This is a genomic window from Fulvimonas soli (assembly GCF_003148905.1).
GTDB classification, from domain to species: Bacteria; Pseudomonadota; Gammaproteobacteria; order Xanthomonadales; family Rhodanobacteraceae; genus Fulvimonas; species Fulvimonas soli.
The window spans coordinates 170,076-282,811 of record NZ_QGHC01000005.1 but is presented as its reverse complement, the minus strand read 5'-3'; the positions used below and the strand labels follow the sequence as shown (position 1 = coordinate 282,811).

General features: G+C 72.7%; 99 protein-coding genes, 1 tRNA gene, 1 pseudogene and 2 riboswitches (2 of these 103 cut by a window edge). Of the genes and pseudogenes, 22 read left to right on the top strand and 79 right to left on the bottom strand.

Annotated features, from left to right (window positions below; genetic code table 11):
- The 15 genes from C7456_RS08500 to thiL form a co-directional block, all read right to left on the bottom strand.
- On the bottom strand, window positions 1-287 hold the 5' end (the start) of the coding sequence (locus C7456_RS08500) for an ABC transporter permease (RefSeq protein WP_109723310.1). The gene continues 1,018 nt to the left of window position 1, outside the view; the window shows 287 of its 1,305 coding nt (coding positions 1-287); its start codon is at window positions 285-287; the stop codon falls past the left edge of the window.
- A gap of 156 nt (window positions 288-443) precedes the next feature.
- Window positions 444-1,676: an ABC transporter permease gene (locus C7456_RS08495; protein WP_109723309.1), complete on the bottom strand. Its 1,233-nt coding sequence runs from the start codon at window positions 1,674-1,676 to the stop codon at window positions 444-446.
- Window positions 1,677-1,688: 12 nt separating this feature from the next.
- Window positions 1,689-2,999, bottom strand: a complete 1,311-nt coding sequence (locus C7456_RS08490; RefSeq protein ID WP_109723308.1) for an ABC transporter permease — start codon at window positions 2,997-2,999, stop codon at window positions 1,689-1,691.
- A gap of 150 nt (window positions 3,000-3,149) precedes the next feature.
- The gene (locus C7456_RS08485; protein ID WP_109723307.1) at window positions 3,150-4,406 is read right to left on the bottom strand and encodes an ABC transporter permease; all 1,257 of its coding nucleotides are present in this window, start codon (window positions 4,404-4,406) and stop codon (window positions 3,150-3,152) included.
- Between the two features lie 11 nt (window positions 4,407-4,417).
- Window positions 4,418-5,743, bottom strand: a complete 1,326-nt coding sequence (locus C7456_RS08480) for an ABC transporter permease (RefSeq protein ID WP_109723306.1) — start codon at window positions 5,741-5,743, stop codon at window positions 4,418-4,420.
- Between the two features lie 47 nt (window positions 5,744-5,790).
- The gene (locus C7456_RS08475; RefSeq protein ID WP_109723305.1) at window positions 5,791-7,131 is read right to left on the bottom strand and encodes a TolC family outer membrane protein; all 1,341 of its coding nucleotides are present in this window, start codon (window positions 7,129-7,131) and stop codon (window positions 5,791-5,793) included.
- A gap of 47 nt (window positions 7,132-7,178) precedes the next feature.
- Window positions 7,179-7,901 carry an ABC transporter ATP-binding protein gene (locus tag C7456_RS08470; RefSeq protein ID WP_109723304.1) on the bottom strand — a complete coding sequence of 241 codons (723 nt, stop codon included), beginning with the start codon at window positions 7,899-7,901 and terminating at the stop codon, window positions 7,179-7,181.
- A 165-nt stretch (window positions 7,902-8,066) separates the two neighbouring features.
- Window positions 8,067-9,338, bottom strand: a complete 1,272-nt coding sequence (locus C7456_RS08465) for an efflux RND transporter periplasmic adaptor subunit (protein WP_109723303.1) — start codon at window positions 9,336-9,338, stop codon at window positions 8,067-8,069.
- Between the two features lie 176 nt (window positions 9,339-9,514).
- Window positions 9,515-10,087, bottom strand: a complete 573-nt coding sequence (locus C7456_RS08460; protein ID WP_109723302.1) for a hypothetical protein — start codon at window positions 10,085-10,087, stop codon at window positions 9,515-9,517.
- Window positions 10,088-10,194: 107 nt separating this feature from the next.
- Complete coding sequence (hemP, locus tag C7456_RS08455; RefSeq protein WP_109723301.1) at window positions 10,195-10,404, bottom strand: hemin uptake protein HemP; 210 nt, start codon at window positions 10,402-10,404, stop codon at window positions 10,195-10,197.
- Window positions 10,405-11,137: 733 nt separating this feature from the next.
- Window positions 11,138-11,596 (bottom strand): hemerythrin domain-containing protein, encoded by a 459-nt coding sequence (locus C7456_RS08450; RefSeq protein WP_109723300.1) that lies wholly within the window; start codon window positions 11,594-11,596, stop codon window positions 11,138-11,140.
- The gene (locus C7456_RS17335) at window positions 11,593-11,901 is read right to left on the bottom strand and encodes a hypothetical protein (protein WP_211306292.1); all 309 of its coding nucleotides are present in this window, start codon (window positions 11,899-11,901) and stop codon (window positions 11,593-11,595) included. The genes C7456_RS08450 and C7456_RS17335 overlap by 4 nt, the downstream gene beginning before the upstream one ends.
- 53 nt (window positions 11,902-11,954) lie before the next feature.
- Entirely contained in the window at window positions 11,955-14,054 is a 2,100-nt protein-coding gene (locus C7456_RS08440; protein ID WP_109723299.1) for a catalase, read from the bottom strand.
- A 405-nt stretch (window positions 14,055-14,459) separates the two neighbouring features.
- A complete protein-coding gene (locus C7456_RS08435) occupies window positions 14,460-14,960 on the bottom strand; it encodes a phosphatidylglycerophosphatase A family protein (protein WP_109723298.1) in 501 nt (166 codons plus the stop codon).
- 277 nt (window positions 14,961-15,237) lie between these two features.
- Window positions 15,238-16,215 carry a thiamine-phosphate kinase gene (gene thiL, locus C7456_RS08430; RefSeq protein WP_109723342.1) on the bottom strand — a complete coding sequence of 326 codons (978 nt, stop codon included), beginning with the start codon at window positions 16,213-16,215 and terminating at the stop codon, window positions 15,238-15,240.
- Between the two features lie 192 nt (window positions 16,216-16,407).
- Between thiL and C7456_RS08425 the strand changes: the two genes are divergently transcribed.
- Entirely contained in the window at window positions 16,408-16,878 is a 471-nt protein-coding gene (locus C7456_RS08425; protein ID WP_211306291.1) for a nuclear transport factor 2 family protein, read from the top strand.
- A gap of 14 nt (window positions 16,879-16,892) precedes the next feature.
- Here C7456_RS08425 and nusB read toward each other — a convergent pair whose 3' ends face one another.
- The 10 genes from nusB to glyA all read right to left on the bottom strand — a co-directional run bounded on the left by nusB (window position 16,893) and on the right by glyA (window position 26,822).
- Window positions 16,893-17,339, bottom strand: coding sequence for a transcription antitermination factor NusB (gene nusB / locus C7456_RS08420; protein WP_109723297.1), 447 nt, complete (start codon window positions 17,337-17,339; stop codon window positions 16,893-16,895).
- On the bottom strand, window positions 17,336-17,800 hold the full coding sequence (ribH, locus tag C7456_RS08415; RefSeq protein ID WP_109723296.1) for a 6,7-dimethyl-8-ribityllumazine synthase: 465 nt from the start codon (window positions 17,798-17,800) through the stop codon (window positions 17,336-17,338). Before ribH ends, nusB begins: the two co-directional genes overlap by 4 nt.
- Window positions 17,801-17,844: 44 nt before the next feature.
- Window positions 17,845-18,783, bottom strand: a complete 939-nt coding sequence (locus C7456_RS08410) for an LD-carboxypeptidase (RefSeq protein ID WP_109723295.1) — start codon at window positions 18,781-18,783, stop codon at window positions 17,845-17,847.
- A gap of 220 nt (window positions 18,784-19,003) precedes the next feature.
- Window positions 19,004-20,095 carry a bifunctional 3,4-dihydroxy-2-butanone-4-phosphate synthase/GTP cyclohydrolase II gene (gene ribBA, locus C7456_RS08405; RefSeq protein ID WP_109723294.1) on the bottom strand — a complete coding sequence of 364 codons (1,092 nt, stop codon included), beginning with the start codon at window positions 20,093-20,095 and terminating at the stop codon, window positions 19,004-19,006.
- Between the two features lie 149 nt (window positions 20,096-20,244).
- Window positions 20,245-20,886, bottom strand: a complete 642-nt coding sequence (locus tag C7456_RS08400) for a riboflavin synthase (protein ID WP_109723340.1) — start codon at window positions 20,884-20,886, stop codon at window positions 20,245-20,247.
- Between the two features lie 129 nt (window positions 20,887-21,015).
- A riboswitch (FMN riboswitch) is annotated at window positions 21,016-21,162 on the bottom strand.
- A gap of 100 nt (window positions 21,163-21,262) precedes the next feature.
- Window positions 21,263-22,825, bottom strand: coding sequence for a glycosyltransferase family 39 protein (locus C7456_RS08395; protein WP_211306290.1), 1,563 nt, complete (start codon window positions 22,823-22,825; stop codon window positions 21,263-21,265).
- Window positions 22,826-23,264: 439 nt separating this feature from the next.
- Window positions 23,265-24,458: a bifunctional diaminohydroxyphosphoribosylaminopyrimidine deaminase/5-amino-6-(5-phosphoribosylamino)uracil reductase RibD gene (gene ribD, locus C7456_RS08390; RefSeq protein WP_245889807.1), complete on the bottom strand. Its 1,194-nt coding sequence runs from the start codon at window positions 24,456-24,458 to the stop codon at window positions 23,265-23,267.
- 158 nt (window positions 24,459-24,616) lie between these two features.
- Window positions 24,617-25,147, bottom strand: coding sequence for a transcriptional regulator NrdR (nrdR, locus tag C7456_RS08385; RefSeq protein ID WP_109723292.1), 531 nt, complete (start codon window positions 25,145-25,147; stop codon window positions 24,617-24,619).
- Window positions 25,147-25,524: a four helix bundle protein gene (locus C7456_RS08380; RefSeq protein ID WP_281268509.1), complete on the bottom strand. Its 378-nt coding sequence runs from the start codon at window positions 25,522-25,524 to the stop codon at window positions 25,147-25,149. The genes nrdR and C7456_RS08380 overlap by 1 nt, the downstream gene beginning before the upstream one ends.
- A 29-nt stretch (window positions 25,525-25,553) precedes the next feature.
- Complete coding sequence (gene glyA, locus C7456_RS08375) at window positions 25,554-26,822, bottom strand: serine hydroxymethyltransferase (protein ID WP_109723291.1); 1,269 nt, start codon at window positions 26,820-26,822, stop codon at window positions 25,554-25,556.
- Window positions 26,823-26,969: 147 nt separating this feature from the next.
- Here glyA and C7456_RS08370 point away from each other — a divergent pair, with 147 nt between their 5' ends.
- The gene (locus C7456_RS08370) at window positions 26,970-28,064 is read left to right on the top strand and encodes an alpha/beta hydrolase family protein (RefSeq protein ID WP_109723290.1); all 1,095 of its coding nucleotides are present in this window, start codon (window positions 26,970-26,972) and stop codon (window positions 28,062-28,064) included.
- A 1-nt stretch (window position 28,065) separates the two neighbouring features.
- Window positions 28,066-28,662, top strand: a complete 597-nt coding sequence (locus C7456_RS08365) for a TetR/AcrR family transcriptional regulator (RefSeq protein WP_170120196.1) — start codon at window positions 28,066-28,068, stop codon at window positions 28,660-28,662.
- A gap of 19 nt (window positions 28,663-28,681) precedes the next feature.
- Here C7456_RS08365 and C7456_RS08360 read toward each other — a convergent pair whose 3' ends face one another.
- Entirely contained in the window at window positions 28,682-29,587 is a 906-nt protein-coding gene (locus tag C7456_RS08360; RefSeq protein ID WP_211306289.1) for a DUF817 domain-containing protein, read from the bottom strand.
- A gap of 447 nt (window positions 29,588-30,034) precedes the next feature.
- Between C7456_RS08360 and ettA the strand changes: the two genes are divergently transcribed.
- Complete coding sequence (ettA, locus tag C7456_RS08355) at window positions 30,035-31,696, top strand: energy-dependent translational throttle protein EttA (protein WP_109723337.1); 1,662 nt, start codon at window positions 30,035-30,037, stop codon at window positions 31,694-31,696.
- 105 nt (window positions 31,697-31,801) lie between these two features.
- Here ettA and C7456_RS08350 read toward each other — a convergent pair whose 3' ends face one another.
- From C7456_RS08350 to C7456_RS08340, 3 genes are all read right to left on the bottom strand, one after another.
- Entirely contained in the window at window positions 31,802-34,117 is a 2,316-nt protein-coding gene (locus C7456_RS08350) for a GH92 family glycosyl hydrolase (protein WP_245889805.1), read from the bottom strand.
- A gap of 362 nt (window positions 34,118-34,479) precedes the next feature.
- Complete coding sequence (locus tag C7456_RS08345) at window positions 34,480-37,659, bottom strand: TonB-dependent receptor (protein WP_109723336.1); 3,180 nt, start codon at window positions 37,657-37,659, stop codon at window positions 34,480-34,482.
- Between the two features lie 994 nt (window positions 37,660-38,653).
- The gene (locus C7456_RS08340) at window positions 38,654-39,307 is read right to left on the bottom strand and encodes a glutathione S-transferase family protein (RefSeq protein ID WP_109723286.1); all 654 of its coding nucleotides are present in this window, start codon (window positions 39,305-39,307) and stop codon (window positions 38,654-38,656) included.
- 281 nt (window positions 39,308-39,588) lie between these two features.
- Between C7456_RS08340 and pyrF the strand changes: the two genes are divergently transcribed.
- Window positions 39,589-40,401 (top strand): orotidine-5'-phosphate decarboxylase, encoded by an 813-nt coding sequence (gene pyrF, locus C7456_RS08335; RefSeq protein WP_109723285.1) that lies wholly within the window; start codon window positions 39,589-39,591, stop codon window positions 40,399-40,401.
- Window positions 40,402-40,510: 109 nt separating this feature from the next.
- Window positions 40,511-41,476 (top strand): MBL fold metallo-hydrolase, encoded by a 966-nt coding sequence (locus tag C7456_RS08330; protein WP_109723284.1) that lies wholly within the window; start codon window positions 40,511-40,513, stop codon window positions 41,474-41,476.
- A gap of 52 nt (window positions 41,477-41,528) precedes the next feature.
- Here the strand turns inward: C7456_RS08330 and def are convergent, their stop codons facing one another.
- Together def and C7456_RS08320 are read right to left on the bottom strand one after the other, a co-directional pair.
- Entirely contained in the window at window positions 41,529-42,068 is a 540-nt protein-coding gene (gene def, locus C7456_RS08325) for a peptide deformylase (RefSeq protein WP_109723283.1), read from the bottom strand.
- Window positions 42,069-42,148: 80 nt separating this feature from the next.
- Complete coding sequence (locus C7456_RS08320; protein WP_109723282.1) at window positions 42,149-42,952, bottom strand: DUF4197 domain-containing protein; 804 nt, start codon at window positions 42,950-42,952, stop codon at window positions 42,149-42,151.
- Window positions 42,953-43,099: 147 nt separating this feature from the next.
- On the opposite strand from C7456_RS08320, the gene C7456_RS08315 reads away from it, so the two are divergent.
- The 3 genes from C7456_RS08315 to C7456_RS08305 all read left to right on the top strand — a co-directional run bounded on the left by C7456_RS08315 (window position 43,100) and on the right by C7456_RS08305 (window position 45,970).
- Window positions 43,100-45,178: a carbon starvation CstA family protein gene (locus C7456_RS08315; RefSeq protein ID WP_109723281.1), complete on the top strand. Its 2,079-nt coding sequence runs from the start codon at window positions 43,100-43,102 to the stop codon at window positions 45,176-45,178.
- A 10-nt stretch (window positions 45,179-45,188) separates the two neighbouring features.
- Window positions 45,189-45,383: a YbdD/YjiX family protein gene (locus C7456_RS08310; RefSeq protein WP_109723280.1), complete on the top strand. Its 195-nt coding sequence runs from the start codon at window positions 45,189-45,191 to the stop codon at window positions 45,381-45,383.
- Window positions 45,384-45,466: 83 nt separating this feature from the next.
- Complete coding sequence (locus C7456_RS08305; RefSeq protein ID WP_109723279.1) at window positions 45,467-45,970, top strand: DUF2127 domain-containing protein; 504 nt, start codon at window positions 45,467-45,469, stop codon at window positions 45,968-45,970.
- A gap of 25 nt (window positions 45,971-45,995) precedes the next feature.
- Here C7456_RS08305 and C7456_RS08300 read toward each other — a convergent pair whose 3' ends face one another.
- The 6 genes from C7456_RS08300 to xerD all read right to left on the bottom strand — a co-directional run bounded on the left by C7456_RS08300 (window position 45,996) and on the right by xerD (window position 54,770).
- Window positions 45,996-46,892: a DMT family transporter gene (locus tag C7456_RS08300; protein ID WP_109723278.1), complete on the bottom strand. Its 897-nt coding sequence runs from the start codon at window positions 46,890-46,892 to the stop codon at window positions 45,996-45,998.
- A gap of 136 nt (window positions 46,893-47,028) precedes the next feature.
- Window positions 47,029-47,913 (bottom strand): glycosyltransferase family 2 protein, encoded by an 885-nt coding sequence (locus C7456_RS08295; protein ID WP_109723277.1) that lies wholly within the window; start codon window positions 47,911-47,913, stop codon window positions 47,029-47,031.
- 200 nt (window positions 47,914-48,113) lie between these two features.
- Entirely contained in the window at window positions 48,114-48,836 is a 723-nt protein-coding gene (locus tag C7456_RS08290; protein ID WP_109723276.1) for a hypothetical protein, read from the bottom strand.
- Window positions 48,837-48,856: 20 nt separating this feature from the next.
- Window positions 48,857-52,762, bottom strand: coding sequence for a phosphoribosylformylglycinamidine synthase (gene purL / locus C7456_RS08285; RefSeq protein WP_109723275.1), 3,906 nt, complete (start codon window positions 52,760-52,762; stop codon window positions 48,857-48,859).
- A gap of 165 nt (window positions 52,763-52,927) precedes the next feature.
- On the bottom strand, window positions 52,928-53,683 hold the full coding sequence (locus tag C7456_RS08280) for a DsbC family protein (RefSeq protein WP_109723274.1): 756 nt from the start codon (window positions 53,681-53,683) through the stop codon (window positions 52,928-52,930).
- Window positions 53,684-53,852: 169 nt separating this feature from the next.
- A complete protein-coding gene (gene xerD, locus C7456_RS08275; protein WP_109723273.1) occupies window positions 53,853-54,770 on the bottom strand; it encodes a site-specific tyrosine recombinase XerD in 918 nt (305 codons plus the stop codon).
- Between the two features lie 44 nt (window positions 54,771-54,814).
- On the opposite strand from xerD, the gene C7456_RS08270 reads away from it, so the two are divergent.
- Together C7456_RS08270 and C7456_RS08265 are read left to right on the top strand one after the other, a co-directional pair.
- The gene (locus tag C7456_RS08270) at window positions 54,815-55,303 is read left to right on the top strand and encodes an RDD family protein (protein ID WP_109723272.1); all 489 of its coding nucleotides are present in this window, start codon (window positions 54,815-54,817) and stop codon (window positions 55,301-55,303) included.
- Between the two features lie 135 nt (window positions 55,304-55,438).
- Complete coding sequence (locus tag C7456_RS08265) at window positions 55,439-56,692, top strand: polyhydroxyalkanoate depolymerase (protein WP_109723271.1); 1,254 nt, start codon at window positions 55,439-55,441, stop codon at window positions 56,690-56,692.
- A 60-nt stretch (window positions 56,693-56,752) separates the two neighbouring features.
- Here the strand turns inward: C7456_RS08265 and C7456_RS08260 are convergent, their stop codons facing one another.
- Complete coding sequence (locus C7456_RS08260) at window positions 56,753-57,748, bottom strand: glycoside hydrolase family 43 protein (RefSeq protein ID WP_109723270.1); 996 nt, start codon at window positions 57,746-57,748, stop codon at window positions 56,753-56,755.
- Entirely contained in the window at window positions 57,745-58,800 is a 1,056-nt protein-coding gene (ltaE, locus tag C7456_RS08255; protein WP_109723269.1) for a low-specificity L-threonine aldolase, read from the bottom strand. Before ltaE ends, C7456_RS08260 begins: the two co-directional genes overlap by 4 nt.
- A 217-nt stretch (window positions 58,801-59,017) precedes the next feature.
- Here ltaE and C7456_RS08250 point away from each other — a divergent pair, with 217 nt between their 5' ends.
- Window positions 59,018-59,296, top strand: a complete 279-nt coding sequence (locus C7456_RS08250; RefSeq protein ID WP_109723268.1) for a type II toxin-antitoxin system RelE/ParE family toxin — start codon at window positions 59,018-59,020, stop codon at window positions 59,294-59,296.
- Between the two features lie 9 nt (window positions 59,297-59,305).
- Complete coding sequence (locus tag C7456_RS08245; protein ID WP_109723267.1) at window positions 59,306-59,602, top strand: HigA family addiction module antitoxin; 297 nt, start codon at window positions 59,306-59,308, stop codon at window positions 59,600-59,602.
- Between the two features lie 121 nt (window positions 59,603-59,723).
- Here the strand turns inward: C7456_RS08245 and C7456_RS08240 are convergent.
- From C7456_RS08240 to C7456_RS08140, 20 genes are all read right to left on the bottom strand, one after another.
- Window positions 59,724-59,799: transfer RNA gene (locus C7456_RS08240), tRNA-Lys, on the bottom strand.
- A gap of 77 nt (window positions 59,800-59,876) precedes the next feature.
- Window positions 59,877-60,134 (bottom strand): hypothetical protein, encoded by a 258-nt coding sequence (locus C7456_RS08235; RefSeq protein ID WP_109723266.1) that lies wholly within the window; start codon window positions 60,132-60,134, stop codon window positions 59,877-59,879.
- 147 nt (window positions 60,135-60,281) lie between these two features.
- Window positions 60,282-60,965 (bottom strand): 7-cyano-7-deazaguanine synthase QueC, encoded by a 684-nt coding sequence (gene queC, locus C7456_RS08230; RefSeq protein WP_109723335.1) that lies wholly within the window; start codon window positions 60,963-60,965, stop codon window positions 60,282-60,284.
- Between the two features lie 204 nt (window positions 60,966-61,169).
- On the bottom strand, window positions 61,170-61,862 hold the full coding sequence (gene queE, locus C7456_RS08225) for a 7-carboxy-7-deazaguanine synthase QueE (protein ID WP_109723265.1): 693 nt from the start codon (window positions 61,860-61,862) through the stop codon (window positions 61,170-61,172).
- Between the two features lie 10 nt (window positions 61,863-61,872).
- Window positions 61,873-62,667, bottom strand: coding sequence for a tol-pal system protein YbgF (gene ybgF, locus C7456_RS08220; protein WP_484098151.1), 795 nt, complete (start codon window positions 62,665-62,667; stop codon window positions 61,873-61,875).
- A 65-nt stretch (window positions 62,668-62,732) separates the two neighbouring features.
- The gene (gene pal / locus C7456_RS08215) at window positions 62,733-63,239 is read right to left on the bottom strand and encodes a peptidoglycan-associated lipoprotein Pal (protein ID WP_109723263.1); all 507 of its coding nucleotides are present in this window, start codon (window positions 63,237-63,239) and stop codon (window positions 62,733-62,735) included.
- Window positions 63,240-63,495: 256 nt separating this feature from the next.
- Window positions 63,496-64,824: a Tol-Pal system beta propeller repeat protein TolB gene (gene tolB, locus C7456_RS08210; protein WP_211306287.1), complete on the bottom strand. Its 1,329-nt coding sequence runs from the start codon at window positions 64,822-64,824 to the stop codon at window positions 63,496-63,498.
- Complete coding sequence (locus C7456_RS08205; protein ID WP_109723262.1) at window positions 64,821-65,762, bottom strand: cell envelope integrity TolA family protein; 942 nt, start codon at window positions 65,760-65,762, stop codon at window positions 64,821-64,823. The genes tolB and C7456_RS08205 overlap by 4 nt, the downstream gene beginning before the upstream one ends.
- On the bottom strand, window positions 65,749-66,198 hold the full coding sequence (gene tolR, locus C7456_RS08200; protein ID WP_109723261.1) for a protein TolR: 450 nt from the start codon (window positions 66,196-66,198) through the stop codon (window positions 65,749-65,751). Before tolR ends, C7456_RS08205 begins: the two co-directional genes overlap by 14 nt.
- A 15-nt stretch (window positions 66,199-66,213) precedes the next feature.
- Window positions 66,214-66,900: a protein TolQ gene (tolQ, locus tag C7456_RS08195; protein ID WP_109723260.1), complete on the bottom strand. Its 687-nt coding sequence runs from the start codon at window positions 66,898-66,900 to the stop codon at window positions 66,214-66,216.
- 33 nt (window positions 66,901-66,933) lie between these two features.
- Complete coding sequence (gene ybgC, locus C7456_RS08190) at window positions 66,934-67,356, bottom strand: tol-pal system-associated acyl-CoA thioesterase (RefSeq protein WP_109723259.1); 423 nt, start codon at window positions 67,354-67,356, stop codon at window positions 66,934-66,936.
- Between the two features lie 97 nt (window positions 67,357-67,453).
- Window positions 67,454-68,500 (bottom strand): Holliday junction branch migration DNA helicase RuvB, encoded by a 1,047-nt coding sequence (gene ruvB, locus C7456_RS08185; RefSeq protein ID WP_109723258.1) that lies wholly within the window; start codon window positions 68,498-68,500, stop codon window positions 67,454-67,456.
- 212 nt (window positions 68,501-68,712) lie between these two features.
- Window positions 68,713-70,614, bottom strand: coding sequence for a potassium transporter Kup (locus C7456_RS08175; RefSeq protein WP_109723257.1), 1,902 nt, complete (start codon window positions 70,612-70,614; stop codon window positions 68,713-68,715).
- 3 nt (window positions 70,615-70,617) lie between these two features.
- Window positions 70,618-71,217: a Holliday junction branch migration protein RuvA gene (gene ruvA, locus C7456_RS08170; protein WP_109723256.1), complete on the bottom strand. Its 600-nt coding sequence runs from the start codon at window positions 71,215-71,217 to the stop codon at window positions 70,618-70,620.
- Window positions 71,214-71,723, bottom strand: coding sequence for a crossover junction endodeoxyribonuclease RuvC (gene ruvC, locus C7456_RS08165; RefSeq protein WP_109723333.1), 510 nt, complete (start codon window positions 71,721-71,723; stop codon window positions 71,214-71,216). Before ruvC ends, ruvA begins: the two co-directional genes overlap by 4 nt.
- Before the next feature lie 164 nt (window positions 71,724-71,887).
- Window positions 71,888-72,607: a YebC/PmpR family DNA-binding transcriptional regulator gene (locus C7456_RS08160; protein ID WP_109723255.1), complete on the bottom strand. Its 720-nt coding sequence runs from the start codon at window positions 72,605-72,607 to the stop codon at window positions 71,888-71,890.
- Between the two features lie 98 nt (window positions 72,608-72,705).
- Entirely contained in the window at window positions 72,706-73,335 is a 630-nt protein-coding gene (locus C7456_RS08155) for an alpha/beta fold hydrolase (protein ID WP_109723254.1), read from the bottom strand.
- Window positions 73,336-73,499: 164 nt separating this feature from the next.
- Window positions 73,500-75,263, bottom strand: coding sequence for an aspartate--tRNA ligase (gene aspS, locus C7456_RS08150; protein ID WP_109723253.1), 1,764 nt, complete (start codon window positions 75,261-75,263; stop codon window positions 73,500-73,502).
- 99 nt (window positions 75,264-75,362) lie between these two features.
- Window positions 75,363-75,878, bottom strand: a complete 516-nt coding sequence (locus C7456_RS08145; protein ID WP_109723252.1) for a DUF3011 domain-containing protein — start codon at window positions 75,876-75,878, stop codon at window positions 75,363-75,365.
- Window positions 75,879-76,090: 212 nt separating this feature from the next.
- Window positions 76,091-76,390, bottom strand: coding sequence for an FmdB family zinc ribbon protein (locus tag C7456_RS08140; RefSeq protein WP_109723251.1), 300 nt, complete (start codon window positions 76,388-76,390; stop codon window positions 76,091-76,093).
- Between the two features lie 270 nt (window positions 76,391-76,660).
- On the opposite strand from C7456_RS08140, the gene C7456_RS08135 reads away from it, so the two are divergent.
- Both C7456_RS08135 and C7456_RS08130 read left to right on the top strand, forming a co-directional pair.
- Window positions 76,661-79,099, top strand: a complete 2,439-nt coding sequence (locus C7456_RS08135; RefSeq protein ID WP_109723250.1) for a TonB-dependent receptor plug domain-containing protein — start codon at window positions 76,661-76,663, stop codon at window positions 79,097-79,099.
- Between the two features lie 97 nt (window positions 79,100-79,196).
- Entirely contained in the window at window positions 79,197-80,174 is a 978-nt protein-coding gene (locus C7456_RS08130) for a DUF535 family protein (RefSeq protein WP_109723249.1), read from the top strand.
- A 246-nt stretch (window positions 80,175-80,420) separates the two neighbouring features.
- Here C7456_RS08130 and C7456_RS08125 read toward each other — a convergent pair whose 3' ends face one another.
- The 14 genes and pseudogenes from C7456_RS08125 to C7456_RS08065 form a co-directional block, all read right to left on the bottom strand.
- Window positions 80,421-82,856, bottom strand: a complete 2,436-nt coding sequence (locus C7456_RS08125; protein WP_245889804.1) for a TonB-dependent siderophore receptor — start codon at window positions 82,854-82,856, stop codon at window positions 80,421-80,423.
- A gap of 91 nt (window positions 82,857-82,947) precedes the next feature.
- On the bottom strand, window positions 82,948-83,919 hold the full coding sequence (locus C7456_RS08120; protein WP_109723247.1) for a FecR family protein: 972 nt from the start codon (window positions 83,917-83,919) through the stop codon (window positions 82,948-82,950).
- Window positions 83,919-84,473 (bottom strand): RNA polymerase sigma factor, encoded by a 555-nt coding sequence (locus C7456_RS08115; RefSeq protein ID WP_109723246.1) that lies wholly within the window; start codon window positions 84,471-84,473, stop codon window positions 83,919-83,921. The genes C7456_RS08120 and C7456_RS08115 overlap by 1 nt, the downstream gene beginning before the upstream one ends.
- A gap of 232 nt (window positions 84,474-84,705) precedes the next feature.
- On the bottom strand, window positions 84,706-85,428 hold the full coding sequence (locus C7456_RS08110; RefSeq protein WP_109723245.1) for an adenosylcobinamide-GDP ribazoletransferase: 723 nt from the start codon (window positions 85,426-85,428) through the stop codon (window positions 84,706-84,708).
- A complete protein-coding gene (locus tag C7456_RS08105) occupies window positions 85,425-86,057 on the bottom strand; it encodes a histidine phosphatase family protein (protein ID WP_109723244.1) in 633 nt (210 codons plus the stop codon). Before C7456_RS08105 ends, C7456_RS08110 begins: the two co-directional genes overlap by 4 nt.
- Window positions 86,054-87,127, bottom strand: coding sequence for a nicotinate-nucleotide--dimethylbenzimidazole phosphoribosyltransferase (cobT, locus tag C7456_RS08100; RefSeq protein WP_109723243.1), 1,074 nt, complete (start codon window positions 87,125-87,127; stop codon window positions 86,054-86,056). The genes C7456_RS08105 and cobT overlap by 4 nt, the downstream gene beginning before the upstream one ends.
- Complete coding sequence (gene cobU, locus C7456_RS08095; protein WP_109723242.1) at window positions 87,124-87,645, bottom strand: bifunctional adenosylcobinamide kinase/adenosylcobinamide-phosphate guanylyltransferase; 522 nt, start codon at window positions 87,643-87,645, stop codon at window positions 87,124-87,126. Before cobU ends, cobT begins: the two co-directional genes overlap by 4 nt.
- Complete coding sequence (locus C7456_RS17330; protein WP_139942895.1) at window positions 87,633-89,144, bottom strand: cobyric acid synthase; 1,512 nt, start codon at window positions 89,142-89,144, stop codon at window positions 87,633-87,635. The genes cobU and C7456_RS17330 overlap by 13 nt, the downstream gene beginning before the upstream one ends.
- A 126-nt stretch (window positions 89,145-89,270) precedes the next feature.
- Window positions 89,271-90,245 (bottom strand): annotated as a pseudogene (gene cobD, locus C7456_RS17325) (threonine-phosphate decarboxylase CobD); the annotation flags it as partial.
- Window positions 90,238-91,149, bottom strand: a complete 912-nt coding sequence (cbiB, locus tag C7456_RS08085) for an adenosylcobinamide-phosphate synthase CbiB (protein ID WP_109723240.1) — start codon at window positions 91,147-91,149, stop codon at window positions 90,238-90,240. The gene cbiB and the pseudogene cobD, both read right to left, overlap by 8 nt.
- A gap of 49 nt (window positions 91,150-91,198) precedes the next feature.
- On the bottom strand, window positions 91,199-91,816 hold the full coding sequence (gene cobO / locus C7456_RS08080) for a cob(I)yrinic acid a,c-diamide adenosyltransferase (protein ID WP_109723239.1): 618 nt from the start codon (window positions 91,814-91,816) through the stop codon (window positions 91,199-91,201).
- A 96-nt stretch (window positions 91,817-91,912) separates the two neighbouring features.
- Window positions 91,913-92,488: a hypothetical protein gene (locus C7456_RS08075; RefSeq protein WP_109723238.1), complete on the bottom strand. Its 576-nt coding sequence runs from the start codon at window positions 92,486-92,488 to the stop codon at window positions 91,913-91,915.
- A gap of 163 nt (window positions 92,489-92,651) precedes the next feature.
- The gene (gene btuB / locus C7456_RS08070; RefSeq protein ID WP_109723237.1) at window positions 92,652-94,526 is read right to left on the bottom strand and encodes a TonB-dependent vitamin B12 receptor; all 1,875 of its coding nucleotides are present in this window, start codon (window positions 94,524-94,526) and stop codon (window positions 92,652-92,654) included.
- Between the two features lie 115 nt (window positions 94,527-94,641).
- Window positions 94,642-94,863, bottom strand: a riboswitch (cobalamin riboswitch).
- Between the two features lie 139 nt (window positions 94,864-95,002).
- Window positions 95,003-95,893 (bottom strand): SDR family oxidoreductase, encoded by an 891-nt coding sequence (locus C7456_RS08065; RefSeq protein WP_109723236.1) that lies wholly within the window; start codon window positions 95,891-95,893, stop codon window positions 95,003-95,005.
- 101 nt (window positions 95,894-95,994) lie between these two features.
- Here C7456_RS08065 and C7456_RS08060 point away from each other — a divergent pair, with 101 nt between their 5' ends.
- Complete coding sequence (locus tag C7456_RS08060; RefSeq protein WP_109723235.1) at window positions 95,995-96,834, top strand: helix-turn-helix transcriptional regulator; 840 nt, start codon at window positions 95,995-95,997, stop codon at window positions 96,832-96,834.
- Window positions 96,835-97,023: 189 nt separating this feature from the next.
- On the opposite strand, the gene clpB is transcribed toward C7456_RS08060, so the two are convergent.
- A complete protein-coding gene (gene clpB, locus C7456_RS08055) occupies window positions 97,024-99,612 on the bottom strand; it encodes an ATP-dependent chaperone ClpB (RefSeq protein WP_109723234.1) in 2,589 nt (862 codons plus the stop codon).
- Window positions 99,613-99,741: 129 nt separating this feature from the next.
- On the opposite strand from clpB, the gene otsB reads away from it, so the two are divergent.
- The 3 genes from otsB to otsA are packed head-to-tail and all read left to right on the top strand — an operon-like array spanning window position 99,742 to window position 103,818.
- Window positions 99,742-100,578, top strand: coding sequence for a trehalose-phosphatase (otsB, locus tag C7456_RS08050; protein WP_109723233.1), 837 nt, complete (start codon window positions 99,742-99,744; stop codon window positions 100,576-100,578).
- Window positions 100,538-102,343, top strand: coding sequence for a glycoside hydrolase family 15 protein (locus C7456_RS08045; RefSeq protein WP_109723232.1), 1,806 nt, complete (start codon window positions 100,538-100,540; stop codon window positions 102,341-102,343). The genes otsB and C7456_RS08045 overlap by 41 nt, the downstream gene beginning before the upstream one ends.
- Window positions 102,340-103,818, top strand: coding sequence for an alpha,alpha-trehalose-phosphate synthase (UDP-forming) (otsA, locus tag C7456_RS08040; protein ID WP_109723231.1), 1,479 nt, complete (start codon window positions 102,340-102,342; stop codon window positions 103,816-103,818). Before C7456_RS08045 ends, otsA begins: the two co-directional genes overlap by 4 nt.
- On the opposite strand, the gene pgeF is transcribed toward otsA, so the two are convergent.
- From pgeF to rluD, 3 genes are read right to left on the bottom strand one after another with little or no spacing between them, the layout of a single operon-like run.
- The gene (pgeF, locus tag C7456_RS08035; protein WP_109723230.1) at window positions 103,737-104,495 is read right to left on the bottom strand and encodes a peptidoglycan editing factor PgeF; all 759 of its coding nucleotides are present in this window, start codon (window positions 104,493-104,495) and stop codon (window positions 103,737-103,739) included. The two genes, otsA and pgeF, sit on opposite strands and share 82 nt — an antisense overlap.
- Window positions 104,492-105,847, bottom strand: a complete 1,356-nt coding sequence (locus C7456_RS08030) for a glycosyltransferase family 39 protein (RefSeq protein ID WP_139942975.1) — start codon at window positions 105,845-105,847, stop codon at window positions 104,492-104,494. The genes pgeF and C7456_RS08030 overlap by 4 nt, the downstream gene beginning before the upstream one ends.
- A complete protein-coding gene (gene rluD / locus C7456_RS08025) occupies window positions 105,835-106,797 on the bottom strand; it encodes a 23S rRNA pseudouridine(1911/1915/1917) synthase RluD (RefSeq protein WP_109723228.1) in 963 nt (320 codons plus the stop codon). Before rluD ends, C7456_RS08030 begins: the two co-directional genes overlap by 13 nt.
- Window positions 106,798-106,855: 58 nt before the next feature.
- Here rluD and C7456_RS08020 point away from each other — a divergent pair, with 58 nt between their 5' ends.
- Together C7456_RS08020 and C7456_RS08015 are read left to right on the top strand one after the other, a co-directional pair.
- A complete protein-coding gene (locus tag C7456_RS08020; protein ID WP_109723227.1) occupies window positions 106,856-107,683 on the top strand; it encodes an outer membrane protein assembly factor BamD in 828 nt (275 codons plus the stop codon).
- Window positions 107,684-107,795: 112 nt separating this feature from the next.
- Window positions 107,796-109,054, top strand: a protein-coding gene (locus C7456_RS08015; RefSeq protein ID WP_109723226.1) for an IS3 family transposase whose coding sequence is annotated in 2 segments (ribosomal slippage) — window positions 107,796-108,147 and window positions 108,147-109,054 — 1,260 coding nt in all. Because the reading frame shifts where the segments join, the coding sequence is not laid out codon by codon here.
- A gap of 403 nt (window positions 109,055-109,457) precedes the next feature.
- Here the strand turns inward: C7456_RS08015 and C7456_RS08010 are convergent.
- Together C7456_RS08010 and C7456_RS08005 are read right to left on the bottom strand one after the other, a co-directional pair.
- Window positions 109,458-111,089, bottom strand: a complete 1,632-nt coding sequence (locus tag C7456_RS08010; protein ID WP_109723225.1) for an NAD+ synthase — start codon at window positions 111,087-111,089, stop codon at window positions 109,458-109,460.
- Between the two features lie 80 nt (window positions 111,090-111,169).
- Window positions 111,170-111,775, bottom strand: coding sequence for a LysE/ArgO family amino acid transporter (locus C7456_RS08005; RefSeq protein WP_109723224.1), 606 nt, complete (start codon window positions 111,773-111,775; stop codon window positions 111,170-111,172).
- Between the two features lie 219 nt (window positions 111,776-111,994).
- Here C7456_RS08005 and C7456_RS08000 point away from each other — a divergent pair, with 219 nt between their 5' ends.
- Window positions 111,995-112,736 carry the 5' portion of a LysR family transcriptional regulator ArgP gene (locus C7456_RS08000; RefSeq protein ID WP_109723223.1) on the top strand. 161 nt of this gene lie beyond the right edge of the window, so 742 of the gene's 903 nt are visible here — the first part of the coding sequence; it begins with the start codon at window positions 111,995-111,997; its stop codon lies beyond the right edge, outside the window.

Below are 112,736 nucleotides of genomic sequence, written 5' to 3'. Positions count from 1 at the left end.
CGCGTGGCGCGGCGCGCATGCACCAGGTTCATCGCGTCGGGATAGGCCATCGTCATGTCGGGCTCGCTCTGCCCCGGCACGTAGCCTTCCCTGGGCCCGTGGTCGAGCTGCGGATAGAACAGCCGCGCGCTGCGCCCCGGCAGCGGATCGCCGGCCAGCACGCGCAGCGTGGTCAGCGTGGTGATGGTGGCGCCGATGCCCAGCGCCAGCGCCAGCACCATCAGCGCGGTGAGCGCCTTGTTGCGCTTCAGGCTGCGCAGGGCCAGGTCGAGGTAGTAGCCGAACATCGTCGTCCCCTTGTCCAAACTCGCATTGCTCCCGCTCCCCCTCTCCCGCCGGGAGAGGGGCCGGGGGCGAGGGTCCGGCCAGCGCGCAACGCGACGCTTCGTCCGTGCCCTCGCCCGCCCTTCGGGCACCCTCTCCCGGAGGGAGAGGGGAAAAATTCACACCGACCGCGTGGCCTCCACCGGGGGCACCCGCGCCGCCTTCAGCGCCGGCGCCAGCACCGCGCCCTGGCCCAGCAGCAACAGCAGCAGCACGCCGATGCCCAGGTAGGCCGGCGAGATCGGCTGCATCGAGAAGCGCACCACCAGCCAGAGGTTCATGCCCACCGCCAGCAGCAGGCCCAGCAGCACGCCGCCGCCGGTGATCAGCAGGTTCTCGGTGAGGAAGTAGCCCAGGATGTCGCGCTGCCGCGCGCCCAGCGCGCGGCGCACGCCGATCTGCTTGCGCCGCTGGCCGACCCAGAAGCTGGTCAGGCCCACGATGCCCGCCGCGGTGATCGCCAGCAGCACGGCGCTGATGACGCCCATCAGGATCGCCATGCCGCGGTCGCGCTCGTAGGCGCGCGCACGGATCTGCGCGAAGCTGCCGCCGTCGCCGGCGTCGAAGATGCGCTGGCGGTTCTGCGCGTAGAGCGCCTTGGGCGCCTCGCGCATCGCGGCATCGCGCTGGCCGGGGCGGGCGCGCACGATGTAGTACAGCCCGCTGGACCAGGCCCCACGCAGCGGCCACAGCATCGCCTGGTAGGCGTAGGCCTGCTGCCAGGCGTCCACGCTCTGCGTCTGCAAGCGCTCGACGATGCCGATGATGGTGCTGGGCGTGGCGCTCATCGCGTAGAGCGGCTTGCCCAGCGCCGAGCCGTCGGGATAGAGGCGGTGCGCCAGCTCGCGGGTGACGATCACCACCGGCGGAATGACGTTCTCGCGCAGGCCGACGCTACCCACCTCGTCGGCGCGGAAGTTGCGCCCGGCGATCAGCTTCACGCCCAGCGCGTCGAGCAGGTGCTCGTCGCCCAGGTAGACCGCCGCATCGGAGGTGGGCTGCACCTGCTCGGGCGTCAGGCCGATGAAGGTGTCCCAGCCGCCGCCGCGCAGCGGATAGGCATTGCTGGGCGCGGCGTCGAGCACGCTGGGCAGCTGCCGCAGCGCGGCGACGTCGGCGCGGATCTGCGCGTCGATCTGCGCCTTGGACATCGGCTCGCCCGCCCACTGATTGGAGAGCACGAACAGGTTGGCCTCGTCGATGCCGGTGGGTTCGGACAGGTGCGCGAGGCGCTGCTGGATGATGAACAGGGCGTTGCACACGATCGCCAGGGTCAGCGCGATCTGCAGCACGATCAGCACGGTGCCGGCCTTGTGGCGGCGCAATGCGGCGAGGATGGGCTTGATCTGCATGTTCCCTCCGCCTCAGTGCGACTTGAGCTGCCAGGCCGGCTGCACCTGCGCGGCGCGCCAGGCGGGATAGAACGCCGCCGCCAGCGTGGCGAGCACGGCCGCCAGCAGGCACAGCCCCACCAGCGAGAAATCCAGCCGTGCCAGGCGCGCGATCTGCGGCTCGAACAGGAGGCCCACGCCGGACATGCCCGCCGCGGTGAGCAGCAGGCCCAGCACGCCGCCGGCCAGCCCCACCGAGGCCGCCTCCAGCAGGTACTGCGCATAGATCTGCCGGCGCGGCGCGCCCAGCGCGCGGCGCACGCCGATCTCCCCCGCGCGGCGCATGAACTTGGCCAGCAGCAGCCCGATGGTGTTGACCAGGCAGATCACGAAGAAGCCGAGCGCCACGACCAGGGCGATGCGGCTCTCCGGCGGCACCACCTGCTGGTAGTCCAGCCACTGCACGACGTTGCGCAGGCGCACGTTGGGCGCCCAGGCGAAGCGCCCGGCGCGCCGCTGGTCCGCGGCGTAGCCTTCCAGGAAGCGGCGGTAATGCGCGGCCTGCGCGTCGCCGTCCAGTTCCACCCACGGCGTGATCCACACGCACGTGCTCTGCAGCCAGCCGTCCCAGCCGCTGAAATCGGGCTGGCCGCGGCAGCTGTTGTTGCCCGCGGTGTCCAGCTTCAGGTCGATCGCGCGGGTGAACGGCAGGTAGAAGTCGGTCGGCTCGGCAAAGCCGCCGGAGCCCCACAGCGCGAAGAAGCGCGGCCGGGGGTTCCAGTGCCGGGTCACGCCGACGATGCGGAAGGCGTGGCCGCCGAGCACGATCTCGCGTCCCACGCTGTTGGCGCCGCCGAACAGGCGCTGGTTGAACTCCTCGCCCAGCACGACCGCCGCCGCATGCCGCTGGTCGTCGTCCGCGCTCCAGCGGCCGCCGTACAGGAACGGCACGTCGAACATCGGGAAGAAATCGCCGTACACCGCATAGCCGTTGGCGCCCACCGGCAGGCCGCGGCTTCCCTCCGGCGACACCGACAGCCACACCGGGTACAGCAGGGTCTGGCGCGTGGCTTGGTGCGCCCGCATCAGCGCCATGGCGTCGACGTAGTTCAGCGCATAGGGCGGCTCGCCGTGGATGTTGTGCTGCGGCCCCCAGCTGTCGATCTGCGGCGTAAACAGCCGCTCCGACTTCTCCGGGATCGGGTTGCCGGATACCGCGCGGAACACCGCGTAGGTGATCATCGAGGCGGCCACGCCGAAGCCGATCGCCATCACCATCAGCGCGGTCAGCGCCGGGTTGCGGCGCAGGCTGCGCAGGCCGAGGCGGAAGTAGTAGCCGAGCATCGTCGTTCCTCTGTCCCAAACTTGCCTTGCTGCTCCTCTCTCCCGCCGGGAGAGGGGCCGGGGGTGAGGGTCGGACGAAGCGCGGTGCTGCGCCCGTACCCTCATCCGCCGCTGCGCGGCGCCTTCTCCCGGAGGGAGACGGCACCGCCGTCACACCGACCGCGTCGCCTCCACCGGCGGCACGTTGGAGGCGCGCCGCGCCGGGCCGTACACCGCGGCCTGGCCCAGCGCCAGCACCACCGCCACGCCGGCCAGCACGTAGGGCACCGGCAGGTGCTCCATCTCGAAGTACTTCATCAGCAGCAGGTTGAGGCCGATGGCCAGGGCGATGCCGAGCACCGTGCCGGCGCCGGCGATCAGCAGGTTCTCGGCCTGGAAGTAGCGCAGGATGTCCACCTTGCGCGCGCCCAGCGCGCGGCGCACGCCGATCTGCTTGCGCCGCTGGCCGACCCAGAAGCTGGTCAGGCCGACGATGCCCGCCGCGGTGACCGCGATCAGGACCAGGCAGATCGCGCCCATCAGCGCCGCCATGCCCACGTCGGCGCGGTAGGCGCTCTGGCGGATCTCGGCGAAGGAGCGCACGCCGTCCTTGTCGTCGATCACGCGCATGGGGTCGACCTTGTACAGCGCCGGCACCGCCGCCCGCATGGCCGCGGCCAGCCGCCCCGGCTTGGCGCGCACCGCGTAGCGCGAGAAGTTGGCGTTCAGGCGCACCGGCTGGATCGACGAGTACCAGGTGAAGCTGTTGGTCCAGCTGCCGGTGCCCGGCACCTGCAGCCGCTCCACCACGCCCACGATCGTGCTCGGCGTGCTGCCGCCGTCGAAGTAGACGACCTTGCCGACCGCCTGGCCGTCGGGGAACAGCTTGTCGGCCAGCGCCTTGGTCAGCATCGCCACGGGGGCCACGCTCTGGTCGCGGAAGGCGCGGTGCTGCACGTCGCCGGCGTCGAAGGCGCGGCCGGCCACCAGCTTCAGGCCCAGCGTGGCCATCAGCCGCTCGTCGGCGAAGTAGTACGTGGTGCGCGCCTTGCCGTCGAAGTCGCCGTGCCCGGGCTTCAGCGCGACCGCGCCGTTCCAGGAGGAATTGAGCAGCGGCAGCGAGTTGATCGGCGTCACCGCGGCCACGTCCGGCAGCGCGGCCAGCGCGGCCAGATCCTCGCGCAGCTTGGCGTCGAGCTTCTCCGCGCCGGCCGGGTCGTCGCCGCTGGGCGCGCCCACCCACTGCTGCTGGATCAGGAACAGGTCGTTCTCCTCGATGCCGGTGGGCCGGTGCACGCGCTCGATGCGCTGGCCGATGATGAACACCGCGTTGCACACGATCGCCAGGGTCAGGGCGATCTGCGCGGCGATCAGGATCGTGCCCGCCTTGTGCTTGCGCAGCGCCGCGATGATGGGATGCACGCTCATGTCGACGCTCCTCAGTTGCTCTTGAGCTGCCAGGCCGGCTGCACCCGCGCGGCGCGGAAGGTGGGATACAGGCCGGCCAGCACCGCGGCGACCACCGCCAGCAGCAGGGTCAGCAGCAGCAGCGGCACGTCCAGCCGCGCCAGCGCGGCGATGTCCTCCGGCAGCACCCAGCCCACGCCGGCCACGCCCGCGCCGGTGAGCAGCAGGCCGAGCAGGCCGCCGGCCAGGCCCACCATCGAGGCCTCGCTGAGGAACTGCGTGTAGATCTCGCGCCGCGAGGCGCCCAGCGCGCGGCGCACGCCGATCTCCGGCGCGCGGCGCAGGAACTTGGCCAGCAGCAGGCCGGCGGTGTTGACCAGGCACACGACCAGCAGGCCCAGCGCGACCAGCAGCGAGATCTTGGTGTCGCTCGGCACCACCTGCTCGAAGTCGAGGAACTCCGGCACGCTGCGCAGGCGGTTGTTCGGCGGCCAGGCGAAGCGCCCGGCCTGCTGCTGTTCGCGCGCGTAGCCGTCCAGGAACCGGCGGTACGCGGCGACCTGCGCCGCGTCGTCCAGCTCGGCCATGAAGGCCAGCCACACGCAGCTGGAATGCTGCAGGCCGACGAAGCCGGACTCCTTGGGCGTCTCGCTGCAGTTGGTGTTGCCGTCGTTGGGCATGCCCGCGTCGATCGCGGTGTTGAACGGCAGGAACACGTCGTCGGTGCCGGTGCTGAAGCCGCCGCTGTTGACCACGTCGTAGAAGCGCGGCTGCGGGTTCCACGGCTCCAGCACGCCGACCACGCGGTAGGGCCGTCCCTCGACGTCCAGCGTCCGCCCCACGCTGTTGGCGCCGCCGAACACCTTCTCGTTGAGCTTGCCGCTGATCACCACCACCTGCGCGCGGCGCTCGTCGTCCTCGGCGCTCCAGCCGCTGCCGTAGCGGAACGGCGCGTCCACCATCGGGAAGAACTCGCCGAACACCGCGTGGCCGCCGACGTTGATCGGGTGCTGGCCGGCCTGCGCGGGCACCACCGAGGGCGACACCTGGTACAGCGCCGACTGCCGCGTCGCGCGGTGCGCGCGCATCAGCGCCACCGCGTCGGCGTAGTCCATCGCGTCGGTCGGCTCGTTGCGGCTGTCGCCGCCGCGGCGCGACTTCGGGCCCCAAACGTCGATCTGCGGCACGAACAGCTTCGACGACTTCCACGGGATCGGGTCGCCCGACACCGCGCGGAACACCGAGTAGGTGGTCATCGACGCGCCCACGCCGAAGCCGATCGCCATCACCATCAGGGCGGTCAGCACCGGGTTGCGGCGCAGGCTGCGCAGGCCGAGCCGGAGGTAGTAGGCAAGCATGGGGGGTTCTCTGGTGGGTCCGGGGTGCCGTCGTCGCGCCGCGCCGCTCATTCGAGCAGGCGGTTGACGTCCTCCAGGTCGTGCACGTCGATCGTGCCGGCGGCCTGCTTGAGCAGCAGCTTGTTGAGGATGAACTGGTGGCGCACGTAGCTGTATTCGGTCTGCACGTTGGCCAGCGTCTCGATCGCCACCACCACGTTGGTCAGGCTCTGCGTGCCGATCTCGTAGCCGGCGCGCATCGAGGTCACCGACTTCTTGGCCGCCTGCACCGAGTCGCGCGCGCTCTGCACCTGCTCGATGCCGTCCAGCACCAGGTTGTAGTAGTTGCTGGCGTCGCGCGCGGCCTGGCGGCGCTGGGTCTCCAGCAGCCCCGCGTCCTCGTCGCGCTGGTGGATCGCCTGGCGCACCTGCGACTGGGTCAGCCCGCCGCTGAACAGCGGCACGCTCAGGGTCAGGCCCACCGTGGTGGTGCCCGGCCCGTAGCCGGCGGCACCGCGCTCGACGTTGGACCAGCTGCCGTACTTGCTGTAGCCGACGTTGGCGTTGATCGTGGGCAGGTGGTTCGCGCGCGCTGCGTTGATGCGGTGCTCGTCCGCGTCCACCGCGTGGCGCGCGGCGAGGATGGCCGGGTTGGTCTGCATCGCCGCGCCCACCCAGGCCTTCGGGTCGGCCGGCTCGGGCGGCTGCATCGGCAGGTCCTCGCGCAGCCTCTTCAGGGAGCCGACCGGCTTGCCGGTGATCTGCTCCAGCGCGCGGCGGGCGTCCTTGAGCTGGTCCTGCGCGCCGATCCGCTGCGACTTGATGTACAGGTAGTAGGCCTGCGACTGGCTCACGTCCGCCGCGGTGACCAGCCCGTTCTTGAAGCGCTCGCTGGACTGCTGGAACTCCTGCTTGTAGGCGTCCTCGTAGGACTGGTACACGGCCAGGTTGTCCTCGGCCACCAGCACGCCGAAGTAGGCGTTGGCCACGCGCACGTAGAGGTTCTGCAGCGCGGCGCGGTAGGTCTCCTCCTGCGCGTCGCGCTGCGACTGCGCGGCGCGCAGGCTGGCGATGCTGGACAGGTCCAGGATCGGCTGCACCAGCTCGCCGTTGAGGCTGCGGCTGCGCGTGTGGCCGCTGGCGCCGGCGGTGACGATGTTGCCGTTGGCGTCCGTGGTCGCCCCGCCGCCGCCGTGCAGCTGCTCCAGGCTGAGTCCGGCGGACAGCTGCGGCAGCAGCGCCGCGCGCGCCTGCGGCACGCCCTCGGCCACCACCAGCCGCGCGGCGTCGGCGGTGGCCAGCACCGGGTCGTTGGCGACGGCGTCGCGGTAGGCGTCCATCAGGTCCTCGCCGTGGCCGGCCAGCGGCAGCAGGGCGAGCAGCGTCAGCGGCAGCAGTCTCAGGCGCATGGATCGGCCTCGCGGGCGGCGGGTGGCGACGGGCACGGGGCGCTCCCTCAGGCGTTCTGCGAGGCGCTGGCGGCGCGCACCGCGGCGTGGAAGCGCGGGTCCTCGGCGAGGTCCACCACCTGGCCGTCGATGATGTGCACGTTGCGCTGCGCGCGCGCGGCCAGCTCCGGGTCGTGCGTCACCATCACGATGGTGGCGCCGTCGCGGTGGATCTCCTCCAGCAGCTCCATCACGCCGCGCGCCATCTGCGTGTCGAGGTTGCCGGTGGGCTCGTCGGCGAGCAGCAGGCGCGGGCTGCCGGCCAGCGCGCGGGCGATCGCCACGCGCTGCTGCTGGCCGCCGGAGAGCTCCGCCGGGTAGTGCTTGAAGCGCGAGGCCAGGCCCACGCGCTCCAGCGACTGCATGATGCGCTCCTTGCGCTCGGCCGCCTTCATGCCGCGGTAGCGCAGCGGCACCTCCACGTTGTCGTACACGTTGAGGTCGGGGATCAGGTTGAAGGCCTGGAAGATGAAGCCGATCTTCTCGTTGCGGATCTTCGAACGGGCGTTGTCGTCCAGGTGGCTGACGTCCACGCCGTCCAGGTGGTAGGTGCCGCCGGTGAAGGTCTCCAGCAGGCCCGCGATGGTGAGGAAGGTGGTCTTGCCCGAGCCGGACGGCCCGGTGACGGCGACGAACTCGCCCTCCTTCACGTCGATGTTGAAGTCGCGCAGCGCGTAGGTCTCCACCACTTCGGTGCGGTAGACCTTGGACAGGTGGGTCATCTTGAGCATGGGGTCGTTTTCCTCGGTGGTGGATCGTTCGCTTGAGCCCCTCTCCCGCCGGGAGAGGGGTCGGGGTGAGGGTTCGGCGCTCGCGCAGGTCCCGGGAACCTCCGCTCCGCCCGCACCCTCATCCGCCCTGCGGGCACCTTCTCCCGAGAGGGAGAAGGCAAAAGCTCAGTTGCTGATCGCGACACGCGCCGCGTCCTTGAAGCTGTCGGTGCCGGAGATCACGATGCGGTCGCCTTCCTTCAGGCCGTCGAGGATCTCCACCTTGTCGATGCTGCTGGCGCCCACGCGGATCGGCTTCTTCTCGGCGATGCCGTCGTGCACCACGTAGGCGTAGTTGCCGCCGGACTCGTCCACGAAGGAGCCGCGCTGCACGGTCAGCACGTTGTCGCGCTTGTCGAGCAGGATGCGCACGGACAGGCGCTGGTTCTGCCGCAGCTGCCTGGGCGTGGCGCCCTCGAAGCGCAGCCGCGCGGCCACCTCGCCGTTGACCACCTCGGGCGAGATCGCGCTGACCAGGCCCTTCCAGGTGTTGCCGTTGCCGGTGATCTCGCCGCTCATGCCGATGCCGAGGTCGCGCGCGAAGCTCTCCGGCACCTTCATCTCCACCTCCAGCGCGGTGAGGTCGATCACGCTGAGCAGCTGCGCGTCCTTGGCCACGGTGGCGCGCTCGGCGACGAACAGCTGGCCGACCTGGCCGTCCACCGGCGACTTCACGTCGAGGTCGTCGACCTGGCGCTGCAGGTCCTTCACCACCAGCATCTGGTTGTCGTGCGCCAGCTTCTTGGACTGCACGTTGAAGCGCAGGCTGTCCTCGTTCATGCCGAGGTCGGCCTTGGCGTGGGCCAGCGCGATGCGCGCCTTCTCCAGCGCGTCCTTGGCCTGGTCCACCGCCACGCCGGTGCCGGCGCCGGCGTCGAACGCCTTCTGCTCGCGGGACAGGTTGGTCTCGGCGCTCTTCTCGTCGATGCGGGCGTTGTCGTAGGCCTTCTCCAGCTCGCCGCGCTTGCTGCGCGCGTCCACCTGCGCCTGCAGGTAGTCCACCTGCATGGCGTCGGCCTTGGACTGCTCCTGCGCCAGCTTGCTGGTCAGCTCGGGGCTGTCGATCACCGCCAGCACCTGGCCCTTCTTCACGCTGTCGCCGGCGTGCACCTTCAGCGTCACCGCGCCGCCGTAGGTGGCGTAGAGCGTGGGGCTGTTGGCCGCCACCACCTTGCCCTCGGCGGCGATGTCGCGCACGAACGGGCCACGCTCGACGGTGGCGAAGGCCAGCCGCGAGCTGCTCACCGAGGCGTCGGCGGAGAACAGGCGCATCGCGCTGGGCGCCAGCAGGCCCAGCACGAGCAGCGCGGCGACGCCGCCGCCGATCAGCAGCAGGCGTCGCTTGCGGTTGGGTTTGACCTCGACCAGGCGGTCTTGCGCGGAGGTGTCGCGGATCATCGGGCTGTCCTTAACGGCCACGCGCCGGGTGGCCACAGGCAGCTTTCAGCAAGCGCCGTGCCAGCGCCCCGGCCGGCAAGGAAAGCCTTGCGCATCAAACGTTTGCGGCGACGCGGCCGGCCGGCGTCCGCTGTCCGCGGACACTCCGCCGGACAGGCGGACAAGCCGCGGACAGCTCAGCCGGACAGCGCCGCCTGCAGGGCCACCGCCTCCTGCCGCGCGATGCCCGCGGCGAGGCGGTGCCCCAGCCCGGACAGGCCGGGCGCCGCGGTGCCGATCAGGCCCAGGCCGCCGAGCCGGCGGTGGGTGAAGCGCAGCAGCCGCGCGCCGGCGGCGCGGAAGGGCTCGGCCGCCGGGGCGGCGGGGCCGCCGCAGGTCCTGGCCGGCCCGCCGAGGCAGGCGTCCCAGGCGCAGTAGTCGGTGTCCGGCAGCAGGTAGAGGCGCATCTGCACGCGGCCGTGCGCGTCGGCGCCGTCGATCCATTCGCGCGGCCCCTCGGGCGTGACCGCGCTCGAGCCGCGCAGCGCGCGCACGCGCAGCAGCGGCGCCAGCTCCACGCTCTCGACCAGGATGCCGGCGGCGCCGGGCAGGCCGTCGCAGGGCGCCTGCCGCCCCGGCAGGTAGAGCACGCCGCCGAGCTGCGGCAGCCACTCGGCCAGCCGCCGCGGCGTCGCGGGCAGCCACGGCGTGGCGGACGTGTTGAAGCGCGCGCTGTCGCACAAGCCGAAAGCGGCGAGCCAGCCGAACACGGGGCACCTCCTGCGCGGAAGACGGCCTGGCTGGGCGCGCGCGGCGCTGGCGGTGGCCGGGGGAGAAAGGGAAAGGTCGCGTGCGCCGCCGGACCGGCGGCGCGGGATCACTTGGTGAGGATCAGCTTGTCGTTGCGGGTCAGGCGCAGGTGGTACTCGCCGCCCTGGTGCTGGATGACCAGCTCGCGGGAGCCCTCCAGCAACTGCTGGCTGGAGATGCGCCGCACGCCGGCCGGGACGGCGGCGACCGGCTGCGGTTGCGGCCGGGGGCGGGCCAGCGCGAGAAGGGGGCGGGTAAGACCGAGGCTTGTCGACATGGCAGTGACTCCGGCGGCGGAAAGAGTAGGCAGCGATCAAATGATAATAATTCTCATTTGATCGTCAAGCACTCTTTTCGTGGCGGGTTGCCGCAGGTTGGCCATCGGGGTTGCAGCGGCCGCCTTTCGCTCGCCCTGCTCTCCCGCCGGGACTACCACCGATGGCGCTTCCCCCATGGGTCGGCGCGGCAGTTCGCCGACCGATGCCCCTATCGTCGCCGCGCGGGAAATCGGAATGCGCGAGCCTGGCGCCGGCGCTCGGATGCGAGTCATCCGATGGCCGCCCGGCCTGTACGGGGCCGCGCCGCTGCTGGAACCCGGCCCGCGCCGGGATGACGGGCGGAGGTTGTCGCATCAGCGTGAGACGTCCTGCGTCGCGGATGCGCCGAAGCATCCCGGACAGCAAGTGGGCCTGCGTCGGGGCGGCGATCAGGCGCGAAGCTCGCGGTGCGTCTGCGCAAGGAGTGAACGCAGCGAGTCATCCAATGGCCGCGTGGCCTGTACGGGTCGCGTCGCTGCTGGGTCCTGGCTCGCGCCGGGATGACGAGTGGAGGTTGCGGCATCAACGTAGCGCCCAGCGTCGCAAGCGCATCTGGGCCGCGTTGCATCACGAGGCTGATGCGGGCCCGCGCCGAAACCGGCTCCGGGGCGGTGCTTTCGCCAGCCCCGCCCTCACCCTGTCCTGCCCCGGGCGACGGCGGATGCAACCCACGCGCCGCCCGGCCGCGTCGACTCATGCCTGCCGCAGGGTCTTGAGCATCCGCGCGTAGTCCCGGCGGTACTGCCGGGCGAGCCGGCGCTTCTGCGCCTCGCCGAGGATCTTGCCGGAGACCTGGAAGAACTTCTTCTCCTCCTCGCGCAGGTGGTGGTGCACCTTGTGCGAGAGCGCGCGCGCCGTCGCCATCCAGCCGCGGCTGGACGGCTCGGACTGCTGCAGCCGCTCGACCAGCTCGTCCATCTCGTGGTGCTCGTGCAGCGCGTGGCGCGAGGCGTCGAGCCCCGCGTCGTGCATCAGGATCGGCGCGTACAGGAAGCGCTCCTCCGCCGCGGCGTGCGCCGCCAGCTCGATGCGCAGCGCGGTGAAGACGTCGCGGCGGTGCTGCGTGTGCGGCCTGGACAGCAGCAGCCGGCGGCACAGCGAGCGCTGCAGGCGGTGGCTTTCGCGCAGGGCGTCGTAGATCGTGTCGCTCATGCCGGCCTCCCGTCCCCCTCGCGGCCGCCCGCCGCGGCGGCGGCATGGCCGTTGACGGCGCGGACGCCGTTGGCCCGGCGCCCGTCGCCGTCCACCGGCGGCAGCGGCTCCGCCACGCGGGTGCGCCCCAGCGTGATGTTCTTGCTGGCGCGCACGTCGCGGTTGGCGAAGGTCCACACCTCGCCGGTGGCGGTGATGAACACCGTCCAGTACAGGTCGGACTCCGGCCCGTAGTCGATCAGGATGTGGGCGTAACCCTCGCCCTTGGGGGTGAGCATCGGCAGCGGCGGATTGAGCTGCAGCATGGCTTTGGTCTCCTTGGATCCGTGGATCGGCGCGGCCCGCCGCGCCGACGGCTTCATGCCAGCGTGCGCAGCCTGGGCTCGCGGTCCCACTGCCGGGTGGCGGCGGCCTTGAGGAAGGCGCGCGCGTCGGCGGCCTTCACCACGCCCGCGTCCTTCGCCACGCCGCCGGCCTGCAGCAGCGGCTGCGCGCCCTCGTCGAAGGCGATCGCCTTGAGGTGGCCGTAGGCGTCGCGCACCCAGTCCACCGCGGCGGCCTCCTTCGCCAGCGCCTTGCCGGCGGCGGCGGACAGCACCACCGCCACCGCGTCGAACACCACCGAGGGCGTGCCGGCGAGCTGGCCGTCGGCGGCGAGTTTCCTGCCGTCGCCGAGCTTGGCGCCGCCCACCCTGGGCGCGACGATCTTCACCGCCGCGCCGGCGTCCTCCGCCGCCTTGCGCAGCGCGCGCACCGTCGCCGCGTCGGAGCCGTCGTCGACCAGGATGCCCACGCTGCGGCCCTGCAGCGTGGGCTTGGCCTTGCCGATGATCTGCAGCGCCGGCGAGGGCGGCATGTCGATCGGCTTCACCGCGGCCGGCGGCGCCGGCGGCAGCGCGTCCAGGCCCAGCCCGGCGGCGACGCGCCTGGCGAGGTCGCCGTCGATGTGGCGCAGGTGCCCGACGACGGCCTCGCGCACGTGCGGCGTCTCCACCTTGGACAGCTCGAACACCAGCGCCGAGGCGATGTGCGCCTGCTCCGGCGCGCTCTGGCTGCGGTAGAACAGCCGCGCCTGGCTGTAGTGGTCGGCGAAGCTCTCCGCGCGCACGCGGCCCTTGGCGCCCTCGTCGGCCGGCTGCGCGTAGCTGCGGAAGCCCTCGGCCGTCTCGCGCGGGCTGTCCGCCTGCAGCGAGCTCGGCTCGTAGTTCACCCGCCCCTTGGGCACGTGCACCTGCATGTGGCCGTCGCGCTGCAGGTTGGCGAACGGGCACTTGGGCGCGTTGATCGGGATCTGGTGGAAGTTCGGCGAGCCCAGCCGCGACAGCTGCGTGTCGAGGTAGGAGAACAGCCGCCCCTGCAGCAGCGGGTCGTTGCTGAAGTCGATGCCGGGCACGATGTTGGCGGGGCAGAACGCCACCTGCTCGGTCTCGGCGAAGAAGTTGTCCGGCCAGCGGTCCAGCACCATGCGGCCGACGATCTGCAATGGCACCAGCTCCTCGGGGATCAGCTTGGTCGGGTCGAGGTGGTCGAACGGGAACTTCGCGGCCTGCTCCTCGGTGAACAGCTGCACGCCGAACTCCCATTCCGGGTAGTCGCCGCGCTGGATCGCCTCGAACAGGTCGCGGCGGTGGAAGTCCGGGTCGGCGCCGGCGAGCTTCACCGCCTCGTCCCAGACCGTGGATTGCAGGCCCAGCTTCGGCCGCCAGTGGAACTTCACGAAGGTCGACCCGCCCTTGGCGTCGAGCAGGCGGAAGCTGTGGATGCCGAAGCCCTCGATCATGCGCAGCGAGCGCGGGATGGCGCGGTCGCTCATCGCCCACATGATCATGTGCATGGCCTCGGGGGTGAGCGAGATGAAGTCCCAGAAGGTGTCGTGCGCGCTGGCCGCCTGCGGGAAGCCGCGGTCGGGCTCCATCTTCACCGCGTGCACCAGGTCGGGGAACTTGATCGCGTCCTGGATGAAGAACACCGGGATGTTGTTGCCCACCAGGTCCCAGTTGCCCTCCTTGGTGTAGAACTTCACCGCAAAGCCGCGCACGTCGCGCGGCGTGTCGATCGAGCCGGCGCCGCCGGCCACGGTGGAGAAGCGCACGAACACCGGCGTCTTCTCGCCCACCTCGGTGAGCAGCTTCGCGGTGGTGTACTTGCGCAGCGACTTGGTCAGCTCGAAGTAGCCGTGCGCCGCCGAGCCGCGCGCGTGCACGATGCGCTCGGGGATGCGCTCGTGGTCGAAGTGGGTGATCTTCTCGCGGAGGACGAAGTCCTCCAGCAGGGTCGGCCCGCGCGGCGTCGCGCGCAGCGAGTTCTGGTTGTCGGCGACCGGGATGCCCTGGTTGGTGGTCAGCGGCGGGTGGCGGCCGCCGGCCGGCTGGTGCAGTTCGTCGCCCTGCCCGCGGCGGTCGGCCGCGCCGCGGCGGGAGGAGGATGCGGAGGTGCGGGGGGTGCCTGTCTTGGCCATGGCCTGGGCTCTCCTTGAAGGATGGCTGCCGTGGAATCCGTGGCCGGATGCGGCGTCCGGACTCCGCCACGACGGAAGCGGAGCGGCCGCGGGGATGGCGTTTCCTGCCGTGCCCGCGTCGCGGGCCGCCGGCGGCTTGCGCGGGGATGCCCACGGGCCGTTGTTCCATCGGTCGACGCCAGGGCGTCGCCGCGGAAATAAAGCCGAATTCCGGTGAAGGCCGCGTATCCGGCCGATGGCGCGCGGCACGGCCGGCGCGAAAGCGGAAAACGGAACCGTCGGAGCGCGCCTTCGCTGCCGCCCTCGCGCCCCGGCCGGGCGGCCGCGGGCGGGCACCGGCTTTCCATGCCGCTCGGGCCGTGCCGGGCATCGAAGCCTGGCGGACGACCCATCACGTGCGTCCGGTCAGTGGAGCAACCGCAACAGTACCGCCAGCGCCACCGCCGCGAACGCGCCGGCCACCGCGTCGTCCGCCATCACGCCCAGGCCGCCCTTGAGGCGGCGGTCCAGCCAGCCGATCGGCCAGGGCTTCCACACGTCGAACAGGCGGAACAGCGCGAAGCCGAGCGCCACCGCCCACCACGGCGCCCACAGCGCGGGCGCCAGCGCGATCCACTGGCCGACGAACTCGTCCCACACCAGGCTGCGGTGGTCGTCCACGCCCAGCGCGCGGCCGGCCACGTCGCAGGCCCAAACGCCGACGGCGAAGGCGACCAGCAGCACGAAGGCGTACATCCACGGCGCCAGGTCGCGCAGCAGCAGCCAGGGCAGGATCGCCGCCAGCGAGCCGAAGGTGCCCTGCGCCACCGGCGCGAGGCCGGAGCCGAAGCCGCAGGCCAGCCAGCCGGCCGGGGTGGCGAGCAGCAGGCGGCGCTGCTCGGGGGTGAGGGTCTTGCGGTCGCTCATGCGGGTCTCGGAAGCCTGGGGGGTCTCGGCGGCCGTTCGATGGACATGCCCGACGGCGCCGCGCAGCGTGAGCCTGCCATGCCGCCGCCTTCGCGCAAACCTCCCGGTCCTCCCTTCCTCGCCGTCCTCCCTGCCCTCGCCACCCCGCGCCCCTCCCCCACGCACAGGAATCTCGTCGAAGGAGCGGATGTCGTGGAGGCTGCGGCCACGGGAACGAATGGATGCTTGCACGCGCGTCGAAGCGGAAAGCCGACGGCCGCGCACACCCGCGCCTGGCTCATGCCGCGAAATGGTCCCAGCCCCGCCGCGCCGGCGCCAGCCACGCGCCGTCCGCGCCGCGCACGCGCACGCCCGCACCCTCCACGATGCGGCCGATGCGGGCGGCGCCGCAGCCCAGCCGGGCCAGGTCGGCCTGCACCTCGGCCACGCGCGCGGCGGGCACGGTGAAGCACAGCTCGTAGTCGTCGCCGCCGGCCAGCGCGAAGTCGAGCGCGGCCGCCTCGTCGAACAGGCCGAGCAGCGCGGGCGAGCGCGGCAGCAGCGCGGCCTCGATCTCCGCGCCCGCGCCGCTGGCCGCGCAGACGTGGCCGAGGTCGGCGAGCAGCCCGTCGGAGACGTCGATGCAGGCGCTGGCGCGGCCGCGCAGCGCCAGCCCCGCCGCCAGCCGCGGCGTCGGGCGGTTGAGCCGTCCGACCAGCGGCGCGGCGCGCGCGTCGTCCGCGCCGATGCCCTGCTGCAGCAGCCGCAGCCCGGCCGCCGCGTCGCCCAGCGTGCCGGTGACCAGCACCGCATCGCCCGCCCGCGCGCCGGCGCGCGCGAGCGCCTGCCCCGGCGGCACGAAGCCGTGCACCGCCACGCTGACGGCGAGCGGCCCGCGCGTGGTGTCGCCGCCCACCAGCGCCAGCCGCTGCGGCTGCGCCAGCGCCGCGAAGCCGTCCGCGAAGCCGTCCACGAAGGCCTCGCGCGCCGCGGCGTCCATCGCCTCGGGCAGGGTCAGCGCGAGCAGCGCCCAGGCCGGCGTGGCGCCCATCGCGGCCAGGTCGGACAGGTTCGCCGCCAGCGCCTTCCAGCCGAGGTCGGCGGGCGAGGTGCCGCGCGGGAAGTGCACGCCCTCGACCAGGGTGTCGATCGCCACCGCCAGCTCCATCCCGGCGGGCACGGCGAGCAGCGCGGCGTCGTCGCCGATGCCCAGGCGCACGTCCTCGCGGCCCTGCGCGGTGCGCTCGCGGATGCGGTCGATCAGGCGGAATTCCATGGCGGGCCGGGAGACGGGACGGCGCATGAGCAGACCATCCGCGCGCGCGCGGCGCAAGCCGTGGGAGCGGCCTGCGGCCGCGATCGGCTTCCAGACCACCCGCGTGGGGCGCGCGCCCATGACCTGCGGCGCATGCGCGCGCGCCGCGCGCGTGCGATGGTCGGCCGGCCATTCCGCCGCGGAGCCCACGCCATGCGCCATCGCCTCCCTCTCGCCGCTGCCCGCCGCGCGCCGGCGCTGCTCGGCCTCGCCGCCCTGCTGGCCTGGACCGGGCCGGCCGCGGCGGCCACGCCGCAGGAACAGGCCGTGCTGGCGCCGGTGCATGCGTTCTTCGCCGCGATGTCCCGCTACGACCAGGCCGCGATGCGCGCGCAGGTGCTGCCCGAGGGCGGCGCCACGTTGATGCGGCACGGCAAGCCGGTGCAGCTCGGCCTCGGCGCCTTCGTCGACCACGTGAAGCCGGGCAAGCAGCGCATCGAGGAGCGCATCCGCGATCCGCTCGTCCGCATCGACGACGACATCGCGGTGGTGTGGGCGCCCTACGTCTTCCTGGTCGACGGCAAGCCGCACCACTGCGGCACGGACGTGTTCAACCTCGCGCGGGTGGACGGCCGCTGGCTGATCGCGGGGATCGCCGACAACAGCCGCGAGGATTGCCGCTAGGCGCGGCCGCGGCCTCAGCGCGCGCGCTTCTCCGCCGCGCGCAGCTCGCCGGCCAGCTTGTCCAGCACGCCGTTGACGTAGCTGTGGCCGTGGTCGGCGCCGAAGCGCTTGGTGACCTCGATGGCCTCGTTGAGGATCACCCGGTACGGCACGTCCAGGCGGAACTTCAGCTCGTAGGCGGCCAGGCGCAGCGCGGCGCGCTCGATCGGATCGATCTGCTCCACCTCGCGGTCCACGTAGGGCTCGAGCGCGGCGTCCAGCTCGCCGACGTGCCCCTCCACGCCGTGCAGCAGGTCCTCGAAGTATTCGAGGTCGGCCACTTCCATGTCCTGCTCGTGGCGGAACTGCTCGATCACCGCGGCCATGCGGCTGCCGCTCATCTGCCACGCATACAGCGCCTGCAGCGCGCGCCGGCGCGCGCGCGAGCGCGCGGCGAGATCGACGCCCTGCGGCGCGCTCACGGCAGCTTCCCGTACAGGTTGGCCATCTCCAGCGCGGCCAGCGCGGCGTCGGCGCCCTTGTTGCCGGCCTTGGTGCCGGCGCGCTCGATGGCCTGCTCGATGCTGTCGGTGGTGAGCACGCCGAAGGCCACCGGCACGCCGCTGTCCAGCGCGGCCCGGGCCAGGCCCTTGGCGCACTCGCCGGCCACGTAGTCGAAGTGCGGCGTGGCGCCGCGGATCACCGCGCCCAGCGCGATCACCGCCGCGTACCGGCCGGAGGCGGCCAGCTTGTGCGCGGCCAGCGCGATCTCCCAGGCGCCGGGCACGCGCACCAGCTCGATGTCGTCGTCCTTGACGCCGTGGCGCGCCAGCGCGTCGCGCGCGCCGGCCACCAGCGGCTCGACGACGAAGCCGTTGAAGCGGCCGGCGACGATGGCGAAGCGGCCTGGGGGCGTGGCGAAGTCGCCTTCGATGGTCTTCATGCGGATTCCTTGGGGAACGGGCAGCCCGCGAGGGGCCGGGTATTCTACGGGTTTTCGGCCGGCGCGGCCGGCAGGTGCGGGTAGCCGGAGAAATCCAGCCGCGCCGCGCCGCCGCCCACGCGCAGGCGCGCGGGCGCGCCGAACGGCAGGGTCAGCTGGCCGGGGCCGTGGCCGTGCGGCAGGCCGTCGACCACCGGGATGCCGGCCACCGCGCGCAGCTGGGCGAACGCGGCGTCCAGCGCGTAGCCGTTGTCGCGCGGGCCCGGGCGGCAGTCGCTGTAGCGGCCCAGCAGCAGCGCGCGCTGGCGGCCCAGCACGCCGGACAGGTGCAGCTGGTACAGCAGCCGCTCGATGCGGTACGGCGGCTCGCCCACGTCCTCCACGAACAGGATGCCGCCGTCGATGCGCGGGAAGTACGGCGTGCCGAGCAGGCTGCACAGCACCGCCAGGTTGCCGCCCCACAGCGGACCTTCCGTGTCGAGCTCCACGTCGGCGGCGCACCGCCAGTCCGCGCCGGAGGCGGGCGAGCGCAGCGTGCGCCAGAAGTGGCTCCAGGTGCCCTCGTCGCGCGGCTCGGCGCCGAGGTCGGCCAGCAGCGGGCCGCCGAAGCTGGGCAGCCCGCTCCTGGCGTACAGCGCCAGCTGCAGCGCGGTGAAGTCGCTGTGGCCGACCAGCGCGGGCGGCGCGCCCGCCAGCCGCTCGCGCAGCGCGTCGTAGCGCAGGTGCTCGAGCAGGCGCGCCGCGCCGTAGCCGCCGCGCGTGACCAGGGCGATGTCGGGCAGCGCGTCCCGCTCCGCCAGCGCGTTGATGTCCTGCGCGCGCTCGGCGTCGCTGCCGGCGAAGCGCAGCTGCGTGCGCTCCAGCACTTCCAATCCCTCCACCGCGCAGCCGGCCGCGCGCAGGCGCGCCACGCCGCGCGCCATCGCGGCGGGATCGGCGGCGTAGCCGGAGGGAGCGATCAGGCGGATGCGCGTTGCGGTCATGGCTGTGGCGGTGGGCGGAGTTCCGGCGAGTATGCCGTGGGTGCGGGGGCGCGGCGTGGCCGGTCGAAGGTAGCGGTGTGGAAAAGCGGCCTCTGCGGGAGTGACCTTTGTGGGGTGAGCTCTGGGGGAGCGGCCTCCGGCCGCGATCCGGGGGCCAGGCCATCGCGGCCGGAGGCCGCTCCCGCAACGACCGCTCCCACAGGCGGTTTCCCGTAGGGATTCAGACGTACTCCACCACCTCCAGCCCGAAGCCGCCCAGGCCCACCAGCTTGCGCGGCGTGCCCAGCACGCGCAGGCGGCGCACGCCGAGGTCGGCCAGCATCTGCGCGCCCAGGCCGAGCTGGCGCCACTCGTGCTGCCGCGCGTCCTGCGGCGCCAGCGCGGACGGCTGGCCCTGCAGGCGCGCGAGCAGCGCCTCGGGCGTGTCCTCGCCGGACAGCACCAGCAGCACGCCGCGGCCCTCGTCGGCGATGCGCCGCAGCGCCGCGGTGACGGTGAGGCCGAGGTCGTCGCGCTTCAGGTGCAGCACGTCGGACAGCGTGTTGCGCACGTGCACGCGGGTCAGCGCCGGCGCGCCGTCGTCCACCGCGCCGCGCACCAGCGCGAAGTGCAGGCCGCGGCGGATCGCGTCGCGGTAGGCCAGCAGCCGGAACGGGCCGAACTCGGTGTCCACCTCGGCCTCGTGCACGCGCTCGACGGTCTTCTCGGTTTCCAGGCGGTAGCGGATCAGGTCGGCGATGGTGCCGATCTTCAGGCCGTGCTTGCGCGCGAACGCCTCCAGCTCGGGGCGGCGCGCCATCGAGCCGTCCTCGTGCAGGATCTCGATCAGCACCGCCGCCGGCTCCAGCCCCGCCAGCGCGGCGAGGTCGCAGCCCGCCTCGGTGTGGCCGGCGCGGGTGAGCACGCCGCCGGGCTGCGCGGTGAGCGGGAACACGTGGCCGGGCTGCGAGAGGTCCTGCGGTCTGGCGTCGCTCTTCACCGCCACCTGGATGGTGCGCGCGCGGTCGTGCGCGGAGATGCCGGTGGTGACGCCCTCGGCCGCCTCGATCGAGACGGTGAAGTTGGTGTGGTACGGCGAGGTGTTGTCGCTGACCATGGGCTTGAGGCCCAGCTGGCGCGTGCGCTGCTCGGTGAGGGTGAGGCACAGCAGGCCGCGCGCCTCGCGCACCATGAAGTTGACGTCCTCCGGCCGCACCATCTGCGCGGCCATGACGAGGTCGCCCTCGTTCTCGCGGTCCTCGTCGTCGAGGATCACCACCATGCGGCCGGCGCGGATGTCTTCGAGGATTTCGGGGATGGTGTTGAAGGGCATGGATGACGTGTCCGTGTGTGGTTCTTCCCTCTCCCCTCGGGAGAAGGTGCCCCGCAGGGGCGGATGAGGGTGCGGGCGGAGCGAAGCGTCGCGCTTCGCCCGCACCCTCGCCCCAACCCCTCTCCCGAGGGGAGAGGGGCTCCAAAAGCTCAGGCGAAGCCGTGCCGCTGGAGGAACGCCTCGTCGAGGCGCGGCGCCTCGCCGGCGCCGAGCAGCCGCTCGACGTAGCGCGCGATCAGGTCCACCTCGACGTTCACCGCGTCGCCGGCGCGGCGCGCGTGGAAGGCGGTGTGCTCGATGGTGTGCGGGATCAGGTTGACGCCGAAGCGCGCGCCGTCCACCGCGTTGACGGTGAGGCTGGTGCCGTCGATGCAGACCGAGCCCTTGGCGGCGATGTAGCGCGCCAGCGCGGGCGGCGCCTCGAAGGTCCAGCGCTGCGAGCGGCCGTCCGGCGCGATGGACACCACCTTGCCCACGCCGTCCACGTGGCCGGAGACGAGATGGCCGCCCAGGCGGTCGGCCAGGCGCAGCGCCTTCTCCAGGTTCACCGGGTCGCCGGGCTTCAGCGCGCCCAGCGTGGTCAGCGAGAGCGTCTCGTTGGAGACGTCGGCGGCGAAGCCGCGCGGCGCCAGCGCCACCGCGGTGAGGCACACGCCGGACACGGCGATGGAATCGCCGGGCGCGACGTCGGACAGGTCGAGGCCGGCGGTATCGACGTGCAGGCGCACGTCGCCGCCGCGCGGTTCGAGCCGCGCGACGCGGCCCACGGACTGCACGATGCCGGTGAACATCAGCACGCCTCCCGGTCGGGAAGGGAGGCTGCCTTTTGCGGAATGGCGGCGGTCATGAAACGTTCTCCGTAGGACATGCGAGAACGCCCCAAGGCATGAGGCCGGCGCGCAGCCGCGGGCCGCGCGTCGAACCGTCTTCTTTCATCCGGACTGTGACCGTCGGCTCCGGCGTTCGACCGGATCTGCTGTCCCTCCGCCGTGCGGCGAAGGCGCTCGCGGGCTCGTCCCGAAGGACCTACCGCCGGTGGGGAATTCCGCCCCGCCCTGAAGACGTCGTGGTGGTCTGGCCGGCGAACCGGCCGCGGGGCAGTCTAGCACCAACGCTGGCCGGCCCGGTCCTGAGCGGCGCGCGTGCGACACCGGCGCGGCCCGCCGGTCAGTCGCTCAGCCCGGGCGGCGCGTACAGCAGGATGGTGATCTCCCGTCCCTGGCGGATCTGCTCGGCCGGCGCGCCCAGCGCGGCCAGCTGCTGCTCGAGCGCCGCCGGCGGCAGCCGCCGCCCCAGCCCGGTGCGCCCGTTCACCGCCCACACGCGGCCGCCCCCGCGCCCTCGCGCCAGCGCCTCGTCCAGGCGGGAGGTCACCTGCGCCACCTGGCCGAGCGGCGGCGCGCCGCGCGGGCGCAGCACGTCCAGCATGGTGGGCGCGTTGGGGTCGGCGGTGAACACGGTGTCGCCCGGGCGCACGCCGGCGGCCAGCGTGGCGGCCGCCAGGTCCCAGCGCGGCTTGGTCTCCTGCCGGTACAGCGGCGCCAGGTTGGCCGCGCCCAGCAGCAGCAGCACCGCCGCCGCGAACGGCAGCGCGCGCCGCGGCAGCGCGGCGGCGCCCGCCCCGGCCAGCACCAGGAACGGCGCCGCGCTCCACAGCAGGTAGCGCGGCACCAGCATCGAGCGGAACGGCGCCAGCGCCAGCACCAGCAGCGGCAGCACGGCGAAGGCGAGCAGCAGCACGCGCCCCTCGGTGCGCCCGCGCAGGCGCAGCATCCCGGCCACCGCCAGCGCCAGCACCAGCCAGCCCAGCAGCGGCACCGAGCCGGGCAGCAGGCCCAGCCGCACCACCGCGGCCATGCGCATCAGGTAGACGCTGCCGGCCGCCACCCACACGCCGTGCGGGCTCACCGGCGGCACCCAGTCGAAGTGCCGCAGCAGTTGCCCGCCGCCGGCCAGCCAGATCGCGGCGTACAGCGGCAGGCAGCCGGCCAGCACCGCGGCGAACGCGAACAGCGCGTTGCGCCGGAAGCCCGCGCACGCCGGCGGCGCCTCCGCGCGCAGGCGGCGCCACACCAGCCAGAACGCCAAGGCGGAGACGGCCAGCCAGGGCAAGGCGTCGCCCAGCACGTCCAGCGCGCCGACGGTGCCGAACAGGTAGGCGCCCCAGCCGAGCCGGTCCGCCGCGGGATCGGCCAGGCCGCACGCGGCGCGGCGCGGGTCCTGCGCCAGCCGCACCAGGCCCCACAGCGCGACCGCGATCAGCAGCACGACCAGCGCATACGAGCGCGCCTCCTGGCCGTACTGCACCTGCAACGGCGACAGCGCCATCAGCAGCCCCGCCACGACCGCCGCGCGCAGGCCGCCGACGCGGCGCGCCACCGCGAACACCACGCCCGCCGAGAGCGCGCCGAACAGCGCGGACGGCAGGCGCAGCAGGGCGCCGTCCGCGTCGAACGGCAGCAGCAGGCGCAGCAGCAGGAAATAGCCGGGCATGTGCCGGCTGGCGAAGCTGTCGGCGACCAGACCGGCCAGGTCGAGGTGGATGCGCTGCAGGGTCAGCGCCTCGTCCAGCCACAGCGGCTGCCGCCCGATGTGCAGCAGCCTGGCCAGCAGGCCGAGCCCCAGCACCAGCAGCAGCCAGGCGCGCGCGCCGTCCCGCGCCGCTGCGCGGGCGCGCGGCGGCGCCGGGGGCAGCGCCGCGGGCGGCGGATACCGGACGGGACGATCCATGGCGGCCGCCACGTTGGCGGCCGAATGCGGCAGGGGCATGACAGCGCGGCCTTCCGTTCAGCGGCTCGTGGGGTGACAACGCGATGTCCCCGCGCGCCGTTGGCGGCGCAAGTTCCCGCGTTGGCGGGGCATTCAGGGACGACCGGCGATCTGACCGGCGCAGTGCGCGGCAGGCGCCACGAGACGGACGAGAAGGAATCGTTGCGCCACGACATCCAGTGGAGCCGCGGTCGGCAGCGTGCAAGCGCGCGTCGCCGCCGCGCGACGTGGCCTTCTTCAAGCGCCCGCCAGCGCAGCAGCCAGGTAGTCGATCAGGCGCCGCAGCGCGGGCGCGCGCGGGCGGCGCCCAGTTGCCGCGCTTTCCCGCCTACCTCCATTGAGGTCGCGCCATGCGGCGATGTGTCTGACGCGGTGTCGCGCGATGCGCGCCGCCCGGCTTTCAGGCTTCCGGGCGCAGGCGCAGGCGCAGGTCCGCGCCCAACGGGCGCAGGTCCAGCAGGCGCAGGTTCCAGCGCTCGTCCATCGAGCGCAGCGCGGGCAGGTGCAGCAACGGGCGCGCGTCGTCGCCCAGCAGCGCGGGAGCGACGTAGAGCAGCAGCTCGTCGGCCAGCCCCTCGGCGAGCAGCGCGCCGCACAGGGCGGGGCCGGCCTCGACGTGCACCTCGTTGCACTCGCGTGCGGCCAGGTGCGCCAGCACGGCGGGGAGCGCCAGCTTGCCGTCCCTCTCCGCCACCGGCCGGCATTCGGCGCGCGCGAAGCGGTCGTCCGCGCAGGCGGCGCCGTCGCCATGCAGCACCAGCGTCGGCGCCGAGCCGTCCAGCACGTGGCTGCCGGCCGGCGTGCGCAGGCGGCGGTCGAGCACCACGCGCAGCGGCGGCACGAAGGCCGCGGCCGGCACCTCGGTCCAATCCGTCGCATGCGCCGTCCCCTCGCCCTGCCCCCGGGCCGGGTCCGCGACGGACTCCCTTCCCGGCGGGGGGAGCGAGGCATCTTCGTCCAGGCGCACGGTGAGGCGCGGGTCGTCGGCCAGCACGGTGCCGCTGCCGGTGAGGATGGCCGAGCTGCGCGCGCGCCAGCGCTGCACGTCGGCGCGCGCGGCCGCGCCGGTGATCCATTTCGACTCGCCGTTGCCCAGCGCGGTGCGGCCGTCCAGGCTCATCGCCAGCTTCAGGCGCACCCACGGGCGGCCGCGCTCGTGGCGGCTGAAGAAGCCGACGTTGAGCTCGCGCGCCGCCTCGCGCAGCAGCCCCGTCTCCACCGCGATGCCGGCGGCGCGCAGCTTTTCGATGCCGCGGCCGTCCACCTGCGGGAACGGGTCTTCCGCCGCCACCACCACGCGCGCCACGCCGGCGGCGGCCAGCGCGTCCGCGCACGGCGGCGTGCGGCCGTGGTGCGCGCACGGCTCCAGCGTCACGTAGGCGGTGGCGCCGCGCGCGCGTTCGCCCGCCGCGCGCAGCGCGCACACTTCCGCGTGCGGCCCGCCGGCGCGCTGGTGCCAGCCCGCGCCCACCACCTCGGCGCCGTGCGCGATCACGCAGCCGACGCGCGGGTTGGGCTGGGTGGTGAACAGGCCGCGCTCGGCCAGGCGCAGCGCGTGCGCCATGTGCTGGTGGTCGAGGGCGGTGAAGGTCATGCTCGTGCTTGTCTTGCTCTCCCCTCCGGGGAGAGGACCGAGGTGAGGGAGCGGTGCTGGCGATAGTGTCGCATCGAAGCGCGCTTCGGGCATGCGGCGGGGCGAGGTCGGCCACTCACCCCAGCCCTCTCCCCGCAGGGGAGAGGGAGCCTAGGCGCTCAGCCCTTGCGGGGGCGGCGCGGCTCCGCGCCGCCGCCGCCGCCCAGCAGCGAGAGCTGCAGCTTCTCCAGCTCGGGCAGGTCGCGCTCCAGCTTCTCGATCTCCTCGCGGAACGCCTGCACGTCCTCGAAGCGGCGGTACACGGAGGCGAAGCGCACGTAGGCCACCTGGTCGAGCTTCTTCAGCTCGCGCATCACCAGCTCGCCGACCTGGCGCGAGGGTACCTCGCGCTCGCCGCTCTTGCGCAGGTCGTCGATCACCGCGCGCACGGCGGCGTCCACCGCGGCGCTCGCCACCGGGCGCTTCTGCAGCGCGCGCTCGAAGCTCACCCGCAGCTTGCGCTCGTCGAACGCCTCGCGCCGGTCGCCGCTCTTGACGATCGCCGGCAGCTTCAGCTCCGCCGTCTCGAAGGTGTTGAAGCGCTCGCCGCACTGCGGGCACTCGCGCCGGCGGCGCACGGTGGCGCCGTCCTCGGCGAGCCGCGAGTCGATCACGCGGGTGTCTTCGTGCTGGCAGAAGGGGCAGTGCATCAGGGAGACGGGAACCGGGAACGGGGGACGGGGAACGGATGGTTTGCGGACAACTTCGAGGACAGGGTCTTTTTCAGCGCCTGCAGCTTGCGGGCAAGGCGATGCGGGGGCGGCAGCAAGGTCGACATGGCTTCCTCGGACAAGTAACCGAAGCGCCGGGAGCGCAGCAACTGCGTTTCGACCTCGGCAAGCGACCCGGAAGACATCGACAGGAACCTCGAATAATCACGTGTGGAACCGCGTGCGTTGCCCTCGGCGATGCATCCGGTCAGCCCGAAGCGCTCTTCAGGCGGAAATGCCTTGGTCGCCGCGTACACCGCCCCGGCCAAGTCCATGGCCTCCTGCCAAACCTGCAACTCCCTGCAATCCCAAGCCACCGGAACCTCCCCGGTTCCCCGTTCCCCCGTCAACCGTAAACCGGAAACTTCCTGCACTGCGCCTCGACCTTCCCGCGCACCTCGGCGATCACCGCCTCGTCGCCCGGCGCGTCCAGCACGTCGCAGATCCAGTGGGTCAGCTCGATCGCGTCCGCTTCCCGGTAGCCGCGGGTGGTGATGGCCGGCGTGCCCACGCGCAGGCCCGAGGTGACGAACGGCTTGCGGGGGTCGTTCGGCACGGCATTCTTGTTGACCGTGATGTGCGCCCGGCCCAGCGCCTCCTCCGCGTCCTTGCCGGTGACCTCGCGGCCGATCAGGTCGACCAGCATCAGGTGGTTCTCGGTGCCGCCGGAGACGATCTTGTAGCCGCGCTCGACGAAGGTGCGCGCCATCGCCTTGGCGTTCTTCACCACCTGCTGCTGGTAGGTCCTGAACTCCGGCTCCAGCGCCTCCTTGAAGGCCACCGCCTTGGCGGCGATCACGTGCATCAGCGGGCCGCCCTGGATGCCGGGGAACACGATCGACTGCAGCTTCTTCTCGATCTCCTCGGCGCCCTCGCCCATGCCCTGCCGGCTCGCCACGATGATGCCGCCGCGCGGGCCGCGCAGGGTCTTGTGGGTGGTGGAGGTGACCACGTGCGCGTGCGGCAGCGGGCTCGGGTACACGCCCGCGGCGACCAGGCCGGCGACGTGCGCCATGTCCACGAACAGGTAGGCGCCGACCTTGTCGGCGATGGCGCGGAAACGCGCCCAGTCCATCACCTGCGAGTAGGCGCTGAAGCCGGCCACGATCATCTTCGGCCGGTGCTCCGCGGCCAGGCGCTCGACCTCGTCCATGTCGACGATGCCGTTGGCGTCCACGCCGTACTGCACGGCGTTGAGGATTTTGCCCGACAGGTTGACCTTGGCGCCGTGGGTGAGGTGGCCGCCGTGGGCCAGCGACATGCCGAGGATGGTGTCGCCCGGGTTGAGCAGCGCGAAGTACACCGCCTGGTTGGCCTGCGAGCCGGAGTGCGGCTGCACGTTGGCGTAGTCGGCGCCGAACAGCTGCTTCACGCGCTCGATGGCGAGGCGCTCGGCCACGTCCACGTACTCGCAGCCGCCGTAGTAGCGCTTGCCCGGGTAGCCCTCGGCGTACTTGTTGGTGAGCACGCTGCCCTGCGCCTCCATCACCCGCGGGCTGGCGTAGTTCTCCGAGGCGATCAGCTCGACGTGGTCTTCCTGGCGGCGGGCCTCGTCCGCGATGGCCTGGGCCAGTTCGTTGTCGTAACCGGCGATCGTCTCGTGCTTCGGGAACATCCTGACCTCGTGGGGGTGGCTGCAGGGCTGGAACGCAAAAGTGTAGCCGTCGCGTGCCAGGGGGGCCACCGACGGGCACTTGCGCATCTATTGCGTACAACGTACCGTACATCGCACGCAATCACTCGCCCCCAAGGACTCCGCACCATGCCGATGCCTCCGCCCCGCGCCCCGGCGCACCCGCTGCCGCAGCTGCTCCGCCTGCTCGCGCTGGCGCTGTTCCTGCTGGCTCCCCCCGCCGCCTCCGCCGGGAGCGCCACCGGCGTCGGCATCGCGCCCATCCGCATCCCCGACCCGGTCAACGGCGGCCAGACGGACGGCTACGTGTTCTATCCCTCCGCGCAGCCGGTGCGCGGCACCACGGCGATGGGACCGTACGACGTGGCCGCCACGCCGGACGCGCCGGCCATCCCGGGCGCCAAGCCGCTGGTGGTGATCTCGCACGGCAACGGCGGCAGCGACCTCGGGCACCACGACCTGGCGGCGTATCTCGCCAGCCACGGCTTCGTGGTCGCCACGCTCAACCATCCCGGCGACTATTTCCGCGACACCAGCGGCGTCGGCCACATCGAGGTGCTGGCCGGGCGGCCGATCCAGGTGAAGTCGACCATCAGCACGCTGCTCGCCGACCCGCGCTGGAAAAGCCTGGTCGACCCGCGGCGGATCGGCGTCGCGGGCTTCTCCGCCGGCGGCTACACCGCGCTGATGGTGGCCGGGGCCAGGCCGCGCTTCGACCGCTTCATCGCCTTCTGCGAGCGCTATCCCGACGACAAGGACGTGTGCGGCCACGCCGCCGAGTTCAGGGCGGCCGCCGCGCGCCAGGGCATGACGCTGGAGCAGGTGTTCGACGGCATGCAGAAGCAGCTGGGCCGCTACGGCGACACCGCCGACCCGCGCGTGAGGGCCGCGTTCGTGATGGCGCCGCTCAGCCTGCTGTTCGACGGGCACGGCTTCGACGGCGTGCGCATCCCGGTCTACCTCTACTACGGCGCGAACGACCGCGTGCTGCCGCCCGAGGCCAACGCCAGGCACATCGCGCCGCTGATCCGCACGCTGGCGGCGGTGAAGGAAGTGCCGCACGCCGACCACTGGGTGTTCCTGCCGCCCTGCTCGCCCGCGCTGGCGCGCGAGATCCCGGACCTGTGCCGCGACCCCGCCGGCGTGGACCGCGCCAAGGTGCACGCGCAGGTCAACGCCGATGCGCTGGCGTTCTTCCGCAAGGCGCTCGGCGCGGGCCGCTGACATGCCCCGGGCGCTGAGCGAGCGGGAAACCGAGGCGTTCCGCGAGCGCCTGTGCGAGGCGGCGGCGAGGCTGTACGTGGAGGAAGGCCCCGCCGCCGTCACCATGCGCCGCCTCGCCGCGCAGCTCGGCGTGGGCACGATGACGCCGTACCGCTACTTCGCCAACAAGGAAGAGATCGTCACGGCCGTGCGCACGCGCGGCCTCGACCGCTTCTCCGAGGCGCTGGAACGCGCGCTCGACACGCCCGGCGACGGCCGCACGCGCAGCCGCGCCGTGCGCGACGCCTACATCGCCTTCGCGCGCGCGAACACCGCGACCTACCGCCTGATGTTCGAATACCCGGAGACGCGGCGCGACGACCCGGCCTACCGCCGGGCGCACGAGCGCATGTGGCGCACCATCGCCGCGCACGTGGAGGTGCTGGCCGGGGAAGGCACGGTGGACGCCGATCCGGCCATCCTCGGCCACCAGATCTGGGCCGCGCTGCACGGCGCCGTGATGCTGGAGATCGCCGGCCTGCTGCCCGACGGCTACGACGCCGCGTCGCTGCACACGCGCACCGTCAGCGCCCTGCTCGACGCCGCCCGGCCCCGGTAGGCAACGAACGCCCGCGCCGTCACGGCGCCGCGCCGTCGCCGCGCCGCCCGCGCGCGGGCGGCTCCCGCAGGTCGCGCCGGTGGTTGGCCGACACCAGCACGTAGCTGATCACCATCAGCAGCAGCCACGCGCCGAGCTTGCCCAGGGGCACCATGGTCCAGCCGTGGCGCTGCGCGGGATAGCGCCAGGCGGCGGCGAACGTGCCCACGTTCTCGGCCAGCCAGATGAACAGCGCCACCAGCGCGAAGCCGAGCAGCAGCGGCATGCGCCGGTGCGCGTCGCGCACGCGGAACAGGATCCAGGTGCGCCCGAACAGGCACGCCAGCGCGGCGAACAGCACCCAGCGCAGGTCGGGCAGGAAGTGGTGGGCGAAGAAATTGGCGTAGATGGCCAGCGCCAGCCACGCGGTCGCCGCGAACGGCGGATGCCGCACGAAGCGGAAATCGAACAGCCGCCAGGCCCGCGCGATGTAGCTGCCGACCGCGCCGTACATGAAGCCGGTGAACAGCGGCACGCCGCCGATGCGCAGCAACGAGGGCTCCGGGTAGACCCACGAGCCCATCGCCGTCTTGAACACCTCCATCACGGTGCCCACCAGGTGGAAGCCCAGGATCACCCGCGCCTCCTCGCGCGTCTCCAGGCCCAGCGCCAGCAGGGCAGCCTGCAGCGCCAGCGCGGCGAGCACCAGGAAGTCGTAGCGGGCCAGCCACGCATGGGCGGGATACCAGGCCCAGGTGCCCAGCAGCAGCGCCAGCATGCACCCGCCGAACAGGCAGGCGCGCGCCTGCTTCACGCCGAAGCAGGCGAGCTCGTGCAGCGCCACGGCCCAGGCGCCGCGCCGCCGCGCCCATCCGGCCGCCCTGTCGTCCAGCGCCGCCGCCAGCCGCGCCAGCGGCATCCGGGCGGAAACCTGCGTCCCGGCCATCCGGCCTCCCCCGTCGGAAAAGGCCAGCCTGGCCGGGCCGGCGGGCGGCCCGCGGCGCGAGGCATGGCCGGATGCGGGCGTTCCGGCCGCCGGCATGGGGCGGCAGGGTTCGCGGGAAGTTCCGCTTCGCGGGACGGCGGGCATCGCTGGCGGCCTTGCGCCTCCGCTCCGCGCCGATCCATGTGCGATGCGCCGGAAGCGCCCCGGAAACGCGCGCCGCGGGCCGCTTCGGGAAGGCCGGAGGCCGGCGCGGCGCGGGCGCGGAACCGCCCGGATGGCGCGCCGCGCTCCCGGCCGGGATTGCCCCGCGCCCGCGCGCCCACACATTCCCATCCGGCGCCGCATCGCAGGGGCGCCCCGCGACCCGCTACAATGCGCGGTTTCTTACCCATTCCGACGCACGGCCCGCCTGCCGCGGCCGGTGTCGTGCACGCCGCCGGAGGCTCCATGCAGTACATCTACACCATGAACGGGGTGAGCAAGATCGTTCCCCCGAAGCGCCAGATCATCAAGGACATCTCGCTCAGCTTCTTCCCCGGCGCCAAGATCGGCCTGCTGGGCCTGAACGGCGCGGGCAAGTCCACGGTGCTGCGCATCATGGCCGGCGTGGACACCGACTACCAGGGCGAGGCGCGCCCGCAGCCCGGCATCAAGGTCGGCTACCTGGCGCAGGAGCCGGAGATGGACCTCACCAAGACCGTGCGCGAGGTGGTCGAGGAAGGCGTCGCCGAGATCCTCGACGCGCAGCGGCGCCTGGAGGAGGTCTACGCCGCCTACGCCGAGGAAGGCGCCGACTTCGACAAGCTTTCCGAGGAGCAGAACCGCCTGGAGAACCTGCTGGCCGCCAACGACGCGCACGCGCTGGAGCGCCAGCTCGAAGTGGCCGCCGACGCGCTGCGCCTGGCGCCGTGGGACGTGGTGGTGGGCACGCTGTCCGGCGGCGAGCGCCGCCGCATCGCGCTGTGCCGCCTGCTCTTGTCCAAGCCCGACATGCTGCTGCTGGACGAGCCCACCAACCACCTCGACGCCGAGTCGGTGGAATGGCTGGAGCACTTCCTGCAGGACTACCCCGGCACCGTGGTGGCGGTGACGCACGACCGCTACTTCCTCGACAACGCCGCCGAGTGGATCCTCGAGCTGGACCGCGGCCGCGGCATCCCGTGGAAGGGCAACTACTCCTCCTGGCTGGAGCAGAAGGACCAGCGCCTGAAGCAGGAGGCGCAGCAGGAGAAGGCGCGCCAGAAGGCGATCGAGAAGGAGCTGGAGTGGGCGCGCTCGGCCGCCAAGGGCCGCCAGTCCAAGGGCAAGGCGCGCCTCAACCGCATCGAGGAGCTCAACGCGGTCGAGTACCAGCGGCGCAACGAGACCAACGAGATCTTCATCCCGCCGGGCGAGCGGCTGGGCCAGGAGGTGATCGAGTTCGTCAACGTCAGCAAGTCCTTCGGCGACAACCTGCTGATCGACGACCTGTCGTTCAAGGTGCCGCCGGGCGCCATCGTGGGCGTGATCGGCCCCAACGGCGCGGGCAAGTCCACCCTGATGAAGATGATCATCGGCGAGGAGAAGCCCGACCGGGGCGAAGTGAAGATCGGCCACACCGTGAAGCTGGCCTACGTCGACCAGTCGCGCGGCGCGCTCAACCCGAAGAACAACGTGTGGCAGGAAATCTCCGGCGGGCTGGACATCCTCACCATCGGCAACTTCGAGATCCAGTCGCGCGCCTACATCGGCCGCTTCAACTTCAAGGGCACCGACCAGCAGAAGATCGTCGGCCAGCTCTCCGGCGGCGAGCGCGGCCGCCTGCACCTGGCCAAGACCCTGCTGCAGGGCGGCAACGTGCTGCTGCTCGACGAGCCCTCCAACGACCTGGACGTGGAGACGCTGCGCGCGCTGGAGGAGGCCCTGCTGGAGTTCCCCGGCTGCGCGATGGTGATCTCGCACGACCGCTGGTTCCTCGACCGCATCGCCACGCACATCCTCGCCTTCGAGGGCGACTCGCACGTGGAGTTCTTCCCCGGCAACTACAACGAGTACGAGGCGGACAAGAAGCGCCGCCTGGGCGACGAGGCGGCCAAGCCGCACCGGGTGAAGTACAAGAAGCTGGCCTGACGGCTGCGCCGGCGGCGGCCGCCGCCGCCGCGCCCCGACCGCCACGCTCCGAAGCGACAGGCTCCAAAGTGCATCCCTCTCCCTCCGGGAGAGGGGCTTTCACGCTCACCGCCCCTCCGCCGACATCGACGGCGGCGCGTCGGCCGGGTCGGCGCCCCAGGCCTCGTTCGGCTCGGGTCCCATCGTGAGCACCAGCGTGGCGCCGTCGGCGATGTCCGCGTGGCTGAACCACGGTTTGCTCCACGGCTTGCCGTTGAGCGTCGCGGACTGGATGTAGACGTTCTTCGCCGAGTTGTTGCGCGCGACGATCTCGAACACCTTGCCGTTGCCCATGCGCAGGCGCACCCGGTCGAAGATCGGGCTGCCGAGGATGTAGTCGGGCGTGGACGGATCGACGGGATAGAAGCCCATCGCGCTCAGCACGTACCAGGACGAGGTCGAGCCCTGGTCGTCCATGCCGGGGAAGCCGTAGCCGCTGGCGTCGCTGCCGTACAGCTCGGCGAGGATGCGGCGCACCAGCGCCTGCGTCTTCCACGGCTGGCCGCTCCAGGCGTAGAGGTAGGGCGCGTGCTGGTCCGGCTGGTTGCCCTGCACGTATTGCCCGATCAGGCCGGTGCAGTCGCGGCAGATGCCTTTGGGCCGGTACGGCGTGGAGAAGAACGCATCGAGCTTGGCGTTGAACGCGTCGCGCCCGCCGAGCAGGCCGAGCAGGCCCCGCACGTCGTGCGGCACCAGCCACAGCGTGGACCAGCCCGAGGCCTCCTTCATCATGAAGTTGTAGTAGGGCTCGCCCGGGTCGAACGGCGCGATCCACTGGCCGTCGGCGGTCTTGCCGCGCATGAAGCCGACCGAAGGGTCGAACACGTTGCGGTAGTTCGCGGCGCGGCGCAGGAACATCCGCGCGTCGTCCGCCCGGCCGAGCCGGCGGGCGACGTCGGCCAGCGCGTGGTCGTCCCAGGCGTATTCGAGCGTGGTGGCCACGCCCGCCTTGCCGCCGGCGTAGGGCGGGCTGGGATCGCCCGGCGGCACGACGTCGGCGATCCAGCCGTTCCTCGCGTACTCGTCCAGGTAGTCGCGCGGCCCCCTGGGATCGGTCGCGTTCTTGCGCAGGTACGCATACGCGGCGGCGTAGTCGAACGGGATGCCGCGCCGCCACGCGCCGTCGTAGAGGAGCACGGCATGGTCGCCGTGGAACGAGGTGTTCATGTAGCCGCGCTCGCGCGCCATGTCGAGCTCGGAGCGCATGATGTCCTGCACCACCTGCGGTTCGAGCAGCATCAGCAGCACGATCTGGTTGCGGCCGGTGTCCCAGAACGGCACCGGCCCGTAGCGGTCGTGCTCGGCGACGCGCACCTGGCCGTTGCCGTCGGTGAAGCGCTCGCCCTTGCGCGCGACCAGCCGCGGGCTGGCGAAGGCGTGGTAGAGCGTGGAGTAGAACAGCCTGCGCTGTTCCGGCGTGCCGCCCGTCACCTCGACGCGGCCGAGCAGCTTCGCCCAGGCCGCGCGCGCCTGGGCGCGCACGCGGTCGAAGTCCTCATCCCCGGCGCGCAGCCGCTGCTCGGCCTCGGCGGCGCTGTGGCCGTGGGCGATCCGCACCAGCACCTGCTCGCCGGCCTGCGTGTCGAAGGTGACGTAGGCGCCCGCGTAGCTGCCGGACACGCTGCGCCGCCCGGCCTCCACGTCCTTGTCGCCGATGCCCCAGCCCTCGTGGCCCGGGATCGCGCGGAAGGTGCCGAAGCCGGCGAACGGCCGCGAGAACTCGGCGACGAACCACGCGCCGTCCGCGTCCTCCCTCCCGCGCCGGCCGGTGGCGACGCCGCGCACGGTGCGGTCGCCGACCACCTCCACGTCGCCGCCCTGGCGGCGCAGGTTGACGATGACGTTCGAGCGGCGGCTCGCCGGGAAGGTGAAGCGCATCAGGCTGGTGCGCTGCGTCGCCGTCAGCTCGACGCGGGTGTGGAAGCTGTCCAGGTCGACCTTGTAGTAGCCGGGCGAGGCCGTTTCGCCCTTCTTGTCGTAGTACGACTGCGCGTAGGCCGGCGGCACGGTCCAGTCGCCCGCCACCGGCATGACCATCGGCTCGGCGCGGCCGCCGTAGGTCGAACCGCCGCCGCCGGTGAAGCCGATCATCGTGGGGTTGGCGTAGTAGTAGGGCGTGGGGACGCCCGTGGGATAGCCGAGGTCGAGGTTGACGTTGACCGGCGCCGCCTCGACCGCGCTGTGCGGCAGGCGCGCGCCCGGCGAGGTGATGCCCGAGTACAGCGGCTCGCCCGGCGGCGGCGCGTTGCCGATCAGCTCCCGCCGGTCCAGCGGCGCGGTGCCGACCAGGGGGTTGGCTTCGTCGACGCCCTGCGTTGCGGATCGCGGTGCGCCGCCGCCCTGGGCGTGGAGCGAGGCGATGTTTCCAAGCGCGAAGGCCATGAGCGCGAAGGCCGGCGCAAGGTGCCTGCGGGCCGATGAAACGCGACGGCAAGAGCATGCGGAAGATGAGGACATGGTTCTTTCCGGTCCGTGCGTGAATGAAGGTGCGTCATCCGTCACGCCGGCGGGCTCTTTCTCCTTCCCTCCGGGGTACGCGGGGAGCGCGCATGGATGTGCGCGGCTTCGAGGAGCGAGGAGAAGGCCGGGACGAGGGACCGGTGCTCGCGGGAACGTGGCATCGGGAAGCGTGCTTCGATGAAGTTTTCCCGCGAGGTTGGCCCCTCACCCCGGCCCTCTCCCCGGCAGGGAGAGGGAGCAGGCCCGGAGGGTTTGGGCAGCCGTGGCTGCATCGCCCGCCGTGCTTAACCGCCGTCTCCGAACTTGTAGGTCAGGCCCAGGTAGTACTGGCGCCCGGCGTATTCGAGCTGGTACAGCCGCGCCGTCGTGTCGCCGCCCAGGTACGAGCGGGGCTTGGAGCGCGTCAGGTTGATGATCGACGCGGTCACCATCAGGTGCTTGTTGAACTCGTAGTCGCCGTTCAGGTCGAGCTGGTGGTAGGGCCGCGTATAGATCGGCAGGCCGGACGCAAGCCCCTGCATGGTCCGCCCCGTCCAGTTGTTGGTGGCGCGCAGCAGCAGCCCGTTCTTTTCGTAGAACAGCGACACGTTCGCCGCGTACTTGGCGCTGCCGATCAGCTCCGACTTGCCGACCTGGGTGTCGCCGAGCGAGACCGGGGTCTCGTTGGTCTTGTTGAGCGTGTAGTTGACGATGTAGCCGAAGCCCATCTCGAAGGTGTGCTGCGTGTACAGCTCCACGCCCTTGGAGGTGCCCGAGCGGCCGTTGGCGTTGGTGCTGTACTGCATGAAGTTCTGCTGCGTGCCGCCGACGTCCACGGTGATGTTGTTGACGGTGACCGGCACGACGAAGTTCTTCACCTTCTTCTGGAACAGGTCCACGCCGACCACCGACTCGGGCGCGTAGTACCACTCGCCCGCCAGGTCGAACTGGGTGGCCGTGAACGGCTTGAGGTCCGCGTTGGCGCCGCTGCCGTACCAGCCCGGCAGGGGCGCGCCGAACTGCTTGCGGTCGTCGTAGTACGCCTGGGTGTTGTTGGTGAGGCTGCCCAGCTGGGCCAGGTCGGTGTAGTTGGCGCGGGCCATCGCCTGCGACCCGGCGGCGCGGATCACGAAGTCGTGGGGCAGGGTCCAGGCGATGTTGAAGCTGGGCAGGAGCTTGTTGTAGCGCTTGCTGGTGGAGGCGTTGGTGAACGTCTGCACCACCGACTGCTCGCGCGGCAGGTACTGGAAATCGCCCGGCGCGCAGGGGCCGCCGCCGGCGTTCACGCCGCTGGCCGGGCAGATCAGGATGTTGCCGTCCGCGTCGTGATAGTACACCGCGTTGTTGGTGGTGATCTCGTCGGCGACGGTGATGTCCTGCTTCGTGCTGACGAAGCGCAGGCCCACGTTGCCGCGCAGCGTGCCCGTGTCGAAGTTCGCCTGCACGTAGGCCGCCGAGATCTTTTCCTTGATCGAGGACCTGTCCTCGGGGTGGTTGAAGAGCACCCGGTCGTAGGTCGAGTTGAGGTAGTTGTAGTAGGCCGGGTAGTTGATCGCCGGGAAGACGTTGTCGTTGTAGGCCTCGGTGCTGCCGTCGAGCATGTTCGGCAGGAGGAAGCCCGCCGGCAGCTGGCCGGCGTTCGGGTCGCAGGTCTGGAACTGCAGCGTGGTGCCCTTGCAGTACCAGCGCAGCTCGTTGTTCACCTGCGAAGCGTGGTTGTCGCGGTACTTCACGCCGAACTGCAGCGACTGCATCCAGCTGGAGTCGAACGCCCAGGTGAAGTCCAGCTGGGCGAAATTCTGCGAGGTGGTGGTGTTGACCATGTTGGAGCCGGTCGAGCCGAGATCCACCTGCCCCGCCCCGGCCAGCATGTTCCGCAGCACGTCGGGCGAGGCCGTGATGGTCGGCTTGCCGTTGAGCGTCCACGCGGCGCCGTTGCTGCCGTCCACCCACTGGCCGTCGACGAAGTTGCGCGGCTTGGCGGCCATGCCCAGCTCCACCGACGGGCCGCCCGTCGCCCAGGTGCGGCCGACGTTGAACGAGCCGCTGAGGTCGCCGCCGCTGTCCCACTCGCCCTCGAGGTTGAGGGTCTGCGAGGTGGCCTTCTCGACGGAGTAGTTGCCGTTGAGCCACGGGATCTCCGTGGAGCAGACGTCCACCGGCTGCCGCTGCGCGCCGGTGACGGGGTTGGTCAGCGAGTTGCAGCCCGTGCCCGCGGGCGGGAGCACGTAGTTCACGCCGGTGACGACGGTGTGCGACGGGTCGAACGTGAGGCCGTCGGGGGCGAGCAGCCGGCCCTGCTGGTCCTCGTAGCTGCCGGTGGGCAGGCCCCACTCGGGAACCTCCAGGGTATTGGTGATCTGGGTCTGCTCGCGCTGGAAGCGGAAGTAGTTGCCGGTCAGCAGGAAGTGGTCGGTGGGCCTGAACTGCAGGGTGGCCTGGACGCCCTTGGTCTTCAGGTCCAGCTGGTTCCGGCTGGTGGAGAACTGCTGCGGCATCCAGTAGCCGGAATAGCTGTTGCCGGCCTGGTCGGTCACGCCGCCGCCGGGCCACAGGGCGATGTTGGGCGCCACGTCGGGGCCGTAGGGCTTGCCATGCACGTTCACCGGCGGCTCGGTGCATGTCGCGTAATCGGTGCAGTCGTTGGCCCACCAGTGCCAGCTCGACGCATTCGCCGTGTAGTCGACGTCCCGGCGCTTCAGGTACGTGCCCGCGACCAGCACGCCGAAGGTCTCGTCCTTGTTCTTCCAGGACCACAGCGCCGAGGCCTGCGGCGTGATCCTGCTGCTGTTGTCGGAGCCCGCCCCGTTGATGGACACGAAGCCGTCGTTCGCCCGCATCTCCAGCGGGCGGCGCGTGCGCAGGTCCACGTTGCCGCCGATGCCGCCCTCGTCCAGGCGCGCCTCCAGGCTCTTGTAGAGCTTGATGTCCGAGAACATGTTGGCCGGCATCAGCGTGTAGTTGAACGAGCGCGTCAGGCCGGCCGAGGTGTCGGCCGAGGCCACGTAGTTGCCGTTCAACTCGGTGAGCGTCAGCTCGGGGGCGAGGCCGCGGATGCTGACCGTCTTGCCTTCGCCGGATTCGCGCGTGATGACCACGCCGGGCACGTGCGCCAGCGCGTCGGCGATGTTCTTGGCGGGGAACTGCGCGATGTTCTGCGCGTTGATCACTTCGACGATGGAATTGGAATCGCGCTTGTCCTGGATGTTCTGGTCGATCGACTGGCGGTAGCTGGTGACGACGACCGTCTGCAGCGTGGTGGGATTGGCCGGGGAGCCGTTCTTCTCCCTGTCCGGCTTCTTGTCCTTGTCGCCCTTCTGCGCCGTCGCGCCATCGCGCGCTGGCGGCGCCGGCGCCGCGGCGGGCGCGGACGCCTGCGCGAAGGCCGGCGCGGGCGCCGCCAGGCAGCCGGCGAACGACAGGGTCGCCGCGGCGAGCGCGACGTACAGCGGCTTGCGGGCAGAGACGTGTGGCAGGTGCGTCATGGTGTTGATCCCCATTCGGTGAACGTCCTTCCGCAGCCGCGTTCGCGCTGGCGGAAGTCCAGAAGACAGCCGACCGCGGTCCTCCTGCGCCGCCCCCCGGATGGCGTCACCCGGCGTGGATCGATTGGAGTCTGCGCGGTGATCCCCCCGTTTGATCACGTGCTGCTGGATGTCCGGATGCGTCCTGTGCGGCGGTGCCTCCCTTGGATTCGATCGATCCAAATCTGGTGTCCGACCCGTGCCGAATCTCGAATGCGGCAGGTGCCTTGGCGTTTCGGATGCGCTAGCTGGAGCGCATGGAACCGGCCCCACCCCGGCGGCATGCCACCGCTTGCGCCGGCGCCGGGCGCGCGCAGCCGGAGGAGCCGCGCACGCGCACGACGGCGCACCGCCGTCCGTCGAGGCGATGCGGTTGCGCCAGCCGCGGGCGCGTTCCTGGAATTCCGTAGCAATACGGCAAGGCGGGAGCGTCGCCGCCTTCGCGGCCCCCGGCCGCCGGACGGAACCCAGCGGCGGGACCGGCCGCGCCCCGCGACGGCGGCGTGGCGAATGCCACGCCGGCCAGCCCGGCAGGCGGGTGGCATCCCGCCAGTGCGGACGCGCCGGCCTTGCGCGGGCCTGCGGTCGGAATGCGGACGGCTTCTGCTTGCATGGCGGCTCCCGAAACCTCCTCGACCCGTTTCCGCGGGAAGCAGCGCCAGCCGGGCGCGCCCTTGCGTGCGCGTCCTTAGCCCTCCCCGCCCCTCGATCCGGTCCGAGCCATCGCCGCTTCGCGGCCACGGCACGGCCTGGCGTCCCTTTCGGTTTGGATCGATCTAAATCCGTTGCGGTAAATTAGTACGCCGAAGCCGCGATATGTCACGCTGCGGCGCGGAAAAGCGCAGCGGTTGAAGCGAAGGCCGGCGCCAATGGCGAGACGCCAAGGTCTGTCGTCCCGACGACGCAGGTCTGTGCGAGGCAGGTGCCTGCCCCTGCTCGCGCGGCCGACGCTTGCTCAGCCGGCCGGCGGCCGGGCCGTGTTGAACGCCAGCTGGGCGGCGAAGGCCCGCTTGTACGCGGGGCGCGCCTCGCCGCGGGCGACATAGGCGGCCAGGCCGGGAAACTCGTTCAGGATGCCCGAGGGCTTCAGCCTGAGCAGCACCGACACCATCATCAGGTCGCCGGCGCTGAACGCGCCATCGAGCCAGTCCGCATCGCCCAGGCGCGCGGAAAGCTGGGCCAGCCGGCTGCGGATGCGGTCGACGACCAAGGGCAGGCGGTCCTTGCTCCAGGGCTTGTCGCCCTCCAGGAACTTGACGGTCACGAGCTCGAGGATCGGCGGCTCCACGGTGTTGAGCGCGGCGAACATCCAGGCGATCGCCCGCACCCGGGCGTTGGCGTCGTCCGGCAACAGGCCCGCATGGCGCGAGGCGACATGCAAAACGATCGCGCCCGACTCGAACAGCACGAGATCGCTTTCCTCATAGGTCGGGATCTGGCCGAAGGGGTGGACGGCCAGATGCGCGGGCTCCTTCATCGCGGAGAACGAAACAGGGCGGACCTCGTAGGGTTGGCCCGCTTCCTCGAGCGCCCAGCGGACGCGCGTGTCGCGCGCCAGCCCCATGCCGCCATCGGGCGACCGTTCGAAGGCAGTGATGGTGATGGTCATCGGGGAGTCCTGGTGGCTGGCATTTGCGCGGCGCCATCCCCGGCAGCCATGGCGCCGGCGATGGATTTCGACATGGGCTGCTTTTCTTGCCCTGCTCGAAAGGACGACGAACGGCCCGCCGCGGATCGACAAGCCCGCCCCGGGCGCTCGGCGACGGCAACCGCGCGCGGGCGGCGGCTCCGCAAGCCACCCTGGAGTTTCGGAGTCCGGCGTCGCCGCATGCGCGGACGAACCGCGCTTCGCTAGACTACACGGCCACTTTTTGCCGGAGACCCCACGCCATGCGCTTCCACGACACCCTGCAACGGCGCTGGCGCGAGCATGGCACGCTGGTCTGCGTGGGGCTCGACCCGGAGCCGGCGAAGTTCCCCGCGCACCTGCGCGGGCGGCCCGACGCGGTGTTCGAGTTCTGCGCCGCCGTCGTCGACGCCACCGCCGACCTGGTCTGCGCCTTCAAGCCGCAGATCGCCCACTTCGCCGCGCTGCGCGCCGAGGAGCCGCTGGAGCGGCTGATCGCGCACATCCATGCCAGGCATCCCGGCGTGCCGGTGATCCTCGACGCCAAGCGCGGCGACATCGGCTCCACCGCGCAGCACTACGCCGCCGAGGCGTTCGAGCGCTACCGCGCCGACGCGGTGACGCTCAACCCGTACCTCGGCCGCGACTCGGCGCAGCCCTTCCTCGACCGCGCCGACAAGGGCGTGATCCTGCTGTGCCGCACCTCCAACCCCGGCGGCGCCGACTTCCAGGCGCTGGACTGCGGCGGCGTCCCGCTCTACCTGCGCGTGGCCGAGACCGTCGCGCGCGACTGGAACGCCAACGGCAACTGCGCCCTGGTCGCCGGCGCCACCTGGCCGGAGGAACTGGGCCAGGTGCGCGCCCGCGCCGGCGACCTGCCGCTGCTGGTGCCCGGCATCGGCGCCCAGGGCGGCGACGTGGAAGCCGTGCTGCGCCACGGCCTCACCGCCGACGGCGGCGGCCTGATGATCAGCTCCTCGCGCGCGATCCTCTACGCCGGCGGCGGCGAGGATTTCGCGCAGGCGGCGCGCGCGGCGACGATCGCGCTGCGCGACGCGATCAACCGCCACCGCTGACCGGCGGCGACTTCCCGCGCCGGCAGGGCAACCGGCCGCGCTACACTGCCGGCGCAACGACGCCACCGCCGCCCCGCGCCGGCGCGGCGGCCCCGCCCCACGGTGAAGCATGGACATCTCCGACGCCCCCCGCGATCCGTCGCGCCGCCGCCTGCTGAAGGCGGGCGCCCTGTCCGCGGCGCTGGCCGCCTGCCCCGCGCTGCTGCGCGCGGCGGACGCCGCGCCCGCGCGCCGCTCGCGGCTGGTCCTGCTCGGCACCGCCGGCGGCCCCACGCCCAAGGCGGCGCGCGCGGCGCCGGCCAGCGCGATCGTGGTGGACGGCGCGGTCTACGTGATCGACTGCGGCAACGGGGTGGCGCGGCAGATGGCCCTGGCCGGGCTCGACCTGGGCGCGATTCGCGGCGTGTTCATCACCCACCAGCATTCCGACCACAACGCCGACTACGGCAACCTGCTGTGGCTGGCCTGGAGCGGGCCGCTGCACACCCGCGTCGACACCTGGGGGCCGCCGCCGCTGAAGGAGATGACGCGGCTGTTCCTCGCCATGAACGACTACGACATCCGCACCCGCATCGCCGACGAGGGCCGCCCGCCGCTGGCGCCGCTGATCGTGCCGCACGAGATCACGCGGCCGGGCCCGGTGATGCAAGACGCGCGGGTGAAGGTCACCGCCGCGCTGGTGCAGCATCCGCCGGTGGCTCCCGCCTTCGCCTACCGCTTCGACTGCCCCGACCGCAGCATCGTGTTCTCCGGCGACACGCGGCCGTCGGACGCGCTGGTGGCGCTGGCACGCGGCGCCGACGTGCTGGTGCACGAGGTGATGTACCTGCCCGCGCTGGAGCAGCTGATCGCCAGCGAGCCGAACGCCACGCGCCTGCGCGCCCACCTGCTCGCCGCCCACACCACCACCGAGCAGCTCGGCCGCATCGCCACGCAGGCCGGCGTGAAGACGCTGGTGCTCAACCACTTCGTGCCCGGCGGCCATCCGCCGGTGCCCGACCAGGTGTGGCACGACGCGGTGGCGCGCCACTTCGCCGGCCGCGTGGTGGTCGGCCGCGACCTGCTGGAGCTGTAGCCGCGCCGCCCCGCGGCGGCTCGTCCGGCCGCTGCGGTCGCGCGGCGCGTCCTCAGTCGTCGGCCGCCGGGTCCAGGTCCGGAAACAGCACCTCGGTGAAGCCGAACTTGGCGAAGTCGGTGATCCGCGAGGGATACAGCCGGCCGATCAGGTGGTCGCACTCGTGCTGCACCACGCGGGCGTGGAAGCCTTCGGCGGTGCGGTCGATCGGCATGCCCTTGGGGTCGACGCCCTGGTAGCGGATCAGCGTGTAGCGGTTCACCGCGCCGCGCAGGCCGGGCACCGACAGGCAGCCCTCCCAGCCCTCCTCCATGTCCTGCGACAGCGGCGTGATCACCGGGTTGAGCAGGATGGTGCGCGGCACCGGCGGCGCCTCGGGATAGCGGTCGGAATGGTCGAAGCCGAAGATCACCAGCTGCAGGTCCACGCCGATCTGCGGCGCGGCCAGGCCCACGCCGCCGGCGGCGTGCATGGTGTCGAACATGTCGCCGATCAGCGCGTCCAGCTCGGCGCTGCCGATCATCGCGTCGGGCACCGGCGGCGCGATGCGCAGCAGGCGCGGGTCGCCCATCTTCAGGATCTCGCGGATCATGGCCGGCCTCGCAGCGGAAGGAGTCAGAGACCAGAGTGCGGACCGGCGCCGCTCCGCGCAAGGGCGGCGCCGGCATCCGTTCAGTGTCCGCCGAACACTTTCTTCAGCAGATCGCTGCTGCGCGCCGCGGGATCGTGGCGGATCGACTGCTCCTGCTCGCCGATCACCGTGAACAGACCGTCCATGGTTTTGCCGGTCACGTAGTCGTCCAGGTCCAGCGGGCCGCCGCCCCGACCGGACTTGCCGCCCAGCGCCCCGAGCGAGCCCAGCGCACCGCCGAGCGCCCCGCCGCCGCTGCCGGAGGCGAACGCCTTGTATTTCTGCGTGACGCCCACGCCGTCGGTGGCCTGCGCCACGATCGGCCGGATGCGCGCGCGCAGCGCGTCGCCGGCGGTGCGGCGGAAGAAGTCGGTGGCGGCGTGGTCGCCGCCGGTGAGGATGCCGCGCGCGTCCGCCACGCTCATCCGGCGGATGGCGTCGCCGAAGATGTCCGCCACTTCCGGCACCGCCTTCTCCGCGGCGCGGTTGAGGCTGAGCTCGAACGCATCGACCTTCGCGCCCTGGCCGAGCCGGCGCGCGAGGTCGGCGGCCTGCTCCAGCTCGCCCGGCAGCGGGATGCGCACCTTGGCGTTGCCCCAGAAGCCGTCGGTGCGGCCGAGCGACTTGATCGCGCTGGTGGTGCCCTTGGCCAGCGCCTCCCTCAGGCCCGCGGCGATGTCGCCGTCGGCCAGGCCCGCGCCCGGCGAAGCGTTGCCACCGGCGTGGCCGGCGGCCTGCTGCTTGGCCTGCCTGAGCAGGTCCTTGAACTGCCCGGCGGCGCCGGCCGCCGTTGCGATGGCGCAGGCGGCGAGGCCGGCGAGGATGCGGCGCGACAGGACGTGCATGGTGCGGTCCCCTGCGGATGGACGAAGGCCCGAGTGTAGCCCGCGCCCCGGGCATTCGACCAAAGGCTAATGCCGCCGGCCCGGGTTTGGCATTGACCCCCGCCGCGGGCGGGACGACCCTTGCGGCATCCGAACAGGAGGGTTGCCATGCACACCACCGCCGCCGTTCCACCCAGCCCCGCCGGCAAGATCCTGTGGGCCGCCATCGCCATCGTCGGCGCCTGGTGCCTGGGCGTGGTCGCCCTGCGCCGCGGCGAGCCGATCAACGCGATCTGGCTGGTCGCCGCGGCGATCGCCGTGTTCGTGATCGGCTACCGCTTCTACGGCCGCTTCATCGAGCACCGCGTGCTGCGCATGGACCCCACCCGCGCCACCCCGGCCATGCTGCGCAACGACGGCCTGGACTACGTGCCCACCGACAAGTGGGTGGTGTTCGGCCACCACTTCGCCGCGATCGCCGGCGCCGGCCCGCTGGTGGGCCCGGTGCTGGCCGCGCAGATGGGCTACCTGCCCGGCACGCTGTGGATCCTGGTCGGCGTGGTGTTCGCCGGCGCGGTGCAGGACTTCATGATCCTGGGCCTGTCGGTGCGCCGCGACGGCCGCTCGCTCGGCAACATGCTGCGCGACGAGCTGGGGCCGACCGCCGGCGTGGTCGCCATGTTCGGCGTGCTGGTGCTGATGATGATCGTACTGGCGGTGCTGGCGCTGGTGGTGGTCAAGGCGCTCACGCACAGCCCGTGGGGCACCTTCACCGTGGCCTGCACCATCCCGATCGCGCTGCTGATGGGCATCTACCTGCGCTGGCTGCGCCCGGGCCGGATCCTGGAGGTGTCGATCATCGGCGTGGCGCTGCTGCTGCTGTCGATCTGGTACGGCAAGCACGTGGCCGACTCGCCCGCGCTGGCGGCGCTGTTCGACTTCGACGCCCGGCACCTGGCCTGGCTGCTGATCGCCTACGGCTTCTGCGCCTCGGTGCTGCCGGTGTGGCTGCTGCTGGCGCCGCGCGACTACCTGTCCACCTTCCTCAAGATCGGCACCATCTTCCTGCTCGCGCTGGCGATCTTCCTGGCCGCGCCGACGCTGCAGATGGCGGCGGTCACCAGGTTCGTCGACGGCACCGGGCCGGTGTTCCAGGGCAACCTGTTCCCGTTCCTGTTCATCACCATCGCCTGCGGCGCGGTGTCGGGCTGGCACTCGATCATCGCCTCCGGCACCACGCCCAAGCTGCTCAGCAACGAGGGCGAGGCGCGCATGGTCGGCTACGGCGGCATGCTGATGGAGGCCTTCGTCGCCATCATGGCGCTGGTCGCCGCCGCCTCGCTGCACCCGGGCGTGTACTTCGCGATGAACTCGCCGGGCGCGCTGATCGGCACCACCGTCGAGCAGGCCGCCAGCACGATCAGCCAGTGGGGCTTCGTGGTGACGCCGGACCAGCTGGCGCAGACCGCCAGGGACATCGGCGAGGGCTCCATCCTCAGCCGCGCCGGCGGCGCGCCGACGCTGGCGGTGGGCATGGCCCAGCTGCTGCACAACATCATCCCCGGCGAGAGCATGATGGCGTTCTGGTACCACTACGCGATCCTGTTCGAGGCGCTGTTCATCCTCACCACGGTGGACGCCGGCACCCGCGTGGGCCGCTTCATGATCCAGGAGATCGCCGGGCTGGCGTACAAGCCGCTCAGGGAGACCCACTCGTGGGCCGGCAACCTGCTCGCCACCGCGATCTGCGTGGGGCTGTGGGGCTACTTCCTGTACCAGGGCGCGGTCGACCCGCTGGGCGGCATCAACACGCTGTGGCCGCTGTTCGGCATCGCCAACCAGATGCTGGCGGCGATCGCGCTGATGCTGTGCACGGTGGTGGTGGTCAAGCTCAAGCGCGAGCGCTACGTGTGGGTGCCCGGCATCCCGGCGTGCTGGCTGGTGGTGTGCACGCTCACCGCCGGCTGGCAGAAGCTCAGCGGCCCGATCAGCTTCACCGCCGCGGCGGACAAGTACGCGCAGGCTCTCGCCGACGGCAAGCTGCTGGCCCCGGCCAAGAGCATGGAGGAGATGCAGCGCATCGTCACCAACAACCACGTGGACGCGGCGCTCACCGCGATCTTCATGCTGCTGGTGCTGGCCATGGCCGCGTTCGCGCTGCGCGCCATCGCCAAGGCCTGGGGCGCCAACCATCCGACCGCGCAGGAAGAGCCCTACGTCGCGCTCGGCAGCGTGGCCGGCCGCTGAGGACGCCGGCATGATGCGGGCGCTGCGGGCGTTGCGCAGGTGGGCGGTGCAGACCGCCCGCCTGTGCTGCGGCATCCCCGACTACGACGTCTACGTGGCGCACCTGCGCGCGCACCATCCCGAGCGCCCGATCCCGTCCTACAAGGAGTTCTTCCGCGAGCGGCAGGAAGCCCGCTACAAGGGCACCGGCGGGCGCTGCTGCTGACCGCGGGGGTGCCGCCGGACACGGTTGGCATCCCGCGGCGGCGCCCCCACAATCGCCGGACCGTCCTTCCCCGCCGGTTCCGCATGCCAGACGACGCCCGCGCCACGCCCACCACCGTCCCGTCGCCGGAGGCGCAGCACAGCGTCGGCCTGCGCGTGATCGCGGTGTACAAGGCGGTGGAGACGCTCGGCCTGCTGCTGGCCGCGGCGGCGGCGTTCCAGCTGGAGCGCGAGCGGAACCTGCAGCACCTGCTGCGCTGGCTGGAACACCTCTCGCTCACCGACACCAGCGGCCTGCGCTGGCAGCTGGTTGACATGCTGCAGAAACTCGGCCCCGGCCGCTTCGTGGCGATCGGCCTGGTGGCGCTGGGCTACGCGGCGATCTTCGCCACCGAGGGCATCGGCCTGTGGCTGCGCAAGCACTGGGCCGAGTGGTTCACCGTGATCGCCACCGGCTCGCTGGTGCCGTTCGAGCTGTACGAGGTGTACGAGCGCTTCGGCTGGCTCAAGTTCGCCGTGCTGGTCGCCAACGTGGTGATCGTGGTCTACCTGGCGCGCATCGCCATGCAGCCGCACCGGCGGCGCTGAGAGAGCCTGTTCACGCCCTGAGCGCTCACACCTCGTGGTGCAGCGCCTCCGGCGGCGGCGCCGCGCGCCGCGGCGCCAGCTCCACCAGGTACATCGCCGCCAGCACCAGCGCGCCGCCGGCGACCATCCGCCAGGTCGGCGCCTCCACGCCCAGCGCCACGGCGAAACCCGCCGCGAACACCGGCTCGGTGGTCATCACGATCGCCGCGCGGGTGGCCGGCAGGTGCGCCTGCGCCCAGGTCTGCACCAGCATCGCGCCGGCGCCGGCGACCAGCGCCATGTACAGCACCGCCAGCCAGGCCGCGCGGTCGGGCGGCGGCTGCGGCCCGTGCGGCGCGGTGGCGAGCAGGCAGACCGCGGCGATCGCCACCATCTGCACCGCCGACATGCCGGGCGCCTGCTCCGGCCGCGACCACTGCCCCAGCCCGACGATGTGCAGCGCGTACAGCGCCGCCGAGGCCAGCGTGAGCCACACGCCGGCGTCCACCGAGAAGCCGTTGAGCGAGAGCAGCGCCAGCCCCGCGGTGGCCAGCAGCACCGCCAGCCACACCGCGCCGTTCGGGCGCTGGCGCAGCAGCACGGTGGCGAGCAGCGGGGTGAACACCACGTACATGCCGGTGACGAAGCCGCTCACGCTGGGCGCGATCAGCTTCAGGCCCCAGGTCTGCAGCAGCTGGGCCGCGCCGTAGAGCAGGCCCAGCAGCAGCGCGCGGACGGACTGCCGCCACCCCAGCCGCCACGCCGGCCGCGCGAACAGCGCCAGCATCGCCAGCGCCGCCAGCGCGAAGCGCACGGCGAGGAAATCCGCCACCGGCATGCGCCCCACCACGTCCTTGATCAGCACGAAGGTGGAGCCCCACACGGCGGTCATCGCCAGCAGGCCGAGGGTGGCGAGGGGGGAGGCGCGGCGCGGCGGGGTCATGGGGAACGAGGAGCGGAGAAACGAGGAGTGAGTGAAGAGGGGCGAGGGGTGAGGGTCTAGAGGGCGTGGTGCGGGCGCGCGGAGGCAACGTAGAGGCACGCGCCCTGCGCCGCCCATACTCTCTTCTCACTCCTCTTCACTCACTCCTCGCTTTCAGACGCCAGAGCTGCCCCGGCACCTGCACCAGGAAGTGCGCCCAGATGCCCAGCCAGACCGGCGCCGCCACGTGCGGCTTGCGCGCGGCCGGGTCGAACTTGCGGAACCAGCGCCACATGCCGCGGTGCTTGTGCCAGCTGACGAACACCGGCCGGTGCCGGCTGGAGCCGCCCTTGCCGTGCGGCACGCGCACGTCGCCGGCCAGCAGCACGCGCCGGCCGGCGTCGCGCACGCGGCGGCACAGGTCCAGGTCCTCGCAGTGCAGGAAGTAGCCCTCGTCGAAGCCACCCAGCTGCTCGAACAGCCGGCGCGGCAACAGCATCAGCGCGCCGGACACCGCCTCGGCCTCGACCACCGCGCGCGGCAGCTCGCCCTCCACGTTGACGCCACCGTCGCCGCGGCCGCGCAGGGTGGCCAGGGCGCGCGCGAGCAGCGGATCGCGGCGCAGCGAGGCCGGGTCCGGCCGCCCCTGCCCGTCGCACATCACCGCGCCGACCAGGCCGGCGCGCGGTTCCCGCGCCATCACTTCGAGCAGCCGCTCCAGCGCGGCCTGCTCCAGCAGGCAGTCGGGGTTGAGCACCAGCAGGAAGTCGCCGCCGGCCTCCCTGGCCGCGCGGTTCACCGCCGGGCCGAAGCCGAGGTTGGCGTGGTTGAACAGCACGCGCAGGCGCGGCTCGCGCTCGTGCGCGCGCGCGATCGCCTGCGGCACGCCGTCGGCGGAGGCGTTGTCGATCAGGACCAGTTCGAGCGGCACGCGGCAGGCCAGCACGCGCCGCACGCATTCGCGCAGTCCCTCGCCGCTGTCGGCGGCCACCACGATGACGCTCACCGTCGGCGCGGCAGGAAGGAGGCCGGAAGTTTCCATCAGCCAAGTATGACGCGGGCGCGGCGGTGCCGGAACTCGACGCCTGTCCACGCTCCTGCCGCGCCCCGCGACGGAGCCGATGGCGGTCCGGTATCGCGGCCGGAGGCCGCTCCCACAAGGCTTGCGAGGTTCCCGTGGGAGCGGCCTCCGGCCGCGATCAACCCGTGGCGGGACCGCCGGCGGTGGATTTCGAACGGCTCTCAGCCGGTGTCGCCGAGCACGTCCTTCAGCGCGAGCGGCGGCCGGTGCCCGCCGCGCACCAGCCACGGTCCCCCGGCGTGCCAGCCGTACAGCCGCCAGCCGCGCAGGCGGTGGCGGCGGCCGCGCTCGCGGTCCCACAGCAGCACGCCGCGCCCGGAGTCGACGCAGAACCAGCGCCCGTCCGGCGCGAAGCAGCAGCGCGCGCCCGCCGGCCCGCACCGGGTCCCGTCGTCGAATCGGTATTCGCCGTCCTCGCGGCGCACGCGGCCGCCGCGCGGATCGTCGAACGCCGGTTCGGCCAGCCAGCGCGGCGGCGCCAGCTCGACGATCGCCGCGGCGGGCCCGATCGGCGCCAGCGCCAGCTCCGGCCAGCTCGGCGACGGCGCGGCGGCGGCCGCCGGGCGGTGCGGATGGTCGAGCAGGTATTCGAGCAGCGCCAGCAGGCTGTAGCCGGCCAGCGCGCCGAGCAGGGCCGCGCCCCAGGCCAGCGCGTCGCCGCCCAGCGCGCGCTGCAGCGCGAACAGCATGCCGGGCAGGCCCCAGCGCAGCGCGCGCCGCAGCGTGGCGGCGTGCGGCCTGAGGCGCTCGGGCGCGGCCAGCAGGCTCGCGGCCAGCGCCAGCAGCAGCGGCAGGCCGCACCACCACGGCAGCAGCGCGAGCAGCAGCAGCCAGGCCGCGGCCGGCCACCAGCGCAACGGCGAACGGGCGCGCCCGGCCGGCATGGCTCAGGCGCGCGGCGCGCTCAGCCGCACCACACCCGCGCGTTGCGGAACATGCGCATCCACGGCGAATCCTCGCCCCACGGCTCGGGATGCCAGCTCAGCTGCACGCTGCGGAACACGCGCTCCGGATGCGGCATCAGGATGGTCACGCGGCCGTCCGCGGCGGTGAAGCCGGCCAGGCCGCCGGGCGAGCCGTTCGGGTTGAGCGGGTAGCTCTCGGTGGGCCTGCCGCGGTTGTCGACGAAGCGCACCGCCGCCTGCGCCTTGGACGGGCTGCACGCGCCGGGGAAATGCACGCGCCCCTCGCCGTGCGCCACCGCCACCGGGATGCGCGAGCCGGCCATGCCCCTGAAGAAGATGCTCGGCGAGTCGAGCACCTCCAGCGTGGCCAGCCGCGCCTCGTACTGCTCGGAGGCGTTGCGCAGGAACTTCGGCCAGTGCTGCGCGCCGGGGATGATGCCCTTGAGCTGCGAGAGCATCTGGCAGCCGTTGCACACGCCCAGCGCGAACTTCGCCGGGTCGTTGAAGAACGCCTCGAACTGCGCGCGCAGCGCCTCGTTGTAGAGGATCGAGGTGGCCCAGCCGCGGCCGGCACCGAGCACGTCGCCGTAGGAGAAGCCGCCGCAGGCGGCGAAGCCGCGGAAGTCGGCCAGCGCGTGCCGGCCGGCGGCGAGGTCGGTCATGTGCACGTCCACCGCCTCGAAGCCGGCGCGGGCGAACGCGGCGGCCATCTCCGCCTGGCCGTTGACGCCCTGCTCGCGCAGGATCGCCACGCGCGGCCGCGCGCCGGCGGCGATGTACGGCGCGGCGACGTCCTCGGCCGGGTCGAAGGCGAGCTTCGGGCTGATGCCCGGGTCGGCGTCGTCCAGCCGCCATTCCAGCTCGGCGTCGGCGCTGGCCGGGTTGTCGCGCAGGCGCTGCATGGCGTGGCTGGTCTCGTTCCAGGCGCGGAACAGCTCGCTCCAGTTCCACTTGAACAGCGTCTCGCCGCCCTGGAACAGCTTGATGCCGAGCTTCTCCTTCGGCCGGCCGACGCGGTGGCTCATGCCGGCGAGGTTGTGCCTGACCAGCAGCGCCTCGAACGCCTCGCGGTTGGCCTTGGCCACCTGCAGCACCGCGCCGAGCTCCTCGTTGAACAGCGCGCGCAGCGCGCTCTCGCCCCAGCCGTCCAGATGGATCTCCAGGCCGCAGTGGCCGGCGAAGGCCATCTCCAGCAGGGTGACGATGGCGCCGCCGTCGGAGCGGTCGTGGTAGGCCAGCAGCAGGCCGGCGCGGTTGGCCTCCTGCACCAGCTCGAACAGCGCGCGCAGGCGCCGCGGGTCGTCCAGGTCCGGCGGCACGCCGCCGCCGCGGTTGAACACCTGGGTCAGCGCCGAGCCGCCCAGGCGGTCGCGGCCGGCGCCCAGGTCGACCAGCCACAGCTCGGTCTCGCCGCGGTCGAGCTTGAGCTGCGGGGTGAGCGTGCGGCGCACGTCCTCCACGCGGGCGAAGCCGGTGACCACCAGCGACACCGGCGCCACCGTGCGCTGCGGCGCGTCGCCGTCCTTCCACACGGTCTGCATGGACAGCGAGTCCTTGCCGACCGGGATGGAGATGTCCAGCGCCGGGCACAGCTCCATGCCCACCGCCTTCACCGCGTCGAACAGCGCGGCGTCCTCGCCGGGCTGGTTCACCGCGGCCATCCAGTTGGCGGACAGGCGGATGTCGCCCAGCGCGGCGATCGGCGCGGCGGCGAGGTTGGTGATCGCCTCGCCCACCGCCAGCCGCGCGGCGTCGGCGCTGTTGAGCAGCGCCACCGGCGCGCGCTCGGCCATCGCCATCGCCTCGCCGGCGTAGCCGTCGAAGTCGGCCAGGGTCACCGCGCAGTCGGCCACCGGCACCTGCCACGGGCCGACCATCGGGTCGCGGTGGTTGAGGCCGCCCACGGTGCGGTCGCCGATGGTGATGAGGAAGCTCTTGCTGCCCACCGTGGGCAGGCGCAGCACGCGCTGCACCGCCTCGTCCATGGCGATGCCGGCCAGGTCCGGCACCACGTCGATGCGCGGCTTCACGTGCCTGGCGTCGCGGTGCATGCGCGGCGGCTTGCCGAACAGCACGTCCATCGGCAGGTCGATCACCGCTTCGCGGGACTCGGGACCCGGGACCCGGGACCCGGCAGAGCCAGCGCGGGAGGCGACGGCGCGTGTGACGCGCAGGCGGCGTTCCGCCGTCGCGGTGCCGACCACGGCGTAGGGGCAGCGCTCGCGCCTGCAGAAGTCCTCGAACAGCGGCAGGTCGTCCGGCGCGATGCCGAGCACGTAGCGCTCCTGCGACTCGTTGCTCCACACCTGCATCGGCGACAGCGAGGGATCGTCGCAGGGGATCTTCGACAGGTCGATCTCGCCGCCCACGTTGGCGTCGTTGAGGAGCTCGGGAATCGCGTTGGACAGGCCGCCGGCGCCCACGTCGTGGATGCTGACGATGGGGTTCCCGCCGCCCAGCGCCCAGCAGGCGTCGATCACCTGCTGGCAGCGCCGCTCCATCTCGGCGTTGTCGCGCTGCACCGAGGCGAAGTCCAGCTCCGCGCTGGACGCGCCGGAGGCCACCGAGGAGGCCGCGCCGCCGCCCAGGCCGATCAGCATCGCCGGCCCGCCCAGCACCACCACCGCGTGGCCGGGCTTGATCTCGTGCTTGAGCACGTGCTCGCGGCGGATGTTGGCCAGGCCGCCGGCGATCATGATCGGCTTGTCGTAGCCGCGGCGCACGCCGGCCTCGCCGGTCTCGTGCTCGTAGGTGCGGAAGTAGCCGCCCAGGCACGGGCGGCCGAACTCGTTGTTGAAGGCGGCGGCGCCGAGCGGGCCGTCGCGCATGATCTCGAACGCGCTGGCCATGCGCGGCGGCAGCGGGCGCTCGGTCTCCCACGGCTGCGGATGGCCGGGGATGCGCAGGTCCGACACCGAGAAGCCGGTCAGCCCCGCCTTAGGTCTAGCGCCGCGGCCGGTGGCGCCCTCGTCGCGGATCTCGCCGCCGGCGCCGGTGGCCGCGCCCGGCCACGGCGCGATCGCGGTGGGATGGTTGTGCGTCTCCACCTTGATCGCGTAGTCGATGGTCTCGCGGTGCGCGCGCCACACGCCGTCGGCATCGGCGAAGAAGCGGCTGCCCTCGCTGCCCTCGATCACCGCCGCGTTGTCCTTGTAGGCGGACAGCGTGTGCTTCGGCGCCTGCTGGTGGGTGTGCTTGATCATGGCGAACAGGCTCTTGTCCTGCGCCTCGCCGTCGATCGTCCAGCTCGCGTTGAACACCTTGTGCCGGCAGTGCTCGGAGTTGGCCTGCGCGAACATGAACAGCTCGGCGTCGGTGGGATCGCGGCCCAGCTCGGCGTAGCGCGCGGCCAGGTAGTCGATCTCGTCCTCGGCCAGCGCCAGGCCCAGCTCGCGGTTGGCGTGGTCCAGCGCGGCGCGGGCGTCGCCGCCCAGCGCCACGTGCGCCAGCGGCCCCGGCTCGCCGGCCAGGAACAGGCCCTGCGCCTGGTCCAGCGCGGTGAGCACCGACTGCGTCATCGCGTCGTGCAGCGCCGCCAGCACGGCGGCGTAGTCCGGCGCCGAAGGCCCGGGCAGGCCGGCGATGCGGTAGGCGGTGCCGCGCTCCACGCGGCGCACGCCGAAGCCGGCGCCGTGCAGGATGTCGGTGGCCTTGCTCGACCACGGCGAGATCGTGCCCAGCCGCGGCACCACCCACAGCGAGGCCGCCTCCGGCGCGGCGTCCTTGGCCTCCAGCACTTCCAGCAGGCGCCGGCGCTCCTCCCCTTCCGGCGCCTGCGCGGCGTCGAGGAAGTACACGAACCAGGCCGCCTGCACCCGGACGCCGCGGTGGATGGCCTCCAGGCGCGCGTTCAGGCGGTCCAGGCGGAACGGGGAAAGGGCGCTCTGCCCGTCGAGTGCGATCATGCGGGGGAGAATGGCGCAGGGAGGAAAGCGCCTATTCTACCCGATGCTGCAGGACAACATGCGCCGGCGCCGGGCCGGGCGCGGCCGGAACCGCCCGCCGGCACGGCAGACCGCCACCCGCGGCGGCGTGTCCCCCGCCCGCGGCGGCGGGGACACCCAGCGCGCTCAGCCGCCCGCCGAGGGGTCCTGCAGCAGGCGCAGCAGCTTGTCCGGCGGCACGAAGCCGCCGAGCACGCGGCCGTCCGGGGCGATCACCGTGGGCGTGCCGTCCACGCCCAGGCGCACGCCCAGGTTGAACTGGTCCTTCACGGGACTGGCGCAGCTGGCCGGCTTGGGCGCCTGGCCCTGCTTGGCCGCGGTGAAGGCCGCCTTGCGGTCGGCGGCGCACCACACCGAGACCATCTCGGTGTAGGTCGGCGTGTCGCGCCCGGAGGTGGTGGTGAGGCCCTCGCGCGGCCAGGCCAGGTACTCCACCGCGATGCCTTCCTTGTTGATCTCCGCGATGTGGGCGTGGAAGGCGCGGCAGTAGGCGCAGTTCACGTCGGTGAACACGGTGATCTTGTACTTGGGGTTGGGCGGCGCGAACACGATGCCCTGCCCCGGCGGCAGCTTGGCCAGCTCGGCCTTGCGGAACGCCGCCCAGGCGTCCTGGCTCACGTTCCTGCGCGAAGCCAGGTCCACCAGGTCGCCGTTGAGCATGTACTTGCCGTCGGCGCTGACGTAGACCAGGTGGCCGGAGGCGATCACCTGGTAGAAGCCCGGCAGCGGCGAGGGCGTCACCGCATCCACCTGCACGCCGGGCCCCAGCCCCTGCACCGCCTTGCGCACCGCCGCCACGGCGGCACTGTCGCCGCCGTCGGCCGCGCAGGCGGCGAGGGCGAACCCGCCGGCGAACAGCGCCGGCAACCATCTCTTCAGCATGTCGTTCTCGCATGCCGCGGCGGAGGGAGGGCCGCGGCGTCGGGCCGATTCTCGCACAGGCGGTCGGCGCGCTCGCGGAACGGGAGCCCACTGGCGCGGGTGGGCTGCCCGGAAGGAGCCGCCTCGCGGCCGGAGGCCGCTTGCCGCCACGGCGCCGCCGCCACGCCACTCAACCGCGCGGATGATGCTGCGCATGCAGCCGCTTCAGCCCCTCCCTCGCCACCAGCGTGTAGATCTGCGTGGTGCTGAGCGCGCTGTGCCCCAGCAGCATCTGCAGCGCGCGCAGGTCGGCGCCGTGGTTGAGCAGGTGGGTGGCGAAGGAATGCCGCAGCACGTGCGGCGAGATGCGCCTGGACTGGATGCCCGCCTGCAGCGCGTAGCGCTTCACCAGCGTCCAGAACATCTGCCGGGTCATCCCCCCGCCGCGCCGGCTGAGGAACAGCGCCGCCGGCTGGTGCCCCTTCGCCAGCGCCGGGCGCGCCTGCGCGAGGTAGGCGGACAGGTGCTCCAGCGCCACCTCGCCCACCGGCACCAGACGGTCCTTGCCACCCTTGCCGGTGACGCGCAGCACGCCCTGGCGCGCGTTGAGCGCGGCCAGCGGCAGCTCCACCAGCTCGGACACGCGCAGGCCCGAGGCGTACATCAGCTCCAGCATCGCGCGGTCGCGCAGTCCCAGCACGGTGGAGGTGTCCGGCGCGTTGAGCAGGCCCTCGATCTCGCGCTCGGCCAGCGCCTTGGGCAGGCTGCGCGGCGTCTTCGGCCGCTCGACCAGCAGGGTCGGGTCCTCCAGCCCCGGCTGCTGCCGCGCGCGCCAGCCGTAGTAGCGGCGAAACGCCGACTGCCGCCGCGCCAGCGAGCGCACCGCCACCCTCGCCGCGCCGTGGAAGGCCGACAGGTCCTCGCGCCGCGCCTCGCCCAGCGTGCGCCCGCGCGCGGACAGCCAGCGCGCCAGCGCCTCCAGGTCGCGGCGGTAGGCGTCGAGGGTGCGCGCGGACAGGCCGTCCTCCGACCACACGCCGTCGAGGAAGGCGGCGATGCTGCGGCGGTCGGCTTCGGCGATACTGGCGGGATGTTCTTCTTCCTGCATGCCGCGATGCTGGCCAAAAGCGCGCGCCGTGCGCAAGGCCGCCGATGACCGGACCCGATTACGCCCCGCTGTGGCGCCGCCTGCTGGCGCTCGTCTACGACCTGCTCGCCGTGCTGGCGATCGTGATGGTGGTGGGCCTGGCCTGCCAGCTCGCCACCGGCGGCCGGCTGATCGCCACCGGCGCGCGCACCGAGATCGCCTGGTGGTACCAGCCCCTGCAGGGGCTGGTGGTGGGCGGCTATTTCCTGCTCTCGTGGCTGCGCGGCGGGCAGACGCTGGGGATGCGGCCCTGGCGCATCCGCGTGACCGCGGCCGGCGGCGGCGCGGTGGCGCCGTACCGGGGCCTGCTGCGCCTGCTGGCGGCGGCGCTGCCGCTGCTGCTGCTCGCGCCGGCGCCGCGCTGGGGCATGGCCGCGTCCGGCTGGGCCATGCTGGCGGCGTGGGCGCTGTGGTTCGCGCCGGCGCTGCTCGACCCGCGCCGGCGCGCGCTGCACGACCTCCTCGCCGGCACCGAGGTGCGCCGCACCGGCTGAGCCGCGGCGCACCGCGCCGTCCCATCGGGCGTGCGCAAGCGCTTGATCCTTCTCGCAACCACTTTTGTGGCGTCGCAGCACGGCCGGGCCAAACCGGCTATCATGGCCGCTTCCGCAACCGCGACCGGTCGGCCCATGCTCTACCAGATCCACGAGTGGCAGCGCTCCTTCATGGGACCGCTCAGCTATTTCGCCCAGGCCAGCGCGAGGATGCTCAGCGAGCCGGGCAGCGTGCTCGCGCAGCTGCCGGGCGCGCAGCGCATGGCCGCCGGCTACGAGCTGATGTACCGCCTGGGCAAGGCCTACGAGAAGCCCGAGTTCGGCATCCACAGCATCGAGGCGCACGGCCATACCATCGCCATCGTCGAGAGGACCGCGCTGGAGCTGCCGTTCTGCCGGCTCAAGCGCTTCAAGCGCTTCAGCGACGACCCGGCCACCATCGAGCGGATGAAGGACGAGCCGGTGGTGCTGGTGGTGGCGCCGCTGTCCGGCCACCACGCCACGCTGCTGCGCGACACCGTGCGCACCCTGCTGCGCGACCACAAGGTCTACATCACCGACTGGGTGGACGCGCGCATGGTGCCGGCGGAGGCCGGCCCGTTCCACCTGGACGACTACGTCGCCTACGTCGAGCAGTTCATCCGCCACATCGGCGCCGGGCGCCTGCACGTGATCTCGGTGTGCCAGCCGACCGTGCCGGTGCTGGCCGCGGTGTCGCTGATGGCCGCGCGCGGCGAGCCGACGCCGCGCTCGCTGACCATGATGGGCGGCCCGATCGACCCGCGCCGCAGCCCCACCAGCGTCAACAACCTGGCCACCACGCAGCCGCTGGCCTGGTTCCGCGCCAACCTGATCCACACCGTGCCGATGAACTACCCCGGCCACGGGCGGCAGGTGTACCCGGGCTTCCTGCAGCACGCCGGCTTCGTGGCGATGAATCCCGGCCGCCACCTGACCTCGCACTGGGACTACTACCTCAACCTGCTGCGCGGCGACCTGGACGACGCCGAGGCGCACCGCAAGTTCTACGACGAGTACAACGCCGTGCTGGACATGCCGGCCGAGTACTACCTGGACACCATCGGCACGGTGTTCCAGCAGTGCCTGCTGCCGCGCGGCCTGTGGGACGTGGACGGCGAACGCGTGAAGCCGGCGGCGATCTGGGACAGCGCCCTGCTCACCATCGAGGGCGAGCTGGACGACATCTCCGGCCTGGGCCAGACCGAGGCCGCGCACGACCTGTGCAGCGGCATCCCGGCCGACCGCCGCGAGCACCGCGTGATCGAGGGCGCCGGCCACTACGGCATCTTCAGCGGGCGGCGCTGGCGCGAGACGGTCTACCCGCAGGTGCGCGACTTCATCCGGCGCTTCGACAAGCCCGCCGGCTGACCCGCGGCGGACGCCCCGCCCGTCTCGCGCGCGACAAGCCCGGCGCGGTTGCGCCGGCACTCAATCCAGCGGGTGGGCCGGGACGCCCTCGCGGGTGATCCTCACCGGGCGGATGAAGCCGCGCGCGTCGAACTCCAGCCGGTCGATGCACACCACGCGGTGGTTGGCCGCCGTCTCGCCGCGCGGCCGGCGGTGGTAGACGATGTACCACGCGCCGTCGGGCGCGTGCAGCAGCGAATGGTGGCCCGCGCCGGTGGCGATCGCCGGGTCCTGCTGCAGGATCTTGCCGATCCGCTTGAACGGCCCCAGCGGCGAGTCGGCGATGGCGTAGGCGACCGAGTAGTCCGGCCCGGTCCAGCCGCCCTCCGACCACATCAGGTAGTACCTGCCGCCGCGCCGGAACATCATCGGCCCCTCGACGTAGTGCTCGGGCGTGATCTCCTTGAACACCTCGCCGTCGGCGAAGGGCTCGAAGCCGGTGAAGTCGTCCTTCAGGCGCGCGATGTTGGCGTGGCCCCAGCCGCCGTAGACCAGGTAGTACCGCCCGTCGTCGTCGCGGAACACCGACTGGTCGATCGGCTGCGCCCCGTGGTGGAAGGCGCCCACCAGCGGCCGCCCGAGCAGGTCGCGGAACGGTCCCTGCGGCCGGTCCGCCACCGCCACGCCGATGCCGCCCACCTCGCGGTCGCCGTGGATGTCGTTGGCGGAGAAGAACAGGTAGTACTTGCCGTCCTTGGCCACGATGGCCGGCGCCCACAGCGCGCGCCTGGCCCAGGCCACGTCGCGCGCGTCGAGCACGTGCGGGTGCCTGGTCCAGCGGACCAGGTCCGGCGAGGAGAACGCATCGAAGAACAGCTGCCTGTCGTAGGCGTCGGAATAGGTCGGATAGATCCAGTACTCCCTGCCGAAGATCGCCGCCTCGGGATCGGCGTACCAGCCGGGGAACACCGGGTTGCCGGCGTGGGCGCGCGCCGCCGGCGCGCGGTCCGCCGCCGTGGCCGCAACGGCCGCCAGCAGCACGGCGGCACCGAGCAGAAAGCCTGCGAGCCGCCTCATCGCCCGCTTCCCGCAGCGGAGGCATCGTTGGCGGCCGGCGCGCCGAAGAAGCGGCGGAACGCCGCGATGGTGCGCTCGATGCCCGCGTCGTCCACGTCCAGGTGCGTGACCAGCCGCAGCGTGGGCAGGTAGCCGATGCTGATGCGGATGCGCGCCTCGCGCAGGTGGGCGTCCAGCTCGCGCAGCCGCGCCGCCGGCACGTCCACGAACACCATGTTGGTGTGCCGGCCCAGCAGGGCGACGCCGGGGATCGCGCCCAGCCCTTCCGCCAGCCGCGCCGCGCGCGCGTGGTCCTCGGCCAGCCGCTCGACGTGGTGGTCCAGCGCGTACAGGCCCGCCGCGGCCAGGATGCCGGCCTGGCGCCAGCCGCCGCCGGCGACCTTGCGCCAGCGCCGGGCCTTCTCGATCAGCGGCGCGCTGCCGGCCAGCACCGAGCCCACCGGCGCGCCCAGGCCCTTGGACAGGCACAGCGACACGCTGTCGAAGTGCCGCGCGATCGCCCGCGCCGACACCCCCGAGGCCACCGCCGCGTTGTACAGCCGCGCGCCGTCCAGGTGCAGCGCGAGGCCGCGCTCGCGCGCGAAGTCGTGCGCGGCGCGCAGGTAGTCCAGCGGCAGCACGCGGCCGTGCCAGGTGTTCTCCAGCGCCAGCAGGCGCGTGCGCGCGAAGTGCGGGTCGACCGGCTTCACCGCCGCGGCCAGCGCCTCCAGCGGCAGCGTGCCGTCGGCGGCGTGCGGGATCGGTTGCGGCTGGATCGAGCCGAGCACCGCCGCGCCGCCGCCCTCGAACTTGTAGGTGTGCGCATCCGCGCCGACCAGGTACTCGTCGCCGCGCTCGCAATGGCTCAGCAGCGCCAGCAGGTTGGACTGCGTGCCGCTGGGCACGAACAGCGCCGCCTCGAAGCCCAGCTCCCCGGCCACGCGCTCCTGCAGCGCGTTGACCGTGGGGTCCTCGCCGTAGACGTCGTCGCCGACCTCCGCCGCCAGCATCGCCTCGCGCATCGCGCGGGTCGGCCGCGTCACCGTGTCGCTGCGCAGATCCACCCAGTCCATGCCGCCACTCTCGCCGGGGAAGGCCGCCAGCTTAGCGCAGCCGCGCGCCGCCGCCCGCGGTGCCGATCCGATGGGCCATTCCGGCCGCCGGATCGGCGGGCATTTCATCGCGCATGTCCAGAACGGGGCTCATCGCCGCCTCGCTTCGGCAACTCAGGAGGCGATCGACGACCGGCACTCCTGTCTTGTATCGTTCATCGATATGCGATGAAAGGCTATGAGCAAGTCCTTCGCCAGCAAGGACACGGAAGCCCTGTTCAAGGGCGTACCCCGTGCGCCGCTGGATCAACATCGAAGACCCGCCCGCCGGAAGCCGGAATATCTGAACGCGGCGCACGCGATCGACGACCTTCGCGTCCCGCCGGGCAACCGGCTGGAAGCCCTCAGGGGCAACCGTGCCGGACAGCACAGCATGCGCATCAACGACCAGTTCCGCGTCTGCTTCGTCTGGAAAGACGGCCACGCCTACGACGTCGGAATCACCGACTATCACTGAGGAACGAACATGGCCCGCCCTCCGCTCCGCCCGGTCCATCCCGGCGAAATCCTCGCCGAAGAATTCATGAAGCCGATGGAGCTTTCCTCGAATGCGCTGGCCCGCGCCATCGGCGTCACCCCTGCGCGGGTGAACGAGATCGTCAATGGCAAGCGCGGCATCACCGCCGACACGGCCCTGCGCCTGTCGCGCTACTTCGGCACGACAGCGGACGTGTGGATGAACCTGCAGGCGCGCTTCGACCTTGAAACCGCGAAACGCGAGCTGGCCGAAACGCTGAAGCACATCCAGCCGCGCGCAGGCTGAACCCGAGATACGGGCGATCGGGAACGGCCAAGGAAATCGGCCAGGGCCACGCGGTGGGCGCTCGCGGTCCTGGCCGGATACTCGCAAGGCGAGAAAAAGCCTTGGAGCGATGCGATGAAGATGGTGGGTCGTGTGAGACTCGAACTCACGACCAACGGATTAAAAGTCCGCTGCTCTACCGACTGAGCTAACGACCCGCTCGACAAAGCGGGTCATTTTATCGATTCGCTCGGCGATGGCACAAGCAAGCCGTCGCCGGAATACGACGCGATGCTCATCCCGTGGCCGCGGCGGGCAATGCCGCGCGCCATCCCTCGGCACCGACCGGCAGGGGCGCGGGACGGCCGCGGCTCCAGTCCGCGGCGCAGGCGGGACAGGCGGTGCGGCCGCTGCCGCCGCAGATCCCGCACAGGTCCCACACGGTGCGCGCGCCGTGCGGGTCGCGCGTCAGGCCGCGCCCGCGGCAATTCGGGCAGTCGATCTCGTGCACCTCGCGGCACACGCTGCAGGCCTTGAACCAGGCAACGGACACGGCGGCTCTCCTTGGCAGTCGGGCGACGGCTGCCATTGGAGTGGAAGGCGGGCCGCCGCGATGCAGCGAATCGGCAGGCGCCTGCGCAAAACCGGCACGGCGGTGCGCAAATACGGCAGGCGGCCGCCCGCCGGCCGGGGCGCCGGGTCAGGCGTAGCGCGTGGGATCGGGCAGCCCGGCGGCGCGGAAGCCTTCCGCGCGCAGGCGGCAGGCGTCGCAATGGCCGCAGGCGCGGCCCTCGGCGTCGGCCTGGTAGCAGCTCACCGTGGCGGCGAAGTCCACGCCCAGGCGCGCGCCCTCGCGCGCGATGTCGGCCTTGCTCATGCGCATCAGCGGCGCGTGGATGCGGATGCCCGCGCCTTCCACGCCGGCCTTGGTGGCCACGTTGGCCAGCCGCTCGAACGCCTCGACGAAGGCCGGGCGGCAGTCGGGATAGCCGGAGTAGTCCACCGCGTTGACGCCGCACCAGATGTCGGCGGAGCCGAGCACCTCGGCCCAGCCCAGCGCGATCGACAGCATGATGGTGTTGCGCGCGGGCACGTAGGTGACGGGGATGCCCTGCCCCGCGCCGTCCAGCGGCACGTCGATGTCGGCGGTGAGCGCCGAGCCGCCGATGCTGCGCAGGTCCACCCGCACCGTCTTGTGCTCGGCGGCGCCGAGCATGCGCGCCACCCGCGCGGCGGCGTCCAGCTCGGAGTCGTGGCGCTGGCCGTAGGCCACGCTCAGCGCGTGCACGGCATAGCCCTGCTCGCGCGCGATGGCGATGGTGACGGCCGAGTCCATGCCGCCGGAGACGAGCACGACGGCCTTGCGGGGAGAAGTTTCGGACATGGGTTTCATCCACTGAAGTACGGCCGGTCACCGGCCGGGAAAGCGCTTGCGGCGGCACAGGCCACAGCGCATGCAACTTGGGAGCGAGGGAAGATGAGTGAGAAGCGAGAGTTCGTGCTGCGTTGCTTTCCCGCCTCCCGCGCGCTTCTCTGCGCCGGGCAGGCTTTTCTCTCACTTCTCACTCCTCTCCACTCACTCCTCGCTTCACCTTCCCTGCGCGTCGTTCCACAGCAGCTTGTGCAGCTGCAGCTGGAAGCGCACCGGCAGGCGATCCTCGAGGATCCACTCGGCCAGCGCGCGCGGCTCCACCGCGCCGTGCACCGGCGAGAACAGCACCGTGCAGCGGCGGTCCAGGCCATGCTCGGCCACGACCTGGCGCGCCCACTCGTAGTCACCGCGGCCGGCGATCACGATCTTCACCTGGTCGTGCGGCAGCAGGTGGTCGAGGTTGGACCACAGGTTGCGCTTCTCCTCGCCGGAACCGGGGGCCTTGAGGTCCACCACCTTGCGCACGCGCGGGTCGACCGCGGCCACGTCGAGCGCGCCGGAGGTCTCCAGCGACACCTCGTAGCCGGCGTCGCACAGGCGCCGGAGCAGGACCAGGCAGCGCTTCTGCGCCAGCGGCTCGCCGCCGGTGACGCAGACGTGGCGCGCGCCGTGGCCGGCCACCTCGGCGAGGATGTCCTCGATCGCGCGCCACTCGCCGCCGTGGAAGGCATACTCGGTGTCGCACCACACGCAGCGCAGCGGGCAGCCGGTGAGGCGCACGAACACGGTGGGCCAGCCGATCGCGTCGGCCTCGCCCTGGATCGAGTGGAAGATCTCGGTGATGCGCAGCCGCCCGGCCACGGCCGGAGCCGACGTGGCCGGCGCCACGGTGGCGTCGCTGCCGCCCATCGCCGCGGCCTCAGTTGGCCGACTGCTGCAGCCGGCGCAGGCGTTCCTGCGCCAGGCTGGCCGCCTTGGTGCCGGGGTACTTGCTCAGCACCGACTGCAGGCTGGCCCTGCCGGCGTCGGTCTGCTTGAGCTCGAGCTGGCTGTAGCCGAGCTTGAGCAGCGCGTCGGGCGCCTTCTCGCTCTGCGGGAACTGCGCCAGCAGCCGCTGGAAGGCCTCCTGGGCCACCTGGTAGTTCATCGTCACGTAGTACGACTCGCCCAGCCAGTACCAGGCGTTGGGCGCCAGCGAGCTGTTGGGGTACTGCTGGATGAAGCCGCGGAAGCCGCGCGAGGCGCCCACGTAGTCGCCGCCGCGCAGCGCCTTGAAGGCGGCGTCGTAGGCGGCCTGCTCGCCGGCGGCCGGCGCGGGCGCCTTGCCGGCGGCCGGGGCCGCCGTGGCGGGCGCTGCCGTAGCGGCGGGCGCGGGCGCGGCGGCGGCCGGCGGCGCGCTGCCCGCGGCGGCCGGCTGGGCGACGGAGCCCGCGGCGGCGGGATGGGCGGCGCTGCCGCCGCCCTCCAGACGTCCGATCCGCGAATCCAGATCGACGTACTGGGCCTTGTTCTTGTCCTGGAGCTCCTGCAGCTGGTGCTGCAGCTCCTCGATCTGTCCCTGCATCTGCTGCAGCTGGGACTGCAGCGCCTGCACCTGGTTGACCAGGCCGGTGCCGCCCTGGCTTTGGCTCTGCGCCTGCTGCTCCAGCCGCGCGACGCGCTCGGCCAGGCTGAGCCGCGTATCCTGCGCGAGCGCCGGAAGCGCAAACAGCATGGCGAGCGCGAACGCGCCCGCCATGCCGCCACTGGCCTTCAAGTTGTCAGCCAGCCGTCGCTTCATCACTTCGCCGTGTAGATGATCTCGACGCGGCGGTTCTTGCTCCAGCAGTCCTCGTTGTGCTCGCGGCACACCGGCTTCTCCTTGCCGTAGGAGACCACGTTGAGCTGGCTGGCCGAGCCGCCGTTGGCCTGCAGGGCGCTGGACACGGCGTTGCCGCGGCGCTCGCCCAGGCCGAGGTTGTACTCGCGGGTGCCGCGCTCGTCGGTGTTGCCTTCCAGGCGGATCTGCGCCATCGGGCGATCCTGCAGGTACTTGGCGTGGCACGCCATGATCTGCTGGAACTCCGGCTTGATCTCGTCCTTGTCGAAGTCGAAGTACACGACGCGCTGGCGCAGGCAGGCGTCGGTATCGAGGTCGGCCGGGGTGTACTTGCCGGTTTCCGGCGCCGGCTGGGTCACCGGAGCCTGCTCCGGGGCCTGCTGCGGCTTGACTTCCTGCTTCTTCGAACATGCGGCCGCGCCAACGCAGAGCAGGGCGACCAGGGCGACGCGTGCGGTCTTATTCATGGTGACGTTCCTTCAAACGGGTTAGTTCCGACAGTCAATGACGATTGCGGTTTGGGACAGTAATCGCCGGTGGTTCCGGCTGTTGTTTTTACAACTTCGATGAAACCGTCAGCGGCAAGCGGACCTGCACCATGTACGACCGGCGCAGGCCGACATCGCCCTGACCGACAACCGGACGGGAACGCCGGGCGCTCCCGCCGGTCCCGTCCTTGAGTTTTCCGCGCCGCCCCGCTTGCGCGGCGCGGCGCGGAGGAAATCAGCGTTGCCGATACGGACCCCAGGCAGGCTCGCGCACGTCGCCGTCGGACAGGACGAGGCGCTGGCGCACCATGCCGTCGGCCGAGACGGCATAGAGCACCCCGCGGCGCCCTTCCGTGGCGGCGTACAGCAGCATGCTGGCGTTCGGCGCGAAGCTCGGGGATTCGTCAATCGGGCCGGGGGAGAGGTAGCGCACCTGCCCGCCCAGACTGAGATCCATGACCGCAATACGATACACGTTCCCGTTGCCCTGCACCATGGCAATCTGCTTGCCGTCGTAGCTGACGCTGGCGTTGGCGTTGTTCTGGCCCTGGAAGCTGACCCGGGTCGGCGCGCCGCCGCCGGCCGGCATCTGGTAGATCTGCGGCCGGCCGGAGCGGTCGGAGGTGAAGTAGATGCCTTGCCCGTCCGGCGACCAGACCGGCTCGGTGTCGATCGACAGGCTGTTGGTCAGGCGGGTCTCCTGGCGGCTGGCCAGGTCGAGCACGAAGATCTCCGGGTTGCCCACGTAGGACAGGGCCAGCGCCAGCTTGCGGCCGTCCGGCGACCAGGCCGGGGCGCCGTTGATCCCGCGCGGGTGCGAGGCGACCAGCTGGCGCGAGCCGGTGGTGATGTCCTGCACGTAGATCTGCGAGTTGCCGCTCTCGAAGGAGACGTAGGCGATCTTGCGGCCGTCCGGCGACCAGGCCGGCGACAGCAGCGACTCGCGCGACTTGGCGACCACCTGCGGGTTGTAGCCGTCGGAGTCGGCCACGATCAGCGAGTAGGTGGTGTTGTTGCCCAGGCCCACCGCGGTGATGTAGGCGATGCGGGTCCAGAACGCGCCGCGCACGCCGGTGATCTTCTCGTAGATGGCGTCGGCGATCTGGTGCGCCACGCCGCGCAGGTCGCCCACCGGCGCCGGCGGCATCGCCTGGTTGAGCAGGCTCTGCTGCTTGTTGACGTCCCACAGCTCGTACTGGACCTGCACCATGCCGTTGCCGGCGTCGTTGACGCGGCCGACCACGATGTAGTCCTGCTTGAGCAGGCGCCAGGTGGCGAACTTGATCTCCGCGCCGCGCGAGGGCGTCTCGACGATCTCGCTCTTGGCCAGCGAGCGGAACTTGCCGGAGCGGTTGAAGTCGTTGCGCATCACCTCGGCGACGTCGGTGGGCAGCGGCGCGCCGGTCTGGGCGAACGGCACCACGGCGATCGGGGTGGCGGTCTTCAGGCCGCCGGTGATCTGCACGTTGAGCGCCTGGCCGGCGGCGGGCCCGGCGACGAAGGCGGCAAGACAGAGCAGCAGCAGGGCGAAAAGCGGTCGGTTTCGGCGCATGGGCTTGATCATCGCGGTGTGAAGGTGAAGTCGATGTCGCGGCGGAACACGCTCTCGAAGCCCTTGTACGGCAAGGGCTGGGCGCGCAGGACGGCATTCTCGACCGAGCGCTTGCCCGCCTCGTCGTAGGGGCAGTTCGCATCGACCTTGGCGCTCATCACGTCGCCGCCCGGCAGCTGCACGATGTGCACCACGCACGAAACGTCCGGCATGTTATCGGGCCGCAGCCAGTTCTGCGTGACCGCGTTCTGAATCGCCGCGATGTACTGGCCGAGCAGGCCGCTGTCCGGGCCGTTGGTGCCGCTCTGCCGCTGCGCGGCCGGCGGCAGGTCGGGCAGGCCGTCGTCCTTGGCGTTTTCCAGGTCCTTCATCTGCTGCAGGGCCTGCTTGGCCCTGCTGTCCAGCTTCTTGGTCTGCGCCGCCGCCTTGTCCATCTGGGCGAACAGCTCGTCGATCTTCTTCTTTTCCTCTTCCTTCTGCTTGGCCGCCTGGGCGTCCAGCTCGGCCTGGCGCTGGCGCTGCTTCTCCTCCTGCTCGCGCTTGGCGTCCTCGGCCTTCTGCAGGGCGTCGGCGACCACCTTCTCCTGGTCCTGCACGTCCGGGTGCTCCGGCGGCGGCGGCAGGGTCTTGATCTTGGGGGCCTCGGTGGGCGGGGTCGGCGGCGGCACCGCGGGGGGCGGCGGCACGGTGTCCGGCTGCGGCCTGGCCTTCACCGCCTTGGGCGGCGGCGCGCCGGTGGGGCCGACCAGGGTGGCCTCGATGATCTGGCCGGGCAGCTCCAGCGGCTTGGCGCAGGCGATCGGGTTCCACGCCGCCGGCAGGTGCAGCGCCGCGAAGATGCTCTCGTAGAACGAGCACGGCACGATCGCCAGCGCCAGGAAGCCGACGATGCCAAGGTGCAGGACGGCCGAGAGGAAGACCGCCCAGGGCGTGCCCTTACTTTCGCGCATCGGACGGGCTCGTCCCCTGCGGCTGGCTCATCAGGCCGACCTTGGCCACGCCGGCCTGCTGCAGCTCGGCCAGCACCTGGTAGACGCCGTCGTACTTGCCCTCGCGGTCGCCGGCCACCAGCACGCTGACCTCCGGGTTGGCCTTGACGAAGGCGCCGACCTTGGCCTTGAGCGCCTCGGCGTCGATCGGCTCCTTCTTCGAGCCCTCCATGGTCAGGTACAGGCTGCCGTCGGCGGCGACCGAGACGATCACCGGGTTCTTCTTGTCCTGCATCGACTTGGCCTGCGCCTGCGGCAGGTTGACGTCCACGTTGGCGTTGAGCATCGGCGCGGTGACCATGAAGATGATCAGCAGCACCAGCATCACGTCGATGTACGGGACGACGTTGATCTCGGACTTGAGCTTGAGGCGCTTGTGGCGCGCGGAGGTACGCATGGCGGTCCCCTCCGGTCAGCGCGCGTCGTCGGTCTGGATCTGCCGCTGCAGCACGGAGGAGAACTCCTCCTGGAACACCTCGTAGCGGGAGGCGACGCGCTCGACCTTGTTGGCGAAGCGGTTGTAGGCCCACACCGCCGGGATCGCGGCGAACAGGCCCATGGCGGTGGCGATCAGCGCCTCGGAGATGTGCGGGGCGACCACCGCGATGGTGACGTCCTTCATCTCGCCCAGGCCCTGGAACGCGCCCATGATGCCCCACACGGTGCCGAACAGGCCGACGTAGGGGCTGATCGAGCCGACGTTGGCGAGGAACTCCAGGTTGCGCTCCAGCAGGCCGATCTCGCGCGTGCCGGCCACGCGCATGGCGCGCTCGGTGCCCTCCATCACGACGCGCAGGTCGTGCACCTTGCGCTGGCGCTGGCGGGCGAACTCGCGGAAGCCGGACTCGAAGATGGTCTCCATGCCGCCGTTGTCGGCGCCGCGCCCGCTCACCTCGCGGAACAGGCCGGCCAGGTCGCCGCCGGACCAGAAGCGCTCCTCGAACGCCTCGGCGTTCTCCATCGCCGCCTTCATCTGCGAGTACTTGCGGATGATGATGACCCAGGACAGGAAGGAGAACACCAGCAGCAGGAGCATCACCAGCTGCACCGGCAGGCTCGCTTCCGCGACCAGCTTGAAAATGTTCAGTCCACCGCTCATGGCTTGGGGGTACTCCGCCGAAATTGTCGTCTGTCAGGGGTCGCGGCCGGGCAGGGCCTCGTCGGGGATCCGCGCCGGCGCCATGCGGTGGAGGTCCACGCAGGCCACGCGCACCCGCGCGCGGATCAGCTCCGTGCCGTCGGCCCGGCGGATCGATTGGCCGAAGAGGATACTGGCAGCGCGCCGTTCTTGGACTTCCACCGTCACGATCAGTTCATCGTCCAGCAGGGCGGCCTTGAGGAAGTCGATCTCCATCGAGCGCACCATGAAGGCCAGCCCGGTGCGCTCGCGCAGCGCGGACTGGTCGACCCCGCCGGCGCGCAGCCACTCGGTGCGGGCGCGCTCCAGGAAGCGCAGGTAGCTGGCGTGGTAGACCACGCCGCCGGCGTCGGTGTCCTCCCAGTAGACGCGGACGGGCCAGGCGAAGGGAGCTTGGTCGGGAGCGGCGGGGGACATGGGCGGGGGCGGGGGCGGGCGCGAGTGGGGAGAAGTGAGTGAAGAGGAGTGAGAGGCTGGCGGGGTGGATTTTCTCTCACTTCCCTCTCCTCTTCACTCACTCCCCGGCCTCGGGGCCGAACAGATCCGCAGGCACTCCCTGCCGGGGCGGCGGCGCCAGGCCCAGGTGGCGCCAGGCCTTGGGCGCGGCCATGCGGCCGCGCGCGGTGCGCACCAGGAAGCCCTGCTGGATCAGGTAGGGCTCGACCACGTCCTCCAGCGTGCCGCGGTCCTCGCTGAGCGCGGCGGCCAGCGACTCCACGCCCACCGGGCCGCCGTCGAAGCTCTCGATGATGGTGGCCAGCATGCGGCGGTCGAGGTCGTCGAAGCCCTCGGCGTCCACCTTGAGCATGTCCATCGCCGCCCGCGCGGCGGCGCGGTCGATGCGCCCGCCGGCGCGCACCTCGGCGTAGTCGCGCACCCGGCGCAGCAGGCGGTTGGCGATGCGCGGGGTGCCGCGCGAGCGGCGCGCGATCTCGGCCGCGCCCTCGGCCTCGCAGTCGATGCCCAGGATGCGCGCCGAGCGGCGCACGATCGCGGCCAGCTCCTCGGGCGTGTAGAACTCCAGCCGCTGCACGATGCCGAAACGGTCGCGCAGGGGCGCGGTGAGCAGGCCGGCGCGGGTGGTGGCGCCGATCAGGGTGAACGGCGGCAGGTCCAGCTTGATCGAGCGCGCGGCCGGGCCCTCGCCGATCATGATGTCGATCTGGAAGTCCTCCATCGCCGGGTAGAGCACTTCCTCCACCACCGGCGACAGGCGGTGGATCTCGTCCACGAACAGCACGTCGTTCGCTTCCAGGTTGGTCAGCAGCGCGGCGAGGTCGCCGGCGCGCTCCAGCACCGGGCCGGAGGTGGAGCGGAGGTTCACCCCGAGCTCGTTGGCGATGACGTGGCTGAGCGTGGTCTTGCCCAGCCCCGGCGGGCCGAAGATCAGCACGTGGTCGAGCGCGCCGCCGCGCCGGCGGGCCGCCTCGATGTAGATCGACAGCTGCTCGCGCACCGCCTGCTGGCCCAGGTACTCGGCCAGCCGCTTGGGCCGGATGGTGGCCTCCAGCGCCTCGTCGTCGAGCTGGGCGGCGGGGGTGATGATGCGCGCTTCGGTCATGGGGGGATTATGGCCGAGCGGGGCGGGGAACGGGGAACGGGGAACGGGGAACGGGGAACGGGGAACGGGGAACGGGGAACGGGGAACGGGGAACGGGGAACGGGGAACGGGGAACGGGGAGAGCCTGGCACGCCTTGCCGATATCCACTACAACCGGATCGCCGGCACCTGCACGTTCCCCGCTCCCCGTTCCCCGCTCCCGCTCCTACCCATCAGATCTCCACCTGCGCCCCCAGCTCGATCAGCCGATTGCCGGGAATCTGGAAGAACGCCGTGGCCGGCAGCGCGTTGCGCGCCAGGAAGGCGAACAGCTTGTCGCGCCACAGCGCCATGCCGGGGCGGCGCGCGTCGGCCACGATGGTCTCGCGCGAGAGGAAGAAGGTGGTGTCCATCATGTCGAAGGCGATCCCCTCGCGCGCGCACTGCGACATCGCCAGCGGCACGTTCGGGTCCTCGGCGAAGCCGAAGCGCAGCGCCAGGCCGTAGAACTCGCCGTCCATGCGGGTGATCTCGATGCGTTCCTCGGCCTCGGCCAGCGGCGTCTCCAGCACCTCCACCGTCAGCAGCACGTTGCGCTCGTGCAGCACCTTGTTGTGCTTGAGGTTGTGCAGCAGCGCGTGCGGCACGGCGTTCTGGTTGGCGGTGAGGAACACCGCGGTGCCCGGCACGCGCAGCGGCGGGTGCTCGGCGATGCTGGCGATGAACGGCTCCAGCGCCAGCCCGCCCTGCTTGATCTCGCGCATCACCAGCTCGCGGCCGCGGCGCCAGGTTGTCATCACGATGAAGATCACCACGCCCAGCACCAGCGGGAACCAGCCGCCGTGGGCGATCTTCAGCGCGTTGGCGCCGAAGTAGGACAGGTCCAGCGCCATCAGCAGGATGCCCACCGGCACCACCACCAGCCAGTTCCAGCGCCACATGCGGCGCGCCACCACCAGCGCCAGCAGGGTGGTCATGGTCATCGTGCCGGTCACCGCGATGCCGTAGGCCGCGCCCAGGTTGTCCGAGCTGCGGAAGCCGAGCACCGCGCCGACCACCAGCACCAGCAGCATGCGGTTCACCCACGGCACGAAGATCTGCCCGGACATCTCGCGCGAGGTGTGCACCACCGCCATGCGCGGCGAGTAGCCCAGCGACATCGCCTCGCGGGTCATCGAGAAGGCGCCTGAGATCACCGCCTGCGAGGCGATCACCGCCGCCGCGGTGGCCAGCGCCACCATCGGGTAGAGCAGCGCCTCGGGCACCAGCAGGTAGAACGGGCTGTCGATCGCCGCCGGGTTGCGCAGCAGCAGCGCGCCCTGGCCGAAGTAGTTGAACAGCAGCGCCGGCAGCACGAAGCAGAACCACGCCACGCGGATCGGCTTCTTGCCGAAGTGACCCATGTCGGCGTACAGCGCCTCCGCGCCGGTCAGCGCCAGCACCACGCCACCCAGCGCGATGAACGAGGTGTGCCCGTGGCTGACGAAGAAGCGCACCGCGTAGGCCGGATTGGCCGCGTACAGCACCTGCGGGTGCTGCACGATCTGGCGCGCGCCGAGCACCGCCAGCACCAGGAACCACAGCGTCATCACCGGCGCGAACGCCTTGCCCACCGCGTGCGTGCCGTGCCGCTGCAGGGCGAACATGCCGGCCAGGATCACCAGCGCGATCAGCACCACGAAGCGGCCCAGCGACGGCGCCGCCACTTCCAGGCCCTCCACCGCGCCGAGCACCGAGATCGCCGGGGTGATCACGCCGTCGCCGTAGAACAGCGCGGCGCCGAAGATGCCGAACAGGCCGAGCACCCAGCGCGCGCGCGCCAGCCCGCCCATCGAGCGCTGCGTCAGCGCCATCAGCGCCATGATGCCGCCCTCGCCCTTGTTGTCCGCGCGCATCACGAAGGTGACGTACTTGAGCGACACCACGATGATCAGCGACCACAGGATCAGCGACAGCACGCCCAGCACCGCCGGCGGCGTGGGCGACATGCCATGCGTGCCGAGGGTCTCCTTCATGGTGTACAGCGGGCTGGTGCCGATGTCGCCGAACACCACGCCGATGGCGCCCAGCGCCAGCTTCGCCACGCGGCGGCGCGAGTCGGCGGCGCCACCGCCCTGCAGGTGTGCGTGTCCCACCGCTCAGCTCCCGAGTGCGGCGCGCAGCGCCTTGCGGATGATGGCCTCGGCGCTGTCGCCGTCGGCGGCGACCTTCTGCACCAGCCGCGCCACCTCGGCCGGCTTGTAGCCGAGCTGCTGCAGGGCCACGGTGGCCTCGCCGGCCGGGTCGAGCGGCGCGCCCGCGGCGGCCGGCGCGCCCGGCAGGCTGGCGCCGCCCGGGCCCTCCACGCGGTCGCGCAGCTCCACCACGATGCGCTCGGCGGTCTTCTTGCCGATGCCGGGGATCTTGGTCAGCGCCGCCACGTCGCCGGCCTGCACCAGCCGCGCGAAGTGGTCGACCGACACGCCCGACAGCACCGCCAGCGCGATCTTCGCGCCGATGCCGGACACCTTCTGCAGGTTGCGGAACAGCGCGCGCTCGGCCTCGTGCAGGAAGCCGTACAGCGCGGCGCTGTCCTCCTTCACCGCGTAGTGGGTGAGCAGGGTCACTTCCTTGCCGGTGGGCGGCAGGTCGTAGATGGTGGACATCGGCGCCTCCAGCTCGTAGCCGACGCCGCCCACGTCCACCAGCAGCCACGGCGGCTGCTTGGAGACCAGGATGCCGCGCAGCCGGCCGATCATCGCCGCCTCCAGGCCGCGCGCGGGATGCCCACGCGCGCCAGGCTGGCACGGGTGTGCGCGTGCGCCACCGCGATCGCCAGCGCGTCGGCGGCGTCCGCCTGCAGCGGCCCCTTGAGGCCGAGCAGCACGCCGACCATGTGCTGGACCTGGTTCTTGTCGCCGCGGCCGCTGCCGACCACCGCCTGCTTGACTTCCGTTGCCGCGTACTCGTGCACCGCGATCCCCTGGCTGACCACCGCACAGATCGCGGCGCCCCTCGCCTGCCCAAGTTTCAGGGCCGAGTCCGCGTTGCGCGCCATGAACACGCGCTCCACCGCGCACTCGGTCGGCCGATGGGCGGCGATGATGTCACTCAATTCGTCAAAAATGCGTTTCAGGCGCAGCGGGAAGCTGGCCTCCCCGGCCACCGCCAGCGCGCCGTGGAACACGTGCGCCAGCCGCCCGGCGGCATCGACGTCGACGATGCCCACGCCGGTGCGCTGGCTGCCCGGATCGATGCCGAGGATGCGGACTTTCCGGGACTCGGGACCCGGGACTCGGGACTCGGCAGAGCGACTCCCCGCGAGTACATCGTTTTGCGGGCCGATGGAGCCGGGGACTCCGGCGCTGGCGGGAGACTGCCTTTTCGAGTCCCGAGTCCCGGGTCCCGAGTCCCGGCAAGCCCAGGCTTTCACGGCAGCAGGGCGTTGTGGTAGACCTCGCTGACGTCGTCCAGCGCGTCGAGGCGCTCGAGCAGGTCGGTGAGGTCCTCCAGCGCCTCGGCGGGCACCGCGACGCGGTTGTTCGGGCGCATCACCACGCCGGCGTGCAGCGCGTCGAGGCCGGCGTCGATCAGCGCCTGCTGCACCGCCTCGAAATTCTCCGGCGCGCACAGCACGGTGCTCTCGCCGCCCTCGTTGACCACGTCGTCGGCGCCGGCCTCCAGTGCCGCCTCCAGCACCTTCTCCTCGGCCGCCTCGTCGCCGCCGGTGGCGAACACCAGCTCGCCGCAGCGGGTGAACTGGAAGGCCACCGAGCCGGAGGTGCCGAGGTTGCCGCCGTGCTTGGTCAGCGCGTGGCGCACGTCGGCCACGGTGCGGGTCGGGTTGTCGGTGAAGCACTCGATGATCAGCGCCACGCCGCCCGGGCCGTAGCCCTCGTAGCGCAGCTCCTCCATCTTGGCGCCGCCGTCGGCGCCGGAGCCGCGCTTGATCGCGCGCTCGATGGTGTCCTTGCTCATGTTGGCCGCCAGCGCCTTGTCCACCGCCGCGCGCAGGCGCGGGTTCAGGGCCGGGTCGGGCACGCCGGCGCGGGTGGCGACGGTGATCTCGCGGATCAGCTTGGTGAACACCTTGGCGCGCTTGGCGTCTTCGGCGTTCTTGCGGCCTTCGATGGACGGACCTCTACCCATGGCGGTTCCCGGTGCAGCTGGCGGTGAAAGACAAGCGGCGAAGTCTACCGCAAGTGGCCCGCCGCGCCGCGGGCGCCCTGCGGCGGCCTGCCGCAGGGTCAGGCCGCCGGCGCGAAGCGTCCGGTGCGCAGGAAGCGCACCACCAGCGCCGCCACCTCGGCGGAGACCAGCAGGCCGGTGTGGCTGGTTTCGACCACGCAGTGGTCGGCCAGGCCCGGCAGCAGGGTCTCGGCGACCGCCACGGTGCCGTCGTGCTCGCCCTCGATCTGCCCCACCACGGCGCCCAGGCCCAGCGGCATGCGGCCGGCGATCACGCCGACCTCGCGCGGGCCGGCCCAGCGCTCGAAGCCCTGCTCCAGCAGCGCGCGGTTGTGGCCGAGCAGCATCTCGCCGCCGCGCCCCAGCCGGGCGAAGGCGCGCGCCGCGGTGCTGCCCTTGAGCGGCGAGCCCAGGCAGACGATGCGCCCCGGCGGCAGCTCCGCGGCGCCGAGGCAGGCGCGCAGCGCGAGCAGGCCGCCCAGGCTGTGCCCGACCAGGTGCACCGGCCCGGGCGCGCAGTCGGCGATGCGCGCGGCCAGGCGCTTGAGGATGTGCTCCTGCGTCGCCGCCACGCTCATGTAGTCGAAGCGGTGCACGCGGTAGCCCTCGGCCATCAGCCGCCGGTGCAGCAGGCCCAGCGCGAAGCCGCGCATCCACAGGCCGTGCAGCAGGATCACATGTTCGGTCATCGGTTCGCGCGCTTCGCCGTTACTCCCTCTCCCCTCCGGGGAGAGGGCTGGGGTGAGGGGCCAACCTGGCGACACCCTGCATCGGAACCGGCTTCGAACCGGCCCCGGCGCAGGAGCGCCTCCTCACCTCGCTCCTCTCCCCAAATGGGGAGAGGAGGCAAAAATCAGTCTTCCGCGGCCGCCACCGCCACGTGCAGCTCCTTCAGCTGCGCCTCGCCCACCGGCGAGGGCGCGTCGGTCATCAGGTCCTGCGCGCTGGTGGTCTTGGGGAAGGCGATCACGTCGCGGATCGACTCGGTGCCGGCCATCAGCGCCGCGATGCGGTCGATGCCGAAGGCCAGGCCGCCGTGCGGCGGCGCGCCGAACTTCAGCGCCTTGAGCAGGAAGCCGAACTTCGCCTCGGCCTCCTCCGGCCCGATGCCGAGCAGCTCGAACACCGCGCTCTGCATCTCCGGCCGGTGGATGCGGATCGAGCCGCCGCCGATCTCGTTGCCGTTGAGCACCATGTCGTAGCCGCGGCTCACCGCGATGGCGGCGTTGGCCTTCAGGTCGTCGATGTCGTCCACCTTGGGCGCGGTGAACGGGTGGTGCAGGGCGACGTAGCGCCTTTCCTCCTCGTCGTATTCGAACATCGGGAAGTCGGTGACCCACAGCGGCTTCCAGGCGTTCTGCACCAGCCCGCGGTCCTTGCCGACCTTCAGGCGCAGCGCGCCCATGAAGTCGGTGACCGTCTTCCACTTGCCGGCGCCGACGAACACGATGTCGCCGGACCGCGCGCCGGCGGCCCCGAGCAGCGCCGACAGCGCCGCGTCGTCGAGGAACTTCGCCACCGGCGAGCTGACGCCCTCGCGGCCCTTGGCGAGGTCGTCCACCTTGATCCAGGCCAGACCCCTGGCGCCGTACTTGGCGACGTACTCGGCCAGGCCGTCGATCTCCTTGCGGCTCATGCCGGCGCCGTCGGGCACGCGCAGCGCGGCGACGCGGCCGGCCGGGTCGCTGGCGGGCTCGGCGAACACCTTGAACTCCACGCCCTTCACCGCCTCGGCCACGTCCGCCAGCTCCAGCGCGATGCGCAGGTCCGGCTTGTCCGAGCCGAAACGGCGCATCGCCTCCTCCCAGGTCATGCGCGGGAAGGGATCCTCCAGCTCGACGTCGACCACTTCCTTGAACACGTGGCGGATCAGGCCCTCCACGAAGTCCTGCACGTCCTTCTCCTCGACGAAGGCGAACTCCAGGTCGAGCTGGGTGAACTCCGGCTGGCGGTCGGCGCGCAGGTCCTCGTCGCGGAAGCAGCGGGCGATCTGGTAGTAGCGGTCGAAGCCCGCCATCATCAGGATCTGCTTGAACAGCTGCGGCGACTGCGGCAGCGCGTAGAACTGGCCCGGATGCACGCGGCTGGGCACCAGGTAGTCGCGCGCGCCCTCCGGCGTGGCCTTGGTGAGGATCGGCGTCTCCACGTCCTGGAAGCCGCGCGCGTCGAGGTAGCGGCGCAGCGCCTGCACCAGCCTGATGCGCGTGCGGATCATCCGCTGCATCTCCGGGCGGCGCAGGTCGAGGTAGCGGTAGGTCATCCGCAGGTCCTCGTTGGGGTTCTCGTGCAGCGCGAACGGCAGGTCGCGCGCGGCGTTGAGCACCTGCACCGTGTCGGCCAGCAGCTCCACCGTGCCGGTGCGCAGCTTGTCGTTGGCCGCCAGGCGCCTGCGGACGGTGCCGGTGACCCTCAGGCAGTACTCGTAGCCGACCTCGCCGGCCACCGCGAAGGCGGCGGCGTTGTCGCGCTCGACCACCACCTGGGCGATGCCCTCGTGGTCGCGCAGGTCGATGAAGGCGACGTGGCTCTGCAGGCGGAGGGTGTTGACCCAGCCGCACAGGGTGACGGTCTGGCCGGCCAGCGACTCGTCGATGAGGCCGCAGTAGTGCGTGCGCATGCGAAAGGGACTCCGGGCCGCGGGCGCGGCTGAAAGCGTAGAAAAGTCCGGAATGTTAGCACCGGCGGGGCCGGCTCCGCGCCGCCCCGCCGGCCGGGCTCACCGGCCCCGGCTGACCACGAAGCGGCCGCGGCAGCCGCGGTCCACCCAGATGCCGTCGCGGTTGACGCCCCAGTTGTAGCCCTCGCGGCAGCGCGTGTCCGAGTCGTTGTTGACCAGGCGCACCCGGGTGTTGCGGTCGATCCGCAGCGGGCACAGCCGGTAGCGGTTGTCGACGCTGCCGCACTGCACGCTCTCCTCGTGCGACGGGCGGCCGCCGTGCCAGCCGCCGCCCCAGCCGCCCGCCTCGACGAAGCGGCCGCGGCAGCCGCGGTCGACCCAGATCGCGCCGCGCTCCACGCCCCAGTTCTGGCCGCGCACGCAGCGCGTGTCCGAATCCTGGCGCACCATCTGCGCGTCGCGCCAGCCCACGTCGCAGCGCGCGTAGCGGCCGTTGACGCTGCCGCAGCTCACCTCGCCGCGCGCCTGCGCGCGGGCCGGTCCGGCGGCTCCCAGCGCCAGTGCGCCGGCGGCCAGCGCCAGCACCAGGCCACCCCACACGGACATCGCACGCATCGCAGCTCTCCTTTTCCAAACGCGCCCGGGGCGCGGACGGCGGCAGCTTGCATGCAGACGCGGCGCAAGGGAATACGCCGCGGGCAGCTTCCTGCGGCGTCGGTTCAGGCTCGCGGCTCGGTTTTCCGCGGCGGGCCATCGCGGCCGGAGTCCGCTCCCGCAGGGGCTCGCGTAGCCTTCGCGGGAGCGGCCTCCGGCCGCGATGGACGGACTCAGGCCTCCGCCGCCTTGGCCGCCGGGGCGGCCGGCTCGGCCTTCGGGGGCGGCGCGTTCTCCGCGGCCGGCTTGGCGGCGTCCGCGCTCTCGGCCAGGTTGCGCTTCTTGTCGCCGTCCTTCTTGAAGTCGGTCTCGTACCAGCCGCTGCCGGCCAGCCGGAACGACGGCGCGCTCACCCGCCGCCGCACGCGCGGCGCCTCGCAGGACGGGCAGTTCGCCGGATCGGCGTCGGACAGCTTCTGCAGACGGTCGAAACGGTGGCCGCACTGGCCGCACTCGAATTCGTAGATGGGCATCGTGGCAAAACTCCGGGCTCGCGCCCCTGGATCCTGGCTGGCGCCCATTATCGAGTCGCCCGGCCGGATTTCAACGCGCCGGCCGCACTGGCACCCGCCGCCGCCCGGGGGTAGCCTGCGGGCGGACGGGCGCGGCACGCCCGCGCCGTCCAGTGATCTTTGGTTATTTGCATATGTGCGAGATGGACGTCCAGACGTCTATTGACCGGCCAGCCGGCAGCCCCTAGCCTGCCGTCATTGCACCGCAACATAATTCCAAGGAGTCCCCCGATGAGCCCCGCCCGCCCCCCGATCCGCCGCGCGCTCCTCCCCGCCGCGCTGCTGGCCCTGTCGCCCGCCTTCGCCCACGCGCAGGACGAGCAGGCCGCCACGCCCGAGAAGGCGAAGAACCTGGGCACCGTGATCGTCACCGGCACGCGCGCCGACAACCGCACCGAGAGCAGCTCGCTCACCCCGATCGACGTGGTCTCGGCCAAGGTGCTGCAGCAGACCGGCACCAACGACCTGCCCACCGCGCTGTCGCGCATCATCCCGTCGCTGACCTTCCCGCGCCCGTCCGCCGCCGACACCGCCGACACGCAGCGCCCCGCGCAGCTGCGCGGCCTGTCGCCGGACCAGGTGCTGGTGCTGGTGAACGGCAAGCGCTGGCACCCCGGCGCGATCATCCTCACCAACGGCGTGCTGGGCCGCGGCTCGCAGGCGGTGGACCTCAACACCATCCCGGTCTCGGCGATCGACCACATCGAGGTGCTGCGCGACGGCGCCTCGGCGCAGTACGGCTCGGACGCCATCGCCGGCGTGATCAACATCATCCTCAAGAAGGGCGCCGAGGGCGGCGACGTGGAGCTCACCGGCGGCCAGTACACCCACGGCGACGGCCGCCAGTGGCAGGGCTCGGCCAACTTCGGCCTGCCGCTGGCCGGCGACAGGGGCTGGCTGCGCTTCACCGTGCAGAGCGGCAACCAGGACTACACCAACCACGCCGGTGCCGACACCCGGCCGGCCTACAGCGGCCTGGGCGTGAACTTCCGCGAGGGCGATCCGGCGGTGCACGACAACAACCTGCTGCTCAACGCGCAGTACGACTTCGGCCCGGCCGTGCAGCTCTATGCCTTCGGCCACTTCGGCCACCGCGACAGCACCTCGCCGGCGTTCTTCCGCTACGGCAACAGCAGCCCGCTGATCGCCGGCATCTACCCGGACGGCTACCTGCCGCTGGAGAACGCCGACTCCACCGACCGCTCGCTGGTGCTCGGCCTGCGCGGCACCGCCGGCGGCTGGCGCTGGGACGTGAGCGGCAACTACGGCGGCAACCGCGTCTCCTACGAGACCCGCCACAGCATCAACCTGGCCTGGCTCAACGACTTCGGCGACAGCCCGCGCAACTTCGACGACGGCGTGCTGGACGCCGCGCAGCAGTCCCTCGACGTCGACCTGGCCAGGGAGTTCTCGCCCGGCTGGCTGCCCAACCCGGTCACCGTGGCCTTCGGCGCCGAGTACCTGCGCCAGACCTACGGCATCCACGCCGGCGAGCCGGCCTCGTGGTACGTGGGCACCTCGGGCGTGTCCGGCGGCGCGCAGGGCTTCGCCGGCTGGCAGCCGGTCAGCGCCGGCTCCTGGTCGCGCCACGACGTGGCCGAGTACCTGGACGTGGAGACCAACCTCACCGACCGCCTCGGCGTGTCCGCCGCGGTGCGCCACGAGGACTACACCGACTTCGGCAACACCACCTCCGGCTCGCTGGCCGGCCGCTTCGACTTCACCGACGGCTTCGCGCTGCGCGCCAGCGCCTCCACCGGCTTCCGCGCGCCGTCGCTGGCCCAGCAGCACTACTCCACGGTGTCCTCGCTGTACTACGGCGAGGGCAACTCGCTGGGCCTGCCGGCGGGCATCTACAACGCCGGCCTGGTGCCGGTGGACAACCAGGTGGCCCGCCTGCTCGGCGCCGAGCCGCTGAAGCCGGAGAAGTCGCACAACTACACCCTGGGCGCGGTGTGGAGCCCGACCGCCGCGCTGACCCTCAGCGTCGACGCCTACCAGATCCGGATCGACAACCGCATCGTGCTGTCCAGCAGCATCGCCACCACCGGCCCCACGGTGCAGGCCTACCTGGCCGCCAACGGCGTGTCCAACCTCAACTACAGCGGCGTGTCCTACTTCACCAACGCCGCCGACACGCGCACGCGCGGCGTCGACTTCGTGGCGACGTACCTGGCCGACCTCGGCGACGCCGGCACCCTGCAGACCACGCTGAGCGCCAACTACAACAAGAACGAGGTCACCCGGGTGAAGCCCAACCCGGCGGTGCTCGACGCGCTGGGCGTCAGCTTCAAGCGCCTGGACCGCCGCGACATCAAGGGCCTGATGGCCGACACCACGCCGCGCAGCAAGCTGATCCTCAGCGAGCAGTACGACGCGGGCCGCTGGGGCGTCACCGGCACGCTGACCCGCTACGGCCGCTACACCGCCTACAACGCCACCAACTACGCGCTGGACCAGACCTTCAGCCCGAAGTGGCTGCTCGACCTGGCGGTGAACTACAACGTGGACCGCTGGAGCTTCACCCTGGGCGCCGACGACGCGCTGGACACCTACCCGGACAAGAACGTCGCCGCCAACAGCAACAACGGCACCCTGCCCTACTCGGTGTTCTCGCCGTTCGGCTACAACGGCGCCTACGTCTACGGCAAGGTGGCCTATCGCTGGTGAGCCCGCCGTGCGGGGCCGTGGCGCAGCCCCGGACGGCCATTTCAAAATCCGCCCGCCCGCACGTCATGGAAGCAATTCGGCACGACGGGGCGGATCGATGGACGGACGGGCGGGAACCACGGGCGCGCTGTGGCTGGACGCGGTCCGCCGGCGCTGGGCGCTGCGGCCGGTGGCCGGCGAGAGCAGCTGGCGGCTGGCCTGGCACATGGCGCGCTGGCTGTGGCTGTTCCCGCGGCAGACGCGGTGGCTGCGCGTCCTGGACGGCAGCGGGCCGCTGCGCCAGGCGGCGCACGCCGACCCGCGGCTCTACGAGCGCTGGCACCGGCCCTACGTCTCGCGCCATTTCGGCGCCGCGGCGCGGCGGCGCATCGTCGCCGCGCACTACGACTTCGTGCTGCGCCGTTTCCCGGCGCGGCTGCGCGACCGCGTGCTGCGCGGCCGCGACGTGCGCCTCGCCACGCTGTACCCGGAAGGCTGCGCGCCGGTCGGGCTGCACCTGCGCAAGCCGCTGCGCGGCGAGGCCGGCGAGCTCGCCCTGCTGCTGCTCACCGGGGACCGCGAGACGCTGGCCTCCTGCGTGCTGACCTTCGCCGGCGACGAGGGCCTGCTGGTCGGCGCGCTGCAGGGCGCCGGCCCCCACACGGACGGCGCGGCGACCCGCGCGTTCATCCGGGGCAGCGGGCTGCGGCCGAAGGAGCTGCTGCTGTCGCTGCTGCGCGAGCTGGCCGCGCACCACGGCATCGCCCGCCTGCGCGCCGTGGCCGACCATGCGCGCGTCGCGGCGCACCCGGACGCCAGCGACGCCTTCTGGAAGGAACTGGGCGGCATGCCGGGCGCGGCGGGCTGCTACGAGCTGCCGCCGGCCCCGCCGCGCCGGCCCTGCGCCGACGGCCGGCGCAGCCGCCATGCCATGCGGCAGCGCCGCGAGGCCTTCCGCCGCGAGGCCTGCGCCGCCTTCCTCGACGCCTTCCGCGATCCGCCGCGCCACCGGCCCGGCGGCCAGGCCCCGCCGGCGGACGCCCCGCAGCGCGCCGCGCCGGCGGCGGGCGGGAACCTGCTGGCCGCCGGGCTGTAAGAGCCTGTTCGCGTGTTCCCCGTGCCCCGCCGGGAGCCGTCTGCGCACAGGCCAGGGAGGATCGAAAGGGTGGATGCCGGTCCGCGACGGCGCGGCATGGCGGGATTGAGGCGATGGTCGAGGCATCGCGGCCGGAGGCCGCTCCCACAAGGCTGGCGATGCCCCTGTGGAAGCGGCCTCCGGCCGCGATCAGCCCGTGAGGCAAGGCCGCCAGCGATCCCGATTTGAACAGGCTCCCGGACGCGCTCAGAAATCCCAGGTCCCGCTGAGCAGCACCACCCGCCCCTCGCGCAGCGGCACGAAGGACTGCTCGGCGTCCACCGCGTAGAGCCGGCGCGCGAACAGGTTCTTCGCGCCCAGGGTCAGCCGCCAGCGGTCGGCGTAGTAGCCGACGTTGGCCTCCACGCTGGCCTGGCCCGGCATGTCGAAGTACGCGCCGTCCTCGGTGCGGCCCAGGCTGCGGCTGCGCGCGAACACGCCGCCGGCCACGCCCCACGCCTGCAGCGCCGGGCGCTGGAAGCGGTAGCTGGCCCAGAGGTTGAACTGGCGGCGCGGCGCGGCGGTCGGCCGGCTGCCGTCGCGGTTGCGGATGCTCGCGCCGGTGTAGCTGGCCGAGAGGTCCAGGCCGGGCAGCGGCTGGCCCTCGAACTCCAGCTCCATGCCGCGGTTGAGCTGGCCCGGGCCGGGCACGGCGAAGTACGGCGGGTCGGGCGAGACCAGGTCCACGCTGTGGTCGAGCCGGATGCGGTACCAGGCCGCGGTCAGCCGCGCGCGCCGCTCGAACAGGTCGAGCCGGGCGCCGGCCTCGACCTGCCGCGACACCGACGGCGGCAGCGGCCGGCCGTCCTCGCCCAGCAGCGAGTCGGCCTGGAAGCCGGTGGTGCTGGAGGCGTACAGCGCCAGCGCCGGCGTCGCCTTGTAGACCACGCCCAGCCGCGGAATCCAGATCGAGCGCCGCTGCGTCGGCGCGGCGTCCGCGCCGCGGCTGGCCAGCGTGTAGGTGGTGCGCCGCAGCGCCGCCAGCACGTCCCACGACTCGCCCACCGCGAGCTGGTCCTGCAGGAACAGGCCGCGGTCGGTGGACCAGGCGCCGCCCAGCGGGCGCACCAGGTCCACCGACAGCTCCGGCGAGCGCGCCGAGGGCAGCGCGCCGCCGGCCAGCAGGTTGAAGGCGTGCGGCTCGCTCACCGTGACGGCGTCGGGGCCGGCGCCGCTGCCCGCGTGGGTGCGCGCGTAGTCGAAGCCCAGCAGCAGGTTGTGCGTCAGCGGGCCCTGCTCGATGCGGCCGGCCAGCTCGTTCTGCAGCGTGTAGAACGCATCCGAATAGCGGTAGGTCCGCGCCAGCGCGTCGGCGTCGCCGGAGCGCTGGGCGTTGGCGAACGCCCAGGCCTGGCCGCTCTCGCGCTGGCGCACGTACTGGCCGCGGCTGCGCAGGCTCCAGTCGCCGGCCGGCGCCCACTCGGCCAGGTAGTAGCCGCGCGCGGTGCGGAACAGCGCGTGGTCGCCCGCGTTGCCGGGCAGCACGCCGAACGGCGAGGACAGCGCCAGCGAGTCGCCGAGCAGCACGGTGTGGTCGGGCACCGGCACGCGGTTGTTGACGTACTCCGCGCCCAGCAGCAGGCGCGCGGCCTCGCCCTGCCAGGCGAGCGACGGCGCCAGGTAGCCGCTGCGCTGCCCGCGGTAGCCCTGCGCCGTGCGGTCGGCGTAGTTGCCGGCGGCGACCAGGCGGTAGCTGAGGCGCCGCTGCGCGTCCAGCGGCCCGGCGAAGTCGAAGCCCAGCCGCGTGCCGTCGTAGCGCCCGGCGGAGAACGCCAGCTGCCGCACCGGCTCGGCCTGCGGGCGCTTCATCACGATGTTCACCGAGCCGCCGAAGTTGTTGTCGACCGACGCCTCGCCGAGGATCGCCTCGGGCCCCTTGAGCACCTCCACGCGCTCGATGCCGATCAGCGGCGGCAGGTCCTCCACGCGCGCCACGCCGTTGGGCATGCCGTCGGTCATGCCGTTGCCGGCGTTGAAGCCGCGGATGCGGAACAGCGGCGGGCCGCCGAAGCCGTCGACGTAGTCCACGCCCGCCACGTGGCGCACCACGTCGGCCACCTCGAAGGCCTGCTGCGAGTCCATCAGGTCGCGGGTGACCACGCTGACCGACTGCGGCAGGTCGGCCAGGTCGGTGTCGGTGCGCGTGGCGGCACGGGTGCCGTCGGCCTTGAAGCCGGCATCGCCCAGCGCCACGCCGGAGACGCGGATGGTGTCCAGCGCGCTGACGATCGGCACGCTGGGCTTGGCCCCGCTCAGGCGGCTCTCGAACGAGGCCGCCGGCGCGAAGGCGCGCTGGCGCACCACCACGGTGCGCGCGCCGATCACCTCGTAGTCCAGCCCGGTGCCGTCCAGCAGCCGCGCCAGCGCGGCCCGCACGGTCAGCGTGCCGGCCGCGCCGGGGCTGCGCTGCCCCGCCACCGCGGCGCTGGCGGTGAGGATCTGCACGTCGGCCTGCCGGCCCAGCGCCATCAGCGCGGTGGCGAGCGGCTGGGCGGGGATGTCCAGGCGGGCCTGCGCCTCCAGCAGGGGCGGCGCGCCGGCGCGGGCCCCGGCCGCGCGCGGGCCGGCGAGCGCCAGCGCGAGCGCCAGGCCCGCGCCGGCGAGCACGCCGCGCGCCGTCATCGCGCCGCGCGCGGCCCGCACCGGCCCTGCTTCATCGCCGCGCGCCCGCCGCGGCGCCCGTAGCCACCCGCCATACCGCCCTGCCCCGAATCGCGGACCGCCCGCGCGGTCGTCAGTGTTCGGCGCTCGAAAGCACCACGTGGTCGGCGAAGCTGCTCACCTGCACGGGGAACACGTGCGGCAGCGCGCCGATCCAGCTGTCGATGGTAGTGGTGTTCACCGTCCCGGTGAACATCAGCTCGCCCAGGCGCGGGTCGGCCAGCTGCACCGGACGGCGGCTGTAGCGGTTGACGTTGGCGATCACCGCGGCCAGCGGCTCGTTGACGAACTCCAGCCGGTGCTCGCGCCAGGCGGCGGCATGCCCGGCCGGCAGCGGCGACACGCTGAGCGCGCCGCTGCGCGGGTCGTACTCGGCCTGCTGGCCGGCCGCCAGCTCGAGCCGCCCGGCCGCGCCGGCGGGCGACAGGCGCACCCGCCCCTCGGTCACCGCCACCGCGACGCGCTGGCCGGTACGGCGCACGTTGAAGGCGGTGCCCAGGTCCTCGATGCGCAGCGGGCCGGCGTCCACCACGAACGGGCGCGCCTCGTGGGCCACCGCGAAGTAGGCCTCGCCGGCGGCCAGCTCGACGTCGCGCCGCGCGTCGCCGTAGCGGGCGGTCAGCGCGGAGGCCGCGCCCAGCGCGACGGCGGTGCCGTCCGGCAGGCGGATGTCGCGGTTCTCGCCCACCGCGCTGGCGTAGCGCTGCGGCGCCGCCTGGCGGCCGGCGCCGCTCCAGCCGCCCCACCAGCCCAGCAGGGCCAGCACGAGCGCCGCCGCCGCGGCCAGCGCGTATGGCCAGCGCCGCGCGCGCGCGGCGCGCGGCGCGAACTCCTCCAGCAGCTCGCGCCGGCGCGGCGCGGGCGCGGTCCGCAGCAGCTCGCCCAGCGCGTTGAGCTGCTCGAAGGCCTGCGCGTGGCGCGGGTCCGCGTCCAGCCACGCCTGCCAGCGCGCCAGCGTCTGCGCCGGCGGCTCCGGCTCGCGCAGGCGCGTCCACCAGTCCGCGGCGGCGCGCGCGATCGCCTCGTCCGATCCAGGGGTATCCATCACGGCATCTCCGGTGCGAAGCAGCGCTCCCGGCAGTGGGCCAGGGCGTTGCTGACGTGGTAGCGCACCATGCGCTCGCTGAGCCTCATGTCGCGCGCGATCGCGGCGAAGTCGCGGCCCTCGACCACGTGCAGCACGAAGGCGCGGCTGGTCTTGGCGGGCAGCTCGCGCAGCGCCGCCTGCACCTTCCGCCACTGCTGCACCGCCCAGGCGTGCTGCTCCGGCAGCGGCGCGGAGGCCCAGTCGCCCTCCTCCGGCTCGGGCGGCAGGCCGGCGCGCACCGCGCGCTTGCGCAGGTAGTCCACCGACAGGTTGGTCGCCATCCGGAACAGGAAGGCCCTGGGCGAATCGATGTGGTCCATGTGGTCCATCGCCAGCAGCCGCACGTACACCTCCTGCGCGATCTCCTGCGCGTCGGCGCGCGAGTTCAGCCGGCACTGCAGCAGCGCGACCAGCGCGCCGTGGTGCTCGCGGTACAGCGCGGCGACCCGGCCGGCGTGGTCGAGCCAGCTGCCTTCGCCTGCCGCTTCATCGCTGCCGTCGGGGGCTTCCATGCTGTCCAGGGTATCTGCGGGGTCGTCGAGTCATGGTGCATCCCGGCGTCGCGGGCGCGGATCGCCCGCATGCGTTGCCGGTTGCAGACCATGACGTGCGGGGCGGCGAAAATTGAAATGCCCGCGCTGGCGGCGCATGGCGGCGCGATGGCGGTACGCGATACCCGCCGCGTGGAAAGGGCCGGGGCGCCGGCTTCGCGCCGAACGCGCGCCTTCCTGCCTGGCGGACGCCTCAGCCGGCCGCGGCCAGCGCCGCCAGCACCAGCGTCTCGGACAGCTCGGCCAGCGCGCCGCAGGTGTCGCCGGTGCAGCCGCCCAGGCGGCGCAGGCAGGCCTGCCGCCAGGCGACGAAGCCGCCCGCCGTCACGGCCAGCGCCAGCGCGCCGCGCCAGCCGCAGGCCAGCGCCACGGCGGCGGCGAGCGCGACGCCGAGCGCGCAGGCGCCGCGCGGCGCCTGCGCCAGCGCCGCGCCCAGCCCGCCGGCGCGGGCGTAGGGCGTGGCGAGGAAGGCCAGCGCGAGCGCGGCGCGGGCCAGCAGCGGCGCCAGCAGCAGGGCCGGCCCGGGATGCGGCAGGCTCGCCAGCGCGGCGAACTTCAGCAGCAGTACCAGCACCACGGCAGTCACCCCGGCCGGGCCGCTGCGCGGGTCCTTCATGATCGCCAGCGTGCGCTCGCGGTCGCCCAGCCCGCCGACCCAGGCGTCGGCGCTGTCGGCCAGGCCGTCCAGGTGCAGCGCGCCGGTCAGCGCCACCCAGGCGGCCAGCAGCACGGCCGCCGCCAGCAGCGGCGGCCAGGCGTGCAGCAGCAGGGCGAGCAGCCACAGCAGCGCGCCGAGCAGCGCGCCCACCGCCGGGTACCAGGCCAGCGAGGCGGCCTGCGCGCGCGCGTCGAACGGCCGCGCCGGCAGCGGCAGCCGGGTGAGGAAGGCGAGCGCGGCGAGCAGGGCGTTCATCAATGCGGTGCCTGCCCTGCGGGAACGACCTCGGTGGGAGCGGCCGCTCCCCCAGAGACTCCTTCCACGGGGGCCATCCCCACCGGCGGCCACGGCAGCGGATGCAGCGAGGCATGCGGCACTTCGATGCCGGCCATGTCGCCGTAGTCGCGCCCCTCGACCAGGCAGCGCAGCAGGCGGATCGCGCCGCCGTGGGTGAGCACCAGCACGCGCGCGCCGGCGGCCGCGCGCGCGGCCTCGTCCAGCGCGGCGCACAGGCGCGCGCGGAACGCCGCGAAGCTTTCCGCGCCCGGCGGCGGATGGCGCACCGGGTCGGCCCAGAAGCGCGCCAGCGCCTCGCCGTCGCGCGCGGCCAGCGTCTCGATCGGCACGCCCTGCCAGTCGCCGAAGTGGTACTCGGCCAGGCGCGCGTCCAGCCGCAGCGGCAGCCCGCGCGCCTGCGCCAGCTCCTGCGCGAAGGCGGCGCAGCGCCGCAGGGTCGAGGACACGATGCGGTCCCATGCGCGCCCTGCCGCCGCCGCGCGCAGCTGCGCCCAGCCCAGCGCGCTCAGCGGATCGTCGAGCTGGCCGCGGTAGCTGCGCTGGCCGGTGTCGCCGTGGCGCAGCAGTTCGAGTCGCGCGGCGGCGCTCACGCCGCGTGGCCCCGCGCGTCGTCCGCCGCGCCCGACACGCCGGCCTGCGCGAAGGTGGCCATGCCGCCGTGCAGCGCGCAGGCCAGCCGCAGCAGCGGCACCGCGGCGGCCGCGCCGCTGGCCTCGCCCAGGCGCAGCCCGAGATCGAGCAGCGGCGCGGCGTCGAGCGCGCGCAGCAGCGCGGCGTGGCCGCGCTCGTGCGAGCGGTGCGCGAACAGCAGCCAGCCGCGCACGCCCGGGTTGATCCGCGCCGCCGCCAGCGCGGCCGCGGTGGTGATGAAGCCGTCCACCAGCACCGGCAGCCCGGCCTGCGCGGCGGCAATGTAGGCACCGGCCAGCGCGGCGATCTCGAAGCCGCCGAGGCGGCGCAGCTGCTCGCGCGGCTCGCGCGCCTCGGCGTGCAGCGCCAGCGCGCGGGCGATCACCGCCGCCTTGTGCACGACGCCCGCCGCGTCGAGGCCGGTGCCCGCGCCGGTCAGCGCCGCCGGCGCGGCGTCGAGCAGCGCGCAGGCCAGCGCGGCCGCCGCGGTGGTGTTGGCGATGCCCATCTCGCCGCCGACGAACAGCTGCGCGCCGGCCGCCCGCGCCGCGCGCGCGCTGGCCGCGCCGGCCTCCAGCGCGGCGGCGAACTGCGCTTCCGTCATCGCCGGCGCGCGGCAGAAGTTGGCGGTGCACGGCGCCACGACGGCGCGGCGCACGCCGGGGATCTCGCCCGGGTCGTTGACGGTGCCGAGGTTCACCACCTCCAGCGTGGCGCCCAGCTCGCGCGCCAGCACGCTGATCGCCGCGCCGCCCGAGGCGAAGTTGCGCACCATCTCGCCGGTGACCGCCTGCGGGAAGGCCGACACGCCCTCCTCCGCCACGCCGTGGTCGCCGGCGAACACGCTGATCCACACGCGCTCCACCGCCGGCCGCGGCGCGCGCTGCAGCGCGGCCAGCTGCACCGCGACCTCCTCCAGCGCGCCCAGCGAGCCGGGTGGCTTGGTCAATTGCGCCTGGCGGGCGCGGGCCGCGTCGGCGCTGGCGGCATCGGGGGACGGACACGGCGCGGCAAGCCAGTCGGTGTTCATGGCAGGGTTCCTTTCAGGGCAAGGGGCAGGCCGGCGGCGACGAACAGCACGCGCTCGCACGCCGCGGCCAGGGATTGGTGCAGGCGGCCGGCCTCGTCGACGAAGCGGCGGCTGAGCTCGCCCAGCGGCACCACGCCGAGGCCGACCTCGTTGCCGACCAGCGCGATCTCGCCGGGCAGTGCGGGCAGCGCGTCGAGCAGCGCGGCGCGTTCGGCCCCGAAGCGCCGCGGGTCGGCGTCGCCGAGCAGGTTGGACAGCCACAGCGTGAGGCAGTCGACCAGCACGAAGCGGTCGGCGCGCGCCTGCGCGCGCAGCGCGGCGGCCAGCGCCAGCGGCTCCTCCACGCACAGCCAGTGCGCGGGCCGCCGCGCGCGGTGGTGGGCGATGCGCGCGGCCATTTCGCCGTCGCCCGCCTGCGCGGTGGCCAGGTAGACCACCTCGCGCCCGCTCTCGCGCGCCAGCCGCTCGGCCAGCGCGCTCTTGCCGGAACGGGCGCCGCCGAGGATCAGGGTTCGCATCGTCTCGCTCCCAGCAGTTCGCGCAGGCGGCGCGTGTCCAGGTGTTGCTCCACCGCGTCGGCCAGCCGCTCCAGGGTCGCCTCGCGCAGCGCGCGCACGTCCAGCGGCGCGGCGTCGCGCAGGCCGGCCCAGGACAGCATCGCATGCAGCGCCGCGGGATGGTCGAACAGGCCGTGCAGGTAGCTGCCGGCGACCCGGCCGTCGGCGGAGACCGCGCCGTCGGCGCGGCCGTCGGCCAGCCGCGCGAACGGCCGCGCCAGCGCCTCGCCGCGGCTGACGCCGCAGTGGATCTCGTAGCCGCGCACCGGCGCGTCGGCGAAGGCCAGCCGGCCCTCGGCCCGGCGCAATTGCTTGTGCGGTTCGAGCACGGTGTCCAGTGCCAGCCAGCCGAGGCCCTGGCTGGCGCCGGGCGCGCCCTCGACGCCGTGCGGGTCGTGGATCGCCGCGCCCAGCATCTGCAGGCCGCCGCAGATGCCCAGCAGCTTGCCGCCGTGGCGCAGGTGCCGCGCGATGGCCTCCTGCCAGCCCTGCGCGCGCAGCCAGTCGAGGTCGGCGCGGGTGGCCTTGGAGCCGGGCAGCACGATCAGGTCGCAGGCCGGCGGCGGCTCGCCCGGCCCGACGAACGCGCAGTCCACCTGCGGGTGCGCGCGCAGCGCGTCGAAGTCGGTGTGGTTGCTGATCCGCGGCAGCGCGGGCACCGCCACCTTCAGCCGCGCCTGCGGCTTGGCCGCCGCGGCGCGCGGCAGCGCGTCCTCGGCTTCCAGCAGCAGGCCGTGCAGGTACGGCAGCACGCCGAGCACCGGCTTGCCGGTCTCCCGTTCCAGCCAGTCCAGCCCCGGCTGCAGCAGCGCGAGGTCGCCGCGGAAGCGGTTGACGACGAAACCGGCCACGCGCGCGCGTTCGCTGTCGGACAGCAGCGCCAGCGTGCCGACCAGGTGCGCGAACACGCCGCCGCGGTCGATGTCGGCGACCAGCACCACCGGGCAGTCCACCGCCTCGGCATAGCCCATGTTGGCGATGTCGTTGGCGCGCAGGTTGATCTCGGCCGGGCTGCCGGCGCCTTCCACCACCACCGCCTCGTACTGCGCGACCAGCCGCGCGTGCGAGGCCAGCACCGCCTCCCGCGCGGTGCGCTTGTAGGCGTGGTAGCCGCGCGCGTCCAGCCGCGCCACCGCGCGGCCATGCACGACCACCTGCGCGCCGGCGTCCGAGTCGGGCTTGAGCAGCACCGGGTTGAAGTCGGTGTGCGGCTCCAGGCCGCAGGCCTGCGCCTGCACCGCCTGCGCGCGGCCGATCTCGCCGCCGTCGGCGGTCACCGCCGAGTTGAGCGCCATGTTCTGCGGCTTGAACGGCGCCACGCGCACGCCCTGCCGATGCAGCCAGCGGCACAGCGCGGCGACCAGCGTGCTCTTGCCGGCGTCGGAGGTGCAGCCCTGCACCATCAGCACGCGGGCAGCGGCTTTCCCTTCTCCCGCCGGGAGTACGCGGGGAGACGCCATGGATGGCGTCGGCTTTGAGGAGCGAGGAAGGTGGCGCGCGGCGCCGGATGAGGGTACGGCGGTGCGAACAGGCCGCGCTTCGGCCGTACCCTCACCCCCGCCCCTCTCCCGGCGGGAGAGGGGTTCGACCTCGGCGAGCGCGGCGGCGAGCCGCGCGAGGGCCGCCGCGTCCGGCGGCAGGCCGAAGCGCAGGCTGGGCGGATCGTCGAACAGGCGCACCAGGATGCCCCGTTGCGCCAGCGCGCGGTGGATCGCCGCCGCCGCCTCGTGCCGGCACCACTGGAACGACGCGCAACCACCCGCGGGCGGCAACCCGTGCCGCTTCAGCAATCCGGACAGCTGCTCGCCCGCCGCCCGCAGCCGCCCGCGCGCCTGCGCCTGCCAGGCGCGGTCGGCCAGCGCCAGCCGCAGCGCGTGGCGGCTGGGGCCGGCGAGCGCCCATGGACCCAGTTCCTCGCGCAGCGCGTCGAGCAGCGCCGGCGCCGCGCAGACGAAGCCGGCGCGTGCGCCGGCCAGGCCGAAGAACTTGCCCGCCGAGCGCAGCACGATCAGCCCCTCGCGGTCCGCATGCGCGCACAGGCTGTCGTCCGGCGAGGCGTCCATGAACGCCTCGTCCAGCACCAGCCAGCCGCCGCGCGCGGCCAGCGCGGCGTGCGCTTGCCGCAGGCGTTGCGGATCGAAGCGCTCGCCGGTCGGGTTGTTGGGATGGATCAGCACCCGCACGTCGTAGTCGCCGGCGGCATCGAGCAGCTCGGACGAAGCGCGCCGCTCGACGCGGTGCCCGGCGCGCTCCCACGCCTGCGCATGCTCGGCGTAGCCGGGCGCCAGCACGCCCACCCGCGAGGGGCCGCGCAGCCGCGGCAGCGCCTGGATCGCCGCCTGCGTGCCCGCCACCGGCAGGACGTGCGGCGCGCCGTAATAGGCGCAGGCGGCCTCGGCCAGGCCGTCGTCGTCCTCGGGCAGGCGGCGCCACGCTTCGGCGGGCGGCGGCGGCACGGGCCAGCCGAACGGGCTGATGCCGGTGGACAGGTCCAGCCAGTCGGCCAGCGGGATGCCGTATTCGCGCGCCGCGCGGCGCAGGCGGCCGCCGTGCTCAAGCATGCGCGGCGCTCCAGCGGGCCAGGCCCAGCAGCAGCGCCGCCGCGAGCCACAGCGCCACGCCGCGGCGCACCAGCCGCAGCGCGCGGCGGATCGCGCCCGCGTCCGGCGCGGCGCCCTCGCCCAGCGCGGGCCGTTCCTCCCACGCGCCGTGATACGGCGCGGCGCCGCCCAATTCCACGCCCAGCGCGCCGGCACCGGCGGCCATCACCGGGCCGGCGTTGGGGCTGTCCCACTGCGGCGCCTGCGCGCGCCAGCAGCGCAGCGCGCGCCCGCAGCGGCCGCACAGCGCGTAGGTGAAGGCGGCCAGCCGCGCCGGCAGCCAGTTGAGCGCGTCGTCCAGGCGCGCGGCGGCCCAGCCGAAGCGCGCGTAGCGCGGCGTGCGGTAGCCCCACATCGCGTCCAGCGTGTTCGCCAGCCGGTACAGCACCGCGCCCGGCGCGCCCAGCACGGCGAACCAGAACAGCGCGCCGAACACCGCGTCGTTGCCGTTCTCCAGCACCGACTCGGTGGCGGCGGCGGCCACCTGGCGCTCGCTCAATGCGGCGGTGTCGCGGCTCACCATGCGGCCCACCGCGGCGCGCGCGGCGTCCAGCTCGCCCGCCTCCAGCGCCGCCGCCACCGGCCGCGCGTGCGCGCCGAGGCTCCGCAGGCCGACGGCGAGGTACAGCACGCCGGCGTCGAAGGCGAAGCCCAGCCACGGCGACGCGGCGCCGAGCATCCGGGCCAGCAGCCAGGCCGCCAGCACCGGCGGCGCCACCGCCAGCGCCCAGGCCCGCAGGCCGGCGGCGCGCCGGTCGCGCCAGCCACGGCGTTCGATTCGGACGGCCAGCCGTCCGAACGCCACCAGCGGATGCGCGCGCCGCGGCTCGCCCAGCCAAGCGTCGAGCAGCAGCGCGGCCAGCATGGCGAGCGACGCGCTCACGGCGATGGCCAGCCCCGGCGGCGCGGCCCGCTCACAGCTCGATGCCCTTCTGCGCCTTGATGCCGGCCTGGAAGGCGTGCTTGACCAGGCGCATCTCGGTCACCGTGTCGGCCGCCTCCAGCAGCGCGTCCGGCGCGCCGCGGCCGGTGACCACCGCGTGCTGGCGCGGCGGCCGCGCCGCCAGCGCGGCCAGCACGTCCTCCAGCGCCACGTAGCGCCTGGCCAGCGCGATGTTGAGCTCGTCCAGCAGCACGAAGCCGTAGCACGGGTCGGCCAGCATGCGCGCCGCCTCGGCCCAGGCCACCTGCGCCGCCGCGACGTCGCGCGCCCGGTCCTGGGTCTCCCAGGTGAAGCCCTCGCCCATCACGCGGTAGTCGAGCAGCTCGCCACCGACGCGGCGGAAGAACGCCTCCTCGCCGGTGGAGAACGTGCCCTTGATGAACTGCACCACGCCGCAGCGCAGGCCGTGGCCCAGCGCGCGGGCGAGCATGCCGAAGCCGGAGGAGCTCTTGCCCTTGCCGGTGCCGGTGTTCACCACCAGCACGCCGCGGTCGAGGGTGGCGCGGGCGATCTTCCGGTCCACCAGCGCCTTCTTGCGCTGCATGCGCTCGCGGTGGCGTTCCTCGGGAGTCGTGGGTGTATCGCTCATGCCTGCACCTGCCGCTGGCCCGGCGCGTGCCAGGCCGCCAGTGGCGCGCGGAACGAGGCGAACGGAAGACGTTGCGGAACCATCGCGCCCTCCCCCTCAGGCCGCGCGTCGCGCGGCGACGGGCGGCAGCCAGCGCGCCAGCGCGCCGTGCAGCAGCAGCGCCGCCGCCACGTAGCCCAGCGTGGTGCGCACGAACAGCGGCCCCCACTGCCACAGCCGCGCCAGGTACTCGGCCAGGTGCGGCTGCGCGTAGCGGCCGCCCAGCCAGTAGAACGCGCCGTTGGAGATGGCGAAGGAGAGCGCCGCCGCGCCCAGCGCCACGCCGAACGCGCCGGCCAGCGCGGCGGCGCTGCCGTCGAGGCGGCCGGCATAGAGCCGGCCCGCGTACCACAGCGCCGCGTAGGCCAGCGGCAGCAGCGCATACGCCGGGGTGATGCAGAAGTCGCTCACCCCGGCGTGGCGCACCGACACCCAGTCCACCAGCACCGCCAGCGCGAGGCAGCCGGCGAAGGCCAGGTGCCGGCGCAGGTACAGCCCGCCGAGGAAGAACGCCGCCATCGAGGCGTCCGGCAGGTGCAGCGCGTCGCCGAAATGCTTGAAGCGGGTGGCCAGCATCAGCACCGCCAGTGCCGCGGCGATGCAGAGGGACGTGGAGCGGGACAACGGTTTCATGGCGTCCTCCTCGTGGGGCGGATGCGCCCCGTGGATGCGATCCCGGCGCAACGCCGGCGGGGTCCGTCGTGCCTGCGAAGGCAGGCATCCAGCGTCCTTGCCCGCAACGGCGGAGAGCCGCTGGATGCCCGCCGCCGGCCATGGCGCCTGCGCGACGGCACGCTCAGCGCGCCGGCTGGTAGCGCAGGGTCAGCATGAAGTTGCGGCCCGGCTGGTCGTAGTACCACGCGGTCTCGTAGCGCTTGCCGAAGACGTTGTCGAGCGCCAGCTGCAGCTTCCAGTCGCGGTCCAGCGCGTAGGCCAGGCGCAGGTCGGTGAGCGCGTAGCCGCCCAGCCGGTGCGCGTTGGCGATGTCGTCGTAGCGGTAGCCGGAGACGAACCAGCTGGCGCCCACGCCGAAGGCGCCGAAGCTGCGGTCGGCGTCCAGCCGCGCGCTCTGCCGCGCGCGCCGCGGCAGCAGGTTGCCGTAGGCGCCCTCGCGGGCGCGGTCGCGCGGGTCCAGCCAGGTGGCGGTGGCGCCCAGCGTCCAGCCCGCCAGCGTGGTGCCCAGCGCGCCTTCCGCGCCGCGGATGCGCGCGCGGTCGATGTTGTTGGGCGCGCCGTACGGGTGCAGCGCGTCGATCAGCGACGGGTCGTAGGTGATCAGGTCGCTGATGTCGTTGCGGAACGCGCTCACCGACCACCAGCCCCAGCCGTGCGTGCCGCGCAGGCCCAGCTCGGCGTTGCGCGCGCGCTCGGGCCTGAGGTCGGCGTAGCCGTAATCGGGGTAGTACAGCTCGTTGAAGGTGGGCGCGCGGAACGCGGTGCCGTAGCTGGCGGTCAGGCGCAGGCCGCGGGCGAGGTCCCAGCCCCACAGCAGGCTGCCGGTGTTCCTGCCGCCGAACTGGCTGTTGTCGTCGCGGCGCACGCTGGCCTGCAGCGACTGCGCGCCGAAGGCCTGCTGCCACTGCGCGAACAGGCCGCGGTCGACGCGGCTGTCGGCGTCGTAGGGCTCGTGGCTGGTGATCCCGTCGCGCTGCCAGTCGAAGCCCACGCTGTAGAGCCCGCCGCCCGCGCCGACGTCGGCCTGCACGGTGCCCAGCGTGCGGCGCGTGTCGAAGCGGTCCATGAAGGCGTTGCGCAGGTAGATCTTGCTGAGGTCGGCGGTCTGCCCCACGCCCGCGCTGAGCTCGACGTTCTCCGCGGCGTGCCAGTGCAGCTTGCCGCCGGCCACCTGCGAGACGGTGTCGGTGGCGTCGCCGGTGCTGCCGTCGTACTCGCTGTGGCCCTCGCTGCGGAAGAACTGCGCGTCGCCGTCCCAGTCGCGGCCGAAGCGGTAGCCGCCGCGCAGGCTCAGGCTGTTGTCGCGGTAGCCGTCCCTGTCCGGCTGGTCGGCGTAGCAGGCGGCGAAGGCCTCGGCCGCGCCGACGCGGCAGGCGTTGATGCCGCGGGTGTTGTCGTGGCTGGCCTGCAGCGCGTACCAGCCGTCGCCGGACTTGCCGGAGAAGCCGGCCGAGCCGGCGGCGTGGCGGTAGCTGCCGAAGCCCAGCATCAGGTTGGGCGCGAACGGGCCCTGCGGGCGGCGGGTGAAGATCTGGATCACGCCGCCGATCGCCTCCGAGCCGTACAGGCTGGAGAACGGCCCGCGCACGATCTCGATGCGCTCGATCTGCTCCACCGGGATGTCCTGGATCGAGGCGGTGCCGCTGGTCGCCGAGCCGAGCTTGAGGCCGTCCACCAGCACCAGCACGTGGTCGGACTCGGTGCCGCGCAGGAAGATCGAGGTGGCCTTGCCGGGCCCGCCGTTGTTGGCCAGCATCATGCCGGGCGTGCCGCGCAGCAGGTCGGCCACCGACGTCGGCTGCAGGCGCTCGATCTCGGCGCGGTCGATCACGGTGACCGCGGCCAGGGTCTGGTCCTGGGTCTGCGCGGTGCGCGTGGCGGTGACCACCACGCCTTCGAGGTCGGTCTGCCCCTCCGCGGCGAAGGCCGGGACGAGCGCGAGCGAAAGCGCCGCCGCGAGCGCGGAACGGCGGACGGACGAAACTTGGAATGCCACTGCGATGCTCCTCAAGCCGCGCCTGCCCGCGCGGAACGCAAGGGATGGAAGGCGGGCGGAGGGAGCGTGGCGGCCGCGCGGGAACGCACGGCCTCCATGACATTGCCCGCCGCATGCCAGGTCGTGCCTCGGGGCCGGTCTCCGGGCTCGCGAGCGAGGATCGTCGGACCCTCCCGGACCGCGCCTTCCCATGCGTGAGCACAGTGGCTTCGTGCGGACCGTCTGCTCGCCTACCGTTGCGGGGGCAGCTCCGGCATGGCCTGCGCGGGCAGGCGGCACCGGATTCCCGTTTCAACCGCCGGCCTGGCCGGCGGTCACCTCAGGCCGGCACAGTCTAGCCGAAGCGGGAGAGGAAGGGGGGCGCGGAACATGGGCGCCGCGCCGTGGGCCGGTGCCGGGACACCGCGTGCCGCACTTCGCCGTCATCCCGGCGAAAGCCGGACGGGCGCGAAGCGCGCACGGACGGCGGGGACGACTCACGCCCCGAAATAGCCCGGCCGCCCGATATCCTCGAGCAGCCCGGCCCGCGTCGGCTTCCATCCCAGACGCGCCTGCGTCAGGGCGCTCGACGCCGGCATGTCCAGGGCCGCGAACATCGCCAGCCAGCCGAAATGGGCAGCGGCCTCCTCCGGCGCGATCGAAACCGCCGGCGTGCCCAGGTGGCGCGAGAACACCGCGGCGATGTCGCGCAGCGGCACGCCTTCGTCGGCGACGGCGTGGTAGCTGGCGCCCGCAACGCCTTTCTCAAGCGCGAGCCGGTACGCGCGCGCGACGTCCAGCCGGTGCGCGGCGGCCCAGCGGTTGCCGCCGTCGCCGACGTAGGCGCAGACGCCCTTCTGGCGCGCGATCTCGAACAGGTAGCCGACGAAGCCGGCCTTGCCCTCGCCGCCGTGCACCTGCGGCAGGCGCATCGCCATCGCCCTCACGCCCTGCGCGGCGAACGCCAGCCCGGCATGCTCGGACACGCGGGGTATGGCGTCGCCGGCGCGGGCCGGATCGTCTTCCGTCGCCAGCCGTCCCGGCGCGATCAGGCCCGTGCCGGAGGTGACCACGAACGGCTTGCCCGAACCGGCCAGCACCTCGCCCATCGCCTCGATGGCGCGCCTGTCGATCTGCCCGTTCTCCGCGAACCTGGAGAAGTCGTGGATGAAGGCCAGGTGGACCACGCCGTCGGCGGCCGCCGCGCCGCGGCGCAGGCTGTCGAGGTCTTCGAGCGAACCGCGATGGACCTCGGCGCCCTTCGCCGCCAGTGCGGCCGCGCCGGCCTCCGAGCGCGCGAGGCCGAGCACCGCGTACCCTGCGGCGATCAATTCATCGACGACGGCCGAACCGACGAACCCCGTCGCGCCGGTGACGAAAACGCGCATGGATCACTCCGCATCCGTGGTAGACGCGGACCACTTTCGGCGCACAAGCTATCGGCGTGAAGCCGTGACGTTATACGGGTATGGCGACTAACAGGATCCGCATGCCGGGCACCAACGACAATCCGCTGGGCACCTACCTCAAGGACCGCCGCGCCAGGCTCGACCCGGCCGCGCTCGGCTTGCCGACGGCGCGGCGGCGCACCGCCGGCCTGCGCCGCGAGGAAGTGGCGCAGCGCGCCAACATCAGCGCCACCTGGTACACCTGGCTCGAACAGGGGCGCGGCGGCGCGCCCTCGCCGGAAGTGCTCGACCGGATCGCGCGGGCGCTGATGCTGACGGAAGTCGAGCGCGAGCATCTGTTCCTGCTCGCGCTGGGCCGGCCGCCGGAGGTGCGCTACCAGGCGGTGCAGGGCATCGCGCCGCGGCTGCAGCGGGTGCTCGACGCGCTGGAGTTCATCCCCGCCCTCGTCAAGACCGCCACCTGGGACGTGCTCGCCTGGAACCGCGCCGCCGCCGCGGTGCTGACCGACTACGGCACGCTGGAGCCGGCCGAGCGCAACATCCTCCGGCTGATCTTTCGCGACCGCCGCGTCCACTGCAAGCAGACCGACTGGGAGGGCGTCGCCCGCTCCGTGGTGGCGGCGTTCCGCGCGGACACGGCGCGCGCCGGCGCCACCGGGGCGGTGAAGTCGCTGGTGGAGGAGCTGTGCCGCAGCAGCCCCGAGTTCGAGGCGATGTGGCGCGACAACGACGTGCGCAGCCACGGCGAGGGCACCAAGCGGCTGGACCATCCGCAGGCCGGGTCGCTCGCGCTGGAATACTCCACCTTCGCCGTCGACGGCCGGCCCGACCTCGCGCTGGTGATCCACAACCCGGCGACGGCGAGGGACGCGGAGCGGATCAGGGCGCTGGTCGAGGCGCATGGGCCGGTGTCCGCGTAGGCGGGGCGCGGTTCGATGTCGCGGCTGCGGCCAGCCGGGCCGTGCTGCGCGGAACCGGCGGCCGGCGGCGGGAACGTCGCGGCCGCAGGCCGCTCCCACAATCCTGCTTGCCCCGGCACGGCCTGCCGCGCCGGACGGAAGCGGCGTGCCGGGCGAAGCCCTCCGGCGCGCGCCTGCGTCCGGCCGGCCTCAGCCCTGCCCGAACACCAGCTGCCCGCGCTCGGCGTCCACCTTCACGGTGGCGCCCGGCGCGAAGCGGCCTTCCAGGATCTCGCGCGCCAGCGGGTTCTCCAGCTGCTGCTGGATCGCGCGCTTGAGCGGCCGCGCGCCGTACACCGGGTCGAAGCCGATGTTGCCCAACAGGTCCAGCGCCTTGTCGCTGATCTCCATCTTCAGCTGCCGCTCGGCCAGCCGCTTCTCCAGGTAGGCGAGCTGGATGCGCGCGATGGCGCGGATCTGCGCCTTCTCCAGCGGGCGGAACACCACGATCTCGTCCAGGCGGTTGATGAACTCCGGGCGGAAGTGCGCCTGCACCACGCCCAGCACCGCGGCCTTCATCTTGGTGTAGGCCTCCTCGCTGGCGTCGCCGTCCATCTCCTGGATCAGCTGCGAGCCCAGGTTGGAGGTCATCACGATGACGGTGTTGCGGAAGTCCACCGTGCGGCCCTGGCCGTCGGTGAGGCGGCCGTCGTCGAGCACCTGCAGGAGGATGTTGAACACGTCCGGGTGCGCCTTCTCCACCTCGTCCAGCAGGATCACGCTGTACGGCCGGCGGCGCACCGCCTCGGTGAGGTAGCCGCCCTCCTCGTAGCCGACGTAGCCGGGCGGCGCGCCGATCAGCCGGCTCACCGAGTGCTTCTCCATGAACTCGCTCATGTCGATGCGCACCATCGCGTCCTGCGTGTCGAACAGGAACTCGGCCAGCGCCTTGCACAGCTCGGTCTTGCCCACGCCGGTGGGGCCGAGGAACAGGAACGAGCCGTTCGGGCGGTTCGGGTCGGACAGCCCCGCGCGCGAGCGGCGGATCGCGTCGGCCACCGCGCGCACCGCCTCGTCCTGGCCCACCACGCGCTTGTGCAGCGCGTCCTCCATGTGCAGCAGCTTGTCGCGCTCGCCCTCCAGCATCTTGGACACCGGGATGCCGGTCCAGCGGCTGACCACCTCGGCGATCTCCTCGGCAGTGACCTTGTCCTGCACCAGCTTGAAGTCGCCCGTCTGCTCGGCGGCCTGCGCGGCGGCGAGCTGCTTCTCCAGCGCCGGCAGCACGCCGTACTGGATCTCGCTCATCTTGGCGTAGTCCTGGCGGCGCTGCGCGGCCTCCAGCTCCAGCCGGGCCTGCTCGATCTGCTCCTTGATCTTGGTCGCGCCCTGCAGCGCGGCCTTCTCCGACTTCCACACCTCGTTCAGGTCGGAGAACTCGCGCTCCAGCTTCTCGATGTCGGACTCCAGGTCGGCGAGGCGCCTCTTCGATTCCTCGTCCTTCTCCTTCTTCAGCATCTCGCGCTGGATCTTCAGTTGGATCAGCCGGCGCTCCAGGCGGTCCAGCTCCTCCGGCTTGGAGTCGATCTCCATGCGGATGCGGCTGGCCGCCTCGTCCATCAGGTCGATCGCCTTGTCCGGCAGCTGGCGGTCGGTGATGTAGCGGTTGGACAGCGTGGCCGCGGCGACGATCGCCGGGTCGGTGATCTCCACGCCGTGGTGCACCGCGTAGCGCTCCTTCAGGCCGCGCAGGATGGCGATGGTGTCCTCGACGGAGGGCTCGCCCACGAACACCTTCTGGAAGCGGCGCTCCAGCGCGGCGTCCTTCTCGATGTACTGGCGGTACTCGTCCAGCGTGGTGGCGCCGATGCAGTGCAGCTCGCCGCGCGCCAGCGCGGGCTTGAGCATGTTGCCCGCGTCCATCGCGCCCTCGGCCTTGCCGGCGCCGACCATGGTGTGCAGCTCGTCGATGAACAGGATGATCTGGCCCTCGTTCTTGGCCAGGTCGTTGAGCACGGCCTTCAGGCGCTCCTCGAACTCGCCGCGGAACTTGGCGCCGGCGATCAGCGCGCCCATGTCGAGCGCGAGCACGCGGCGGTCGCGCAGGCCCTCGGGCACCTCGCCCTTGACGATGCGCTGGGCCAGGCCCTCGACGATCGCGGTCTTGCCCACGCCCGGCTCGCCGATCAGCACCGGGTTGTTCTTGGTGCGCCGCTGCAGCACCTGGATGGTGCGGCGGATCTCCTCGTCGCGGCCGATCACCGGGTCGAGCTTGCCCTGCTCGGCGCGAGCGGTGAGGTCGATGCAGTACTTCTCCAGCGCCTGGCGCTGGTCCTCGGCGTTCTCGCTCTGCACCTTCTCGCCGCCACGCAGCTTGTCGATGGCGGCCTCCAGCTTCGCCTTGGTGGCGCCGGCGGCCTTCAGCGCCGCGCCCAGCTCGCCCTTGTCGTCCAGCGCGGCGAGCAGGAACAACTCGCTGGCGATGAACTGGTCGCCGCGCTGCTGCGCCAGCTTGTCGGTGAGGTTGAGCAGGCGCGTCAGGTCGTTGCCGACGTGGATGCTGCCCTCCTGGCCGCTCACCTTCGGCAGGCGGTCCAGCAGCTCGGCCACGCGCTGGCGCAGCGCCGGCACGTTGACCTGCGCCTGGGTCAGCAGCGGCGCGGTCGAGCCGCCCTGCTGGTCGAGCAGCGCGGCCATCACGTGCGCCGGCTCGAGCATGTTGTGGTCGCGGCCCACGGCCAGCGACTGCGCGTCGGCCAGCGCCTGCTGGAAACGCGAAGTGAGTTTGTCCATCCGCATGTTGGGTGTCTCCCCCGGAAAAAGGATTTGGCGGCAGGCCGCCACTGCCGGAGCAGATGCGGACGGCGCGCCGCGATTCAAGCAGGCCGCCGCACGCTTCTTCACGCGCCGGTTGCTAAGGTCTCGCGCATGGCTCCGCGTTCCTCCCCCCCGCCCGCGGCCGTCCTGCCGCATCCGCCCCTGCCCGGCGCCGGCGAGCGCTGGGCGCTGTTCCTCGACGTCGACGGCAGCCTCCTGGACTTCGCCGACGATCCCACCGCGGTGGTCGTGCTGCCCGCGCTGCGGCGCCGCCTGGCCGGGCTGCACGGCGCGCTGGACGGCGCGCTCGCCCTGGTCAGCGGCCGCGCGCTGGCCGACCTCGGGCGGCTGTTCGGCGACCCGCCCTGGACCCTGGTCGGCCTGCACGGGCTGGAGCGGCACGATGCCGCAGGCCGCGCGCAGGCGCCGTCGATCGAGCCGGCGCAGGTGCGCCGCATGCGCCGCGAGACCGCCGCGCTGGCCGCGCGCCTGGGCGAGGCGGTGCGCTGGGAGGACAAGGGCGTGGCCGCCGCGCTGCATTGCCGCCGCGCGCCCTCGCTGCTGCCGGCGCTGCGCCGCGAGGCGATGGCGCTGGCCGCGCGGCTGCCCGGCTACGAGCTGCAGCCGGGCGACATGGTGATGGAGTTCAAGCCGGCCGGCATGGACAAGGGCCGCGCGGTGGCGGAGCTGCTGGCGGCGCCGCCGTTCGCCGGCCGCCGTCCGGTGTACCTGGGCGACGACCTCACCGACGAGCACGCCTTCGCCGCGGTCAACGCCGCGCGCGGCCTGAGCGTGCGCGTGGGAGGCCGCACGCCCAGCCATGCGCTCTTCACGCTGCCTAATCCCGCCGCCGTGCAGGCTTGGTTGTCCGATGTGCTGGACACGCTGATGAAAGGAACCCCGCCACATGCCGCAAACCCCGGAGGCCCCCCGCAACGCCGGCCTTGAGCTCGGCGTGATCGGGAATGGCAGCGTCGCCGCCCTGATCGACCCCCGCGCGCGCATCGTCTGGTGCTGCCTGCCGCGCTTCGACGCCGACGCCACCTTCTGCGCGCTGCTCTCGCCGCGCCAGGGCGGCGGCGACTGGACCATCGAGCTGCAGGACTGCGAGCGCGCCGAGCAGCACTACGTCCCCAACACCGCCGTGCTGGTGACCCGGCTGTACGACCGCCACGGCGGCGCCGTCGAGATCACCGACTTCGCGCCGCGCCACCGCGCCTACGGCCGCTTCTACCATCCGGTGATGCTGGTGCGGCAGGTGCGCCCGCTGTGCGGCGCGCCGCGCATCCGCGTGCTGCTGCGCCCGCTGTGCGAGTACGGCGCGCGCGCGCCGCAGACCACCTCCGGCAGCAACCACGTGCGCTACCTGCTCGACGGCACGGTGCAGCGGCTGACCTGCGACGTGGCGGTGCCGCTGGTCGAGCGCGGCCTGGCCTTCGGCCTCGACCGGCCGGCGCACTTCGTGTTCGGCCCCGACGAGACGCTCACCGAGAGCCCCGCCGAGTTCTGCCGGCGCATGCTCGACCGCACCGTGCAGTACTGGCGCGACTGGGTGCGCTACCTGTCGATCCCCTACGAGTGGCAGGAGGCGGTGATCCGCGCCGCGATCACCCTGAAGCTGTGCCAGTACGAGGCCACCGGCGCGATCGTCGCCGCGCTCACCACCTCGATCCCCGAGGCCCCCGGCACCGCGCGCAACTGGGACTACCGCTACTGCTGGCTGCGCGACGCCGCCTTCACCGTGCGCGCGCTCAACCGGCTGGGCGCCACGCGCACGATGGAGGAGTACATCCGCTACGTGTTCAACCTCGCGGTGGGCGACCACGACGACGAGATCGGCCCGGTGTTCGGCATCACCTTCGAGCGCGAGCTGCCCGAGCGCGAGGTGCCGGCGCTGGCCGGCTACCGCGGGATGGGCCCGGTGCGGGTCGGCAACGACGCCTGGCGGCAGCGCCAGAACGACGCCTACGGCTCGGTGGTGCTGGCCTCGGCGCAGCTGTTCTTCGACCACCGGCTGGAGCGCATGGGCGACGAGACCACCTTCCGCCGGCTCGAGCCGCTGGGCCGGCTGGCGCTGCGCATGGCCGAGCAGCCCGACGCGGGGCTGTGGGAGTTCCGCGGCCGCGCCGCGGTGCACACCTACTCGGCGGCGATGTGCTGGGCCGCCTGCGACCGCCTCGCCCACATCGCCACCGAGCTGGGCCTGGCCGAGCGCGCGCGCCACTGGCACGACGAGGCGGTGGCGCTGCACGCGCGCATCGAGGCGCGCACGTGGAACGCGAGGCTCGGCCACTTCGTCGACGCCTACGACGGCGAGCGCCTGGACGCCAGCCTGCTGCTGCTCGCCGACATCGGCTTCGTCGAGGCGAAGGACCCGCGCTACGTCGCCACGGTGGAGGCGATCGGCCGCCAGCTCGGCCGCGGCAACTACCTGTTCCGCTACATCGCGCCGGACGACTTCGGCGCGCCGGAGACCAGCTTCAACATCTGCACCTTCTGGTACATCGAGGCGCTGGCGGCGATCGGCCGGCGCGACGAGGCGCGCGCGATGTTCGAGCACATGCTGGCGCAGCGCAACGCGCTGGGCCTGCTGTCGGAGGACCTCGCGCCGGCCAGCGGCGAGCACTGGGGCAACTTCCCGCAGACCTACTCGCTGGTCGGGCTGGTCCAGGCCGCGATGCGCCTGTCGCGCCGCTGGGAGGACGCGCTGTGAGCGCCGGCCCGAGCCGCGCCGGGCGGCTGGTGGTGGTCTCCAACCGCGTGGCCACGCCGCGCCAGATCGCCACCGGCGGGCTCGCCTCGGCGATGCGCGCCGCGCTGTCCGAGCGCGGCGGCCTGTGGTTCGGCTGGAGCGGCAAGATCGCCGAGAAGGCCGAGCTGCACCACCGCCACGAGGGCGGCATCGACTACGCCACGCTCGACCTCACCCGCGCCGACCACGACGACTACTACGCCGGCTTCGCCAACCGCGCGCTGTGGCCGCTGTTCCACTACCGGCCCGACCTGGTCGACTACCGGCGCAGCCACCTGGAAGGCTACCTGCGCGTGAACCGGCTGTTCGCCGAGCGGCTGGCGGCGATGCTGCGCCCGGACGACACGGTGTGGGTGCACGACTACCACCTGATCCCGCTGGCCGCGATGCTGCGCGGGCTGGGCGTGCGCAACCGCATCGGCTTCTTCCTGCACATCCCGCTGCCGGCGGCCGAGCTGCTGATCACCCTGCCGCGCCACCGCGAGCTGATCGGCGCGCTGGCCGCCTACGACCTGGTGGGCCTGCACACCGCGCGCGACCTGCGCGCGCTGGAGACCTACTTCCTGCACGAGCTGGGCGGTGCGCTGCGCCCCGGCGGCCTGCTGCGCGCGCCCGACGGCCGCACGTTCCGCGCCGGGGTGTTCCCCATCGGCATCGACACCGCGGCGGTCGCGCAGGCCGCGCGCGAGGCGGCGGCGCTGCCGGAGATCCAGCAGTTCAAGGACAGCCTGCAGGGCCGCGCGCTGATCATCGGCGTGGACCGGCTGGACTATTCCAAGGGCCTGCCGCAGCGCTTCGAGGCCTACGCGCAGCTGCTCGAGCGCGAGCCGGCGCTGCAGCGCCAGGTGAGCTTCCTGCAGATCGCGCCGCCCAGCCGCGGCGCGGTGCCGGAATACCGCCGCCTGCGCCACGAGCTGGAGCGCTCGGCCGGCCACATCAACGGCAAGTACGCCACGCCGGACTGGGCGCCGATCCGCTACGTCAACCAGTCCTTCCCGCACGCGGTGCTGAGCGGCTACTACCGCACCGCGCGGGTCGGCCTGGTCACCCCGCTGCGCGACGGCATGAACCTGGTGGCGAAGGAATACGTGGCCTGCCAGGACCCGAGGGATCCGGGCGTGCTGGTGCTCTCGCGCTTTGCCGGCGCGGCGCAGGAGCTGGACGGCGCGCTGCTGGTGAACCCCGCCGACACCACCGAGGTGGCCGAGGCGCTGGCCCGCGCGCTGGCCATGCCGCTGCAGGAGCGGCGCAAGCGCTGGCGCGCGATGATGGACGTGCTGGAGCGGCACGACCTCGGCTCCTGGCTCGACGCCTTCCTCGACGCCCTGTACGCCACGCACCCCGCGCGCGCCGGTCAGCGCGGCGGCGTCTCCGGCTCCAGCCAGACCAGGCTGGCGAAGCGCCCGCTGGAGGCGCCGTCGCGGCGCCACGAGTAGAAGCGCGCGTCGGCGCGGGTGTCGAAGCCGCCGCCGTACACCGCCCGCACGTCCAGCGCGTGCAGGCGCCGCCGCGCCAGCTGCGCCAGGTCGCACAGCCAGTGCCCGGGCCGGGTCGGCGCGAAGGCCGCCGCCGCGCCGGCATCGGCGTCGACGAAGGCCGCGCGCACCTCCTCGCCCACCTCGTAGGACGCCGCGCCGATGCACGGCCCCAGCCAGGCGAGCAGCTCGACGCCGGGCACGCGCAGCGCGCGCACCGTGGCCTCCAGCACGCCGGCCGCCAGCCCGCGCCAGCCGGCATGCGCGGCGCCGGCCGCGCCGCCGTCGGCGGCGCAGAACAGCACCGGCAGGCAGTCGGCGGTGAGGATCGCCAGCGGCTCGCCCGCGCGGCGGGTCACCGCGGCATCGGCGCAGGGCTCCCCGCCGGCGCCCGCGTCGACCTCGGCCACGTCGACGCCGTGCACCTGGCGCAGCCAGTGCGGCGCGCGCGGCAGGCCGAGCGCCGCCGCCAGCGCGGCGCGGTTGGCCGCGACGGCGGCCGGATCGTCGCCGTTGCGCGCGCCGAGGTTGAAGCGCTCGAACGGCGGCGCCGAGACGCCGGGCCCGAAGCGCGTGCTCACCGCGGCGCGCACCCGCGCCGGCGCGGGCCAGTCGGGCGCGAGCCAGGCGCCGCTCATGCGGGCGTTCCCCGCCGGTGCTCGCGGTAGGCGCGGAACAGCCAGGCGAGCAGGAACAGCGCCAGCAGAAAGCTGAGCGGCCGGAACGGCACGCTGTAGCGGCCGATCGGCAGGCCCGCGACGTGCACGCCGATCACGAACAGGTGCAGCAGCGCCAGGAAGCGGAACGCATCGGCGCGGTAGTCGCCGAACAGCCGGCGCGTGCGCGGCAGGAAGGCGATCAAGGTGCCCAGCACGCCGAAGATCATCAGCGGCGCATGGATGCCGTGCATCGCCGAGGCGATCGGCAGATAGGCCGCATCGGTCAGCCAGGGCGAGCGGAAGACCGGATAGGTGAAGATGTCCACCCACCCTTCCGGGGAAGCCCAGCCGAAGAAATAGGTGATCTTGCCGAACAGGTACCAGCGGACCATCGTCCAGGGCTGCCGGGCGAACTTCGCGCGCAGGTCGGCGAACAGGCCGGACCAGCTCGACGCGGCCTTCGCCGCCGCGGGATCGAAGCTGTAGGCGGTGCCGAACGTCTCCGGGCGCCCTTCGTACATCAGGTCCGGATAGCTGCCCTGCTGCAGCGTGGTCAGCATCTTCTCGGCGTCGGTCGCGTGGTGCAGGGTCGTCTCGTTGCGGATCCACCACGGCGACATCGCCAGTGCGAAGCCCAGCGCCAGCGCCGCGATCTCGCGCCAGAACCGGCGCACCGCGGGCACCAGCAGCAGCACGAGCAGCACCGGCACCCACTGGTTGAGCGTAGGCCGGATCAGGCAGGCGGCGCCGAACAGCGCGCCGGCCGTCGCCGCCATCGCAAGGCGCCAGCCCCTTCTGCGGGCCTTCAATGCCAGCACCGCGGCGGCCATGGCGAGCATCAGCGCCGTGCCGAACAGCGTCTCGCTCAGCAGGTACGGGACGTACACGCTCAGGTGCGGGCTCAGCGCGACCAGCAGGCCGAGCGCCAATCCCGTCCAGCCGCCCAGCAGCTCCATCGCCAGCAGCGTCGCGCAGAGCAGCGTCAGGCCGGCGACCCAGGCCTGGGCCCGGACCACGCGCTGCACGAAGGCACCGTCCAGGTAGAGCGGCACGAAGGCGCGCAGGAACAGCGGGTAGCCGGGCGGCCGCACCGCATCGGGCGCCGGCGGCGCCTTCGCCGCCCCCAGGATCGCCGAGAAATCCGCCGAGTAGACGCCCTGGTACTTCCAGTTCCAGGCGTAGGCGACGTATTCCTTCGCGTCGTTGCGGATCGGGTGATCCACCTGGGTGCGCTCGGCGGTGCCGAGGCGCAACGACATGCCGACCAGCAGCACCAGCAGCAGGCCGCCGGCCTGCAGCCACCCTTGCACTCCCCCCGTCAGTCGCCGCACGCGGCATCCTCCCTCAGCGCCAGGATCAATTGCCCCATGTCGGCCGGCCGCGGCGCGGCGAACGACAGCGCCTCGCCGGTGACCGGGTGGTCGAAGGCCAGCCGCTCCGCGTGCAGCGCCTGCCGGCGGAAGCCGCGCAGGGCCGCCACGAGCGCGGGCGAGGCGCCCTTCGGCAGGCGCAGCCCGCCGCCGTACAGCGGGTCGCCGACCAGCGGGTGGTGGATGTGCGCCATGTGCACGCGGATCTGGTGCGTGCGGCCGGTCTCCAGGTTGCACTGGACCAGGCTGTGCGCGCGGAAGCGCTCGCGCAGGCGGTAGTGGGTGACCGCGCGCTTGCCGTCCTCCTCGTCGCGCACCGCCTGGCGCAGGCGGTCGCCCAGATGGCGGCCGATCGGCGCGTCGACGGTGCCGCCGGCCACCAGGGTGCCGGTCACCACCGCCTCGTACTGCCGCTGCACCGCGTGGCGGGCGAGCATCGCCACCAGCGCGGTGTGCGCCGGCAGCGTCCGGGCCACCACCATCAGGCCGGAGGTGTCCTTGTCCAGCCGGTGCACGATGCCGCCGCGCGGGAGCTCCGCCAGCTTCGGGTCGTGGTGCAGCAGCGCGTTGAGCAGGGTGCCGGCCGGGTTGCCGGCGCCGGGATGCACCACCAGGCCGGCCGGCTTGTCCAGCACCAGCAGGTGCGCGTCCTCGTGGACGACGGACAGCGCGATCGCCTCCGGCGCGCTGTCCACCTCGGCCTCCAGCTCCGCCTCCAGCCGCACCCGCTCGCCGCCGCGCAGCAGCTGGCGCGGCGGCGCGGCGCGGCCGTCCAGCGTGGCGGCGCCGGCCTTGATCCACGCGGCCAGGCGCGAGCGCGAGTAGTCCGGGAACATCTCGGCCAGCGCCTGGTCGAACCTCCGACCCGCCGCCGACAGCGGCACCACGGCCTCGTGGCGGACCGCGGTCATGCCCGCTCCCCGGTTTCGGCTATCATGCCTTTTCGATCAGACATCTGAACCCTTTCCCATGCGCCTTACCTTCAAACTGCTCGCCGTGCTCGCGCTCGCCGTCTCGATGAGCGCCTGCTCGATGTTCCGCCACAAGAAGGAGACCATCGACACGATGCCGGTGGACAGGCTGTACGCCAAGGCGCACGACGACCTCGCCCATGCCGACTACGCCGCGGCGACCAAGGCCTTCCAGCGCCTGATCGCGCGCTTCCCGTCCGGCGAGTACAACGAGCAGGCGCAGCTGGAGCTGGCCTACTCGCAGTACAAGGACAACCAGCCGGACGACGCCTCCTCGACGATCAACCGCTTCATCAAGACCTACCCGACCCACAAGCACGTCGATTATGCCTATTACCTGCGCGGCCTGATCAATTTCGACCGCACGTCGGGCATCATCGAGCGCTTCGTCTCGCGCGAGGGCTCGCAGTCGCGCCGCGACCAGGGCTACAACCTGCAGTCGTTCGACGACTTCTCCGAGCTGACCCGGCGCTTCCCCGACAGCGCCTACGCCACCGACGCGCGCCAGCGCATGATCTACCTGCGCAACACGCTGGCGCAGTTCGAGATCAACGTGGCCGAGTTCTACCTGCGCAACAAGGCCTACATCGCCTCGGCCGATCGCGCGCAGTACGTGATCGAGCACTACCAGCAGGCGCCGCAGACCGCCGACGCGCTGGCCATCCTCACCCGCAGCTACCTGGCGCTGAACCAGAAGGACCAGGCCGAGCAGGTGCGCAAGGTGCTGGCGCTGAACTACCCCGACCATCCGTACCTGAAGGACCCGAAGTGGCCGCACGGCGCCTCCACGCTGCGCAAGATGGTGCCGTTCTCGGGGCACCACTGAGGCGCGGGGTTCCGCGGAATGGAAAAGCCGGCGGGGAACCGCCGGCTTTTTTCTTGGGAGTGACCCGTCCTGAAATGAGTTGACACCTTTTCACCCAAGAAAAGGCGCCCTCATGAATTCGAGGATCAAACGCACTCAGCGCGACTACACGCTGGACTTTAAGCTGTCGGTGGTCGAGCAGGTAGAAAAAGGCGAGCTGACCTACAAGCAAGCTCAGGAGCGCTACGGGGTCCAGGGCCGATCGACTGTGCTGGTGTGGCTCCGCAAGCACGGTCGGCAAGACTGGCGAGATGACGCATCATCAACACCCATGCCTACCAAGCCCAGACCGCTGACCCCGGAACAACAGATCAAAGCGCTGCAAGTCCAACTGCATGAAGCCAACGAGAAGGCCCGCCTGTTCGAGGCGATGCTCAACGTGCTCAAGCAGGACTATGGGGTACGCGTCGTAAAAAAACCTTTGGGCAAGTCCTCGCGCAAAAGCTCGTCCCCGGACTGAGCGTGGCGAAGGCTTGCCGTTACTTGGGCTGGAGCCGGCAGGCGTATTACCAGGATCGCCAACGGCAAGGGGCACGGGTCACCCGGCACGAAGCCGTGGTGCGCCAAGTCCAGGAGGTGCGCCTGCGTCAGCCGCGCCTCGGGACCCGCAAGCTGCACCACCTGCTGCGCGAACGTTGGCAGGCCCAAGGCATCACGCTGGGGCGCGATGCCCTGTTCGGCATGCTCGGACGGGCCCGGCTGCTGGTGCCACCCAAGCGGGCATATCACAAGACCACGAACAGCCATCACCGCTTCCGCCGGCATCCCAACCTGCTCAAGCCGGGGCCGCTGCAGGTGAAGATCGACCGCCCCGAGCAGGTCTGGGTGGCCGATATCACCTACCTGCCGACCCAGCAGCAGTGCGTCTACCTGAGCCTGGTCACCGATGCCTGCTCGCGCAAGATCGTCGGCTGGCACGTGCATGACACCCTGCAGACCGAAGGGGTGCGCAAGGCGCTGGAGATGGCCTTGCGGCAGCGGCAAAGCACCCTGCCACTGATCCACCACTCCGACCGCGGCATTCAGTACTGCGCCGAGCCTTATCAGCAACTGCATCGTCAGCACGGCATCCGCTGCTCGATGACCGATGGCTATGACTGCTACCAGAATGCGCTGGCTGAACGCGTCAACGGCATCTTGAAAGGGGAGCTACTGCTGCATCGACCCAGCGACCTGCGACAGGCTCGGCAGATGGTTGAACAATCCGTGGCCATCTACAACGGCGAGCGACCTCACTTGTCCCTAAAATACAGAACGCCCGATGAGGTCCATCGGGCGTTCTTCCGGCAGGACAAACCTGTCGCTTTACCGTCCCAACAGGTGTCAACCTAAATCAGGACGGGTCAGAGCCTGCCTGCCGCTCCATCCTTGCGAAGCTCCCTCTCCCCGGAGAGGAGGGGCGCAGAAGCCCGAGGCACCGCTTCGCCCTTGCGGGGATTCCCTCTCCCCTCCGGGGAGAGGGTGGGGGTGAGGGCCGGGCTGGCGACGGCGTTTCGACCAGGGACGACGCGGCTTCAAAAGCGCCGGATCATTCGCACGGTGGAGAGCCTGCCGCAAGAGCGGCCCCTCGTCCCGCCCTTCTCCCCGGAGGGGGGAAGGAGGAAAGCCGCTGCGTCGCTTCATCCTTGCGAAGGGTCGCCTCCCTGGGAAGAACCCTTCCTGCGAAGAAGGAGCGAAGGCGCCACGCGGCCTCGCTCGCACGAAGGCCACGGCGACCGTCCGGCGCCGCGAGGCTTCAGCGCCAGCCCGAAGTGATCGGATACCGCCGCTCGCGCCCGAACGCGCGCGTGGTCACGCGCGGCCCCGGCGCCGACTGCCGCCGCTTGAACTCGTTGGCCAGCACCAGCCGCGCCACCCGCCGCACCGTCTCGGCGGGAAAGCCGTGCGCGGCGATCTCGGCCTGCGATTCCTCGCCCTCGATGAAGCGTTCGAGGATCGCGTCCAGCTCGTCGTAGGGCGGCAGCGAGTCCTGGTCGGTCTGGTTCTCGCGCAGCTCCGCCGACGGCGGCCGCTCGATCACCTCCGGCGGGATCGCCGGCGCCGCGCCGCGCGCGGCAGCCGCGGCGTTGCGCCAGCGCGCCAGCCGGTACACCGCGGTCTTGTACACGTCCTTGAGCGGCGCGTAGCCGCCGCACATGTCACCGTACAGCGTGGCGTAGCCCACCGCCATCTCGCTCTTGTTGCCGGTGGAGAGCAGCAGGCGCCCGTGCTTGTTCGACAGCGCCATCAGCATCGCGCCGCGGGTGCGCGACTGCAGGTTCTCCTCGGCGATGTCCGGCGCCTTGCCGGCGAAGGCGGGCGCGAGCGCCGCGAGGAAGCTCTGGAAGGTCGGCTCGATGTCGATCACGTGGTACTCGACGCCCAGCCGCTCGGCCTGCCCGCGCGCGCCGTCCAGCGACAGCGCGGAGGTGTAGCGCGTGGGCATCATCACCGCGGTGACGCGCTCCGCGCCCAGCGCGTCCACCGCCAGCGCCAGGGTCAGCGCCGAGTCGATGCCGCCCGACAGGCCGAGCAGCACGCCGGGAAAGCCGTTCTTCTGCACGTAGTCGCGGATGCCGCGCACCAGCGCGGCGTACAGCGTGGCCTCGGGCGCGGCGGCGGCCGCCGCCGGCCAGTCCCGCGCGCGCAGCGTGCGCGCGGCCGGGTCGAACTCGGCCCACAGCAGCAGGTCGGCGAAGGCCGGCGCGCGCGCGGCGACCGTGCCGTCGCCGTCCACCAGCAGCGAGCCGCCGTCGTACACCACCTCGTCCTGGCCGCCGACCAGGTTGAGGTAGGCGATCGCGCAGCCGGTCTCCTTCGCACGCTCGACGAGCACCGCCTCGCGCGTGGCCTGCTTGGCGTCGTCCCACGGCGAGGCGTTGACCACCACCAGCAGCTCGGCGCCCGCGCGGGCGGCCGCGGCGGCCGGCTCGGGCTGCCAGACGTCCTCGCAGATCAGCAGCCCCACGCGCACGCCGCCCAGCGTCGCCACCACGCTCTCGCGGCCGGGGCGGAAGTAGCGCTTGTCGTCGAACACGCCGTAGTTGGGCAGCGCCTGCTTGTGCGCGATCCGCGCCACGCGGCCCTCGCGCAACAGCGCGGCGGCGTTGAACACCTCGCCTTCGCTGTGCGGGAAGCCGACCAGGGCGGCCAGGCCGTCGGTGTCGGCCGCCAGCGACTGCAATTCCTGCTGGCAGGCGGCGAGGAAGCTCGGCCGCAGCAGCAGGTCCTCCGGCGGGTAGCCGCTCAGGGTCAGCTCGGGACAGACCAGCAGGTCCGCGCCGCCGGCGCGCGCCTCGCGCATCAGCTCGCGCACCTTCTGCGCGTTGGCGGCGACGGCGCCGACCGGGAAGTCGAACTGGGCGAGCGCGAGACGGAGAACGGCCATGCCGGGGAATCGCTGTGGCGGAAGGAGGCGCATGATAACCGAGCGCCCTCCCGCGGCCGCGCCGGGAGCCGCCCGGATGCCTAGCCGCGCAGCAGGGCGGCCGCCAGCGCCAGCATGAGCGCGCCCACCAGCGCGTCCAGCACGCGCCACGCGCGCGGGCTGCGGAACACCGGCAGCAGCGCCCGCGCGCCGTAGCCGAGCGCGGCGAACCACAGCAGGCTGGCGCTGGCCGCGCCGGCGGCGAAGCCCCAGCGGCCGGCGCCGGCGTAGCGGGTGGACAGGCTGCCGAGCAGCACCACGGTGTCCAGGTAGACGTGCGGGTTGAGCAGGGTGAAGCCCAGGCAGGCCAGCGCCACGCGGCGGCGGTCCGGCGCGTCGCCGCCGGCGGGCGCCAGCGCCTGCCCGCCGCGCCAGGCACGGCGCAGCGCGAACAGGCCGTAGCCGGCCAGGAAGGCCGCGCCGGCGTAGCGCACCGCCTGCAGCAGGCCGGCGTGGCGCCGCACCGCCAGGCCCGCGCCGGCCACGCCGAGCGCGATCAGCGCCACGTCGGCCAGCACGCACAGCGCCACCACCGTGCCCACGTACTGGCGGCGCAGGCCCTGGCGCAGCACGAAGGCGTTCTGCGCGCCGATGGCGACGATCAGGCTGGCGCCGGCGGCGAGGCCGGCGAGATAGGCGGCGGACACGGCGACGCTCCGATACGGGATGGCGCGCAATGTGGCGCGTCGGCGCGCTTCAGAAAAGCTAAATTTCCTTGAGCTGGCTTAGATTTGCTAAACATGGCCTGCCGCCGGGCCGGCGGGCACCCGCCCTGCGGAGGCCCGCGTCCCGAGCGCTCCTCGTCCCGATGAGCGCGGCCCTGCCAGTGTTCCGCCTGCTCCGCTCCCGCCGCGAGGACTTGCCCGATGAGCCTGCTCCACCCGCAACTGGCCGCCTTCGCCGCCGTGCTGGACGAGGGCAGCTTCGAGGGCGCCGCGCGCCGGCTGTCGCTCACCCCGTCGGCGATCTCGCAGCGCGTGCGGGCGCTGGAGGACCGCCTGGGCCAGGTGCTGGTGCGGCGCGGCTCGCCCTGCCAGGCCACCGCGGCCGGGCGCCAGCTGCTGCGCAACGTGCAGCAGATGCGGCTGCTGGAGGCCGAGGCGCTGCAGGACGTCGCGCGCGCCCCCGGCGGGCCGCGCGCGATCGCCATCGCGGTGAACGCCGATTCGCTGGCCACCTGGTTCCTGCCCGCGCTGGCCGCCCTGCACGCCGGGCACGGCCTGCTGTTCGACGTGCGGGTGGAGGACCAGGACCATTCCGCCCGCCTGCTGCGCGACGGCACGGTGCTGGGCGCGGTCACCGCCGACGCGCGCCCGGTGCAGGGCTGCACGGTGCGCCGCCTGGGCACGATGCGCTACCTGCCGGCGGCCTCGCCCGGCTTCGTCGCGCGCCATTTCCCCGCCGGCCCGGACGCGGCCTCGCTGGGCCGCGCGCCGCTGCTGGTGTTCAACCGCAAGGATGCGCTGCAGGAGCGCTTCATCCGCCGCATCACCCGCGCGCGGCTGGCGCCGCCGCGGCACTACCTGCCCTCGCCCGCTGCCTTCCTCGAGGCAATGGCGCTGGGCATGGGCTGGGGCATGGCGCCCGAGTCGATGCTGCGCGGGCCGA

Excerpts from the sequence above, each read along its gene's own strand:
- C7456_RS08495 (WP_109723309.1), bottom strand. The coding sequence starts at position 1,676 with ATGCAGATCAAGCCCATCCTCGCCGCATTGCGCCGCCACAAGGCCGGC.
- C7456_RS08490 (WP_109723308.1), bottom strand. The coding sequence starts at position 2,999 with ATGCTCGGCTACTACTTCCGCCTCGGCCTGCGCAGCCTGCGCCGCAAC.
- C7456_RS08485 (WP_109723307.1), bottom strand. The coding sequence starts at position 4,406 with ATGAGCGTGCATCCCATCATCGCGGCGCTGCGCAAGCACAAGGCGGGC.
- C7456_RS08480 (WP_109723306.1), bottom strand. The coding sequence starts at position 5,743 with ATGCTTGCCTACTACCTCCGGCTCGGCCTGCGCAGCCTGCGCCGCAAC.
- C7456_RS08475 (WP_109723305.1), bottom strand. The coding sequence starts at position 7,131 with ATGCGCCTGAGACTGCTGCCGCTGACGCTGCTCGCCCTGCTGCCGCTG.
- C7456_RS08470 (WP_109723304.1), bottom strand. The coding sequence starts at position 7,901 with ATGCTCAAGATGACCCACCTGTCCAAGGTCTACCGCACCGAAGTGGTG.
- C7456_RS08465 (WP_109723303.1), bottom strand. The coding sequence starts at position 9,338 with ATGATCCGCGACACCTCCGCGCAAGACCGCCTGGTCGAGGTCAAACCC.
- hemP (WP_109723301.1), bottom strand. The coding sequence starts at position 10,404 with ATGTCGACAAGCCTCGGTCTTACCCGCCCCCTTCTCGCGCTGGCCCGC.
- C7456_RS08450 (WP_109723300.1), bottom strand. The coding sequence starts at position 11,596 with ATGAGCGACACGATCTACGACGCCCTGCGCGAAAGCCACCGCCTGCAG.
- C7456_RS17335 (WP_211306292.1), bottom strand. The coding sequence starts at position 11,901 with ATGCTGCAGCTCAATCCGCCGCTGCCGATGCTCACCCCCAAGGGCGAG.
- C7456_RS08440 (WP_109723299.1), bottom strand. The coding sequence starts at position 14,054 with ATGGCCAAGACAGGCACCCCCCGCACCTCCGCATCCTCCTCCCGCCGC.
- C7456_RS08435 (WP_109723298.1), bottom strand. The coding sequence starts at position 14,960 with ATGAGCGACCGCAAGACCCTCACCCCCGAGCAGCGCCGCCTGCTGCTC.
- thiL (WP_109723342.1), bottom strand. The coding sequence starts at position 16,215 with ATGGAATTCCGCCTGATCGACCGCATCCGCGAGCGCACCGCGCAGGGC.
- C7456_RS08425 (WP_211306291.1), top strand. The coding sequence starts at position 16,408 with ATGCGCCATCGCCTCCCTCTCGCCGCTGCCCGCCGCGCGCCGGCGCTG.
- ribH (WP_109723296.1), bottom strand. The coding sequence starts at position 17,800 with ATGAAGACCATCGAAGGCGACTTCGCCACGCCCCCAGGCCGCTTCGCC.
- C7456_RS08410 (WP_109723295.1), bottom strand. The coding sequence starts at position 18,783 with ATGACCGCAACGCGCATCCGCCTGATCGCTCCCTCCGGCTACGCCGCC.
- ribBA (WP_109723294.1), bottom strand. The coding sequence starts at position 20,095 with ATGCCCTTCAACACCATCCCCGAAATCCTCGAAGACATCCGCGCCGGC.
- C7456_RS08400 (WP_109723340.1), bottom strand. The coding sequence starts at position 20,886 with ATGTTCACCGGCATCGTGCAGTCCGTGGGCCGCGTCGCGCGGCTCGAA.
- C7456_RS08395 (WP_211306290.1), bottom strand. The coding sequence starts at position 22,825 with ATGGATCGTCCCGTCCGGTATCCGCCGCCCGCGGCGCTGCCCCCGGCG.
- ribD (WP_245889807.1), bottom strand. The coding sequence starts at position 24,458 with ATGACCTTCACCGCCCTCGACCACCAGCACATGGCGCACGCGCTGCGC.
- nrdR (WP_109723292.1), bottom strand. The coding sequence starts at position 25,147 with ATGCACTGCCCCTTCTGCCAGCACGAAGACACCCGCGTGATCGACTCG.
- glyA (WP_109723291.1), bottom strand. The coding sequence starts at position 26,822 with ATGTTCCCGAAGCACGAGACGATCGCCGGTTACGACAACGAACTGGCC.
- C7456_RS08370 (WP_109723290.1), top strand. The coding sequence starts at position 26,970 with ATGCCGATGCCTCCGCCCCGCGCCCCGGCGCACCCGCTGCCGCAGCTG.
- C7456_RS08365 (WP_170120196.1), top strand. The coding sequence starts at position 28,066 with ATGCCCCGGGCGCTGAGCGAGCGGGAAACCGAGGCGTTCCGCGAGCGC.
- C7456_RS08360 (WP_211306289.1), bottom strand. The coding sequence starts at position 29,587 with ATGGCCGGGACGCAGGTTTCCGCCCGGATGCCGCTGGCGCGGCTGGCG.
- ettA (WP_109723337.1), top strand. The coding sequence starts at position 30,035 with ATGCAGTACATCTACACCATGAACGGGGTGAGCAAGATCGTTCCCCCG.
- C7456_RS08350 (WP_245889805.1), bottom strand. The coding sequence starts at position 34,117 with ATGGCCTTCGCGCTTGGAAACATCGCCTCGCTCCACGCCCAGGGCGGC.
- C7456_RS08345 (WP_109723336.1), bottom strand. The coding sequence starts at position 37,659 with ATGACGCACCTGCCACACGTCTCTGCCCGCAAGCCGCTGTACGTCGCG.
- C7456_RS08340 (WP_109723286.1), bottom strand. The coding sequence starts at position 39,307 with ATGACCATCACCATCACTGCCTTCGAACGGTCGCCCGATGGCGGCATG.
- pyrF (WP_109723285.1), top strand. The coding sequence starts at position 39,589 with ATGCGCTTCCACGACACCCTGCAACGGCGCTGGCGCGAGCATGGCACG.
- C7456_RS08330 (WP_109723284.1), top strand. The coding sequence starts at position 40,511 with ATGGACATCTCCGACGCCCCCCGCGATCCGTCGCGCCGCCGCCTGCTG.
- def (WP_109723283.1), bottom strand. The coding sequence starts at position 42,068 with ATGATCCGCGAGATCCTGAAGATGGGCGACCCGCGCCTGCTGCGCATC.
- C7456_RS08320 (WP_109723282.1), bottom strand. The coding sequence starts at position 42,952 with ATGCACGTCCTGTCGCGCCGCATCCTCGCCGGCCTCGCCGCCTGCGCC.
- C7456_RS08315 (WP_109723281.1), top strand. The coding sequence starts at position 43,100 with ATGCACACCACCGCCGCCGTTCCACCCAGCCCCGCCGGCAAGATCCTG.
- C7456_RS08310 (WP_109723280.1), top strand. The coding sequence starts at position 45,189 with ATGATGCGGGCGCTGCGGGCGTTGCGCAGGTGGGCGGTGCAGACCGCC.
- C7456_RS08305 (WP_109723279.1), top strand. The coding sequence starts at position 45,467 with ATGCCAGACGACGCCCGCGCCACGCCCACCACCGTCCCGTCGCCGGAG.
- C7456_RS08300 (WP_109723278.1), bottom strand. The coding sequence starts at position 46,892 with ATGACCCCGCCGCGCCGCGCCTCCCCCCTCGCCACCCTCGGCCTGCTG.
- C7456_RS08295 (WP_109723277.1), bottom strand. The coding sequence starts at position 47,913 with ATGGAAACTTCCGGCCTCCTTCCTGCCGCGCCGACGGTGAGCGTCATC.
- C7456_RS08290 (WP_109723276.1), bottom strand. The coding sequence starts at position 48,836 with ATGCCGGCCGGGCGCGCCCGTTCGCCGTTGCGCTGGTGGCCGGCCGCG.
- purL (WP_109723275.1), bottom strand. The coding sequence starts at position 52,762 with ATGATCGCACTCGACGGGCAGAGCGCCCTTTCCCCGTTCCGCCTGGAC.
- C7456_RS08280 (WP_109723274.1), bottom strand. The coding sequence starts at position 53,683 with ATGCTGAAGAGATGGTTGCCGGCGCTGTTCGCCGGCGGGTTCGCCCTC.
- xerD (WP_109723273.1), bottom strand. The coding sequence starts at position 54,770 with ATGCAGGAAGAAGAACATCCCGCCAGTATCGCCGAAGCCGACCGCCGC.
- C7456_RS08270 (WP_109723272.1), top strand. The coding sequence starts at position 54,815 with ATGACCGGACCCGATTACGCCCCGCTGTGGCGCCGCCTGCTGGCGCTC.
- C7456_RS08265 (WP_109723271.1), top strand. The coding sequence starts at position 55,439 with ATGCTCTACCAGATCCACGAGTGGCAGCGCTCCTTCATGGGACCGCTC.
- C7456_RS08260 (WP_109723270.1), bottom strand. The coding sequence starts at position 57,748 with ATGAGGCGGCTCGCAGGCTTTCTGCTCGGTGCCGCCGTGCTGCTGGCG.
- ltaE (WP_109723269.1), bottom strand. The coding sequence starts at position 58,800 with ATGGACTGGGTGGATCTGCGCAGCGACACGGTGACGCGGCCGACCCGC.
- C7456_RS08250 (WP_109723268.1), top strand. The coding sequence starts at position 59,018 with ATGAGCAAGTCCTTCGCCAGCAAGGACACGGAAGCCCTGTTCAAGGGC.
- C7456_RS08245 (WP_109723267.1), top strand. The coding sequence starts at position 59,306 with ATGGCCCGCCCTCCGCTCCGCCCGGTCCATCCCGGCGAAATCCTCGCC.
- queC (WP_109723335.1), bottom strand. The coding sequence starts at position 60,965 with ATGTCCGAAACTTCTCCCCGCAAGGCCGTCGTGCTCGTCTCCGGCGGC.
- queE (WP_109723265.1), bottom strand. The coding sequence starts at position 61,862 with ATGGGCGGCAGCGACGCCACCGTGGCGCCGGCCACGTCGGCTCCGGCC.
- ybgF (WP_484098151.1), bottom strand. The coding sequence starts at position 62,667 with ATGCTGTTTGCGCTTCCGGCGCTCGCGCAGGATACGCGGCTCAGCCTG.
- pal (WP_109723263.1), bottom strand. The coding sequence starts at position 63,239 with ATGAATAAGACCGCACGCGTCGCCCTGGTCGCCCTGCTCTGCGTTGGC.
- tolB (WP_211306287.1), bottom strand. The coding sequence starts at position 64,824 with ATGATCAAGCCCATGCGCCGAAACCGACCGCTTTTCGCCCTGCTGCTG.
- C7456_RS08205 (WP_109723262.1), bottom strand. The coding sequence starts at position 65,762 with ATGCGCGAAAGTAAGGGCACGCCCTGGGCGGTCTTCCTCTCGGCCGTC.
- tolR (WP_109723261.1), bottom strand. The coding sequence starts at position 66,198 with ATGCGTACCTCCGCGCGCCACAAGCGCCTCAAGCTCAAGTCCGAGATC.
- tolQ (WP_109723260.1), bottom strand. The coding sequence starts at position 66,900 with ATGAGCGGTGGACTGAACATTTTCAAGCTGGTCGCGGAAGCGAGCCTG.
- ybgC (WP_109723259.1), bottom strand. The coding sequence starts at position 67,356 with ATGTCCCCCGCCGCTCCCGACCAAGCTCCCTTCGCCTGGCCCGTCCGC.
- ruvB (WP_109723258.1), bottom strand. The coding sequence starts at position 68,500 with ATGACCGAAGCGCGCATCATCACCCCCGCCGCCCAGCTCGACGACGAG.
- ruvA (WP_109723256.1), bottom strand. The coding sequence starts at position 71,217 with ATGATCGGCCGGCTGCGCGGCATCCTGGTCTCCAAGCAGCCGCCGTGG.
- C7456_RS08160 (WP_109723255.1), bottom strand. The coding sequence starts at position 72,607 with ATGGGTAGAGGTCCGTCCATCGAAGGCCGCAAGAACGCCGAAGACGCC.
- C7456_RS08155 (WP_109723254.1), bottom strand. The coding sequence starts at position 73,335 with ATGACCGAACATGTGATCCTGCTGCACGGCCTGTGGATGCGCGGCTTC.
- aspS (WP_109723253.1), bottom strand. The coding sequence starts at position 75,263 with ATGCGCACGCACTACTGCGGCCTCATCGACGAGTCGCTGGCCGGCCAG.
- C7456_RS08145 (WP_109723252.1), bottom strand. The coding sequence starts at position 75,878 with ATGCGTGCGATGTCCGTGTGGGGTGGCCTGGTGCTGGCGCTGGCCGCC.
- C7456_RS08140 (WP_109723251.1), bottom strand. The coding sequence starts at position 76,390 with ATGCCCATCTACGAATTCGAGTGCGGCCAGTGCGGCCACCGTTTCGAC.
- C7456_RS08135 (WP_109723250.1), top strand. The coding sequence starts at position 76,661 with ATGAGCCCCGCCCGCCCCCCGATCCGCCGCGCGCTCCTCCCCGCCGCG.
- C7456_RS08130 (WP_109723249.1), top strand. The coding sequence starts at position 79,197 with ATGGACGGACGGGCGGGAACCACGGGCGCGCTGTGGCTGGACGCGGTC.
- C7456_RS08120 (WP_109723247.1), bottom strand. The coding sequence starts at position 83,919 with ATGGATACCCCTGGATCGGACGAGGCGATCGCGCGCGCCGCCGCGGAC.
- C7456_RS08115 (WP_109723246.1), bottom strand. The coding sequence starts at position 84,473 with ATGGAAGCCCCCGACGGCAGCGATGAAGCGGCAGGCGAAGGCAGCTGG.
- cobT (WP_109723243.1), bottom strand. The coding sequence starts at position 87,127 with ATGAACACCGACTGGCTTGCCGCGCCGTGTCCGTCCCCCGATGCCGCC.
- cobU (WP_109723242.1), bottom strand. The coding sequence starts at position 87,645 with ATGCGAACCCTGATCCTCGGCGGCGCCCGTTCCGGCAAGAGCGCGCTG.
- C7456_RS17330 (WP_139942895.1), bottom strand. The coding sequence starts at position 89,144 with ATGGCGTCTCCCCGCGTACTCCCGGCGGGAGAAGGGAAAGCCGCTGCC.
- cbiB (WP_109723240.1), bottom strand. The coding sequence starts at position 91,149 with ATGCTGGCCGCGCTGCTGCTCGACGCTTGGCTGGGCGAGCCGCGGCGC.
- cobO (WP_109723239.1), bottom strand. The coding sequence starts at position 91,816 with ATGAGCGATACACCCACGACTCCCGAGGAACGCCACCGCGAGCGCATG.
- C7456_RS08075 (WP_109723238.1), bottom strand. The coding sequence starts at position 92,488 with ATGAAACCGTTGTCCCGCTCCACGTCCCTCTGCATCGCCGCGGCACTG.
- C7456_RS08065 (WP_109723236.1), bottom strand. The coding sequence starts at position 95,893 with ATGCGCGTTTTCGTCACCGGCGCGACGGGGTTCGTCGGTTCGGCCGTC.
- C7456_RS08060 (WP_109723235.1), top strand. The coding sequence starts at position 95,995 with ATGCCGGGCACCAACGACAATCCGCTGGGCACCTACCTCAAGGACCGC.
- clpB (WP_109723234.1), bottom strand. The coding sequence starts at position 99,612 with ATGCGGATGGACAAACTCACTTCGCGTTTCCAGCAGGCGCTGGCCGAC.
- otsB (WP_109723233.1), top strand. The coding sequence starts at position 99,742 with ATGGCTCCGCGTTCCTCCCCCCCGCCCGCGGCCGTCCTGCCGCATCCG.
- C7456_RS08045 (WP_109723232.1), top strand. The coding sequence starts at position 100,538 with ATGCCGCAAACCCCGGAGGCCCCCCGCAACGCCGGCCTTGAGCTCGGC.
- pgeF (WP_109723230.1), bottom strand. The coding sequence starts at position 104,495 with ATGAGCGGCGCCTGGCTCGCGCCCGACTGGCCCGCGCCGGCGCGGGTG.
- rluD (WP_109723228.1), bottom strand. The coding sequence starts at position 106,797 with ATGACCGCGGTCCGCCACGAGGCCGTGGTGCCGCTGTCGGCGGCGGGT.
- C7456_RS08020 (WP_109723227.1), top strand. The coding sequence starts at position 106,856 with ATGCGCCTTACCTTCAAACTGCTCGCCGTGCTCGCGCTCGCCGTCTCG.
- C7456_RS08010 (WP_109723225.1), bottom strand. The coding sequence starts at position 111,089 with ATGGCCGTTCTCCGTCTCGCGCTCGCCCAGTTCGACTTCCCGGTCGGC.